The sequence below is a fragment of the Mesorhizobium sp. B2-4-17 genome (assembly GCF_006441275.1).
In the GTDB taxonomy this organism is placed as follows: domain Bacteria; phylum Pseudomonadota; class Alphaproteobacteria; order Rhizobiales; family Rhizobiaceae; genus Mesorhizobium.
This window is the reverse complement of record NZ_VFUX01000030.1, coordinates 1-86698: the sequence shown is the minus strand read 5'-3', so window position 1 is coordinate 86698 and position 86698 is coordinate 1. Positions and strand designations below refer to the sequence as shown.

The 86698-nt window shown below is 62.3% G+C and carries 87 protein-coding genes, 1 tRNA gene and 3 pseudogenes; 40 read left to right on the top strand and 51 right to left on the bottom strand.

Features of this window, described 5'->3' with window-relative positions; translation table 11 throughout:
* Nucleotides 1–247 precede the first annotated feature (247 nt).
* From FJ548_RS22895 to FJ548_RS22870, 7 genes are all read right to left on the bottom strand, one after another.
* Complete coding sequence (locus FJ548_RS22895; protein ID WP_140779027.1) at nt 248–733, bottom strand: hypothetical protein; 486 nt, start codon at nt 731–733, stop codon at nt 248–250.
* Between the two features lie 3 nt (nt 734–736).
* On the bottom strand, nt 737–883 hold the full coding sequence (locus FJ548_RS29980) for a hypothetical protein (protein ID WP_179298263.1): 147 nt from the start codon (nt 881–883) through the stop codon (nt 737–739).
* Between the two features lie 603 nt (nt 884–1486).
* Nucleotides 1487–2245, bottom strand: coding sequence for a metallophosphoesterase (locus FJ548_RS22890; protein ID WP_140779026.1), 759 nt, complete (start codon nt 2243–2245; stop codon nt 1487–1489).
* A 91-nt stretch (nt 2246–2336) separates the two neighbouring features.
* Nucleotides 2337–3092, bottom strand: coding sequence for a hypothetical protein (locus tag FJ548_RS22885; protein WP_140779025.1), 756 nt, complete (start codon nt 3090–3092; stop codon nt 2337–2339).
* Nucleotides 3093–3156: 64 nt separating this feature from the next.
* The gene (locus FJ548_RS22880) at nt 3157–3654 is read right to left on the bottom strand and encodes a hypothetical protein (RefSeq protein ID WP_140779024.1); all 498 of its coding nucleotides are present in this window, start codon (nt 3652–3654) and stop codon (nt 3157–3159) included.
* Nucleotides 3655–3709: 55 nt separating this feature from the next.
* Complete coding sequence (locus FJ548_RS22875) at nt 3710–5260, bottom strand: AAA family ATPase (RefSeq protein WP_140779023.1); 1551 nt, start codon at nt 5258–5260, stop codon at nt 3710–3712.
* Nucleotides 5261–5269: 9 nt separating this feature from the next.
* A complete protein-coding gene (locus FJ548_RS22870; protein WP_140779022.1) occupies nt 5270–5611 on the bottom strand; it encodes a DUF6634 family protein in 342 nt (113 codons plus the stop codon).
* A gap of 766 nt (nt 5612–6377) precedes the next feature.
* Here FJ548_RS22870 and FJ548_RS22865 point away from each other — a divergent pair.
* The 3 genes from FJ548_RS22865 (at nt 6378) to FJ548_RS22855 (ending at nt 7739) form a co-directional block, all read left to right on the top strand.
* Nucleotides 6378–6635 (top strand): helix-turn-helix transcriptional regulator, encoded by a 258-nt coding sequence (locus FJ548_RS22865; RefSeq protein ID WP_140779021.1) that lies wholly within the window; start codon nt 6378–6380, stop codon nt 6633–6635.
* Between the two features lie 474 nt (nt 6636–7109).
* Nucleotides 7110–7186: transfer RNA gene (locus FJ548_RS22860), tRNA-Pro, on the top strand.
* 112 nt (nt 7187–7298) lie between these two features.
* Nucleotides 7299–7739, top strand: coding sequence for a cupin domain-containing protein (locus tag FJ548_RS22855; RefSeq protein ID WP_246673410.1), 441 nt, complete (start codon nt 7299–7301; stop codon nt 7737–7739).
* Between the two features lie 300 nt (nt 7740–8039).
* Here FJ548_RS22855 and hdaA read toward each other — a convergent pair whose 3' ends face one another.
* The 3 genes from hdaA to FJ548_RS22840 are packed head-to-tail and all read right to left on the bottom strand — an operon-like array spanning nt 8040 to nt 10477.
* The gene (hdaA, locus tag FJ548_RS22850; protein ID WP_140611391.1) at nt 8040–8744 is read right to left on the bottom strand and encodes a DnaA regulatory inactivator HdaA; all 705 of its coding nucleotides are present in this window, start codon (nt 8742–8744) and stop codon (nt 8040–8042) included.
* A gap of 1 nt (nt 8745) precedes the next feature.
* Nucleotides 8746–9948 (bottom strand): AI-2E family transporter, encoded by a 1203-nt coding sequence (locus tag FJ548_RS22845; protein ID WP_140611367.1) that lies wholly within the window; start codon nt 9946–9948, stop codon nt 8746–8748.
* Entirely contained in the window at nt 9920–10477 is a 558-nt protein-coding gene (locus tag FJ548_RS22840; RefSeq protein WP_140611369.1) for a CDP-alcohol phosphatidyltransferase family protein, read from the bottom strand. Before FJ548_RS22840 ends, FJ548_RS22845 begins: the two co-directional genes overlap by 29 nt.
* A gap of 210 nt (nt 10478–10687) precedes the next feature.
* Here FJ548_RS22840 and purM point away from each other — a divergent pair, with 210 nt between their 5' ends.
* From purM to FJ548_RS22825, 3 genes are read left to right on the top strand one after another with little or no spacing between them, the layout of a single operon-like run.
* Nucleotides 10688–11782 carry a phosphoribosylformylglycinamidine cyclo-ligase gene (gene purM, locus FJ548_RS22835; protein ID WP_140696291.1) on the top strand — a complete coding sequence of 365 codons (1095 nt, stop codon included), beginning with the start codon at nt 10688–10690 and terminating at the stop codon, nt 11780–11782.
* Complete coding sequence (purN, locus tag FJ548_RS22830; protein WP_140696294.1) at nt 11779–12492, top strand: phosphoribosylglycinamide formyltransferase; 714 nt, start codon at nt 11779–11781, stop codon at nt 12490–12492. The genes purM and purN overlap by 4 nt, the downstream gene beginning before the upstream one ends.
* A gap of 15 nt (nt 12493–12507) precedes the next feature.
* On the top strand, nt 12508–13017 hold the full coding sequence (locus FJ548_RS22825; RefSeq protein WP_140696298.1) for a histidine phosphatase family protein: 510 nt from the start codon (nt 12508–12510) through the stop codon (nt 13015–13017).
* Nucleotides 13018–13052: 35 nt separating this feature from the next.
* On the opposite strand, the gene FJ548_RS22820 is transcribed toward FJ548_RS22825, so the two are convergent.
* Complete coding sequence (locus FJ548_RS22820) at nt 13053–13295, bottom strand: DUF680 domain-containing protein (RefSeq protein WP_140610793.1); 243 nt, start codon at nt 13293–13295, stop codon at nt 13053–13055.
* 337 nt (nt 13296–13632) lie between these two features.
* Here FJ548_RS22820 and FJ548_RS22815 point away from each other — a divergent pair, with 337 nt between their 5' ends.
* Together FJ548_RS22815 and FJ548_RS22810 are read left to right on the top strand one after the other, a co-directional pair.
* On the top strand, nt 13633–14301 hold the full coding sequence (locus FJ548_RS22815; protein ID WP_140610794.1) for a response regulator: 669 nt from the start codon (nt 13633–13635) through the stop codon (nt 14299–14301).
* 37 nt (nt 14302–14338) lie between these two features.
* Complete coding sequence (locus FJ548_RS22810; RefSeq protein ID WP_140696301.1) at nt 14339–15694, top strand: sensor histidine kinase; 1356 nt, start codon at nt 14339–14341, stop codon at nt 15692–15694.
* A gap of 32 nt (nt 15695–15726) precedes the next feature.
* Here the strand turns inward: FJ548_RS22810 and FJ548_RS22805 are convergent, their stop codons facing one another.
* From FJ548_RS22805 to FJ548_RS29975, 6 genes and pseudogenes are all read right to left on the bottom strand, one after another.
* Nucleotides 15727–16605 carry an ABC transporter permease gene (locus FJ548_RS22805; RefSeq protein WP_140696304.1) on the bottom strand — a complete coding sequence of 293 codons (879 nt, stop codon included), beginning with the start codon at nt 16603–16605 and terminating at the stop codon, nt 15727–15729.
* 11 nt (nt 16606–16616) lie between these two features.
* Entirely contained in the window at nt 16617–17441 is an 825-nt protein-coding gene (locus tag FJ548_RS22800; protein ID WP_140610796.1) for an ABC transporter ATP-binding protein, read from the bottom strand.
* Nucleotides 17442–17546: 105 nt separating this feature from the next.
* Nucleotides 17547–18563 carry an ABC transporter substrate-binding protein gene (locus tag FJ548_RS22795; RefSeq protein ID WP_140610797.1) on the bottom strand — a complete coding sequence of 339 codons (1017 nt, stop codon included), beginning with the start codon at nt 18561–18563 and terminating at the stop codon, nt 17547–17549.
* Nucleotides 18564–18720: 157 nt separating this feature from the next.
* Nucleotides 18721–18969: pseudogene (locus tag FJ548_RS22790) on the bottom strand (dihydrodipicolinate reductase C-terminal domain-containing protein); the annotation flags it as partial.
* A gap of 68 nt (nt 18970–19037) precedes the next feature.
* Entirely contained in the window at nt 19038–21131 is a 2094-nt protein-coding gene (locus FJ548_RS22785) for an ATP-dependent helicase (RefSeq protein WP_140696310.1), read from the bottom strand.
* A 58-nt stretch (nt 21132–21189) separates the two neighbouring features.
* Nucleotides 21190–21363 (bottom strand): hypothetical protein, encoded by a 174-nt coding sequence (locus tag FJ548_RS29975; protein WP_181165651.1) that lies wholly within the window; start codon nt 21361–21363, stop codon nt 21190–21192.
* Nucleotides 21364–21473: 110 nt separating this feature from the next.
* Here FJ548_RS29975 and FJ548_RS29970 point away from each other — a divergent pair, with 110 nt between their 5' ends.
* A complete protein-coding gene (locus FJ548_RS29970) occupies nt 21474–21635 on the top strand; it encodes a hypothetical protein (protein ID WP_181168876.1) in 162 nt (53 codons plus the stop codon).
* Between the two features lie 533 nt (nt 21636–22168).
* Here the strand turns inward: FJ548_RS29970 and FJ548_RS22770 are convergent.
* The 3 genes and pseudogenes from FJ548_RS22770 to FJ548_RS22760 form a co-directional block, all read right to left on the bottom strand.
* Nucleotides 22169–23364: pseudogene (locus FJ548_RS22770) on the bottom strand (M20 aminoacylase family protein).
* A complete protein-coding gene (locus FJ548_RS22765; RefSeq protein ID WP_140696316.1) occupies nt 23330–24562 on the bottom strand; it encodes a Zn-dependent hydrolase in 1233 nt (410 codons plus the stop codon). Before FJ548_RS22765 ends, FJ548_RS22770 begins: the two are co-directional and overlap by 35 nt.
* Nucleotides 24559–25767 (bottom strand): diaminopropionate ammonia-lyase, encoded by a 1209-nt coding sequence (locus FJ548_RS22760; protein ID WP_140779019.1) that lies wholly within the window; start codon nt 25765–25767, stop codon nt 24559–24561. Before FJ548_RS22760 ends, FJ548_RS22765 begins: the two co-directional genes overlap by 4 nt.
* A 94-nt stretch (nt 25768–25861) precedes the next feature.
* Here FJ548_RS22760 and FJ548_RS22755 point away from each other — a divergent pair, with 94 nt between their 5' ends.
* Together FJ548_RS22755 and FJ548_RS22750 are read left to right on the top strand one after the other, a co-directional pair.
* Entirely contained in the window at nt 25862–26350 is a 489-nt protein-coding gene (locus FJ548_RS22755) for an Lrp/AsnC family transcriptional regulator (protein ID WP_140610803.1), read from the top strand.
* Nucleotides 26351–26429: 79 nt separating this feature from the next.
* Complete coding sequence (locus FJ548_RS22750) at nt 26430–27572, top strand: NAD(P)/FAD-dependent oxidoreductase (protein ID WP_140779018.1); 1143 nt, start codon at nt 26430–26432, stop codon at nt 27570–27572.
* 99 nt (nt 27573–27671) lie between these two features.
* Here FJ548_RS22750 and FJ548_RS22745 read toward each other — a convergent pair whose 3' ends face one another.
* From FJ548_RS22745 to FJ548_RS29965, 6 genes are all read right to left on the bottom strand, one after another.
* Entirely contained in the window at nt 27672–29795 is a 2124-nt protein-coding gene (locus tag FJ548_RS22745; protein ID WP_140779017.1) for a molybdopterin oxidoreductase family protein, read from the bottom strand.
* A gap of 90 nt (nt 29796–29885) precedes the next feature.
* Complete coding sequence (locus FJ548_RS22740; RefSeq protein WP_140610806.1) at nt 29886–31763, bottom strand: ABC-F family ATP-binding cassette domain-containing protein; 1878 nt, start codon at nt 31761–31763, stop codon at nt 29886–29888.
* A gap of 137 nt (nt 31764–31900) precedes the next feature.
* Nucleotides 31901–32362, bottom strand: coding sequence for a MucR family transcriptional regulator (locus tag FJ548_RS22735; protein ID WP_181165652.1), 462 nt, complete (start codon nt 32360–32362; stop codon nt 31901–31903).
* 152 nt (nt 32363–32514) lie between these two features.
* Entirely contained in the window at nt 32515–32718 is a 204-nt protein-coding gene (locus FJ548_RS22730; protein ID WP_140610807.1) for a hypothetical protein, read from the bottom strand.
* Nucleotides 32711–33649 (bottom strand): EamA family transporter, encoded by a 939-nt coding sequence (locus FJ548_RS22725; RefSeq protein WP_246671539.1) that lies wholly within the window; start codon nt 33647–33649, stop codon nt 32711–32713. The genes FJ548_RS22730 and FJ548_RS22725 overlap by 8 nt, the downstream gene beginning before the upstream one ends.
* A 59-nt stretch (nt 33650–33708) precedes the next feature.
* The gene (locus FJ548_RS29965) at nt 33709–34542 is read right to left on the bottom strand and encodes a hypothetical protein (RefSeq protein ID WP_181165653.1); all 834 of its coding nucleotides are present in this window, start codon (nt 34540–34542) and stop codon (nt 33709–33711) included.
* A 112-nt stretch (nt 34543–34654) separates the two neighbouring features.
* Here FJ548_RS29965 and FJ548_RS22710 point away from each other — a divergent pair, with 112 nt between their 5' ends.
* A complete protein-coding gene (locus tag FJ548_RS22710; RefSeq protein ID WP_140610809.1) occupies nt 34655–35614 on the top strand; it encodes a LysR substrate-binding domain-containing protein in 960 nt (319 codons plus the stop codon).
* 55 nt (nt 35615–35669) lie between these two features.
* Here FJ548_RS22710 and FJ548_RS22705 read toward each other — a convergent pair whose 3' ends face one another.
* Nucleotides 35670–36182 (bottom strand): DinB family protein, encoded by a 513-nt coding sequence (locus FJ548_RS22705; protein ID WP_140610810.1) that lies wholly within the window; start codon nt 36180–36182, stop codon nt 35670–35672.
* Between the two features lie 57 nt (nt 36183–36239).
* Here FJ548_RS22705 and FJ548_RS22700 point away from each other — a divergent pair, with 57 nt between their 5' ends.
* On the top strand, nt 36240–36932 hold the full coding sequence (locus FJ548_RS22700) for a glutathione S-transferase family protein (RefSeq protein ID WP_140779016.1): 693 nt from the start codon (nt 36240–36242) through the stop codon (nt 36930–36932).
* Nucleotides 36933–37001: 69 nt separating this feature from the next.
* Here FJ548_RS22700 and FJ548_RS22695 read toward each other — a convergent pair whose 3' ends face one another.
* Nucleotides 37002–37262 (bottom strand): DUF2934 domain-containing protein, encoded by a 261-nt coding sequence (locus FJ548_RS22695; protein WP_140610812.1) that lies wholly within the window; start codon nt 37260–37262, stop codon nt 37002–37004.
* Between the two features lie 358 nt (nt 37263–37620).
* Here FJ548_RS22695 and ndk point away from each other — a divergent pair, with 358 nt between their 5' ends.
* Nucleotides 37621–38043 (top strand): nucleoside-diphosphate kinase, encoded by a 423-nt coding sequence (ndk, locus tag FJ548_RS22690; RefSeq protein WP_008875017.1) that lies wholly within the window; start codon nt 37621–37623, stop codon nt 38041–38043.
* A 124-nt stretch (nt 38044–38167) separates the two neighbouring features.
* Here the strand turns inward: ndk and FJ548_RS22685 are convergent, their stop codons facing one another.
* From FJ548_RS22685 to FJ548_RS22660, 6 genes are all read right to left on the bottom strand, one after another.
* Complete coding sequence (locus FJ548_RS22685; RefSeq protein ID WP_140610813.1) at nt 38168–38932, bottom strand: YbaY family lipoprotein; 765 nt, start codon at nt 38930–38932, stop codon at nt 38168–38170.
* Between the two features lie 113 nt (nt 38933–39045).
* Complete coding sequence (locus FJ548_RS22680) at nt 39046–39522, bottom strand: molybdenum cofactor biosynthesis protein MoaE (protein ID WP_140610814.1); 477 nt, start codon at nt 39520–39522, stop codon at nt 39046–39048.
* A gap of 3 nt (nt 39523–39525) precedes the next feature.
* Nucleotides 39526–39783: a molybdopterin converting factor subunit 1 gene (gene moaD, locus FJ548_RS22675; RefSeq protein ID WP_140610815.1), complete on the bottom strand. Its 258-nt coding sequence runs from the start codon at nt 39781–39783 to the stop codon at nt 39526–39528.
* A gap of 1 nt (nt 39784) precedes the next feature.
* Complete coding sequence (gene pgsA, locus FJ548_RS22670; protein WP_027026303.1) at nt 39785–40381, bottom strand: CDP-diacylglycerol--glycerol-3-phosphate 3-phosphatidyltransferase; 597 nt, start codon at nt 40379–40381, stop codon at nt 39785–39787.
* A 204-nt stretch (nt 40382–40585) separates the two neighbouring features.
* Nucleotides 40586–42652 (bottom strand): excinuclease ABC subunit UvrC, encoded by a 2067-nt coding sequence (gene uvrC, locus FJ548_RS22665; RefSeq protein ID WP_140610816.1) that lies wholly within the window; start codon nt 42650–42652, stop codon nt 40586–40588.
* On the bottom strand, nt 42649–43410 hold the full coding sequence (locus FJ548_RS22660; RefSeq protein WP_140610817.1) for an SDR family oxidoreductase: 762 nt from the start codon (nt 43408–43410) through the stop codon (nt 42649–42651). The genes uvrC and FJ548_RS22660 overlap by 4 nt, the downstream gene beginning before the upstream one ends.
* A gap of 413 nt (nt 43411–43823) precedes the next feature.
* Between FJ548_RS22660 and FJ548_RS22655 the strand changes: the two genes are divergently transcribed.
* Nucleotides 43824–44483: an outer membrane protein gene (locus FJ548_RS22655; protein WP_140610818.1), complete on the top strand. Its 660-nt coding sequence runs from the start codon at nt 43824–43826 to the stop codon at nt 44481–44483.
* Nucleotides 44484–44546: 63 nt separating this feature from the next.
* Here FJ548_RS22655 and FJ548_RS22650 read toward each other — a convergent pair whose 3' ends face one another.
* Nucleotides 44547–45143 (bottom strand): glutathione S-transferase family protein, encoded by a 597-nt coding sequence (locus FJ548_RS22650; RefSeq protein ID WP_140610819.1) that lies wholly within the window; start codon nt 45141–45143, stop codon nt 44547–44549.
* 424 nt (nt 45144–45567) lie between these two features.
* Nucleotides 45568–45933, bottom strand: coding sequence for a hypothetical protein (locus FJ548_RS22645; protein WP_181165654.1), 366 nt, complete (start codon nt 45931–45933; stop codon nt 45568–45570).
* A 635-nt stretch (nt 45934–46568) separates the two neighbouring features.
* On the opposite strand from FJ548_RS22645, the gene FJ548_RS22640 reads away from it, so the two are divergent.
* Nucleotides 46569–46880, top strand: a complete 312-nt coding sequence (locus tag FJ548_RS22640) for a transcriptional regulator (RefSeq protein ID WP_140610821.1) — start codon at nt 46569–46571, stop codon at nt 46878–46880.
* 179 nt (nt 46881–47059) lie between these two features.
* On the opposite strand, the gene FJ548_RS22635 is transcribed toward FJ548_RS22640, so the two are convergent.
* From FJ548_RS22635 to FJ548_RS22620, 4 genes and pseudogenes are all read right to left on the bottom strand, one after another.
* Nucleotides 47060–47515: a hypothetical protein gene (locus tag FJ548_RS22635; RefSeq protein ID WP_140610822.1), complete on the bottom strand. Its 456-nt coding sequence runs from the start codon at nt 47513–47515 to the stop codon at nt 47060–47062.
* A gap of 154 nt (nt 47516–47669) precedes the next feature.
* Nucleotides 47670–48524 (bottom strand): 23S rRNA (adenine(2030)-N(6))-methyltransferase RlmJ, encoded by an 855-nt coding sequence (locus FJ548_RS22630; protein ID WP_140610823.1) that lies wholly within the window; start codon nt 48522–48524, stop codon nt 47670–47672.
* Nucleotides 48521–48720 (bottom strand): annotated as a pseudogene (locus tag FJ548_RS30860) (hypothetical protein); the annotation flags it as partial. The pseudogene FJ548_RS30860 and the gene FJ548_RS22630, both read right to left, overlap by 4 nt.
* Before the next feature lie 20 nt (nt 48721–48740).
* Nucleotides 48741–49367 (bottom strand): TetR/AcrR family transcriptional regulator, encoded by a 627-nt coding sequence (locus FJ548_RS22620; RefSeq protein WP_246671540.1) that lies wholly within the window; start codon nt 49365–49367, stop codon nt 48741–48743.
* Between the two features lie 135 nt (nt 49368–49502).
* Between FJ548_RS22620 and FJ548_RS22615 the strand changes: the two genes are divergently transcribed.
* Nucleotides 49503–49973: a carboxymuconolactone decarboxylase family protein gene (locus FJ548_RS22615; protein WP_140610825.1), complete on the top strand. Its 471-nt coding sequence runs from the start codon at nt 49503–49505 to the stop codon at nt 49971–49973.
* A gap of 61 nt (nt 49974–50034) precedes the next feature.
* On the opposite strand, the gene FJ548_RS22610 is transcribed toward FJ548_RS22615, so the two are convergent.
* Nucleotides 50035–50484 carry a DNA polymerase III subunit chi gene (locus FJ548_RS22610; RefSeq protein ID WP_140610826.1) on the bottom strand — a complete coding sequence of 150 codons (450 nt, stop codon included), beginning with the start codon at nt 50482–50484 and terminating at the stop codon, nt 50035–50037.
* A 9-nt stretch (nt 50485–50493) separates the two neighbouring features.
* Nucleotides 50494–52005 carry a leucyl aminopeptidase gene (locus FJ548_RS22605; RefSeq protein ID WP_140779030.1) on the bottom strand — a complete coding sequence of 504 codons (1512 nt, stop codon included), beginning with the start codon at nt 52003–52005 and terminating at the stop codon, nt 50494–50496.
* Between the two features lie 364 nt (nt 52006–52369).
* Between FJ548_RS22605 and lptF the strand changes: the two genes are divergently transcribed.
* The 6 genes from lptF (at nt 52370) to rsmA (ending at nt 59990) form a co-directional block, all read left to right on the top strand.
* Nucleotides 52370–53572, top strand: coding sequence for an LPS export ABC transporter permease LptF (lptF, locus tag FJ548_RS22600; RefSeq protein ID WP_140610827.1), 1203 nt, complete (start codon nt 52370–52372; stop codon nt 53570–53572).
* Nucleotides 53569–54654, top strand: a complete 1086-nt coding sequence (gene lptG, locus FJ548_RS22595) for an LPS export ABC transporter permease LptG (RefSeq protein ID WP_181165658.1) — start codon at nt 53569–53571, stop codon at nt 54652–54654. Before lptF ends, lptG begins: the two co-directional genes overlap by 4 nt.
* On the top strand, nt 54654–57074 hold the full coding sequence (locus FJ548_RS22590; RefSeq protein WP_181168875.1) for an LPS-assembly protein LptD: 2421 nt from the start codon (nt 54654–54656) through the stop codon (nt 57072–57074). Before lptG ends, FJ548_RS22590 begins: the two co-directional genes overlap by 1 nt.
* A gap of 88 nt (nt 57075–57162) precedes the next feature.
* Entirely contained in the window at nt 57163–58095 is a 933-nt protein-coding gene (locus tag FJ548_RS22585) for a peptidylprolyl isomerase (RefSeq protein ID WP_181165656.1), read from the top strand.
* A gap of 13 nt (nt 58096–58108) precedes the next feature.
* Nucleotides 58109–59125, top strand: a complete 1017-nt coding sequence (gene pdxA / locus FJ548_RS22580; protein WP_181168877.1) for a 4-hydroxythreonine-4-phosphate dehydrogenase PdxA — start codon at nt 58109–58111, stop codon at nt 59123–59125.
* 25 nt (nt 59126–59150) lie between these two features.
* Complete coding sequence (rsmA, locus tag FJ548_RS22575) at nt 59151–59990, top strand: 16S rRNA (adenine(1518)-N(6)/adenine(1519)-N(6))-dimethyltransferase RsmA (protein WP_140779013.1); 840 nt, start codon at nt 59151–59153, stop codon at nt 59988–59990.
* A gap of 37 nt (nt 59991–60027) precedes the next feature.
* On the opposite strand, the gene gmk is transcribed toward rsmA, so the two are convergent.
* The 3 genes from gmk to mltG all read right to left on the bottom strand — a co-directional run bounded on the left by gmk (nt 60028) and on the right by mltG (nt 62860).
* Nucleotides 60028–60684: a guanylate kinase gene (gmk, locus tag FJ548_RS22570; RefSeq protein WP_140696411.1), complete on the bottom strand. Its 657-nt coding sequence runs from the start codon at nt 60682–60684 to the stop codon at nt 60028–60030.
* Nucleotides 60685–60705: 21 nt separating this feature from the next.
* The gene (locus tag FJ548_RS22565; RefSeq protein ID WP_140779012.1) at nt 60706–61596 is read right to left on the bottom strand and encodes a YicC/YloC family endoribonuclease; all 891 of its coding nucleotides are present in this window, start codon (nt 61594–61596) and stop codon (nt 60706–60708) included.
* A gap of 157 nt (nt 61597–61753) precedes the next feature.
* Nucleotides 61754–62860, bottom strand: coding sequence for an endolytic transglycosylase MltG (gene mltG / locus FJ548_RS22560; protein WP_246678742.1), 1107 nt, complete (start codon nt 62858–62860; stop codon nt 61754–61756).
* Between mltG and FJ548_RS30550 the strand changes: the two genes are divergently transcribed.
* A complete protein-coding gene (locus FJ548_RS30550; protein ID WP_226890587.1) occupies nt 62847–63131 on the top strand; it encodes a hypothetical protein in 285 nt (94 codons plus the stop codon). The genes mltG and FJ548_RS30550 overlap by 14 nt on opposite strands.
* Here the strand turns inward: FJ548_RS30550 and fabF are convergent.
* The 4 genes from fabF to fabD all read right to left on the bottom strand — a co-directional run bounded on the left by fabF (nt 63119) and on the right by fabD (nt 66637).
* Nucleotides 63119–64381 (bottom strand): beta-ketoacyl-ACP synthase II, encoded by a 1263-nt coding sequence (gene fabF / locus FJ548_RS22555; RefSeq protein ID WP_140610836.1) that lies wholly within the window; start codon nt 64379–64381, stop codon nt 63119–63121. The genes FJ548_RS30550 and fabF overlap by 13 nt on opposite strands.
* A gap of 34 nt (nt 64382–64415) precedes the next feature.
* The gene (locus tag FJ548_RS22550; protein WP_006203723.1) at nt 64416–64652 is read right to left on the bottom strand and encodes an acyl carrier protein; all 237 of its coding nucleotides are present in this window, start codon (nt 64650–64652) and stop codon (nt 64416–64418) included.
* A gap of 242 nt (nt 64653–64894) precedes the next feature.
* On the bottom strand, nt 64895–65632 hold the full coding sequence (gene fabG / locus FJ548_RS22545) for a 3-oxoacyl-[acyl-carrier-protein] reductase (RefSeq protein WP_140779010.1): 738 nt from the start codon (nt 65630–65632) through the stop codon (nt 64895–64897).
* A 57-nt stretch (nt 65633–65689) separates the two neighbouring features.
* Nucleotides 65690–66637 (bottom strand): ACP S-malonyltransferase, encoded by a 948-nt coding sequence (gene fabD / locus FJ548_RS22540; protein ID WP_140779009.1) that lies wholly within the window; start codon nt 66635–66637, stop codon nt 65690–65692.
* Between the two features lie 278 nt (nt 66638–66915).
* Between fabD and FJ548_RS22535 the strand changes: the two genes are divergently transcribed.
* Nucleotides 66916–68844, top strand: a complete 1929-nt coding sequence (locus FJ548_RS22535; protein ID WP_246678741.1) for an LTA synthase family protein — start codon at nt 66916–66918, stop codon at nt 68842–68844.
* A gap of 34 nt (nt 68845–68878) precedes the next feature.
* Here FJ548_RS22535 and FJ548_RS22530 read toward each other — a convergent pair whose 3' ends face one another.
* Complete coding sequence (locus FJ548_RS22530; protein WP_246678740.1) at nt 68879–70831, bottom strand: pilus assembly protein; 1953 nt, start codon at nt 70829–70831, stop codon at nt 68879–68881.
* Nucleotides 70832–71051: 220 nt separating this feature from the next.
* Here FJ548_RS22530 and rpsF point away from each other — a divergent pair, with 220 nt between their 5' ends.
* The 12 genes from rpsF (at nt 71052) to FJ548_RS22470 (ending at nt 82293) form a co-directional block, all read left to right on the top strand.
* Complete coding sequence (gene rpsF / locus FJ548_RS22525) at nt 71052–71552, top strand: 30S ribosomal protein S6 (RefSeq protein WP_140610839.1); 501 nt, start codon at nt 71052–71054, stop codon at nt 71550–71552.
* Nucleotides 71552–71800 (top strand): 30S ribosomal protein S18, encoded by a 249-nt coding sequence (gene rpsR, locus FJ548_RS22520; protein ID WP_006203718.1) that lies wholly within the window; start codon nt 71552–71554, stop codon nt 71798–71800. The genes rpsF and rpsR overlap by 1 nt, the downstream gene beginning before the upstream one ends.
* 226 nt (nt 71801–72026) lie before the next feature.
* On the top strand, nt 72027–72611 hold the full coding sequence (gene rplI, locus FJ548_RS22515; RefSeq protein ID WP_140779008.1) for a 50S ribosomal protein L9: 585 nt from the start codon (nt 72027–72029) through the stop codon (nt 72609–72611).
* Nucleotides 72612–72786: 175 nt separating this feature from the next.
* A complete protein-coding gene (locus FJ548_RS22510; protein WP_140779007.1) occupies nt 72787–74079 on the top strand; it encodes a cyclopropane-fatty-acyl-phospholipid synthase family protein in 1293 nt (430 codons plus the stop codon).
* 92 nt (nt 74080–74171) lie between these two features.
* The gene (locus FJ548_RS22505) at nt 74172–74495 is read left to right on the top strand and encodes a YnfA family protein (RefSeq protein WP_140779006.1); all 324 of its coding nucleotides are present in this window, start codon (nt 74172–74174) and stop codon (nt 74493–74495) included.
* Between the two features lies 1 nt (nt 74496).
* Nucleotides 74497–75474 (top strand): small ribosomal subunit Rsm22 family protein, encoded by a 978-nt coding sequence (locus FJ548_RS22500; protein ID WP_140779005.1) that lies wholly within the window; start codon nt 74497–74499, stop codon nt 75472–75474.
* A 220-nt stretch (nt 75475–75694) separates the two neighbouring features.
* Nucleotides 75695–77185 (top strand): replicative DNA helicase, encoded by a 1491-nt coding sequence (locus FJ548_RS22495; protein WP_140610843.1) that lies wholly within the window; start codon nt 75695–75697, stop codon nt 77183–77185.
* A 231-nt stretch (nt 77186–77416) separates the two neighbouring features.
* On the top strand, nt 77417–78820 hold the full coding sequence (gene radA / locus FJ548_RS22490; RefSeq protein ID WP_140696380.1) for a DNA repair protein RadA: 1404 nt from the start codon (nt 77417–77419) through the stop codon (nt 78818–78820).
* Between the two features lie 47 nt (nt 78821–78867).
* The gene (locus FJ548_RS22485) at nt 78868–79542 is read left to right on the top strand and encodes a CvpA family protein (RefSeq protein WP_140610845.1); all 675 of its coding nucleotides are present in this window, start codon (nt 78868–78870) and stop codon (nt 79540–79542) included.
* A 105-nt stretch (nt 79543–79647) separates the two neighbouring features.
* Nucleotides 79648–81117: an amidophosphoribosyltransferase gene (gene purF / locus FJ548_RS22480; RefSeq protein ID WP_140610846.1), complete on the top strand. Its 1470-nt coding sequence runs from the start codon at nt 79648–79650 to the stop codon at nt 81115–81117.
* Between the two features lie 47 nt (nt 81118–81164).
* Nucleotides 81165–81905, top strand: a complete 741-nt coding sequence (locus tag FJ548_RS22475; protein ID WP_140610847.1) for an SDR family NAD(P)-dependent oxidoreductase — start codon at nt 81165–81167, stop codon at nt 81903–81905.
* A 169-nt stretch (nt 81906–82074) separates the two neighbouring features.
* Nucleotides 82075–82293, top strand: coding sequence for a hypothetical protein (locus FJ548_RS22470; protein WP_140610848.1), 219 nt, complete (start codon nt 82075–82077; stop codon nt 82291–82293).
* A 153-nt stretch (nt 82294–82446) separates the two neighbouring features.
* Here FJ548_RS22470 and FJ548_RS22465 read toward each other — a convergent pair whose 3' ends face one another.
* Nucleotides 82447–82953 carry an OsmC family protein gene (locus FJ548_RS22465; RefSeq protein ID WP_140610849.1) on the bottom strand — a complete coding sequence of 169 codons (507 nt, stop codon included), beginning with the start codon at nt 82951–82953 and terminating at the stop codon, nt 82447–82449.
* Between the two features lie 376 nt (nt 82954–83329).
* On the opposite strand from FJ548_RS22465, the gene FJ548_RS22460 reads away from it, so the two are divergent.
* From FJ548_RS22460 to FJ548_RS22450, 3 genes are all read left to right on the top strand, one after another.
* Nucleotides 83330–84646: a peptidase S10 gene (locus tag FJ548_RS22460; protein ID WP_246678739.1), complete on the top strand. Its 1317-nt coding sequence runs from the start codon at nt 83330–83332 to the stop codon at nt 84644–84646.
* A gap of 127 nt (nt 84647–84773) precedes the next feature.
* On the top strand, nt 84774–85661 hold the full coding sequence (locus tag FJ548_RS22455) for a DMT family transporter (protein WP_140610851.1): 888 nt from the start codon (nt 84774–84776) through the stop codon (nt 85659–85661).
* 60 nt (nt 85662–85721) lie between these two features.
* Nucleotides 85722–86627, top strand: a complete 906-nt coding sequence (locus tag FJ548_RS22450; protein ID WP_140767496.1) for a DMT family transporter — start codon at nt 85722–85724, stop codon at nt 86625–86627.
* Nucleotides 86628–86698: the final 71 nt, after the last annotated feature.

Genomic DNA, 86698 nt, shown 5'->3' with positions numbered 1-86698 from the left:
ACGCTTCACCGCCGAGCAATGCACAAACTACTTCAGCGCCGCAGGTTACGAGCCAGAGTGATCAGATTCTGCTCTAGTACTTCGTCAAAGCCCTCTTCGCCGTGCCTTGCTCGCGATTCAGCCGTTTCCTCATAGTGTAGGGTCTCGCGTTTCAGGCGCATTTTTCCGTCGCGGCATGACGGGCAAGGCCATGCTGGCGCATAGTTCTTAGACAGCGGTCTCTTCCAAAGGGCGCGGTCTATTGGCATCAGGCATCCGACCGGGAGGGGACATCTTCGATCTCAGGCGCAGCGCTTTTGATCGCCAGTTGAGCATGGGAAATCGGCTTCCGATGCCGTCGCCTAAACGTGGCCAGGCTGTCGAAAGTTTGCGATGACGTAAGCAATCGTTCAAAGGAAGCGGCGTAGGTCGAATTTTCAATGATGGCGATTGAGTTCACCAAATTGTCGGTGACCATGGCCTTGGTAAGTTTGGGAAAAAGACTCTTGTTGTGAGCGTAGCAGCACACTTCAAGATAGTTGGCGAATTCGACAAAGGTACTCTGTCGTTCACTTTCGGTGGCGCTGGATAGAAGCTTACCTTCCATACCACGCATGTCCGCAAGATAACGGAACAGCCACTCCAGATCCTTGGATTTGGCTGACGCTCTGACATTGAGTGCGTTGAAAATCAACGCGCCAGCAGAAATCAATAAGGCTACCGTGGGAACAAACTCTGTCCACCAAGTAGGCACTAGCTACTTCTTCGGCTGTTGGCTTGTGGCGGTAGACGCCGGCTGTTGCTGCAAGGCTGTTTGCAGGTTCGCGCTGCTCAGGCCCTTTTCTTCGATATGGACCGGTTTCTGGCTGATTGGATGGACCGGCTGGGTTTTACCAGTTGACATGGAGTGCTCTCCGTCGCGACGATTCGCGAATGAGCAATGTACTTCCTACCTGACCGCTAGGCTACTGGTTGGGACCCTCCAAGCCGTCAGCGGCATACGACCCGTCAACTCGATACGTGCAGTTTCAGCCCGGCTTTCGAGCACGCAAACCGCGCTACCTGTGTCGCCGAAGAGCCATCCACAAGGTAACTCCATTTGTAATCAGCGCTGCGCGTTGACATGGCTTCCCAAGCCTCACCACCGGCAAGGGGTAAATAGCGTGCCCTTGTTGCAATCGTACTTGGCATTGGTGAACCACATGCCGCCGCGAGGCTTGGTCCTGGCGCGATCATTCCCGTCTCTGCGCATACCAGCCTCGCGGTAGATACGCTGTATCGCGGGCCGGCCCCGTTCTCGATCATCCCACGCACTCAGGTGCACGGCGCGAGATTCTACAACTAGGTACCTGGCTGCCGATGTAAACCCAGAATGCCCGATTGAGCTACGCGGGGATGATCCTGTGGGCGTTCGCTGCCGCCTATTCGGTGATATCGGCAACCACAATTTTGTTCAGATTGATCTGCCAAGCGGCACGACCTGCATTAGTCGATGGCGGCCTCGCTGCTACACTCCCACGACCAGCGCCGGATCAAATGCGATGTTCTCGTCATCGTAGCCGCGCGGATTGCAGACAATGCGCGTGCTTCCGACCCGATAATCGCAGGTGTCGTGAGTATGCCCGTGCACCCATAGAGCAGGACGTCCGTCTTCGATGACTCTGGACAGGTCGCTCGCATAGGCGGCATTCAGCAGGTCGCCCTTGAATCTCGAAGGAACCGATTTCGCGTGCGGCAAATGATGTGTCACGACGACCGTGGCGATCCGATCAGTCTTCAACGCGACATCGATGAACCGACGGGAGTCCTGATGCATCCGAAACGCCGTCTCGGGCACGAAACGCTGCCAAGGATTGCGCTGTTTTGCGATCAGCCTGTGGTCGTTCATGCGTTCGCGCGCGTAGACCATGGCGAGTTCCGGATGCCCCTCGATCCGATAGTCGGTCCAGAGCGTCGCGCCGATGAAACGGACGCCGTGGATCGTGACAAAATCGTTCTCCAAGAAGTGCACGTTCGGGAACTGCGCGGCTGCCGCGCGCCCGTCTTCCAGCCCCTCTTTGATCGAGCCTTTATAGAATTCGTGGTTGCCGGCGACATAGATGCACGGCATCGCATGAGCGACGTTTTTGCCCAACCAGTGAACACCGTTGGCGGGAGCGCGGCAAAGATCTCCCGCGACGACGCAGACGTCTGCATCCGGGATGGTCATCGGCTGCCGCAGATCGGCAAATTCAAGATGCACGTCAGAGAATAACCATAGCTTCATGGGATCGAAACCTTGATTTCATTCACGCGGGCGCGCCAAAACTCCACGAATCCTGCAAACGTGACCGCGGTGTCTTGCGACCGTTTTTCGATCACTCTGGCGTCGCAACGATCCGCTGCTTCACTTGCTGGAGCACGGTGTCGAGTTCATCTCCCTCCAGCGTCTTTCGTGCCAGCAAGATTTCGCCAAGGAAATCGATCGCGATCTCCTGGTTGACGACCATTTTCCGGGCGACGGCATAGGCGCTCTCTAGCCGGGCGTTCACTCGCGCCGCCAGTTCGTGGTCGGTCGCGAGCGTCGATGCCCGATCCTCGACTTTGCGGTGAAGCAGCGGCCATTTCTTCGAAAAACCCATCACAGTCTCCATGTCGAATGCCAATGCGGTTGCAGCCGCAAGATCACAGGACTCAGAGCCGGACCCTGCGGCGACCGACCCCACGATCTTTTCCTCCGCCGCGCGGCCCGCGAGTGCTGCGATGAGAACGCCCGTGAGCATCGCTTCGGTCTGCTCTCCCGACATGGTTCCAGCAACATAGCCGCCTTCCGGCGCCTCGATGGTGATCTTCACGATGCTTCCAAGATCTAAATGGAGGCGCGCCACGGCATGCGCAGCTTCATGTACCGACATCCGGAACTGCAGTTGAAGCGACCGTAGAAGCTGGGAGTCCTTGAGCATGCCATCCGCGCTGCCAAGAGCGTCAGTGGGTCCTTCAGCAGGAAGGCTGTTTTCATCCGCAGCCTCGATCGCTCTTGTCTTCCTCTTGGAACGAGCCTGTCGAGACAACGGCGGTACGCAACGTTGGTCCATTCCAGTCACATCTTCATCTGGTTCATCTGGCGCTGTCATTTCCAATCCTTTCGGTCATTGCTGTACCCCTTGGAACTCGCCGGCCGAGCGTCCCAGCCATGGCTCATGAACGGTCCGAACCCTCGCGGTCGTTCGCCTGCGGCGGGAGGTCGAGAAGACCAGTCGCCTCAAGCCATTCCGCCAACTCGGTACAGGCAGGGTTTGCGTCCATGACGTGGCAGGTCAGCAGGTCGAGGATCACCGTCGGGATCGGCCACCCGGTCGCGATGGCTATGCGGGCATAATGCCTCGTCACCTCGAGGGCGATCGCTGGATCCTCCATGTGCGCGGTTCCGCAGTCACAGGAAGCGATGGGGCCGGCCCTGATGAGGGCGAGGCAGCTTTCAGTATGGCCAAGAAGCCCGAGCAGCGCTTCGCTGGCCATGTACCTGCCGAACGCGAGTGGCCGCTGTGATGCAGGCGCCGAGGGATTCGCCATAGGAATCCCGCGCTCAATCAAGTGCTGCTTTGATCTGCCCTGGGGCGGATGATCGACGAGCGATGATCCTTCCACCTCATTGCGGGGTCGGTGCAGAAAGCCTCTTGCTTCGCGAGCATTCATTCAGTTGCCTCCTGTTCCAGCCCCTATCGCTGCCGATTGTTTTCCCGGCGCCAGCTCATTGCCGGCCCCAATGGCGTTCACGCGCCTCGACAAGCTTCTCGACGAGCCGCTCAAGTTTCCTGATCGACCCGCCTGGCCAGTTGTTGGCCAGCGCTGCGAGTTCGAATCCTTCGAGCGGCGTTACCCAACGCGGATCGTGCCCTGCCTCGAAGTAGAGGCGTTCCAGAATGCGGGATGCCAGCAACGGCAACTGGTCCGGGCCAGGTTCTGGAAACCGCAGGATCCGACATCTATCCCGCATCACCGCCGGGACACTTCCCACCTCATTCGCCGTCATCACCCAGGACACATGCGAGAGATCGCAGTTAGCCTCGACGTAGGGATCGAACCAGCGCCGCGATGTTTCCTTCTCGAGCAAACCGATCAGGACATCATGCACATTGCCGTTGTGGCGACTGGTGCCCACCTTCTCGATCTCGTCGAGGATGATCGCTGGCCCAGCGCATTCGTGGCGGCGCACCGCCATAATGGCCAGGCTCGGTTCACCCGACGACCATCGGCGCGCGGTACCGCCGACGGCGCTGTCGCTCAAGCCGCCGCAGGAAACCAGTTCATACGGGATCCCGAGTTCCTCGATCAGCCTTCTCGCGAAGCGGGTCTTGCCGGATCCAGGCGAGCCGACCAGGATTGTTGGTTGTACGTATACATGTCCCCTGCCGACGAGGCGGGTCAGGATGTCGTCGGCCACCGACCCGACCCAGGGGAATTCGGACACAAGCTGCATGCGAGCAATGGACAGGTCAGACGCAGCTGGAAGCGGCAGTCCGCGCTGCACGAATTTTTGGAACTCGACCGATACGCGCTTTCCTTCCGATGTGGTCGAGTTGCCGATGGAGCGAATGACAACCACCGAATTATTCGGCGCGGGTTCGGCTTCCGCATCGTCTACGGAGAGGTCCTCGATGTCGTCATCTCTCGACGCCTCCTTCGCCGACGCGTCCTTCTTCGTTGGTCCGTCCACCAGCCGTGCGCGTTGGATTGCCGACTTGAACTCGGCTTCATAATTCAGAAGCATCCGGAACAGCGAAGTCCGTGAGACATGGAAGCTGTCGACGTAGCGAGTAAAGATGAGAGTACGTGACAGAGCGCTCCACGCGAGCGCCCGCCAAAGCATTCGCGGGCCTTTGCCCTCATTGAAGTCGCGCATCGCCAGCGATGCCGCTTCGCCGGCTACCGCAGCTGCCGCCTGCGGATCGCCAAACGAGGCAAGGTAGAATTGACAGCGCAGGCGGCAGGCCTCGGCCGGGATTCCCTTTACGGCTTCGGCAACGACGAGCGCGGCCTCTACACTTTTGATGCCCTCCTCGGATTGCTCGACAGCAAGATCATCAAGACAACTGGCAAGGGGCAAAAGTTCGACGCGACCGCGTTTCCTCATTCGTCGTGACAGGCGACTTGAATATTCCCTGATATCGTGCTCGAGCCTATCGCCAAAGAACGCCATGCCGCGCAGCAATTCTTCCTCGCTCGGAAGATGCAACCCGGCTTTCGCTGCTTTCAGGCGGCGGTCGAAATGACGGTCGAAAGTCGAAGCCTTGGTTGTCATGGCCCGTCCTCAAGAATCGAGGCCAGACTGTTCGGCAGGACGTCCGAGTCTGTACCACCTGCTCAGCGTTCGCGCCCAAGTCCGATCTTCGGACAGCAGCCACAAATCCGACGTGCCGATCAGCCGGTTCGCGCCGCCGAGTTTGGGATGGCCGGTCGAGAGCCCGGCCAGGGAGGGAACAATCCTTTGGGCAAGGATCCACCGATCGAGGATGGGGGCTTCCTCATCGGCCATTGCCTCCGGAGGCGCGCCACGGCGGACGCGCTCCAAATCGGCGGCCAAGGCGACAAGGCGGTCGGCCTGAAAGGTCAACATCTCATCGGTTGGCGTTGCGCGGCCAAACAGCAACATCGGTGGTGCCTCCTTGCTCCGATCCAGGATCCGCTTGGGTTCGAATCCTTGATTCGGGGAATCAACGGCCCGATAGATACGGCGCCCGGGGTCAGGCGTCCATACGCCTTGATCGGCGTCGTGACGCCTATCAACAGGATACCTGGTCTTCCCGTTTCGCTACGGGTAAAACTTCTGACATGCAGGCATCATATGACTTCCTTCGCGCGGCCCGCGCGCTCCTGGACATCACCCCAAAAGAACTCGCCGACAAGGCGCGTGTGAGCACTCGCTCAATTGTCCGGATCGAGGCACGGGAGCCAGTAGGCCTGGAGATAAGTCTGCGCGTCCAGGCGGCATTGGAGGAGCTTGGCGTTGAGTTCCTTCCGGAGACGAAGTCAAATGGACCCGCGATGCGCATTCGAAAGGGTCTGGTTAGGAAGATTGGGTTTCAGTTCTCAGACAGGTAAGCCGATGAGCGGAGACTGGCTGGAGGGTCACCTACCGCCGACGGTGCCACGTTCGGACGATGAGGACGAAGAAGCGAACGGGAGCAACTCGTCCGTGACGAGCGCAGAGCGGTGCGGCGAATGCGGGATGGGGAAGTCAATCTACACACCCACCGTACACTCGGACTCCGGACAAAGTTCAAATCCGCTTTCATGACCAATTATCATGCCGCGCCCATGGCAAGAATCATTCTCACAGAGACTACTGAATTCTCACTGTGTGGGAAGCTTGCCGCATCTGTTGACAACCTAAACCATCGTCCCGCCCTCATGCCAATATGGAGTCCATTGATGACATCGCTCGGCAGTTTCGCGCCGCAAGAGCACTGCTAGATATCCGCCAAGACACGGTGGCGGAACTGGCCAAAGTGAGCCGTCAGATGGTCGCTCGAATTGAAAGCGCCGACAAGAGCGTCCCCCATGACGCAATCCAAAAAATCTGGAACGCATTTGAGCGGAAAGGCGTCATATTCTTAGAGGCGACCGCTGCTTACGGCCCTCCGGTCACGTTGAAAAAGACCAAGCCCAAGGCTTAGTTGCTAGCTATCTCTCATGGAGAGAGAGTACGCTTTGCTGCTGCCCACAGAGTGTTCCCTCCCTGGATGGCGCGGCAAGGTTGTATGGAAGAAGGCAAGGAAGTCCGGTTCCTGACACGCAGTCTAGGCCACGGGAACATGAATCTGTTGTCAACAAATCGCCCCGGATCTGGGAACCGGCCAAAAGGGTCCCCTCCCCGATTCACCTTCGCAACAACCAGCTTGCTTCGTGTTCTGTCTCGATTGCGACTGCCCGTCGATCGCCTGCGGGCTTAGCGACAGGATTCCTTTTTCAAGCGCTCCCCGCTCATAAATGACCGTTCCACGAAGAACGACGGTGGGACTGTTGTGGGAATTTCCGCCTTCCTCGCTGTCTTTCGGGTGCTTTCTGTTCTCTATTGGCGGCAGGCAGTGAATTTATCGCTTGCGTTGAGGAACCCGAAACACTAGGGACTCCAACGCAATGCATGGCCTCGGAGTGTAGCGCAGCCTGGTAGCGCATCTGGTTTGGGACCAGAGGGTCGGGAGTTCGAATCTCTCCACTCCGACCATCCTTCTCGAAACGCAGTACCGATAGCCTCGGCGTGACCGTCTGGCCACCTTGCGCCGCTTCCGGTCGTGGGCTTGCCGCGACAATTTTCTGGTGCAAGTCTGAAGACGGCAATGGGGGGCTTCGAAATGGCGGCAAACAACAGGCCGGTGATTACCCGGAAGGGCCAAGAGAGCAACAAGACCAGCCAGTCCGGGGGCATGGCGCTGGTGACCGGTGTCGGGCCGCAACACACCTCGGCGACAAGACTGTGGTTCGGCAAGGCAAGCAACGCGCCCGGCTTTCGTTCGCTGCCACACCACCATGGCGAAGCTGAAACCGGCGCATACCTGCTGTCGGGCAATGCCCGTATCTATTTCGGCGAGAACTATCAGGAGTTCGTCGAGTTATCGGCGGGCGATTTCATGTTCGTGCCGCCGTTCCTGCCACATCTCGAGGCCAATATGAGCACGACGGAGGAACTGTGGTGGCTGGCCTGCCGAACCCCCGAGAACATCGTGATCAATTTGCCTGACGTCGATGATGCCCAACTCGCCGGCTACCGCCGCGGTTGAGCACGTTCCGCAGTCTGAGCATCGGCAATCGCCCAATGCATTTGAAAGCGAGCTCGCCAGGCGAGAACCCCAACCGCCTCGTGCCCGGCGAGCCCGCACCTGATTTGGAGCGCAATCAGGACCGGGATCAGCCGGCAAGCTTGCGTTGCAAGATGGATGCCAGTTGCTGTTTCCCGAAATGGGACGGCAGTTGGGGACAACGAACCGCCATTTGCAGGCCGGATGAATATCGAGGCCGGCCTAACTCTTGTTTTGACGCAATTCCGGACAGAACCGTTTCACACCTTTCCTGGAACTGCTCTAGATCTCGAACTCGCCCTGCCCCTCATCCATGGCGCTGACCGTTTCGGCCGCCAACGCTCTGGTGATCGGCATCTTGCGCTCGAGCGCGGTGCGGTCGAGCCGCTCCACCACGCGCATTGCTGTCGCCAGCGAGCGTTCGATGCGCCGCACCAGATACTGCACCACATGCGGTTCGACCTCGACCTGGCGGTCGGCGAACAGCTTGGTGATGACGCCGGCGAGCAGGAGATCATCAGGCTCATGGATCTCGACCGTCGCCGCCGCCTTCAGCCGTGACGCAAGGTCCGGCAGCGAAACACCCCAGGCCAGAGGAAAGCGGCGCGCCGTCAACAACAGCGTCGAGCCGGCGCCACGCACCGCATTGATAAGATGGAACAGGCCTTGTTCGTCAATCGCCCCTGCATCGACATCGTCGATCAGCGCAGGGCGAGCGCCGAGATTGGCGATGCTGTCACCAATGCGCCTGGCATCCACAGCCAGCGCGTTGGCACGCGCACGCCAGATTGAGGCGAGATGCGTCTTGCCGGAACCGGCGGGACCGGCCAGCACCACCACCGGCGACGGCCAGTCCGGCCAACGGTCGACCAGCGCCGCCGCCTGGTGGTTGGTGCCGGAGACAACGAGTTCGTCCCGCGAATAGCCAGTGCCATGGCCGAGATCGAGCGGCAGTTGGCGCGGCGGATCGGTTCGCTGGGCGGTCACTTCAGCCACGCGACTGCGTGCGGTGGCCCCCGCCGCGATCGGCTGGCAGCGGCGGCAAAGGCTGTGTCGAATGGCCCTTGTAGAGCGGCGATTCGAGATAGCGGGCTATGGCAAAGCGCACCAGCACGGCGACGGCGGCGGATGCCGGCACCGCAATCAGCAAGCCGACAAAGCCGAACAGCGCACCGAAGGCAAACAGCGCGAACATCAGCCACACCGGGTGCAGGCCGACACTTTTGCCGACCAGCCTGGGCTGCAGGATGTTGCCTTCGATGAACTGGCCGATGAAGAAGACCACCGCCACCGCGACGATCATGGTCCAATCCGGCCAGAACTGCACGAAAGCGACGCCAACGGCCAGCACCAGTCCGGTTAGAGAGCCGACATAAGGGATGAAAGAGATCAGTCCGGCGAACAAACCGATGAGAATGCCGAAATTCAGGCCGGTCAGCGTCAGGCCGGTGGCATACATGGCGCCCAGGACAAGGCAGAGCGTACCCTGGCCGCGGACGAAGCCGGCGGTCGCGGTGTTGACGTCGCGCGCGATGGCGCGCACGGTCGCGACATTGTCGCGCGGCACCCAGCTGTCGATGACCGCCACCATGCGATCCCAGTCGAGCAGCATGTAGAAGGCGACGACCGGCGTCACCACGAACAGGCTGACCACCGAAACCAGCGCCACGCCGGAACTCCAGATCGAAGTGAAGACCGTGGTGAGCAGGCCGAAGCCCGAGGTCAGCAAGGAGTTCAGCCCGTCGCGCAAGCCATTGGCGTTGACGCCGAATTTCTGTTCCAGCCACTTCGGATCAAAGGATGTGATCAGGCTCTGCAGCCGGGTCAGATACTCCGGCAGCTTGCCGGCGAAATCGGCCATCTGGGTGGCCAGAACCGGAATGAGGATGACGAAAGCCAGCACCAGTACGATGAGGAAGGTGATGAGGATGACCACCGTCGCCATGAAGCGCGACAGGCCGAGCCGCTGCAGCCGGTCGGCGACGGGATCGAGGAAATAGGCGAGCACCATGCCGGCGACGAAAGGCAGCAGGATGGCGCTGAAAACATAGAGGAAAAGCGCCAGGATCGCCGCGCCGGCGAGCCAGAAGAAGATCTGCCGGCGGAACGCGGAAGACGCGGCAAGATCGGCAGCCGCAGCTTCGATCACTGCCGCTTCTTTCTCAGATGTCCGGAGTGGAGCTTTCGCCATAGCCGCTCATATGCCTCAGCCAAGTCACGAGATAGGCCGTGGCCGAAGCCACGGTCAAGACCCCGGACAGCAATATGAGGGCAGGCCGCAGAGGGTCGAGGTGCGTGGCAAAGGCGAGCTCTCCCAGCACAGTCGCCGCCAGCACGATCTGGATGGCGGTATTGGCCTTCGACACCAGAAGCGGCTTCATCTCGACCGGATGGGCCATGACGGTAGACAGCAATACGGCGCAAACGATCAGCGCGTCGCGCGACACCATGGTGATGACAAGCCACAGCGGCAGTTCGCCTGCGAGGCCCATGACGACGAACGCCGACACCAGCAGCAGCTTGTCGGCCATCGGATCGAGATAGGCGCCGAGCCTGGACTGCTGGTTGAAACGGCGGGCGATGAAGCCGTCGACGCCGTCCGAGACGCCGGCGATGACGAACCCGGCAAAGGCCCAGTCCCAGCGCGCCTGCAGCATCGCCAGCACCACCGCGGGCACCAGGACAAGGCGCAGGATGGTGATCATGTTGGGGATGGTCAACGCATTGTCCCGCCGTATTTTTGCCTTGAGATAGATGAGGCAGATGGAGAGCCGAGGCAAGGAAGAAGCAGGTTGGCTAGCCGCAAACGCCGCGTGCGATGCCCCGGCTATCCACGCTTTTGTCGGGCCAAATGGCGCCCGCTTCCGCCCTTATCCTTGCGGACAGAAACCGTTCATGCGAAGAGCCCGCAAACGAGCAGGAAAATTGCGATGAGCAAGCGCGAAACTGGCCAGCAAAAAACGGGCAAGCGCAGGAACGGGCTCACCTACGCCGAGGCCGGCGTCGACATCGATGCCGGCAATCTGATGGTCGAGAAGATCAAGCCGCTGGTGCGCGCCACGCGCCGGCCGGGCGCGGACGGCGAGATCGGCGGTTTCGGCGGCCTGTTCGACCTCAAGGCTGCAGGTTTCACCGATCCGGTTCTGGTGGCCGCCAATGACGGCGTAGGCACCAAGCTCAAGATCGCCATCGATGCCGGCAAGCACGACACGATCGGCATCGATCTCGTCGCCATGTGCGTCAACGACATCGTCGTGCAGGGCGCGGAGCCGCTGTTCTTCCTCGACTATCTCGCCACCGGCAAGCTCGATCCCGACCAGGGTGCAGCGATCGTCGGCGGCATCGCCCAAGGATGCCGGCAGGCCGGCTGCGCGCTGATCGGCGGCGAGACCGCGGAAATGCCCGGCATGTATCAAGGCAAGGATTATGACCTTGCCGGCTTTGCCGTGGGTGCGGCTGAACGCGGCCAGCTTTTGCCGACCGACGATATTGTCGAAGGCGACGTGCTTTTGGGCCTCGCCTCCTCCGGCGTCCACTCCAACGGCTTTTCCCTGGTTCGCCGCATCGTTGCCGCCAGCGGCCTTGCCTGGGGCGATCCGGCGCCGTTCAACGACGAGGCCACACTGGCCGAGGCGCTGCTCGAACCGACGCGTATCTACGTCAAGTCAATCCTGAAGGCGATCCGCAACACGCATGGCATAAAGGCGCTGGCGCACATTACCGGCGGCGGCTTCCCGGAAAACATTCCACGCGTGCTGCCCAGGGATTTCTCGGCCGAACTCGATCTCGAGGCGATCGACGTGCCTCCGGTCTTCTCCTGGCTGGCCAAGACCGGCGGCGTGGCGCCGGAGGAGATGATGCGTACCTTCAATTGCGGCATCGGCATGATCCTGGCGGTGGCGTCCGGCCAGGCGGCGCAGGTCGCCGCGGTGCTGCAGGAAGCCGGCGAAACGGTGACGCCGATCGGCCGCATCGTGCCGCGCCGCGACGCCGGAGTGATCTATCGGGGCTCGATCGGCCTATGAGCACGCGGAGGAAACGCACCGTCGTTCTGATATCGGGACGTGGCTCCAACATGACGGCGCTGATCGCGGCGGCGAGCGACCCGGCCTTCCCGGCCGAGATCGTCGGCGTCATTTCCGACAAGGCGGATGCCGCTGGGCTCGCCATCGCCAAGGCCCGCGGCATCGCCACGCAGGTCATTTCCCGTGCCGACCATGGCAGCAAGCAGGCGCATGATGCCGCGATCGACGCGGCACTCAAGGCATTCAATGCCGAGATCGTGGCGCTGGCCGGCTATATGCGTATGCTCACCACCGGCTTTGTCGAGAAATGGCAGGGCCGCATGATCAACATCCACCCCGCCTTGCTGCCCGCGTTCAAGGGCCTCGACACCCATGCAAGAGCGCTCGCAGCCGGCCTTCGCATCCACGGCTGCACCGTCCATTTCGTCACAGCCGAAATGGACGACGGCCCGATCATCGCCCAGGCGGCCGTGCCGGTGATGGTCGGCGACAATGCGGATATGCTGGCCGCCCGGGTGCTGAAGGCCGAGCACAGGCTCTATCCTCTGGCCCTAGGACTGGTCGCCGAGGGAAAGGCGTGCATGGAGGCCGGCCGAACCGTGCTTGCCCACTTTGCCGACGACGCCGACAACGGCACTTCGGTGGTGATGGCACCCGACCCGTTGCGCGAGGAAGCCGACCTTGAGCATCTGGCGCGGATTACGCCCTGAGCCGAGAACGCGGCCATGAAACAACTCCTCTTGCTTCGCCATGCCAAATCGAGCTGGGACGACCCTGATCTCGATGATTTCGACCGGCCCGTGGCGGATCGCGGGTTGAAGGCCGCCCGATTGATGGGCCGCGAGCTTGCGGCGCGCGACTGGCTGCCGGAATTGGCGCTGGTATCGCCGGCGCTGCGCACCCGCGACACCTGGCGGCTGGTGGCGGCAGAGTTGCCCGTGCACCCGCGGGTGGCGTTCGCCGAAGCGCTCTACGAAGCTTCAGCAGCCGATATTCTGGGCCAGATTCGTCAAGCCGACCCGTCGAGCGGTTGTCTGGTGGTGGTTGGCCATAATCCAGGCCTGGAGAACCTGGCGAAACAGCTTGCCGCGCCAACGTCGGAGATCAAGGCGCGCAAGAGGCTGGAGGAAAAGTTCCCGACAGCGGCCCTTGGGCGCTTCGTCTTCGAAGGCGACTGGTCTGGCCTGTCGTCGGCGCGGTTGACACATTGCCTGCGCCCGAAGGATCTGAGCTAGACTCCGTCAAGCCTGCTGCACACCGTCTCAAGACGTCAGTTCCCCCAGATGCCCTGGCCCGGTTCCGGCCAGTCGGTGGTGGTCTTCATCTTGGTATCGGCTGCTGCCTTGTGCCCGGCCATATCCGCAGTCTTGACCGCGCCGGTGACGGCATGATCGACGCCAGCCACCGCAGCAAGCGGCTGGTTGGCAGTGTCCGAACCATAATGGTCACTGCCGGCAAAGGCGGCGCCGGCAGCAACGAGGATGGCGGCGATAGCCAGAGCGATCTTGTTCATTTCAATCTCCTGTTTCATTCGTTAGGCGGCGTCTTGGGAGGACGGTTCCGCTGAGGACAAGACCCGAGGCCGTCCGGTTTTATTCCTCAAAATGGAAGCTTTTTGGTGCCGAGCGCGAAGACTGGCGCTCAAGACGATACCGGCTGGGCCTCCCTCTTGCGCACAAGAGCGGCGGGCCAAGCCCACCAGACGGTCCTTCAATCTCCCGCATTTGCCTTGCGACGGGATCGATATTATCGCTTGCAGACGCCCGTCAATGGAACGCGATCCGGCTGTGCCGGTCAAAGAGGCGGACGGAATTTCAGCATGAAGTGCTGCCCGGGACAGAGTTAGAGAAATGCGGCTGCTGCTTGTCGAGGACAATCGCGAACTGGCTGATTGGCTGGGCAAGACCTTGCGTCAGGCAAACTATGTGGTCGACATCGTCCATGACGGCGAGGATGTCGAGCATGCGCTGGCGGCCGGCGACCATGCGCTGGTCATCCTCGACCTTGCGCTGCCGCGCATGAGCGGGCTGGAGGTGCTGCGCATGCTGCGGGCGCGCGGCAACCGGGTGCCGGTGATCGTGCTGACCGCCAACGCCAGCCTCGACGGACGGGTCAAGGGTCTCAACGAAGGCGCCGACGACTATCTGGCCAAACCCTTCCAGATCGAGGAACTCGAAGCGCGCATCCGCGTGCAGTTGCGGCGCGCCAACGACCGGACCGCGCCTGTCGTTGCCTGCGGCGATCTCGTCTTCGACACCAACACGAGGCTGTTTTCACTCGCTGGCGAGACACTGTCACTGACGCCGCGCGAACACGCGGTGCTTGAACAATTGATGGTCAAGGCCGGACGAACCGTGAGCAAGGCCGCCCTGTCGGCGGCGATCTACGATTTCGAGACCGACGCCGACCCCAGCGCCATCGAGATCTATGTGCACCGTGTGCGCAAGAAGCTCGAAGGGTCGCGGGTCCAGATCGCCACCTTGCGCGGCCTCGGCTATCTCTTGCGCCATGAGGATTAAGCGCAATGAAGATTGGGCGTCATGACAATTGGGTGCCATGAGGATTAACAGTCTACGGCTGCAGCTTCTGGCCTGGGTGGTGCTGCCGCTCGCCGGGCTTGCCACCGTCAATCTGTGGACCAGTCACCGCAGCGCCCAGGCGACCGCCGATCTGATCACGGATCGGATGTTGGTCGGGTCGGCACGGATGATCGCCGAGCAGGTGGCCATGACCGACGGGGTACTCAACGCCACGGTGCCGCCGGCAGCGCTTGAAATGTTCGACACTGGCGACCGCGACAGGGTCTACTACCGTGTCGAGACCGCGGGCGGACGGCTGCTGACAGGCTATCCCGGGCTGCCCCAGGCGCCGGGACACCCCAGCATGGAAGCTACCTACCGCGGCCAGGCGCTGCGGCTGCTTACATTCACGCATGCGGTGGTCGGCGCCGGTGCCGATTCGCCGATAACGGTCTCCGTCGGCGTCACGCTTGCCGGCCATGACGCGATGGTGCGGCATCTCTGGTTCAGTGCCTTCGCCCAGCAACTGGCGCTGGTGGCGATTGCCGGCGTCTTCGTGCTGCTCGGCCTGCGGCGTGGACTGGCGCCGCTGATCAGGCTGCGCGACGCCGTGCGTTCGTCGAAACGCAGCGAGCTCGACCCGATCGAAGTCGCCGGCGCGCAGAACGAGATCCGGCCGCTGGTCGAAGCTCTCAACGCTTATATGGAGCGGGTGCGGGCACAGATGGCGGCGCAACGCCGCTTCATCGCCAATGCCGCGCACCAGTTGCGCACGCCGCTGGCGCTGTTGTCGACGCAGGCGAGCTACGCGCTGCGCGAAAACGCCGTCGATGCGCGCCGGGAAGCGCTTGTCGCCCTGCAGGCAAGTGCCGGACGGCTGGCACGGCTGGCCGAACAGCTCTTGACCCTGTCGCGCGCAGAGCCGGGCAGCCGGCGGCCACGCGCCGACCGCATCGACCTGACCGAAGCCGCGCGCCAGGTGCTGGAAACGCACGCGCCAAGGGCCATCGATCGCAACATCGATCTTGGTCTCGATGAAACCGGCGCCGTGCCGGTCATCGGCGACGGCACCATGCTGCGCGAGATGATCGTCAACCTCGTCGACAATGCGCTGCGCTACACACCGGCGGGCGGCACCGTCACCGTCAAGCTCCTCGCCGATGGCGAGGCCGTGCTGACGGTCAGCGACGACGGGCCAGGCATACCCGCCGACGAACGCGACCATGTGTTCGAGCGCTTCTACCGCATCGCTGGGTCAACCGAGGAAGGCAGTGGGCTGGGCCTCGCCATCGTGCGCGAGGTGGTCGAGAATGCCGGCGGCCGCGTCACTCTTGCGGATGGCGCGGCCGGCGGCCTGATGGTCGAGGTGCGGCTGCCGCTGGCAGGCGGCTAGCTAAAAGCAAACCCTGCCCAGTTTGGATCCGCTTACTGCGTTTCGTGCAACGGCTGCGGACGCCATTTCGCCAGCCGGTTCTCAACCATCGTCATCAGGTATTCCGCGCCCAGCGCCACCACCATGATGATGACGATCGCGGCGTACATGCCGGCGGCATCGAACGAACCCTTGGCGATGTTGATCAAGAGCCCGATGCCATAGCGCGACCCGACAAATTCGCCGACGATGGCGCCGATGATGGCGAAGCCGAAGCTGACATGCAGGCTGGCGAAGATCCAGCTCATCGCCGACGGCACGATCACCGAGCGGGTCAGTTGCCAGTCGGAGGCGCCGAGGATGCGGGCATTGGCGATCATCGCGCGATCGGCCTCGCGCACGCCCTGGAAGGCGTTGTGGAAGACGACGAAGAACACCATTACGAAGGCCAGCGCCACCTTCGAGGCAAGGCCGAGACCGAGGATCATGATGAAGATCGGTGCCAGCACGACGCGGGGGATGGAGTTGATCACCTTGATGTAGATGGAAAAGATGTCGGCGGCCATGCGGTTGCGGCCGAGGGCGACGCCGATCAGGATGCCAGCGACCGAGCCGGTCACGAAGCCGAGTACGGACTCTTCCATGGTAACATAGAGATGGTACCAGAGCGGCCCTTCGGACGTGCCTTCCGTCGTCCACGCATAGAGCCTCTGTGCGATCGCGCTCGGCGTGGCATAGAAGAACGGGTCGATCCAGGCCTTGCGCCCGGCGATTTCCCAGGCGGCGAGGAAGGCGATGAGGATGGCAAGGCGCCAGAAGATCACCGTGCGGCGGCGATGCTGCGCCGCCCTGGCGGCGGCGGCTTCGATTTCGGCGTCGGAAGTTCCCGGCCGGAAGCTTCCTGCCCTGATGTCGATGGCGGCATCGGTCATAGTGTCCTCCTTCACGCGGCGGCGCGGGCATAGCTGGTCTCGACCTCTTCCTTGAGATCGGCCCAGATGGTGCGCGAATAGTCGATGAAGCTTTGCTGGTAGCGGATGTCGGCGACAATGCGGGGACGCGGCAGGTCGATCGTGTAGACCGACTTCACCGTCGCCGGCCCGGCGGTCAGCACATAGACCTTGTCGGCCAGTGCGATCGCTTCCTCAAGATCGTGGGTGACGAAGACCACCGATGCCTTGGCGTCGGACCACAGACGCAACAGTTCCTCGTGCATGAGGACACGCGTCTGCACGTCGAGCGCGGAAAAAGGTTCGTCCATCAGCAAGATCTCGGGGCCGTTGATGAAGGTCTGCGCCAGCGCCACGCGCTTGCGCATGCCACCGGAAAGCTGGTGCGGATAGTGGTGCTCGAAGCGCGCCAGACCGACACGTGCCAGCCAGTCGCGCGCGGCCGCCTGGGCCTGCGGTCTCGGCTTGCCGCGAAACAGCGGTCCGGCCATGACATTGTCGATCACCGTGCGCCAGGGAAACAGCGCGTCGGTCTGGAACACGAAGCCGATGCGCGGGTCTATGCCCTTGACGGGCGCGCCCATGACGCGGACCTCGCCGGCGCTTGGAGTCGCCAATCCGGTGATCAGGTTGAGCGTGGTGGATTTTCCGCAACCGGTCGGACCAACGACGGCGACGAACTCGCCGCGCCGGACGCTCATGGTGAAATCCCGCAGCGCCGTGAGCGACTTGCCCGTGGGCGAAAGGAAGCGGCGGCTGACATTGATCAGTTCAATCGCCGGGGTGGTCTGGTCTTGTTCGTTTTCTTGAGGGGCCATCGTGGAGCTCCTGGTTCGAGCAAACGCCACCGCCGGCCATTGCCGCCGGACGCGAAAATTGACCCCACCCGCCGCGAGGCCCGGCCATCGCGCCGGCACGGTCCATTACTTGGCGTTTTTGACGAATTCCGTCGTGTAGGTCTTGGACAGGTCGATCTGCTTGCCTTGCAGTTCCTTCTTGAACGCCGAAAGAACGGTCAGCACCGTCTCCGGGCCGCCTTCGGGCATGATCCCGTCGGGGGTGAACATCCCCTTGCCGGCATCAAGGGCCTTCACGTAGGCTTCCTTGTCGCCGACGTAGTAGTCCTTCGGCATCTTGTCGGCGATTTCAGCGCCGCTATGGCTGTTGATGAACTTCTGCGTCTTGACGAAGGCATTCGCCAGCTTCTGCACAACATCCTTGTGGGCATCGACCCACTCGGTTTGCATGTAGAGAGATGCGGCCGGGTATGTGCCGCCGAGCGCGACTTTGGTGCCTTCCATCGTACGCATATCGATAAGGACGCGGGCTTCGCCCGTCTTGAGGAGCCGGGTGATGGTGGGTTCGGTCGTCATGCCGGCTTGGATCTTGTCCTGTTGCATGGCAGCGATGAATGTGTCGCCGGCGCCGACGGGGATCGAGGTGAACTCACCAAGCTTCAAGCCGTTCTTTACCGCCAGATACTCGGTCAGGAAGTTCGTCGACGAGCCGAGGCCGGTGACACCGAGGTTCATGCCCTTGAAATCGGCGGGAGACTTGATTTCGGGATGCTTCGCCGAAACGAGTTCGACCTCGCCCGGAGCCTGGCTGAACTGGACAACGGATTCGACGAACTTTCCCTTTGCCTGCAGGTCGATGCAATGATCGTAGAAACCGACAACCCCTTGCACGGCGCCGGCCAGCATTTCGTTTTCGGCATCGACACCAGCCGGTTCATTCAGCAGTTCGACGTCGAGACCCTCGTCCTTGAAGTAGCCGAGAGCTTCAGTGAGCTTGGCGGGCAGATAAATCTGCTTTTCGTAGCCACCCACCATGATGGAGATCTTTTCGTCAGCCGCCGATGCCACTGTGGCGCCCGTGGCGGTGATGGCAAGCGTCAAGGCGGCTGTGCGCAAGGCGCACTTCGAGATGAAACCGGTCACAAAACTTCCTCCATTTGGGCGACGCGCTGTGAAGCCGCGCCGCATTCCTCCCTCGCCGACCGTCGTGGGCCGGACATGCGGTGACACCGCAAAAACTGTCATGACATGCCCAAGCTTTCAGCTGGCTTTCAGCCACGAGGCAAAAATATTCGCAATTTCATGTCCGGGCGCTCAGCCCCAGCACATCGCGCATGTCGTACTCGCCAGGTGAACGTCCCGCCACCCAGAGTGCAGCGGCAATGGCGCCACGGGCGAACATGACGTGGTCGCCGGCCGCATGCGACAGGGTAACAAGCTCGCCTTCGGCACAGAAACCGACGCTGTGTTCGCCGACAATGCTGCCGCCACGCGTCACCGCAAAACCGATCTCGCCGGCGGGACGCGGGCCGGTGACGCTTCCGCCATCCGGTGGCCCATGCGAGCCAGCGCGCCGGCGATGGCAATCCTGACCGGCGATTGCGCCATGGCCTTCGCCTATTTCCACATGCCGCGCATGCGCGCGCCGATGTCGACGCGCACCTCCGGCCGGGGTGCCCTGCCCTGCGCCGCTTGCACGCCTGGCCACGACATTTGCTGGAACGCACCCAGGATCGAAGCCGGGATGAAGCGGGTGCGCGAGGCGTAGAGATGGCGGTCTCCCCGCGCCGCCTGGCCGTGCGGAAAGAAGCGCTGCGGCATGACCAGGCTGAGATTGTCCTTGGCCCGCGTCATCGCCACGTAGAGCAACCGGCGCTCTTCCTCGATGTCCTCCTTGGTGCCGACACCGAGATCGGCCGGGATACAGCCGTCGACCGTGTTGAGCACAAAGACGTTCTTCCACTCCTGGCCCTTGGCCGAATGGATGGTCGACAGGATCAGATAGTCCTCGTCGCGATGCGGCGGTCCGGCCTGGTCGCTGGTCGCGTCGGGCGGATCGAGTGTCAGCTCGGTCAGGAAACGCTCGCGCGAGGCATAGCCCGACCCGATCTGCTCGAGCTGCAACAGGTCGGCCCGCCGCGTGATCGCATCCTCGTGGATACGCTCCAGATGCGGCTCGTACCAGAGCCTGACCTGTTCGAGATCAGCCGGCCATTTGGCGCCGGCCCGCAGCGCGGAATAAAGCTCAACGAAGCCCGGCCAGTCGTCCGCCGCGCGTTGCGGAGGACGCCATCCCGCCAGGCCCATCGCCTCGTCCAGTGCCGTTGTCATGGTCTCGACGATTTGCCCGGCGGCCGAAGGGCCAATGCCAGGCATGAGCTGCAGCACCCGAAAGCCGGCGACGCGGTCGCGCGGATTTTCGGCGAAGCGCAGCACCGCCAGCACATCCTTGACGTGCGCGGCATCGAGGAACTTCAGGCCCCCGAACTTCACGAAAGGGATGTTGCGCCGCGTCAACTCGATTTCGAGCGGCCCACTGTGGTGCGAGGCGCGAAACAGCACCGCCTGCGATTTCAGCGCCGTGCCGGCCTCGCGCTCTGCCAGGATTGTGTCACAGACGAAATTGGCCTGCTCGACCTCGTCACGCACGCTCACCAGTCTCGGCTTGTCGGCGGATTTACGCTCCGACCACAGGTTCTTGGTGAAGCGTTCCGGAGCCTCGCCAATCACCGCATTGGCGGCTGCGAGAATCGTCTCCGTCGAGCGGTAATTGCGCTCCAGCATGACCACATCGGCGGCCTGCGCGAACTGGCGGGGGAAATCGAGAATATTGCGCACCTCGGCGGCACGGAACGAATAGATCGACTGCGCGTCGTCGCCGACCACTGTCAGCCCGGCGCCGTCGGGCTTCAGCGCCATAAGAATCGAAGCCTGCAGCCGGTTGGTGTCCTGGTATTCATCGACAAGCACATGATCGAAGCGTGCGCCCAGATGCGCCGCGATTTCCGGCTCTGCCGTCATCTGCGCCCAGTAGAGCAGCAGGTCGTCGTAGTCGAGCACGTTTTGCGCCTGTTTGGCCTCGACATAGCCGGCGAACAATTGCTTCAGCTGCTCCGCCCAACCGGCGCACCAGGGAAAGGCGGACCCCAGCACCTCGCCGAGCGGCGTCTGCGCGTTGACGGCGCGCGAGTAGATGGCAAGGCAGGTGCCCTTGGTCGGGAAACGCGCTTCGGTCTTCGAGAAGCCGAGTTCATGGCGCACGAGATTCATCAGATCGGCAGAATCCTCGCGATCATGGATGGTGAAGGCCGGATCAAGCCCGATCTCCAGCGCATAGTCGCGCAACAGCCTTGCACCGATGCCGTGAAAGGTGCCGGCCCAGGTCAGCGCATCGGTGATCACCGCGGCGTCGCGGCCAAGCACCTCGCCGGCGATGCGCTCGACGCGCCTGGCCATTTCCGATGCGGCGCGCCGCGAAAAAGTCATCAGCAGGATGCGGCGCGGGTCGGCGCCCTTGACGATCAGATGAGCGACACGATGCGCCAGGGTGTTGGTCTTGCCGGAGCCGGCGCCGGCAATGACCAAAAGCGGCCCGGCGATCTTGCCGTCACCGTGCTCGACGGCCTGGCGCTGGGCATCGTTCAGCCGGGCGAGATAGGCGGGCTGGGCGGTCGATTCCAGGAAGGGCGAATCACGGGCGGCGAGGTTCATCGCCCATCAAGCATCGTTTCCGCTTTGTTCGCAACATAGAAGCGGGCGTGACGACGGGCTACCGTCTCGGATCGACACCCATCGCCGCCGATTGGCGGCGCAGTGCCTCGCGATCACTTTTTGGCGCCGGCAGCAGCAGCGGATCGACGTTATCGGGCACCTCATCGATTATCTTGCGAGCGAGGCGATAGGCGAGAAAGGCAAAGGTGCCTGCCAGAAGCAAACGAAACATGCAGCGGTTCTCCTTTGATGGAGATCAACCGCAGATATGACGTTTTGTTCCCGACGCGAAATTCGCAACCAAACCGGCACCGCATCGTTGTGAGGCTGGAGGCGATAGCGATGAAAAAGCCAAGATTGGGCCTCGTTCTGGTGGCTTTGATCGGTTTGGCGACTGTCTCGGCCTGCGACAACAAACTGCCGCCGACGAAGGCCCCGGATGCCAGACAAAGCCTTTATGTCCCCGGCAATTCTGTTACCAAAGCAGGCAGTGTCGGCAATTGAGATGATGTTCCGTACAACAAGATTTGGGCCGGAGCATCAAGGCATCGCCGCGATGCACTCCTCGAGGCGTTCAAGGCGGAACTTCGCATTGCGCAATTCATGCCCCGCTTCATGCCGTTGCTGACGGCCTTGGGCTGGGGACGCTGCCGTCAGGTCCCTTTCGAGCTCGGCGATGCGCGCACGAACCTGGAGGGCCTCCTCCTGACGCAACGCCTTTATCCAGCTCCGCCCGCGCATCTGTGTCCTGCAAGCATCCCCGAAAGTCCGTCGCTTCCATGCCAGCAAAACCCTAACTTCCTGCAATGGCGAACATTCTAAATTTAAGGATTGCTAATTTAGCAAGACAAGAGACGCCAGGAAGAAGGCCGGCGCCGCTTGGGAGGTAATCTGATAGCGCCGGCCAGGCGGATATCAGGTCCGCCGCGACACAGAGGCTAGCTGAGTCTTGCCCCTGCGTCATGCGACATCGCGGATTTCCGGCTTTCCCGGGCGTTTTTCCCCGGCAAAAGCGCGCCGAATGTATCCATCACCGTTCAAATCCCAAGCCGTTGCCTGGCGATGGCGACATGGAAATTGGCGCCGAACAACAGCCCCTCATCGTTGAAGTCATAGGTCGGATTGTGCAAAGGCGCCGAGGCCTCGCCATTGCCGAGGAAGACGAAGCAGCCGGGCACGTGATCGAGGAAGCGGGCGAAATCCTCCGACGCCGTCATTGGCTCGCGGGCGACCGCGATACTGCCCGGCTTGAAGACGTTCTTGGCGGCGGCGAAGGCCGCGTCGACCAGTTCGGCATCGTTGCGCAGCGCAACGAACTCTCTGGTATAGTTGACCACGGCGGTGACATTGTAGGCGGCAGCGGTGCCTTCGGCGATGACGCGCATCTGGCGTTCGATCTCGGCACTGACCTCGGGGCGGAAACTGCGCGCGTCGCCGAGGATGCGGGCAAGACCGGGCAGTGCATTGCGAGTGCCGTCGGTAACCAGTTCGGTCACCGAAACGACGGATATGTCGGCAGGGCTCAGGCGACGCGCGACGATGGTCTGCAGATTGACGACCAGTGCACAGGCGGCGACCAGCGTTTCCTGACCCGAATGCGGCCGCGCGGCGTGGCCGCCCACCCCCCTGAGCACGATCTCGAAATTGTCTTCGGCCGACATGACCGGGCCGGCACGGGTCTCGAAATGCCCGACGGGCAGGCCGGGCATATTGTGCAAGCCGAAGATCTCGTCGAAGGGAAACCGCTCCATCAGGCCATCAGCATGGCCAGCGCTCCCCTGCCCCACTCCTCGGCTGGCTGGAAGATGAAGCGTACGGTGCCGTCGAAACCACCCGCCTCGGCCAGCAGTTTTGCCGCGCCAAGAAGCATCGTTGTGTGGCCATCATGGCCGCAGGCGTGCATGGTTCCGGGGTTGCCGGAGCGATATGGCGCGGTGGATTGCTCGGCGATGCGCAGCGCGTCCATGTCGGCCCTCAGCGCGATGGCGCGGTTGCCGCTGCCGCGTTTCAACGTGCCGACGACACCGGTGCCGCCGATCCCCTCGACGACATCGTCCAGGCCGAATTTGCGCAGCTTGGCCGCGACGAAGGCAGCCGTGCGTTTCTCCTCGAAACCGAATTCGGGATGCGCGTGCAGGTCACGCCGCCATCCCGTCATCTCGCGCTTCAGTGTTTCGGGATTAAGTCCAGCCATTTCCTCACCCCTCGAACTCGGCAAGTTCGGTGACCACATCAAGCAGGATATTGGCGCCGGCAACAAGCTCGGCATCGTCGGTGTGCTCGCGCGGATTGTGGCTGATGCCTCCGGCGCTCGGCACGAAGATCATCGCCGCCGGCGCGATGCGCGCGATCATCTGGGCGTCATGGCCCGCGCCCGAGATCATGCGCCTCGAGACAAGCCCGCGCTTCCTTGCGGAGACCTCGATCAGTTCGACGACTTGCCTGTCGAAGACAACGGGCTCGAAGCGCGCCAGCTTTTCGACCGTCACGGTGATGCCGTCGGCGGCGAGTTGTTCCAGAAAGGCCGCCAGCGCCGCCTCCTCCGCCTGCAGGCGCTGCTCGTCGGGATCGCGCAGATCGACGGTGAAGGCAGCGCGTGATGGAATGACATTGATGGCGTTCGGCTCGAAGTGCATCGTGCCGACTGTGGCAACCGTTGCCGAGTTGGAGGCCGCGGCCCGGTCATGCAGGAAGGTGACCACGCGTGCTGCGGCGTATCCGGCGTCGCAGCGCATCGACATCGGCGTGGTGCCGGCATGGTTGGCGACACCATCAATGGTGATGCGCTGCCAGGAGATTCCCTGCAGGCTTTCCACCGCGCCGATCGGAATGCCTTCGCGCTCCAGGACTGGCCCCTGTTCGATATGCAGTTCGACATAGATATGCGGCTTGAGAAAGCCCGGTTCGCGATCGCCGGCATAGCCGATGCGGGCCAGTTCCTGCCCCAGCCTGCTGCCATCGGTGCCGACAGCGGCGAGTGCCGCTTCGACATCGATGCCGCCGGCATAGACCAGCGACCCCATCATATCGGGAGAGAAGCGCACGCCCTCCTCATTGGTGAAGGCGGCGACGGCGAGCGGGCGCGACGGCGAAAGACCCGATGCCTTCAGCGTCTCGATCACCTCCAGCCCGGCAAGCACGCCATAGCAACCGTCATAAATGCCGGCATCGATGACGGTGTCGATATGCGAGCCGATGAGCAGTGGTGCCTTGCCTGCATTGTCGGCACTTTGCCAGATGCCGAAGATGTTGCCGATGCGGTCGATGGCGACATCAAGCCCGGCCTGGCGCAGCCAGCCGACGAAGAGGTCACGGCCCAGCCTGTCCGTGTCGGAGGCGGCCAACCGGATCAGCCTGCCCTCGCCGTCGCGACCAACAGCGCCCAATTCACGGATGCGACCAAGCAGGCGCGGTGCATCGATCGCGATCATGGCGTTGCCTCGGCAGCCAGCTTGCCGGCCAGCACGTTGGCCGGGCTCGTGCCGACCAGTTCGGCATAACGTTGCGGGTCGGTGGCGCCCTCGGTGTTGATCACCAGGACGCGGGAGTTGCCGTCGAGCCCGAGAACCATCTTGTTTTCGGCCACCGCCCGCATCACTCCGGCGAGGCCGACGCCACCGCTTTCACCGGCGACGATCGACGGATCGCTGCCGGCCGGCCGTGCCAGCCGGCGCATCACCGCGATGGCGTCATCCTCATCCACGGTCATGAAGGCGTCGGCGGTGCGTGCCAGCACGCGCCAGGCGACTTGCGAGGCTTCATAGCATTCAAGCATGGCCATCACCGTCGGCCGGTCGTGCGCCACCTTGACCACGCGCCCTGCCTGGGCAGCCGCGACAACGCAAGCGGCGCACGCCGGCTCGACCACGGTGAAAATCGGCCTGGCGCCGCCGAGCACGATGGCCAGATGGCCGGCCACCGCGGCGGCAATGCCGCCGACACCCGCCTGGACGAAAACGTGGGTTGGCGGTTCCCGGAGCTGGCGCAGCGCTTCGCGCACGATCGCGGTATAGCCTTGCATCACCAGGCCAGGGATGCGCTCATAGCCCGGCCACGATGTGTCCGACACTACGGTCCAGCCTCTGTCGGCCGCGACCTTCGCGGCCTGCCTGACCGAATCGTCATAATTTCCATCGACACGGACCATCTCCGCACCGTAGCGGGCTATTGCCGAAATCCGCTCCTGGCTGACACCGGAATGGACAAAAATCACGGCCTTGGCACCGGCAAGCTCAGCACCTTGCGCGACGGAGCGGCCGTGATTGCCGTCTGTGGCACAGGCAACCGTCATCGTCGCGGCGACAGCGCGAACATCGGGTCGATCGAGATCACCGACATCGACAGGGCGGCCAAGCCGCTTCTCCGCCTCCTCCAGCACAAGGCGGAAGACGGCATAGGCGCCACCCAGCGCCTTGAAGCTGCCAAGGCCGAGACGAAAGCCCTCGTCCTTGACATGCAAGGCACCGAGGCCGAGTTCGGCAGCCAACGCCGGCAGCCCGTGCAGCGGGGTTATCAGGTGATTGTCGCGATGAGCAAGAAAATGCTCGACGATGTCCGCCCCGGCGACCCCAAGCGTTTCGGCATCGGCGGCGGTGAGTGGCTGGCGGTGCAAGGCATTGCGGTTGAGCAGGAACACTGGCGCTCTCCTTTGGGTCGCTGAGAATATATTGCAGGATCGGCGCAAAAAGCGCTGTAATTGACCCTCCGGAATGCAAGTTTGTTTCGCCAGGATGTCTCCATTGTCTCCATCGCTCCTCTCACTCGACAGCTTCGATCTCGCCATCCTTGCCATCCTGCAGCGGGACAACACCACGCCGCAGCGGCTGATCGGCGAAGCGGTCAACCTGTCGGCACCGGCGGTGCAGCGCCGCATCAAGCGCATGGAGCAGACCGGGGTCATTGCAAGCAATGTCGCGGTGGTCGATCCGGCGGCCGTCGGCCAGCCGATCACCATCTTCGTCGAAGTGGAGCTCGAGAGCGAACGCACCGAGCTGATCGACGCGGCCAAGCGGCAGTTCTCGGCGGCGGCCGAAGTGCAGCAATGCTACTATGTGACGGGTGAGGCCGATTTCATCCTCGTCATCACCGTGGCAGACATGGGCGCCTATGAGGCGCTGACGCGAAAGCTGTTCTTCGGCAGCAACAATGTCCGCAAGTTCCGCACCTTCGTGGCCATGGATCGCGTCAAGGTGGGGCTGACGGTGCCGTTGCCGGATTGAACCTTGCCTGACGCAGCTGAAGCCAGCTCTGCCATGCTTTTGACATGCTCCGGACGCGAATTGAGCAGTGGAGGCGCGATTGGACGATACCACCCCAGTTGCCATCATCGGTGCGGGCCCGGCGGGCCTTGCCGTTGCCGCATGCCTGCGGCAGGCTGGGGTTGACTTCATCCTTCTCGAAAAAGAGCAGCAGGCCGCGCCCGCCTGGCGGTGCCATTACGAGCGCGTCCATCTGCATACGACCAAGCGCTATTCGTCGCTGCCCTTCGTGCCCTTTCCCAAGCACTATCCACGTTACGTGCCGTGCGATCTCTTCGTCGAGTATCTCGATGCCTGTGCGAAGCGGTTCGACGTCAAGCCCCGCTTTGGAGAAACGGTGAAGGCGATCACCCGAGAGGGTCGCGGCTGGCGCGTGGACACGATATCCGGCTCGCTGCGCGCCAGACATGTGGTGATCGCCTCGGGCTACAATGCCGAGCCGTTGCGGCCCGGATTTGCTGGCATCGACACATTCAAGGGCCTGACGCTGCACAGCGCCGAGTACCGCAATGCCAAGCCTTTCGCCGGCCAGTCGGTGCTGGTCATCGGCATGGGCAACACCGGCGCGGAGATCGCGCTCGATCTGGCGGAAGGCGGCGCAAGACCGACGATTTCCGTACGCGGCGGCGTTCATATCGTGCCGCGCGAACTGTTCGGCGTGCCTATCCAAATGGTCGGCATGGCGGCGCGCCTGGGGCCGCAACGCCTCAATGATGTTCTTTTGCCCATCATCCTCGACCTGGTGATGGGCAGGCTAGAGAAATATGGGCTCAAACGGCCGAGACGGGGACTGCTGGAACAGATTGCGATTGAATCGCGCATACCGGTGATCGATGTCGGCACCATCGGCAAGATCCGGGAAGGCGCGATCAAGGTTGCGCCCGGTATCGGCGAGATCTCGCAACGCGGCGCCCGTTTTGCCGATGGCAAGCACAGCGAATTCGACACGATCATCTTCGCCACCGGTTTCCGGCCTGGCTATGCCAAATTCCTGGAGCCCAGTGTCCAGCCAGACCGCAGTGGCGTTACCGCGCAAGCTTCGGATCTCGGCCTCTACCTTGTTGGTTTCCACAATGCCGTCACCGGATTGCTGCGCGAAATCGCGATCGAAGCGCAGGCGATCGCCGACGACATCCGGCTCCGGCTGAACAGGAAAAAGACCGCCGAAACCCTGCCGGTGTGATTTGGCGCAGTGCGGCCGCACTTTGCCTTCTCAATCCGCGAAGCGCCCTGTCTTCAGCTTCATGCCGACGATCTTCGACAGCAAAAGCATTTGACGGTTTCAGCCGGCGCCGAGTTCTTGCGCCTTGCGCAGCCAGACCTTGTTGTCGTGGAAGGCGGCACCACCATAGGGCGCCGGCGCGTCGGCGCCGGTCAGCACGTTGATGCCCTCGCCGCGCTCATGCGCGCTGTTTGGCCAGATGCCTTCGGCGATCACGACACCGCGCTTGATGCCGTCGAACAATCTGGCGTGCAGCACCACCTCACCACGCTGGTTGCCGATCTCGACACGGTCGCCCACCGTCAGCCCGTGCGCGGCGGCATCGTCGGGGTGGAGGAGCAGTTCCGGACGGCCTTCCTTGGCTTTCGATACCGGCGTCTCCGAGAATGTCGAGTTGAGGAAATTGCGCGCCGGTGAGGTCGTCAGCCGGAACGGATGCGCCTCGTCCGCCACCTCGATCAGGTCGACATGGTCGGGAAATTCAGGCAGGCGTTCCACGGGGCCAAACAGTCCCATGCTCCTCGGAGGCCGGTTGGGTGCCGGCTGGCCGGTCCAATCGGCGCGGAAGCGGAATTTTCCGTCGGGATGGCCAAAGCCCCTGATGTAGTGGGCGGTCTCGAAGTCCGGCTGCAGATCGACCCATTTCCGTTCCTTCAAGCTGTCGAAGCTGCCCAGCCCGCGCTTGCCGAGAATGAGGTCTATATGCTGCTGCTCGGTAAGACCAAAGCCCGGGCGGTCGGCGACGCCCAGGCGCTCGGCCAGCTGTTCGATGACGAAATGATTGGTTCGCGGTCCTTCCGGCGGCTCGATCAGTTTGGGGCCGAGCGTGATGTGCTGGTTGCCGCCACCCTTGTAGAGATCGTCGTGCTCGAGGAACATCGTCGCCGGTAGCACGACATCGGCGAGCCTGGCCGTATCGGTCATGAATTGCTCATGCACGCAAGAGAACAGGTCCTCGCGCAGGAAGCCCTGTTTCACCAGCCGCTGCTCGGGCGCGACATTCGCCGGATTCGTGTTCTGGATCAGCATCGCCGTTACCGGCGGGCCGCCATAAAGCGCATCGCTGGCGCCGGTCAGCACCGGGCCTATGCGCGAATGGTCGAGATAGCGGATCGAGGGATCGCGCATGCGCGTGCCCTCCAGCACATCCTGGTTGAGCTTGAAGATGCCGGAGTTGGAATGGAAGGCGCCGCCGCCCTCATATTGCCAGCTGCCGGTGACAGCGGCGATGCAAGACGCGGCATGCATGTTGACGGCGCCATTACGCTGGCGGGCAAAGCCGTAGCCAAGGCGGAAATAGGTCCTTTTCGTCCTGCCAACGAGACAGGCGAAGGCCTCGATCTCGGCCACCGAAAGCCCGGTGATCTCAGCCGCCCACTCCGGTGTCCTGCGTTTGAGATGTGCTTCCAGCCCGGCAGGGTCATCGGTGTATTTTTCGAGATAGGCGCGGTCTGCCAGGCCGTCCCTGAACAGCACGTGCATGACCGCGCAAGCCAGCGCGCCGTCGGTGCCGGGCTTCAGGACCAGGCCCATATCGGCCTGCTTCATGGTCGCGTTTTCATAGACATCGATGACGATGATTTTGGCGCCGCGTTCCTTGCGGGCCTTGATGACGTGGGTCATCACGTTGACCTGCGTGACCACCGCATTGGTGCCCCAGATCACCACGCAGTCGGATTTCGCCATCTCGCGTGGGTCCGGGCCACGCAAAGCGCCTGCCCCCATCATCCAGCCAGTCCAGGCGAGATTGGTGCAGATCGACGCGAAGAAGCCTGAATATTTCTTGGCGTGGCGCAGCCGCTCGATGCCGTCCCGTTGAACCAGCCCCATCGTGCCGGCGTAGAAATAGGGCCAGACCGTCTCCGAGCCGTATTTCTCCTCGGCCGCAACGAACTTTTCGGCGACCAGATCGAGGGCGGCCTCCCAACTTGCTTCCTTCCAGACCCCGTCGCCCTTGGCCCCGGCCCGCACCAGAGGCTTCAGCAGGCGGTCGGGGTGATGGACGCGGTCGGCATAGCGCGCGACCTTGGCGCAGACGACGCCGGATGTATAAGTGTTGGCCTTCGCGCCATGGACACGGCCGATACGGTTACCATCGAGCAGTTCGACCTCGAGCGCGCAGGTCGACGGGCAATCATGCGGGCAGGCCGAATGGCCGATCCTGAGCTTGGCGTGCTGGTTCATGGCGTTTGTCTAGCGGGTTTCGGGCTCGGCGTGTAGAGCCAGATGGCGCGTTCCCTTCTCCCCTTGTTTGTGGAGAAGGAAGAGGCTCCCCTACTCCGCCGTGCCTTCCTCGTACTCGGCCGACATGGTGAGCCACTTCTCCTCATGACCGGTCAAGGTCTGGGCAAGCTGCGAGCGCTCCTTGGCCAATCGCGTCGCGGTCGACGGATCCTTTTCGTAGATCGCCGGGTTGGCCAATTCGTCCTCGATGCCGTCGATGCGTTTGCGGATGCGATCCATCAACGCTTCGGTGGCGCGGATTTCCTTGGCCAGTGGCTCGAAGGCGGCGCGGCGCTGGGCCGCCTCGCGGCGGCGGTCGGCCTTTGACGCCTTGTCGGCCTCGCGCCGCTCGCGGCGATCGCCAGACACGCCGGTGACCAACGTCTTGTAATCTTCCAGGTCGCCATCATACGGGTTGACCGCGCCGTCCTTGACCAGCCAGAGCCGGTCGGCGGTCGCCTCGAGCAGATGGCGATCGTGCGAGATCAGGATCACGGCGCCGGGAAATTCGTTGAGCGCATGGATCAGCGATTCGCGGCTGTCGATGTCGAGATGGTTGGTCGGCTCGTCGAGGATGAACAGGTTCGGGCCCTCGAAGGCCGACAGCCCCATCAGGAGCCGCGCCTTCTCGCCGCCCGAGAGATCCTTGGCGGGTGTGTTCATCTTCTCGGTCGACAGACCGAACTGGGCGACACGGCCGCGCACCTTCGATTCCGGCGCCTCCGGCATCAGCCGTCGGACATGGTCATAGGCATTTTCCTCCGGACGAAGGTCATCGAGTTGATGCTGGGCAAAGATCGCCACTTTCAGCCCGGGCGCCACTGTCATGGTGCCGGTCTCCTGCTTGAGCCGGCCGGACAGCAGCTTGGCGAAGGTCGACTTGCCGTTGCCGTTGGCGCCAAGCAGCGCGATGCGGTCGTCGGCATCGATGCGCAGCGTCATCTTCTTTAGGATCGGCTGGCCCTCCGTATAGCCGACATTGACATTGTTCAGCGCAATGATCGGCGAGGCCACCGTCTTGACCGGCTCGGGGAAAGAGAACGGCCGCACCGAATCGTTCACGATGGCCGCGATCGGCTTCATCTTCTCCAGCGCCTTGATGCGCGACTGCGCCTGCCTCGCCTTGGAAGCCTTGGCGCGGAATCGTTCGACGAAAGACTCCATATGCTTGCGGGCGGCTTCCTGTTTGACGCGGCCCTTCTCCTGCAGTTCCTTCTGCTCGGTATACTGGCGCTCGAACTGGTCGTAGCCACCGCGCCAGAAAGTCAGCTTCTTCTGGTCGAGATGAACGATGGAGTTGACGGCACGATTGAGCAGGTCACGGTCGTGCGAAATCAGCAGCACGGTGTGCGGATACTTCGACACATAGTTTTCCAGCCACAACGTGCCTTCGAGGTCGAGATAGTTGGTTGGCTCGTCGAGCAGCAGAAGATCGGGCTCGGAAAACAGCACGGCGGCCAGCGCCACGCGCATGCGCCAGCCGCCGGAGAAGGACGAAGCCGGGCGGCGCTGTGCCGCATCATCGAAGCCGAGGCCGGCCAGGATGGTGGCCGCGCGAGACTCGGCCGAATGCGCATCGATGTCGGCCAGCCGCATATGGATATCGGCAATCCGGTGCGGATCGGTCGCCGTCTTTTCCTCTTCGAGCAGCGCCGTGCGCTCGACATCGGCCTTGAGCACGATTTCGATCAGCGGCTCCTCGGTGCCGGGTGCCTCCTGCGCCACCTGACCGATGCGCGTGTTCTTCGGCAGGCTGATCGAGCCGGTCTCGGAGGGAAAATCGCCGGTGATCGCCTTGAACAGCGTCGTCTTGCCGGTGCCGTTGCGGCCGACAAGGCCGGCTTTGGTGCCGGCCGGCAACGTCAGCGAGGCGTGGTCGAGAAGCAGGCGCCCCGCCATGCGGAGTGAAAGGTCGTTGATGATCAGCATGGCGGCGCTTTTGCACCGGACATCAACGCTTCGCAAGACCCAGCGGGCCAGTTGAACGCACAAGGCCCGAAAACGGCGCGCGCAATTGCGCCGTCAGGGCAGCTGCTCAGTGGCCTGCCATACCGGCCAGCAGAACCTCAGGCGGTCGCCTTGCCACGCTTCGTCGCCTTGGCCACGTTGGCCGGCGCCGCGGCCGGCTTGCGGCCAAGTCCCGTCGACTTCGCGAGCGCGGACCTGGTGGCCGAATAGTTCGGCGCGACCATTGGATAGTCCGGCGGCAGACCCCATTTGGCCCGATAGTCATCCGGGCTCAGGCCATAGTCTGTCCTGAGGTGTCGCTTGAGCGACTTGAACTTCTTGCCGTCCTCCAGGCAGACAATGTAGTCGGGAAACACCGACTTTTTAGGGTTTACAGCCGGAACCAGGCTTGGGCTTTCCGCGACAGCCGCGCCAGCCAGTTTTCGAACCGAGGCGCTGACACTGGCGATCAGGTCAGGCAGGCCGGAGACCGGAAGCGGATTGTTGCCGACATAGGCCGAGACAATATCGGCCGTAAGCTCGATAACGGTCTTATCCTCGATATTTGACAATTCTTTCATCCCATTTGCGACAAAGTCATCCACCCCACAGAAGACTTTTGTCGATGTATCGCCCGAACCGCGTCCCCCAACGGACCGCCTAGCCCCAAAACGAATCAAGACTTGACGTCAACTATTTCTATGGGAAATCGACATTGGGCAAATTAGAAAATCTAATACTTCAAGGCAGCAGACTTGGTTGTCCGGCCGTCAGCCAATATCTCAAGAATACGCCTCCAACGGGCACAACGCCCGAAATCCTTCTGCTCAATCGCCTTTTCAGCCTTCATCGCCGCGTAAAGTGGCGCCTCGGCGCCAAATTCCTTGATCAGCCAGTGCGCTTCCCTGCGGGCCAGACGTTCGTTGTCGTCAAACATGATTTTCGGCCTCCGAACGCTCCACACCGACGGCAATACAACTGCCAATGACGAGGACGGCGCCGGCGACGGCTGTCATCGTCAGCCGTTCGCCGGAGAAGATCAGAAGCAGTGTCGAAGCGATCGGGGTGAGATAGGCGACAACCGCGACCTTGCCGTGGCCTTCAAGCTTCAAGGCCCGCGACCAGAAATAATAGCCCAAGCCCATCGGGCCAGCACCAAGATAGAGCCCAAGCGCAAGGTCGGCAGCAGCGGGCAAGGTTGCGCCGTCATGGACGCACCACAGCAATGTCACGGCCACGCCGATCAATGAGGATGGCAGCAAAAGACGGTCCGCTGACATGGCGAGCCGCCCCACCAGGATCGAATAGAAGGCCATGCACAGCGCCGATCCGAAGGCGGCGAGATAGCCGACAAGGTTGCCCTGAAACCAGGAATGGTCGCGCCCGCCCGAGATGACAAGCACGACGCCGGCAAATCCAAGGGCCGCGGCAAGGCCCAGCACCGTGGGTCGTTGCGGGCTCTCGAACGCGATCACCGCCGCCGCGACCATCAGAGGCCAGGTGTAGGCGACGAGGTTCGCCTCGATCACCGACATCGAGGCGAAGGCCACATATTGCAGGATCATGGTGCCGACGAGACCGACGAAGCCGACCACGAATGGCGCCAGTACCGCGACGAGACCCGCATGGCGCGGCATGGCGGGTTGCCGCGCGGCGCCGATCAGGCGGATCAAGGCGAAGACCATGGTCGCGCCGCAGAACTGCAGGCATTGCACCAGCGACACCGGATGACTTGCCAACAGCGCCTTGCCGACCAATGCGTTGGTCGCCCAAAGTGCGACCGCGCCAGCGGCAAAGGCCAGCGCCAGCCTGGAGCCAGGCTGGTTCTGCGCAGCCCGAGACAGGCTCCCTTCCTGTCTTTCAACCACGACTGACCCCCGGCTCATCGAGGCAAAGGGCGGCTGCGGCCGGACGGAGCCATGGCTGGTCACCACGATTCCCTTGCACCGCCGGGGACCGGCGCCTCGGGCGGCACCGGCACGGGGCGCTCTGCCTCGAAGCGGCGGTAGGCGGGCAACTGGTTGGTCCAGACGTCTTCGGCCAGCTCGTTGACCCACTCGCGGTCGTGATCGTTGTCCGCGGCAAGATAGAACATTCTGTTGTCGTCGACATAGGGCTTGGCGACCGAGCGTTGATTGAGCACTAGGGTGACACGCTCGCCGAACTGGATCGGCGCCGTGCGGTGCAGGACGCCAAGGAACTGCCCGAGTGTCGCGAAGTGCATCTTGTGGTCGATGCGCATGATGCGGTTGCGCGGGATCTCGCGGCCGGATTCAAGGATGGCGCGACCGGTTTCGGAGTCGTCGCAATAAATTTCGAGATGCCCGCCGACCAGCGGATCGCTGATCGACAGCGGAATGAGTTCGGTGACCGGAACGCCGTCGCAATGCCATTCGACGGCGCCGTCCCTGGGATTCATGAAGGTGACGGTCGAGCCGACGATCGACAGCGGATAGGGCTCCAGCTTCGTGCCCATCATGTCGGACAGGCGTTCCAGGCGTAGCTTGTCGTGCAGCAACTCCCTGATTTCGGGGATGAAACGGTCGGCGCCGGTGATGAAAGTCAGATCGAGGTGCTTGTGCACGGCATGGCTGGCCTTGAGCTTCAGCGCAGCCTCCTCGATTGCCGCAAGCAGCGCCGGGTCATAGCCATGCCGATACTGCGCGACGCCGAAACTCGACACTTTCCAGGCGGTTTCGTGGCCGATGATGGCCTCGCGGCTCATCGCATAACGCAGCTCGGGGATGGTATGTGCGTTCATTGTACTTCTCCAATAAGGGGGCAAACACTTGGTAAACAGTCGATTAAATTAGCCCCCCCTGTAAAATTAGGAATGCTAGTGCTAGTGTAAGCCCAGCTTAAGGTCGAAAACCGTGCGTCTGCTCAGTCAGGTCAACCTCAATTCGCTGAAAATCGTGGAAAGTGCTGCACGGCACGGGAATTTCACGCGTGCTGGCGAGGAGCAGTTCATCACCGCTTCGGCGGTCAGCCAGCGCGTCAAGAGCCTGGAGGACCAGCTGCGCTTCAAGATATTCCAACGCGGTGGCAATGCCGTGTCGTTGACGCCGGAGGGCGAAACCTATGTCTCGCGCGTTCGCGAGGCTCTGGAGCGGATCGTCGCTGCCAGCATGGAAGCAACCGGGCAATCGCAGGAACATGTGCTGAAGATATCCGTGCTACCGACCTTTGCCGCGCGCTGGCTGTTTCCGCGCCTGCCGCTTTTCCAGCGGCAACATCCCGATATCGTGATGCGGGTCTCGACCTCCTACGCGACGCATGAGTTCACGACCTCGGATTTCGATCTCGAAATCCGCTATGGCGACGGCCATTTCAACGGGCTGCCGTCTGATCTGCTGTTTCGGGAAGACCTGACACCGGTGTGCAGTCGCAAGCTGTTCCTTGAGGTTCTCGGCGACAGGCCGCTGTCAAAGGTGACACCGGACGACCTCAAGCACTTCACGCTGCTGCACTCCGACACCTGCACCCAGAACTGGCAATCCTGGCTTGGTTTCGCCGGCGCCAGCTTCGTGCTCAGCGAGACCAAAAGCATCTATTTCGACTCGTGCATGATGTCCTACGAGGCGGCCAACGCCGGAATGGGTTTTGCCGTCGCCAACCGCGCCTACATGGCCAGCGACATCCGTGCCGCGAGGTTGGTGGCTCCCTTCGCCGTCCATCATCCGAACACGGCCGGTTGGTATTTTGTTTCCCCCCACAAGAGCCTTGCCGCACGCAAGGTGCTGCTCTTCAAACAATGGGTCATGGCGGAGGCGGCTCTGACGCAATCCCAATTAGACAGCGAAATCAGCGATTTGGCTTTGGAGATTGCCTGAAAGTCAAATTGCGCTGCAAGACTTTACAAATCCGCGAAGGATTCACTGACCGAAATCAGGCAAAGGCCCTTCCCTCTTCAGTGCGCTGGAAATGCGCCAGATCGAGCGGGACGGAAGGGCGGCCGAGAGCCGTCAGGATCATATGCGCCTGGCCGCGATGATGGGTCTGGTGGTTGAAGACATGAGCCAGCGCTGGCGCCAGGCGTTGCGAGACGGTGCGCATGTCCGATACGGTCATATAGGTGAAGCGGCCCGAGAGCGCCTTGTCGCCCAAGCCGCCGAGCCAGTCGATGATCCGCCGGTCCTCTGCCTCGCGCGCCAACCGCAGCTTCGGCAAGGCGCGATGCAGTATCGCGTCCAGCGCGGTCGGCGCATCGCCTTCGCCGGTGAAGCGCTTCATCCATATGCGATCGGCGACGAGCAGATGGTTGAGCGTGCCCATCAGCGAGCCGAAGAAAGCGCCAACATGGCGATTGAATTCTTCTTCATCGAGATCGGCGGCGGCATCATAGATGCGGCCATTGGCCCATTGATTGTACGCCGCAAACATCATGAAGTGCTGTTTCATCTCTTCTCCCGCCGCCGCGTTTCGGGCGATACCTAGACCGCAAAGGGGCCGACGCCAATGACCATTCTGCTTTATGATCTCGTCGGGCGCGACGAGAACCGTCCGTTCAGTCCGCATTGCTGGAAGGCTACGATGGCTCTGGCCCATAAGGGGCTCGATATCGCGACCGCGCCGACGCGTTTTCTTGAGGTGCCCACCATCGAAGGCGGCGTTTCGAAAACCCTTCCGGTGATCCGCGACGGCGACAAGGTCGTCATCGATTCCTTCGCTATCGCGCTCTATCTCGAGGAGGCCTATCCGGATCGTCCCACGCTTTTTGGCGGCGATGGCGGCAAGGCGATGGCGCGGTTCATCGAACGCTGGTCGCAATCGACCATCCACCCCTATGTGACCACCGCAGCGATCGTGGATCTGCATGCCATGCAGGACGAGACGAATGGCGCGTATTTCCGGCAAAGCCGGGAACAGCGCCTGGGCAAGAAACTGGAAGAGGCGAAGGCTGCGCGAGAAGCCGGGCTCGGCACTTTCAGGGCTTCGCTGGAGCCGTTGCGCTCGATACTGAGCTACCAGCCATTCATCGGCGGTGCCTCGCCGCTGTTTGCCGACTATATCGTCTTCGGCGCGCTGCAATGGGCGCGCATCGCGACGTCCTATCAGCTGCTCGACGACGGCGACGTGGTGGCACAATGGTTCGACCGCTGCCTCGACCTGCATGGCGGGCTCGGGCGAAAGGTCGCCGCAGCGGCCTGACGCCCGACCTGCCGCAAGGCAAGCGCGGTCACTCTGCCGTCAAAGAGCCGGCAGCGGAGACGGCCAGGCCTACTTGGCTGCCTTTTTTGGCTTGCTGGTCTTCTTGGCGGCCTTCGCCTCCTTGGGCGCGGCTTTTGCCTTGACAGCGCCCGTTGCCTTTTTGGCGGGCTTTTTGGCTGCCGACGACGTTCCCGTAGCATCTTCCCGGTCGATGTCGGCTGTCGCCTGATGCCAGTGGCGTTCGTGCTGGCCGGCCGGTTGCCCCTCTTCCTGCCAGATCTTATGGGCTCGGTTGCGAATGCGCTCCTGACGATCGTCTGCCATAGTCATACTGTCTCCATTCGGGCCGACTTCAGCGCGGCGCCGAGACGCGACTATAGCAAGCAAAGCCTGATATTGCAGCCATTTGGTCTCAACTTGCCTTGCAGCTCGTCGGCATCGATCTGAACTTCAACCCGCCGCACGGCGTGCCCTGCGCTGTCGCTCCCTGCCCCTCGGGCGTTCAAAGTCCTTTGAAAGGTCCACCGGACCTTTCAATCACCATTCGTCATTCGGAAAGCCAGGCAATCGCCTTCCCGTCCGTTTCGTAGACCATTCCTCATCCTTTGGCCTCACCCCTTGGCAATGGGCCGGGCGGCTTGTATAGAGCCCGCCACTCTCCATTCCATTCTCCAGACAAGGACGACCCATGGCGCTCGAACGCACCTTCTCGATGATCAAGCCGGACGCAACGCGGCGCAACCTCACCGGCGCCATCACCAAGATGCTCGAGGACGCCGGCCTGCGCGTCATCGCTTCGCGCCGGGTGTGGATGAGCCGCCGTGAGGCTGAGGGTTTTTATGCCGTCCACAAGGACCGCCCGTTCTTCGGCGAACTGGTCGAGTTCATGTCGTCGGCACCGACGATCGTCCAGGTGCTGGAAGGCGAGAATGCCATTGCCAAGAATCGTGAAGTGATGGGCGCCACCAACCCGGCCAACGCTGCCGAAGGCACCATCCGCAAGGTGCATGCGCTGTCGATCGGCGAGAATTCGGTGCACGGCTCCGACGCGCCGGAAACCGCCGCGCAGGAGATCAAGTACTGGTTCTCGGACACCGAAATCGTCGGCTGAGCCGATAGCCCATATCGCAAATCATGCTGAAAGGCCGGCGAAATGCTGGCCTTTTTTCGTATAGGGATATCGTCTGAAGCTCCCCGGCGCATCTTTCATGAGTTCGTACCGGCAAAGTGAGAACTCAGCTTGCAGCGCTGAAGCGCAGGATTTCGCGTCCGTCCTTGTCGGCGATGGCGAGCTTTCCGGCATCGACCTTGTATGACGCCGCCTTGGCCAACGCATCGAACAACGCCTTTTCCTCGGCCATCACCTCGGGCGCGCAGGCCTTGTAGGTCGACCCGATGCCGCTGATCGCGATTGCCTGGCCATCGACCTTCGCTGTGGCGAAATAGCTGTTGCATGGGCCGCTGCCGCCGGCCTTGCCGGCCTCGCTGACCTTGAACGTCACCTGCGGCGCGGTGATGGCGCCGACGCCGTCGACATAGTCGACCACCCAAAGCTGATCAAAGACGGAAGCCGCCGGCTCGCCACTCGGCGCGACCGTCTTGAGCACGATGGTCTGGGGCACGTCGGTCAGCGGATCGAGCTGGTGGCGCAGATCGGAAATGAACATCAGCCTGCCGTCGACGGTGATGCGGGCCCGCAGGGCGTAGGTCATCTGTGGCCGGATGGTAGAAGGGTCGAATTTGATCTCGAAGCTGATCGGCACCTGACCGGCAGGTTTGATCTTCTGTTCGCCGATGATCCTAGCCGGCGCGTCGGCCAGCGAGACATCGGCAAGCTGGACGGAGAGCACGGCACTGGGCGGCAAGGCGATGCGCTCGCGATAGATCACCTCGCCCCGCACCGCCTTTTCGGCGACCAAGGAGAGTTCAGGCACCGCCAGGATGCCGACGACCAGCGGCACAAAGCCGAAGACGAAGAACTCCGCGAGCCTGTCCAGCATGACCATCTCCCTTGCCACGGGCTGCCAATGCTCCGGGCTGCCGATGCCCGGGCCGACCAACGGTCGTTGAATTGGCCAAAGGATTGCGGTCAATGCATGGCTGCGGCGGGATTTTATTCTGGTGATTTCCAGCGCTGCGCGGCCTTGACGTCGGTTTGCTTGGCCTCGACCCAGCCACCCTCCGAACCGTCAACACGATGCTCCTTCTTCCAGAAGGGAGCACGCGATTTCAGATAGTCCATCAGGAAGTTCGCCGCTTCGAATGCGGCCTGGCGGTGCGCCGAGGCGGCAACCACCAGCACGATATTCTCACCCGGCGCGATCTTGCCATGGCGGTGGATGACCGTGAGGCCCTGCAGCGGCCAGCGCTGAACCGCCTCGGTGGCGATGCGGCCGATCTCGGCCTCCGCCATGCCGGGATAGTGCTCCAGTTCAAGCGCCGCTAGCGCGCCCTGCTCGTCCCGGCAGAGGCCGGAAAAGGTGACCACGGCACCAATGTCGGCGCGGCCTTGCGTGAGCCCGGCGATCTCGGCGGCGACGTCGAAATCCTGGCGCTGGATGCGCACGGTCGGCGCCAGAACGGCCGACATGAGTCATCCTCCCGTCATTGGCGGAAACAGGGCGATCTCGCGCGCGCCGGATATCTTCTCGTGGTGGTCGACATGTTCCTGGTTGATAGCAACACGGATCACGTCGGGATATTGCAGCGCATGCTCATAGCCCTCGCCGCGCGATTGCAGCCAGCGCAGGAGGTCGGCGACCGTCTCAATGCCGACGGGCAATTCGACATCTTCCTCCGATGTGCCGATCCGCTCGCGAACCCAGGCGAAATAGATGAGGCGGGTCGTCATCTCACTCGTCCATGATGTGCTTGAGGCCGGCGCGGAAATAGTCGTAGCCGGTGTAGAGCGTAACCAGTGCCGCGATCCACAGCAGCACAAGGCCGGTCTGCGTGGTCAGCGGGAAGATCTTGTCGCCGGCCGGGCCGGCCAGCAGGAAGGCGATCGCGACCATCTGGATGGTGGTCTTCCATTTGGCAAGCTGCGTCACCGGCACCGAGACCTTGAGCGCCGCCAGATATTCACGCAGACCGGAAACCAGGATCTCGCGGCACAGGATGATGATTGCCGCCCACAACGACCAGCCGGCGATGCCGGCATGACGATCGGTATCCGCCGCCAGCAGCAAAAGGCACGTGGCGACCAGCAGCTTGTCGGCGATCGGATCGAGCATCTTGCCGATGTTGGAGGTCTGCTGCCAGGCGCGCGCAAAATAGCCGTCGAAATAATCGGTGACTGATGCCAGCAGGAAAATGATCAGTGCCGACCAGCGGGCGAAGTCGCTGGATTTCAGATGACCTTCGAGGAAAAAACACAGCACGACCAACGGCACCGCGATGATGCGGGCGTAGGTGAGTATGTTAGGCAGGTTGAATGCGCGCTGGGCCATGTCTTCAAGGACTCTTTCTGCCTGCGTACTCAAATCAGATGCGAATGTGGGGGGTCAACAGGCCAAAATCGATTGGCCAGCCGAAAATAACGGGAAACCTCACACGCTGTCCTAAAACCGCACTCCATTTCGGAAAGACGTGCGTTCTTCCCCTTCATACATGTCGCTGTGCCAAAACAACCATGCACATTCGGGTGACATGCATCAGCTCTCATGGAAGTGATTATAGACCAGCCTCGCCACCTGCTCGGAAATGCCGTCGACCTTCCTCAGATCCTCGATCGCGGCGCGGCTGACCGCCTTTGCGGTGCCGAAATGCAGCAGGAGGGCGCGCTTGCGGCCGGGGCCGATACCGGAGATCTCGTCGAGCGGACTCTTGACCATTTCCTTTTTGCGGCGGGCCCGGTGCGAGCCGATGGCGAAACGGTGAACCTCGTCGCGCAGCCGCTGGACGAAATAGAGCACGGGGTCGCGAACCGGCAGCGAGAACGAATCCCTGCCCTTGACGAAGAAGCGCTCGCGGCCGGCGTCGCGGTCCTGCCCCTTGGCGATGCCGATGGCCATGACGCGGTCTTCTATGCCGAGATCCGAGAGGATCTTGCGCACCGCCGTCATCTGGCCCTGACCGCCGTCGATCAGGATGACGTCGGGCCAGGCCGGGAAGCTGCCGGAGATATCCTCCTCAATGTCGTCGCCCGCTTCGTCGGCAGCAGCGTTGTCGGCCACGGCATCACCATGTTCCTTGAGCAGCCGCGAAAAGCGCCGCTCCATCACCTCGCGCATCATGCCGAAATCGTCGCCGGGCGTGATCTCGGTCGAGCGGATGTTGAATTTCCGGTACTGGTTTTTCACAAAACCTTCCGGCCCGGCGACGACCATAGCGCCAACGGCGTTGGTGCCCATGATGTGCGAATTGTCATAGACTTCGATGCGCACGGGCGGCTTGGCCAGGCCGAACGTCTCGGCGAAACCGGCAAGCAGCCGGCCTTGCGTCGAGGTTTCGGCCAGCCGCCTGCCAAGCGCCTCACGCGCATTCTGCAAGGCATTGTCGGTCAGGTCCTTTTTCTCGCCGCGCTGCGGCACCGAGATGGCCACCTTGCGGCCGGCGCGGGTGGAAAGCGCCTCGGCCAGCAATTCCTGGTCCTCGACCCCGTGCGACAGCAGAATGGCGCGTGGCGTCGGCTTGTCGTCGTAAAACTGCGCCAGGAACGAGCCCAACACTTCTGATCCCTCCAGCGCGGGATCGGCCTTGGGGAAATAGGCGCGGTTGCCCCAGTTCTGTCCGGTGCGGAAGAAGAACACCTGGATACAGGTCTGCCCCCCTTCCTGATGGATGGCGAAGACATCGGCCTCATCGACGGTCGCCGGGTTGATGCCCTGATGGCTCTGCACATGCGACAGTGCGGCCAGCCGGTCGCGATAGATTGCGGCGCGCTCGAAATCGAGGTCTTGCGACGCCTGCTGCATGGCGGCCGAAATCTCGGTCTTCACCTTCTGGCTGCGGCCCGAGAGAAAGTCCTTCGCTTCGGCGACGAGCTCAGCATAGCCCTCATGCGAGATTTCGCCCGTGCAGGGGCCGGCGCAACGCTTGATCTGGTAGAGCAGGCAAGGTCGCGTGCGGTTTTCGTAGAACGAGTTGGTGCAGCTGCGCAGCAGGAAGGCGCGCTGCAGCGAATTGATGGTGCGGCCGACGGCACCGGCCGAAGCAAACGGACCGAAATAGTCGCCTTTTCGCGATCGCGCCCCGCGATGTTTGTAGATTCCGGGCGACACATGATCACCGGTCAGAAGAATATAGGGGAACGACTTGTCGTCCCGCATCAGCACATTGAATCGCGGCCGCAATCGCTTGATAAGATTGGCTTCAAGCAGCAGCGCTTCGATCTCGGTGCGGGTGACGACGAACTCCATCGTCGCGGTCTCGCGCACCATGCGGCCGATCCGGGCGGTGTGGAAGCGTCCTTGCGCGTAGTTGGTGACGCGTTTCTTCAGGCTGCGCGCCTTGCCGACATAGAGAACGTCGCCGGTGGCATTCATCATGCGATAGACACCGGGCGCATTTGGCAGCCGCTTGACCAGGGTCTGGATGACCTCGGCGCCGACCTGGCCCTCGGTGTCGCCGGCATGCGGTGTCCAGTCGATGGCGGTGAAGGCAATATCGGGGCCCGCCGGTTCGACGATCTCCTCGAGTGCCTCATCCTCGATGTCGATTTCGGGAGGAAGGTCATCGGCGCCAGCGCGCGCCTTGTTCTTGGTATCCAAGGGATTCATTCCGTCATGCCTGTCACATCGGGCGTCTGCCATGCAAGATGCTGGCCGCCATCGAGCGCGATCATCTGGCCGGTAACTGAGCGCGCCTCCCAGAGATAGCGAATGGTGGCGCCGAATTCCGGCAATTCCGGGCCGCGCTTCAGAATCAGACCAGCGACCTGTGCGTCAAAATCAGAATCATTCTGACGCTGATTCTTAAGCGTCGGGCCTGGACCGATCGCATTAACACGGATTCGCGGACCGAGCGCCTGGGCCAACATCTCTGTCTGCGTCCACAGCGCCGATTTCGAAAGCGCATAAGAGAAATAGCGCGGTGTCGGCCGCCAGACGCGCTGGTCGATGATGTTGACGATCAGCCCTTCCTGTCCATCCGGCAAGGACCGGACGAAGCTCTGCGCCAACAGCGCCGGCGCTTTGACATGGATGGCGAAATGGCGGTCCCAGGACTGCCAGTCAAAATCCTCGACCGAATCATCGACGAAGAGGGAAGCATTGTTGACCAGAAGCGAGATCGGCCCGAGCGCTGCCTGAGCCTGGCCGATCAGGCCGGCCACATCGGCCATGTCGGTTAGATCGGCGCCGACCGCCGCGGCCCTGCCGCCTGCCTTGTTGATCCGCGCCGCCAATGCATCCGCCTCATCATGCGAGCGATTGGAATGGATGGCGACCGCAAAGCCATGGCCAGCGAGATCTTCAACGATCGCCTTGCCGATCCGTTTCGCCCCGCCGGTCACCAGTGCCGCGGTGGCATTGCTCATCGTGTGTCAATCCTCGGTTTCGGCACGAAAAGACGGTGCCGGCAAAATATGGCCTGTCATCTGTTAAACGGCGTTCGCACCTGGGGCAGCATTGTGGCGAAACGGCTGGACGGGCTCTCGACTCGCTTCTCGACGAAAGCCAGCCATCGCCCAATATAGGACGCCGGACTCCTTGTACCAAGCCGTGTGCAGCGTAACGCCCTCCGATTGCTGACATTTCGCTGTTGCGAAGATGCAACGTCAAGTTTCTGCCTCATTCGTGCCGGGTAATGACCCAAGTTCAGGTTCGGTTCAGCCGCATTTTGACACGACATTTGGAACCGACGAACGCCAGATCCGTTTCACCCCCCGGGCGGGTCGATGGCGATCGTGAGAAACAAGCCTGTGTCCTGTGGCTTAAGGAGTAAAGAAGAATGCAAGCCAATCTTAAATTCGCACGGCCGCTGGCTGTTGCGCTCGGGCTCTTTGCCCTCGGTGGTACCGCCTATGCCGCGGACGTCGTCCGGGAAGAGCCGCCGGCACCCGCTCCGGTTGCCGAACTTCCTGTCGCTTCGTGGGCCGGCCCCTATGCCGGTATCAATGTTGGCTATGGCTTCAGCGGCCGTACCAAGGAGAAGGACTTCGGCGTTTCGACCGATACCAAGGGTTTCATCGGCAGCGTCTTCGGCGGCTATCAGTGGCAGCAGGAGAACTTCGTCTACGGCGGTGAAGCCGAGCTCGGCTACGACGGCGTCAAGGGCGACGACAACGGCATCCACTCGAAGGGCGGCTTCGAAGGCTCGCTGCGTGCCCGTCTCGGCTACGCGGTGACCCCGGAAATCCTGCTCTACGGCACCGGCGGTCTCGCCGGCAGAAGCCTGAAGGTAGAGGACTCCGTCATTCCCGCCAGCGACACCGCCACCATGATCGGCTGGACCGCGGGTCTCGGCACCGATATCAAGCTGACCGACAATGTGTTCGGCCGCGTCGAGTATCGCTACACCGATTTCGGCAGCAAGGACTTCGGTGGTGGTATCGGCAAGGTCAAGGCGACCGACAACCGCGTCACCTTTGGCGTCGGTATGAAGTTCTAAGTCGTCCAAGCCACGACACGAAAAAGCCGGGCCTCGCGCCCGGCTTTTTTTATGGCGGCAGCCTCACGCCGGAATGAGGGGCTTCAGTTCCGGAAATTTCTCGTCGAAACGCGCCGCCCAACGCGTCAGCCGGCCACGGCCCTTTTCCCATTTGCCGGCAAAGCGCAGCGCGAGGTAGCCAAGGCAGGCGCGCAACGCGATCTGGCCGGCGGTGATCTTCTTCGGCAGTTTAGGCGGATTGGCGTTGAGCAGGTCGAGTGCGGTGCTGATCTTCGCCCATTGGCGGTCGAGCCAGGGCTGATAGACCATTTCTTCAGGCCGGGTGCGGCGCTCATAGACCATCGACAGCGCGCAATCGCAGATGCCGTCGGCCAGCGCCTCCAGCACTTCCGCTTCCAGCCGCTTGTCGGGATTGCGCGGAAACAGCGCGTTCTTCGAAATCCGGTTGAGGTGCTGGGTGATGGCACGACTGTCATGAACCGAACGGCCGTCGTCGAGCACCAGCACCGGGATCTTGCCGAGTGGATTGGCACCGATTAATTCGGCTGGCCTGTCCTCGGTCTTGACCGGCACGTGCTCGATGGCGATTCCGGCATAGGCCGCGGCCATCCTTACCTTGGAGCTGTAGGGAGAGGAGGAGGCGTAGAGCAGCTTCGGCATGATCGGTTTCCTGTTTGCAGGCGTCCAGTGTTGACTGGACGGGCACTCGTGATCAACCGGCAGAGCGCAAAAAACAGCTACCAGAAACCGATTGCGGCTTCCGACCAGACATCACGACAAGCTTACAGACCGGTACGCTGGAGACGCGAGCAAGTGACGACGAACAGGCTGACAGGATTTTGAACCTGCATTTCACGCTTCACGGATCCAGGCATTGCCCCCCGGGGGGAACCTCCGGCGACCGCTGCAACCACACAATTGGATCGGGCGAGCGGGGCAGCCAAACGGCGCCTCGCTTTGCTTGCCCTCGGTCCCTTCCGACGTTCAGCCCAAGGGCTGAACCAACTGCCGAATATACTTCGATCCAGAGCGTCAGAGCGTCCTTGCCGTGTCCGAAGGACACGCGACGCCCCAACGGCTCGGTCTACTTCCTGGCCGGAGCTTTCGCCTTCGCAGGCGCTGCCTTGGCCTTCGGCGCGGCCGCTTTCTTCACCGCTGGCTTGGTCGCGGCGGCGGCGGCTTTCGCAGCCGGCTTTGCCGCGGCCTTCGCGACCGGCTTTGCCGCTGCCTTGGCGGGTGCCGCCTTCTTGGCTGCGGGCTTTGCCGCCGCCTTCGCCGCTGCCGGTTTCTTCGCTGGGGCTGCTTTTGCCGCCGGCTTTACCGCTGCCTTCGCAGGCGCTGCTTTCTTCGCCGCCGGCTTCACAGCAGCCTTCGCCGCGGCTGCGGGTTTCTTCGCCGGAGCCTTGGCCGCGGCTGCCTTCGGCTTGGCGGCGGGCGCTGCTTTCTTCACTGCCGTTGCGGCCTTCGCCGCGACTGCTTTTGCGGGTGCTTTCTTTGCCGGTGTCTTGGATGCCGGCGCTTTAGATGACTGCTTAGCCATGTCATGCCCCTTCACGTTATGCCGATGGCCGTGAATGACCCCGGCGCGCAATGCATATCTGACTCGCGGCTCGCTAGCCAGCGAAGCAATGATATGATTCTCTCAGCTTAAATTTTGGTTGCGATCGGCACACGATCGCACTCATCATCGCAAAAACGCGGCGTCATCTTTGGATATCGCCCGCGATTTGACACCGGCATTCTCGATGCGCTGCGGGACCAAGCCCGCCGTGAACCTTCGAAGATAGCGAATAGTTTCGCGCATTGATCTTCGATCACGAACATCATGAGCTGCAGCCTTATCGAGGCGATCTTCTTTTACAGCTGGACGATCGATGCAGCTCACGAACGCAATGCGACGACCGATCTGGAGATCACCTTGTCAAGCGCCGTTTCATTGCCGGTTGGAAAATTGACAGATAACTCTGTACAATGGAGTATTCTGTCGAAAACTAAGAGCTTCGATGTCGGTCCCACAACCGCTGCTGCCCGAGATCGCCGAGCCACGTGGGAAAGCTCAAAGCCTTGCTGTATTGGAGCCCATAGATGAGCGCCGACGACATCATCCACCAGAGTACACGGCTCAGGATCATGACTGTTCTGAATAGGCTCGAAAGGCGCGAGGCGCTGGAATTCACGCGGCTGAAGGCGATGATCGAAACCACCGACGGGAATCTCGGCGCGCACCTCGATACGCTGGCGAGGGCAGGCTATGTCGAGATTGAAAAGCTCTTCGTCGGGCGGCGGCCGCAGACCCGAGTCAAGGCAACGACGATTGGGCGGCGGGCCTTTCGCGGTCACATGGCCTTTCTTCGCAAGATCATCGACCAGGCCCAGGCGACGCAACGCAGGAAATAGCTCTACGGCCGAGCGGACGCTCCCATCGTGCAACGACCACGGCAACGCCGGCGCCGATCATGACCTGCCGAGCGATTGACCCGGCGCGTGCGATCGCACCTTCGGTCAACGCAGGACGCAAAAACGCCTGCGACCCCTTCAGGTCGCAGGCGCGAAAATCATCCGAGGAAGAGACGCGTTCAGCGCAGAACGCGGCAGCGGCCGTTGTAGACCATCCAGCGGTCAAAGCCCGAGACGCAGAATTCGACGTTGTCGCCGATCGAGGCAAAGCCCTGGCCTTCCTCGATCAGATAGAAGATCGACCGGTCACGGCCGTCCGACAGACTGACGGTTGCCCGGCAATAGTGACGGCCGATCGGCCATTGCTCGCTCGCCAGCTGATATCGGTGCTGGTGAATGTTGTGAAAATCGGTGATCGCGACGTCGGGCAGATGCGGCACGTGATGCACCTGGTAGGCGAAGCGATGGGTGATCTTGTTCAGCACCCATGACTCACCACAGATGCTGCCGTCGTCCTCGGAATAGATGCCTATGACATCGGCGGCGTGAACGGCCTGCGTTACGCCGAGAGGCGCGGTAAAGGGGGTGCAGAGCGAAATCAGGGCAGCAAGTGCGGATTTGGCGAAGCGAGTCATGGCAGCCTCTCAAGGTCGATTGCGCGCACTGTGCGGATTCGCTTGGCGGCGGTCAAGCGGTTGCCGAAACAATGGTTTCCAGAAATCGGCGCTTGCAATTGCCAACAATAGCGAAGTTCACCAGGACAACGCACCGCAAAACGGCCGTTCCAAATCAAGCCTGCTCGCCGACCAGCCATTCCAGCGACCAGTGCGCCGGCTTTTCCACGGCGAGCAATCTGTGCAATGCCGGCAGCACGGTTCGCAATTCGCCTTCCAGCGTGAAGGGCGGATTGACCACTACCATGCCGCTGCCGTCGAGGCTGGGTTCCGACGAAGCCGGCCTGATCTCGAATTCTATGTCGAGGATTTTCGGGATGCCGGATTGCTTCAGCGCTTTCCTGAAGGCGATGATCGCCTTGCGGTCCTTGATCGGATACCACAGCGCATAGATGCCGCCAGGCCAGCGCCTGTGCGCCTTGACCAGCCCGTCGACGAGGCGGCCGAACTCGCCCTCTTCTTCGAAGGGCGGATCGACGAGCACCAGCCCGCGTTTCTCCTTTGGCGGCAGATGCGCGCCCAGCGTCAGCCAGCCATCGAGTTCCATCACCCGGGTCTGGAAATCGTCGGCGAATTCCGCCTTCAGCTTCACCGCGTCTTTCGGGTGCAGCTCGATCGCCGACAATCGATCCTGCTTGCGCAGGAGATTGCGTGCGAGCAGCGGCGAACCCGGATACTTCTTCACACCGCCCTCGGGATTGAGCGACCGCACCGTGCCGAGATAAGGCGCCAACAGCGCCGCCACCTTGGCATCGAACGAGGCGTCGATCAGCCGGCCGATGCCGCCCTGCCACTCGCCTGTCTTTTGCGCTTCGGGTGATGACAGGTCGTAGCGGCCGATGCCGGCATGGGTGTCGATGACGCGAAACGCCTTGTCCTTCTGCTTCAGATATTCGAGCAGACGCGTCAGCACGACATGCTTGACGACGTCAGCGAAATTGCCGGCGTGATAGGCGTGGCGGTAGTTCATGAAGCTCCCCTGCCCCAGCGCGGCGGCGGTTGCGAGTTTGGACTTTTCGGCCGGCCGCCACCGAAATGCAAGGACAGGAAACCGATCAAGCCAACCGCCATCAGGGATAAGCCGATCGGCCGCGCGCGGCTTCGGCTTCGCCCGCCCCGGAGCGCAAGACAAGATCGACCGCCCGCATCGGTATATCGTCGGCATCGCATTCAGACAGTCACTTGGTCAGATCTCGCCGGACAACCGGCTTGCCTTGGCGCCGTCGCGCAAGCGTTCCATTTCATCCAGCAGCATATCGAGCCCAAGCTCGAACGTCTTGTCGAACTCCGCCTTGCCAAAGTAACGGCCGGCAGCGGCGACATTGGGAAAATTACGCCCAAGCTCCTCGTTGCTGACGGGGGTGGCGGCCGATGGGCCCTTGGCGTACCCGGCTGTTTCGTCGAGCACCGCGCCGGTCAGATAATAGCCAACCGCGCGGAACAGCCTCGCAGTCGCCTCCTGGTCGAAGCCGCCGTCCTTGAACAGCCCGATGATGCCGTCCAGATAGGCAAGGCAAATGGGCGAATTCATGCGGTAGGTCAGGAAATACGTCGCGAAGGCCGGATGCTCGCGACCGATCCGGCGATAATCCAATATGGCCATGCGCATCCGTTGACGCCATGGCAAGCCGGGATCCGGCATCTCCAGCGGGCCGACCAGCCTGTCGACCATCGCCTCGAACAGATGCGTCATGGACGGAAAGTGGTGGTAGATGCTCATCGCCTCGCAGCCGAGCACCGCCGCCAGTTTGCGCGTCGAAAAGCCGGCGAAACCCTCCCGCTCGATCACCTCGAAGGCGGCGTCCTCGATCATCTCGCGGGACAGCCGACCGCGGGTTCGCTTTTTTTTGATCTCTGAGTCCATGGCGTCGCTTGACAGCTTACACTGTAAGGTTCATCTTCCGCGCACCTTACATCGTAAGGCTAGAAAAGACCAGAGGAGAAAACCATGTCGAACCGTCGCATCGCCGAATCCGTGCAATCTTCCATCCGCCGTGCGTTCCTTTTCACCACCGCAGCCTGCGTCCTGTCGCTCGGAGCAGCGCCGGCCCATGCCGATGAATATGATGCAACCATCAAGGACATCCAGTCGACCATGGGCGGTGTGCCAAGCTTTGTGAAACAGTTTCCCAAAGCCGGTCTGCCCGGTGCCTGGGCCGAGGTCAAGGCCATCGAACTTAGCGACAAGACGGCACTGCCGCCAAAGGTCAAGTCGCTGATTTCGCTGGCGGTGGCGGCGCAAATTCCGTGTAACTATTGCATCTGGTCGGACACGCAGGATGCCAAGCGCGCCGGCGCCACCGATGAGGAAATCCAGGAAGCCGTGGCGATGGCGGCGCTGACCCGCCACTGGAGCACCATCTTCAATGGCATGCAGATCGATTTCGACACATTCAAGAAGGAAATGGCTGGGCAGTAAGTCCACCGGCGACATGCAGAGGCCGGCCATCGGCGGGCCTCTGCATCATCACGTGACCTGCCTAGGCCTTGCGCTCCCAGCGGCGATCGGGCGTCTGCTGCCAGTAGGTCACGGCATGGCCGGCGTCCTTCATCGCCTTCCAGTGCCCCCGGGCCGCCTCGACCTGGGCGGCATCATGGCCGTCGAACAGGAACACGGCGCGCTCGTAGCCGCCGAGATCCGGCGGCGTGGCCCCGTCGACCAAGAAACGTATCTGCGCCGCGTTCGGGTTGGCTTCGCCGGTGGTCAACAGGATCGGCTGCTCAGCGGGATAGACTTCGCGGTCGCTGGCATGGGCGAGGAAGGAATCATCGCGAAATGTCCACAGATGCTGGTCTAGCGCGTCGCGCCGTTCCTCGGTGCCGGTCTGCACCACGGCGCGCCAGCCACGATCGATGCTGCGCTCCAGCAGACCAGGCAGCGCATCCTCCAGTGTCGATTCGGTCAGATGATAGAACAGCACCTCGGCCATGGATCGAGGTCAGCTCTCGTAATGGTCACGCACCAGCCGATCGAGCAGCCGCACGCCGAAGCCTGACCCCCAGGACTGGTTGATCTCGTTTGATGGCGAGCCCATCGCCGTGCCGGCGATGTCGAGATGCGCCCAGGCCGTGTCCTTGACGAAGCGCTGCAGGAACTGCGCGGCGATGATGGCACCGCCGTAGCGGCCGCCGATATTCTTCATGTCGGCGTTCTTGGAATCGATCAGCTTGTCGTATTCGGCGCCGAGCGGCATGCGCCACAGGCGCTCCTGCGTCGACTGTCCCGCTGCCACCAGCCTCTCCGACAGTTCGTCATTGTTGGAGAACAGGCCGGCATAATTCTGACCGAGCGCGACCATGATGGCACCGGTCAGCGTCGCCAGATTGACCATGAACTTCGGCTGGAAGCGGTCGTTGCAGTACCAGAGCGCATCGGCCAGCACGAGGCGCCCTTCGGCGTCGGTGTTGAGCACCTCGATGGTCTGTCCCGACATCGAGGTGACGATGTCGCCAGGACGCTGCGCGTGGCCGTCGACGGCATTTTCCACCAGCCCGATAATGCCGACGACATTGGCCTTTGCCTTGCGCGCGGCCAAGGCATGCATCAGCCCTGTTACGGCCGCGGCACCACCCATGTCGCCCTTCATGTCCTCCATGCCCGACGCCGGTTTCATCGAATTGCCGCCGGTGTCGAAGGTGACGCCCTTGCCGACGAAGGCGACGGGGTTGTCCTTGGGTTTGCCGCCGTTCCACTGCATGACGGCCATTCGGGCGCCGCGGGGGGAGCCCTGCGCGACACCGAGCAGCGAGCCCATGCCGAGCTTCTTCATCTCCTTCTCGGTCAGGATCTCGACCTTGACGCCGATCGCCTCGAGTTCCTTGGCGCGGGCGGCGAACTCGACGGGCCCCAGCACGTTGGCCGGTTCGTTGACAAGGTCGCGCGCCAGAAGCACGCCATCCATCACGGCCTCGGCATCCGTGAATGCCTTCCTGGCGCCCGCCGGGTCGGCGGTGTGGATTGTGACCTTGATCGGCTTCTTCGGATCGGACTTTGCGTCGTCCTTGTCCTTTCTGGTCTTGTACTTGTCGAAGGAATAGCTGCGCAGGAGAATACCCGCCCCGAGGGCGGCGGCGTCCTTGCCATTGGGCGAGGCCCCGACGAGGTCCAGCACCACCGCCACATCGGTTGCCTTGCGCAGCGACGCCGCAATGGTGCCGCCGAGCTTCAACCATGCATATTCGTCGAGCCCCGACGTCTTGCCGGCGCCGATCGCGACTAGCCTGTCGAGCGATGTTCCTTCCGGCGCCAGCATTTCGACGACGCCGGCGAACTTCCCGTTAAACTCGGCGACCGGGAAAGCGCGTTCCAGCGTCTTGCCGGGATCGTAAGCCTTGGCCGCATCACTCAGGCCACCGTCATCCGCCGACAGCACGAAGACCGTGCCCTTCCTGTTCGCCGACGCCTGAGGCGCGGCGAATTTTGCAAAGGCGATCGACGGTCTCTGGTTCATCATGTCCTGCTTTCGGGGATTGCGTGAAATTGCGCGAAGCGGTTTGAAGCGATCCGCGACATTTGGTCGTTTTCCGGCATTTGGCAAGACTTTGCCAAAATGGCTACCCATATGACACACGGAATCGATGGCGATTCGTCGCGGCACGGCGCCGCTTTTAGCCGCAACTTGTTGTTAACCATCGATGTTCGCCCTTTCTTATCCATTGCCGCCGACACTCCGGTCCACTGCGGCCCGCGACGTGGGTCGGGAACCGGATCGCCTGCCTGATGTGGCCCAATGGAGCCAGTTGTGCGGGCGTCGCCGGACAGCTACCCTTAGCGTGGTGGCATGATGCCGTTCGAGAAAATCGAGTAAAGCCTTCATGAAGGTCATTGAACGCTACATCATGCGCCGCGCTTTCGTGGTCTTCCTGGCGGCGCTGGTCTGGACGCTGGCCATCGTGTGGACGACGCAGGTGCTGGCCAAAATCGATCTGGTCACCGACAGCGGCCAGTCGTCACTGACCTTCTTCGAGGTCGCGGCCCTCATCCTTCCCTCGATCATCCCGATCGTCGTGCCTTTCGCGCTGGTGGTGGCGGTCGCCCAGACACTCAGCGTCATGAATTCGGATTCCGAGCTCGCCGTCGTCAACGCCGCGGGCGCCTCACGCTGGACGATCGTGCGGCCAATCATGCTTCTCGCCCTTGCGGCCAGCGTTTTTTCCTTTGCGGTCGACAATGGCATAGACCCCTATGCGCGGCAGAAAAATCGCGCCCTGGTGGCGGAGTCGCGCGCGGACCTGTTGTCGCTGATCATACAGGAAGGCACATTCCGAAAGATCGAGGACGGGCTGTTCCTGCAGATCGGCGAGCGGCTTCCCAACAATCGCCTGGGCGGAATCTTCGTCGCCGATTCGCGTGAGGAAGGTGTCAATCTCGTCTATTACGCCAAGACCGGCAGCATCGTCGAACGCGGCGGCGAAAAGGTGCTGATGATGAATGACGGCGTCATCCACCGCAAAACGCTAACCGGCGACCTGTCGGTTATCCGATTCACCTCCTATGCCTTCGACATGTCGGCCTTCATGTCGGCGGCCGGCCAGGTGACGCTCCTGCCGAAGGACCAGACCACCCAGTACCTGCTCAATCCAAGCCCAAACGACAAGAATTTTCAACAAATCCCCAACGAATACCGTGCCGAAATCAACCAGCGGTTTTCGGAATGGACCTATTCGATGGTCTTTGCCCTGATCGCGCTCGCGGTCGCGGGGGACGCGCGCTCGCATCGCGAGGCGCGCGTCAATCCGTTGATCACGGCCATCGCGATATCCCTGTTCGTACGCTGGCTTGGCTTCTTTGCCGCCAGCAAGGCCGACGAGATTCCGCAATATGCCTATATGGTCTATGGCGTGCCCATCGTGGCTTCCGCCGTGGCGATCTGGTTCATCGTGTCCAACCGGACCATGGAACTGCCGGTGGCCTGGGCCGATTGGATGACGAACCTGGCCAGCCGTCTCGGTGATGGCTGGAACGCCCTCAAATTGCGTTGGTCCAGGCGCGACACTTCAGGTCAAGGGGTCGGCTGATGGGCTGGACGCTTGGCCGTTATTTCTTCTTCCGCTACGTGGCGATCACGATCTGGTTCTTCATCGGCCTGCTGGCGCTGGTGTTCCTGATTGACTTCACCGAGCTGTCCGGTCGCACCACCGGTCTGCCCGGCTTCACCTATGGGACGGCGATGGCCATTTCGGGCCTTCGGATGCCGATGATCATGCTGCAGACGGTACCGTTTGTCGGCCTGTTCTCGGCCATGGCGACGCTGGTTTCGCTCAACCGGCGCTACGAGCTGGTCATCGCGCGGTCCGCCGGCGTTTCCGCCTGGCAGTTTCTTTTGCCATGCTGCATCGGGGCTTTACTGTTCGGCTTCGTGTCGGTGGGGCTCATCAACCCGCTGGCCGCGCATGCCTTCTCCTGGTCCGAGCAGATCGAGACCCAGCTGCGCTCCGGCAAATCAAATACGGTTTCGGCCGATGCCGCCCCCTGGATCCGCCAGAAAACCAGTTCCGGTGACACCATCATCGGCGCGCGGGCCATCCTCAACCAAGGCCTGGAGATGGCCGACGCCGTCTTTTTCATCCTCGACCCGCAAGGCAATATCGTCGAGCGCAAGGACGCCGCGCGTGCTTACCTGCGCGACGGCTATTGGGATTTGCAGGATGTGAAGACCTTCAGGAACGGCACCATCCAGCCCACGGCGAGCGATCGTGTGCCGACCAATCTGAAACCAGAATTCGTACAGGAACGGCTGGCGCGCCCGGAAACCATTCCCTTCTACGACCTACCCGGAAAAATCGAGGTTGCCCGTTCCTTCGGCCTCAAGGCAAATGCCTTTGCCATGCAGTTTGATTCGCTGGTGGCGTTGCCGTTCCTCCTCGTCGCCATGACGCTGATTGCGGCAACAGTTTCAATGAGATTTGCGAGGATGGGGCAATCGGCGACGATGATTCTGGGTGGCGTCGTTGCCGGGTTTCTGCTTTATGTCGTTTCGGTGCTGGTGAAGGCATTCGGCGTGGCGGGGTTCGTGCCGACTGCGATAGCCGCCTGGGTGCCGGTTGTAGTAGCTATGTTCTTCGGGGTGACTTTCCTGCTATACAAGGAAGACGGCTAGTGAGGGAGGCGTTTTTGCCCAGCAACAGGCAGGCCAATTTGGCGCGCCTCTATGCGGCGAGCGCCTTGGCGTGCCTGCTTGCCTGCGGCGTGCCGTTGCCTTCGTTCGCGCAAGATGTCGGTAACATGGCGACCAAGGTTCCGTCCGGCTCGCAGATGCTGCTGGCGGCCGACACGCTGGAGTACAACAACGACAACCAGACCGTGACCGCTATCGGCGGCGTGCAGATCGACTATGGCGGCAACCGCCTCGTCGCCCAGAAGGTGGTCTACAACCGCAACACCAAGCGGATGGTTGCCAGCGGTAATGTTGAAATCGTCAACAGCGACGGCACCAAGATCAATTCACAGCATATCGACATTACTGACGATTTCGCCGACGGTTTCGTCAACGCGCTTCGCGTTGAAACCGTCGACAAGGCCTATTTCGCCGCCGAGAGCGCCGAGCGCATGGGTGGCGTGCTGACCACCTTCCACAATGGCGTCTACACCGCCTGCGAACCGTGCGAGGACAAGCCCGACAAGGCGCCGACCTGGCGCGTGAAGGCCAGGAAGATCATCTGGAACGGCGAGAAGAAGACGGTTCGCTTCGAGAACGCGAATTTCGAATTCTTCGGCTTTCCGCTCGCCTACCTGCCGGCGTTCGAGATCGCCGACCCGACGGTGAAGCGCAAGAGCGGCTTCCTGATCCCGAGCGTCAACTACAACAGCCACCTGGGGTATAGCGTCAAGATCCCCTATTATTTCGCCCTTTCGCCGACTTATGACCTGACGGTGACGGGAAGCGGCTACACCAAGCAGGGCTTCCTTGGAGAGGCCGAGTGGCGGCAGCGCTTCAACAATGGCGAATACAGTTTGAAGATCGCCGGCATTCAGCAGCGGAATCCCGACGCCTTCATCGACAGCGCCGGCCGCAATGTCAGTTCGGGTGCAGCTGGCGATCCGAACAAGTTTCGCGGCATGATGGGCACGCAGGGGCAATTCGCGATCAACGAGCGCTGGGATTTCGGCTGGGATGTGCTGCTGCAGACCGACAAGAACTTCGCCAGCACCTACAATATCGGCAAATACAACGCCGCCGTTCACCAGTCGTCGGTTTACCTGACGGGCCTCAATGGCCGCAACTATTTCGACGTGCGCGCCATGCATTTCGACGTCCAGGAAAATACTCTAAACAGCAATCCCGCTGCGCGCAGCGGCCAGCAGCCTTGGGTGCTGCCGTCGCTCGACTATGCCTACATTCCCGATGTTTCGGTCGCGGGTGGCCAGCTGTCGCTCAATGTCAATACGCGGATTATCCGTCGCGACGATCTCGATGAGGCATTCAATGTACCATACAACTCCGCTACGCCTGTACAGCGTGTGCGCGGCATCGAAGGCGAATCCGGCCGTCTGACCGCCGAGACCGAGTGGAAGCGGTCATTCGTCACTGACGGGGGACTGGTGCTGACGCCGTTGCTGGCGCTGCAGGGCGACGTCGATTATCTCAACGCCTCATCGGGTTCGCTCGACGCGATCAATCACATGGCGACGAATTTGGGCGAGCAGGACGATATGCGCTCGTCCTTTGCCCGCTTTATGGCAACCGCCGGCCTCGAAATGCGCTGGCCGGTGCTGTTTTCCATGGCCGGCGGATCCAGCCATGTCTTCGAGCCGATGGCGCAGGTCTTCATGCGGCCGAACGAACAATATGTCGGCGGCCTCTCCGTCCCGAACGAAGACGCCCAGAGCATGGTGTTCGACGCGACCACCCTGTTCGAACGCGACAAGTTCTCTGGTTACGACCGTGTGGAAGGCGGTTCGCGCGCCAATGTCGGCCTGCGCTATTCCGGCTCCTATATCAATGGCTGGGGCACCAACGCGATTTTCGGCCAATCCTATCAGCTTGGCGGCGAGAATTCCTTCGCAGCGCCTGATCTGGTCAATGTCGGCGCCTATTCAGGCCTTCAGAACACCACGTCCGACTATGTCGGCCTCTTTGGCATCAACAGCCCGAACGGCTTCGCGGCCTCGGTCAGCGGCCGCTTCGACGAACAGTCCTTCGAGATTCGCCGCGCCGAGTTCAAGGCTGCCTATTCGGGCCTGCCGGTGTCATTGAGCGCCAAATATGCCTTCATCCAGGCCCAGCCGCTCTATGGCTTCACCACCGACCGTCACGAGGTCACACTCGGAGCGTCGACACATCTCGCCCAGAACTGGCGTGTGTTCGGCACGGGAACCTACGACCTGCAGGAAGGCCTGCTGGTCAAGGACGGGGTCGGTTTCGCCTACAACGATTCCTGCTTCACCTACCTGATGACGTACTCGCAGTCGCGCGACCTCAACACCAGGGAGGTGACGCAGAGCATCGGCTTCAATCTGTCGTTCCGCACCCTCGGCGATTTCGGCTCGTCGACCAACGCAGTCAACACCATCCAGTAGTCGGCGACATCGTTTTGCCGCATAGGGCTGGCACGGATTCGCGCACCCGGAAGAGGACGAAATTGGGCGGGACCGGGATAGAATTGGGATGCTAACGATGAGGAAATACCTCTTTTCAGCAGGGTTCGCGCTGCTTGTGGCGGCGACATCCGTGTCAATGACCGTCATGACGCCGCCGGCTTTCGCCAGCGAGATCAAATACGTCGTCAACGACATACCAGTCACTAGCGGCGATATCGCGCATCGTGCCGCGTTCCTGAAGCTGCAGCACAAGAAGGGCGACGCCGCCCAGGAAATGATCGACCAGACGCTGCGCTTGGCCGAGGCCAGGCGGCTTGGTATCCGCATCAGCGATGCCCAGGTGCAGGCTGCCTATCAGCGCTTCGCCACCAACAACAAGATGCAGATCAGCCAGCTTGACGGTGTCATGGAAAAGTCCGGTGTCGGCAAGGACCATTTCAAGGAATTCATCCGCGCCCAGATGGCTTGGAGCCAGGCCTTGAGCGCGCGTTACCGTTCCGGCGAAGGCGGCAGCGTGACCGAGCAAGATGCGGTCAGGCGCATGCTCGACAAGGGCGGAGCCAAACCAAGCGCCACCGAGTACATGCTGCAGCAGGTCATCTTCGTCGTGCCGCCCGCCGAACGCAGCGCAACGCTGGCCAAGCGCAAGCGCGAGGCCGACGCCATGCGTGCCCGCTTCAATGGCTGCAACACGACGCGCGAGTTTGCCAAGGGCCTGATCGACGTCACCGTTCGCGACCTGGGCCGGGTGCTGGCACCGCAGCTGCCGGCCGACTGGGCCGAGCAGATCAAGGCGACGAAGGTCGGCGGCGCCACCACCACGCGAGAGACCGAACGCGGCGTCGAGTTCATTGGCATTTGCTCCTCGCGCGAAGTGTCCGACGACAAGGCTGCCCAGATGGTGTTCCAGAGCGAAGGCTCCAACGACAAGGCCGCCGAGGATCTCAGCAAGAAGTATGTCGACGAGCTGAAGGCGAAAGCCCGCATCGTCAAGCGCTGACGTGAGCAGCGCGATGACCGCGCTGGCGTTGAGCGTCGGCGATCCATCCGGCATCGGCCCTGAAATCGCCGTCGCGGCCTTCCTGGCGCGCGAGGCTGTTGCCTTGCCGGCCTTTTATCTGCTGGCCGATCCGGCGCTGATCGCCTCGCGGGCAAGTCACCTCGGCGTGTCGGTGCCGATCGTCGAGACAACTCCCGCGCAAGCGGCGCAGATCTTCGCCCATGCCTTGCCGATCGTTCCACTGACGGCCCACTTTATCGACAGCCCCGGCCTGCCGGATCCCGCCAACGCAGCCGGCACCATCGAGGCTATCGACCGCGCTGTCGCTGCCTGCCTTGCCGGCGAGGCCGCGGCTGTGGTCACCTGCCCTATCGCCAAGAAGCCGCTCTACGATGCCGGGTTCCGCTTCCCCGGCCACACCGAATATCTGGCCTATCTGGCGGTCGGGCACAGCGGCGTCGAGGTGATGCCGGTGATGATGCTGGCTGGCCCCGACCTGCGCACGGTTCCTGTCACCATACACATCGCTCTGGCCGAGGTGCCGAAGGTTTTGACCAGCGAGTTGATCGTCGCGACCGCGCGCATCACCGCCGCTGACCTCGCCAGCCGCTTCGGCATCGCCAAGCCGAGGCTCGCCATTGCCGGCCTCAACCCGCATGCGGGTGAAGGCGGCTCCATGGGGTTGGAGGATGAGCGTATCGTGCGCCCGGCGGTCGATATCCTGCGCGCCGAAGGCATCGATGCTTTCGGCCCCCTGCCGGCGGACACGCTGTTCCATATCCGGGCGCGAGCAGGTTACGACGCGGCGCTGTGCATGTATCACGATCAGGCATTGATCCCCGCCAAGGCGCTGGCCTTCGACGAGGCGGTCAACGTGACGCTCGGCCTGCCTTTCATCCGCACATCGCCCGACCACGGCACCGCCTTCGACATCGCCGGCAAGGGCATTGCACGGCCCTACAGCCTGATTGCGGCGCTGAAGCTTGCCAGAAGACTCGCCGACACCGACAAAGAGGCTGCGGCCGTATGAGCGCTCCAGCTTCGGATCTTCGGGCATGAGCATCGACGGGCTGCCGCCCCTGCGCGACGTTATCGAGCGCCACGGGCTGCAGGCAAAAAAGGCGTTCGGCCAGAACTTCCTGCTCGACCTCAACTTGACCGGCAAGATCGCGCGCAGCGCCGGCGATCTGACAAATGCCACGGTGATCGAAGTTGGGCCGGGACCTGGAGGACTGACAAGAGCGCTGCTTTCCAACGGCGCCCGCAGGGTCGTCGCCATCGAGCGCGACGAACGCTGCCTGGCCGCCCTTGCGGAAGTCTCCGCCCATTATCCCGGCCGGCTGGAGGTGATCTCCGGCGACGCGTTGAAGACTGACTTCGCCGCGCTTGCTTCCGCGACCGACGGACATGGCGGCCCGGTGCGGATCGTGGCAAACCTGCCCTACAATATCGGCACGGAACTGCTGATCCGATGGTTGACGGTCCCGGACTGGCCGCCCTTCTACGCCTCGATGACGCTGATGTTCCAGCGCGAGGTGGCCCAGCGCATCGTCGCCGCGCCTGGCAGCGATGCCTATGGCAGGCTTGGCGTGCTGGCCGGCTGGCGCACGCAGGCCAGGATCGCTTTCGACGTGCCGCCCCAGGCATTCACGCCGCCACCCAAGGTCACCTCTTCGGTGGTGCATCTGGGGCCACGCGCGACACCCCTGCCCGCCGATGTGAAAAAACTTGGCCGCGTCACCGAAGCCGCCTTCGGCCAACGCCGCAAGATGCTGCGGCAGAGCGTGAAAAGCCTCGGCGGCGAGGCCCTGCTGAAACGCGCCGGCATCGATCCGACCCGACGCGCCGAAACACTCAGCGTGGAGGAATTCGTGCGGCTGACCAATGCTGCGTAGCTTCCCTCTGCCCGTTACGGGGAGAAGGAGGAGGCGTTCACGCCGTCTTCTCGTCCAGCAGGCCGGAGACGAAATCGAACAGACCGGGCCGGCGGTCCCGCCGCAGCCGCTCGGCGACAACGATGCCGCGCACTTCGGCGAAGGCACGGTCGAGATCGTCATTGACGATGACGAAATCATATTCCTTCCAGTGCTCGATCTCCGTACGGGCGTTCTTCAGCCGTGTCTCGATCACCGCTTCCTGGTCCTCGGCGCGGCGTTTCAGCCGCGACTTCAACTCCTTCATCGATGGCGGCAGGATGAAGATCGAGACGATATCGGCGCGCATCTTTTCCTTGAGTTGCTGGGCGCCTTGCCAGTCGATGTCGAACAGCATGTCGCGTCCCTGCGCCAGCGCCAGTTCGGCCGGCTCACGCGGCGTCGCATAGCAATTGCCGTGCACTTCGGCCCATTCGAGCAGCGCGTCGGAATCGCGCAGCCGCTCGAACTCGCGCATCGTCCGGAAATGGTAATGAACGCCCTCGATCTCGCTGCCGCGGCGCGGCCTTGTGGTGACCGAGACCGACAGTTCGAGGCTGGAATCGCTTTCCAGAAGATTGCGCGCGATTGTCGACTTGCCGGCACCTGACGGCGACGACAGGACGAGCATCAGCCCCCGGCGGCGAATGCGGGACCCCAAATCCCTGGGAACCATCGGTTCCTTGGCAACCATCGGCTACTCCAGATTCTGGACCTGTTCACGAAACTGGTCGACCACGGCCTTCAGTTCCAGCCCGATCGCGGTGACGGCGGCGGCGTTCGACTTCGAGCACAGCGTATTCGATTCACGGTTAAATTCCTGTGCCAGAAAATCGAGCTTGCGACCGACCGCGCCGCCTCCCGTGAGCAGCGCTCGGCCAGACGCGACATGCGTTTTCAACCGGTCGATCTCTTCGCGAATATCGGCCTTGGTGGCGAGGAATGCCGCCTCCATGTGCAGCCGGCTGGCGTCCAGATTGGCGGACGCGTCCATCAACAGCCTGACCTGTTCGCCGATGCGTTCGCGGATCGCCGCCGGATCGCGCGACGGGTCCGCTTCCGCGCGCAGCGTCAATATCTCGATGACGTCGATATGGCCGGACAGTAGCAGAGCCAGTGCAGCGCCCTCACCGTGCCGTGCCTGTTCCAGGCCCTTCAGCGCCACGTCGAGCGCAGCCATGATGGCGGTGTCAAGCGCGGTGCGCGCCTCTTCAGTCTCGACGGTTTCAGGAATGTCGAGCACGCCACGGAGCGACAGCAACCCGTCGGCGGTCGCGGGGGCAACGCCGAACTGCTCCTGCAATCGCTTGGCAAGACCCGCAAGGTCTTTCAGAAACGCTTCGTTGACGACGGGTTGTGCCTGCGCGCCGGCAGCGCGGCCGATGGTCAGCGTCGCCTGGAAATTGCCGCGGGCGAAACGCTTCTGCAGTGTTTGCCTGACCGCCGGCTCCAGCCGTTCGAAACCTTGCGGCAGCCGCAGCCGCACCTCGACGCTCTTGCCGTTGACGGACTTGACCTCCCAAGCGATGGAGGTGCCGTCATGCTCGGCGACGGCGCGGGCAAATCCGGTCATGCTCTGCAAATTCATGTCGCCTGCATATCCTTGGCGCATCACCCCGAAACCGGTTTTCCGGACAAGGGCAAGTGCTGCGTAAAAACGATCACGCCCGCGTGCATCGAAATCCGACGCTTGGCGTTCCTTCAAATGTCAGGCCGTCGCCTTGCGGGCAACGCCTTTCTTCCTCTTACTGGGCAGCGCCCGCATCGCCGCCGGCGTCGCCATTGTCGCCACCGCTGGTGTCGCTTCCGCTGCCGTCGGCAGGCTTGTCCGCATTGTTGCCGCTGGTACCAGCGGCCGAGGCGGCCTTGGCCGCCTCATCGGCCTGCTTCTTCTGCAACGCGCGATAGCGGGCAACGTTCTCATTGTGCTCATCAAGCGTCGCGGCAAAAACGTGACCGCCTGTGCCGTCGGCGACGAAATAGAGATCGTCGGTCTTGGATGGATTGGCAACGGCCTCAAGTGCCGCACGGCCCGGATTGGCGATCGGTGTCGGCGGCAGGCCGCTGATCGCATAAGTATTGTAGGGCGTCAGCTTCTGGATGTCGGACTGGTAGATCGGGCGGTCGGCGGGCTTTCCCTTGCCGCCAAACAGACCATAGATGATGGTCGGATCGGATTGCAGGCGCATCCCCTTGGCCAGCCGGTTCAGGAAGACGGCAGCAACGCGCGAACGCTCGTCACCCCTGCCGGTTTCCTTCTCGACGATCGAGGCCAGGGTGACGAATTCCTGGACATTGGCCAGCGGCAGGTCCGGCGCACGCCGCTGCCATACCTCATCGACCAGTTTCTTCTGATCGGCCAGCAGCTTGTCGATCATCTGCTGGCGCGTCGCGCCACGCGTGAAGCGCAGCGTGTCGGTGGCAAGGCTGCCCTCCGGCGGCATGGCCGCGGGCATGACGCCGCTCAAGGCGGGTTCGTCGGCGATGCGCTCCAGTGCCTGCTCGACGGTCAGCCCCTCCGGAATGGTCAGCGAATACATCACCGACTTGCCGCTCTTCAGCAACTCCATGATGTCGCGCATGGATGCCCGGGGCTTGATCGCATATTCGCCGGCCTTGAGTGCGGAATCATTGCCAAAGGCGCGCACACCAAGACGGAATACGCGGGCGTCAGTGATCAGGCCGCGGCGCTCAAGCTGGTCGGCGATGTCCTGGACGCCCGTGTTCGGCTTGACGAGGAAGGTGTCGCCATTGGCCGAGGGGCCGGGCTCGGTGAATTCCTGTTTGCCGAAATAGAGCGCCGCGCCTGCCGCCAGAACCGTCAGGATCACCAAAGAGATGACGAAGTTCATGAACACGACGACCTGGCTGCGCGAAGCACGCGAGCGCTTCGGCGGCGGCGTTCCAGCTTCCGGTCGCAAGGCCTCGCTGGCCGTCTTCGGTACGATCGGCCCGGTGTTAGCGGGCCGCTGCCCCGATTCTCCGTTGCCCGCCGGATTTGTGTTCATTTCGCCCTACCGTTTGATCTCTCAACGAATCCCCTGCGGCAGAGTAGAGGCGAATATGGCAAAATTGACGGCACGCCAAAGCGGCGTCCGGCAGCCGGACGATCAGCCATTGTAGCGCTGGAACACGAGCGAAGCGTTTGTGCCGCCGAAGCCGAAGGAGTTGGACAATGCTACGTCGATCTGGCGGGAGCGAGGCTTGTTGGGCACCAGGTCGATCGCCGTTTCGCGCTCAGGGTTGTCGAGATTGATGGTCGCCGGCGCGATATTGTCCCTGATAGCGAGGATCGAAAATATCGCCTCAGCGGCACCCGCCGCCCCTAGGAGATGGCCGATCGACGACTTGGTCGACGACATCGAAATCTTTGAGGCGGCATTACCGGCCAGCCGCTCGACAGCGCCGAGTTCGATCGTGTCGGCCATGGTCGAAGTGCCATGCGCGTTGATGTAGTCGACATCGGCGGGCGTAAGCTTGGCCCTGTTCAACGCCGCGGCCATGCACCGGAAAGCGCCGTCGCCGTCCTCGGCCGGTGCGGTGATATGATAGGCATCGCCAGTGAGACCGTAGCCGGTCACCTCAGCGTAAATCTTGGCGCCGCGGGCCTTGGCGTGCTCGAGATCTTCCAGCACGACAACACCGGCACCCTCGCCCATGACGAAGCCGTCGCGGTCACGATCGTACGGGCGCGACGCCGTCTGCGGGGCATCATTGCGCTCGGTCGACAGTGCCCGGCATGCGGCGAAGCCGGCGATCGACAGCCGCGTCACCGGCGCTTCGGCGCCGCCCGCGACCATGATGTCGGCATCGCCCCACATGATCAGCCGGGCCGCATCGCCAATGGCGTGCGCGCCGGTCGAACAGGCCGTGACGACGGAATGGTTCGGGCCCTTCAGCCCGTGCCGGATCGAAACCTGGCCGGAGACGAGATTGATGATCTGACCCGGGATGAAGAACGGGCTGATGCGGCGCGGACCGCGCTCCTTCAGGATTATCGCATTCTCGGCGATACCCTCGATGCCGCCGATGCCCGAGCCGATCAGGACGCCGGTGGCGCACTGTTCGGCATGGGTTTTCGGTTGCCAGCCGGAATCCTTCAGCGCCTCGTCGGCGGCGGCAATCCCGTACAGGATGAAGTCGCCGATCTTGCGCAGTTCCTTCGGCTCGAGCACGGCCTCGGGATTGAAGGTGGCATTGCTGCCGTCACCACGCGGAATGACGTGAGCGATCTTGCAGGCAAGATCTTCCACCTCGAACTCGGTGATGCGCCTGGCGGCGCTGCGGCCGGTCAGAAGTTCCTTCCAGCTGTGCTCGAAGCCCATGCCAAAAGGCGACAACAATCCAAGGCCCGTGACGACGACACGCCTCATCGCAGGTCCTCCCCGGTGATGACTGCAGAATGCGTCAGGCCGAAGCCTTGTCGATATACTTGACAGCGTCGCCAACGGTCAGAATGGTCTCGGCTGCGTCGTCGGGAATCTCGACGCCGAATTCTTCTTCGAACGCCATGACGAGTTCAACCGTGTCGAGGCTGTCAGCGCCCAGATCATCGATGAAGCTCGCCTGCTCCGTCACTTTGTCGGCATCGACGCCAAGGTGCTCGATGACGATCTTCTTGACGCGCTCTGCGGTGTCACTCATTTGGGCATCCTCGTCTTTTGTTTGTCTGTCTTCGTTAGCGGGCAGAATGCCGCTAATCAAGTTGAAAGATGGTCCTGCCGGAAACGCAACGGCTACGGACCGGTTTTTGCCCGAACCGCCGGGTTGCGGGCCGCATTACACGAAAAATGGCCAAGGTCCAAGCCGAAATGGTCTGTTTTCACAGCGTGCTGGCCTTGCCTGTCATTGCCCCAAAACCGCTGCGCGCTTCTGGATGGCATTCGTCAGATCATCGCCATGCCGCCATTCACGTGAATGGTCTGGCCGGTGACGTAAGCGGCTTCATTGGAAGCGAGATAGGCGACAGCGGAGGCCACTTCGGCGCTGGTGCCCATACGGCGCGTCGGGATCGCCGCCATGATCGCTTCCTTCTGCTTGTCGTTGAGCTTGTCGGTCATCGCCGATTCGATGAAGCCCGGAGCGACGCAGTTGACGGTGATGTTGCGGGTGGCGATCTCCTGCGCCAGTGATTTGGAGAAGCCGATCATGCCGGCCTTGGAGGCACAGTAATTGGTCTGGCCGGGATTGCCGGTGACGCCGACGACAGAAGTGATGTTGATGATGCGGCCGTGGCGGCGGCGCATCATCGGGTGGGTGAGTTCGCGGGTAAGCCTGAACACGGCCGTCAGGTTGACTTCGAGCACCGTGTCCCAGTCGGCGTCCGACATGCGCACGAACAGCCCATCCTTGGTGATACCGGCATTGTTGACCAGGATATCGACGCCTTCGAGGTCGGCTTCCGCTTTCTGGCCAAGCGCCTTGACCTCGTCACGGTTGGACAGGTTGGCCGGAAACAGCTTGACCCGGTCACCCAGTTCGGCGGCCAGCGCCTCCAGCCTCTCGACGCGCGTGCCGTGCAGGCCGACGATGGCGCCTTGTGTATGAAGCACCCTGGCGATCGCCTCGCCGATCCCCCCCGAAGCACCGGTGACGAGCGCCTTGCGGCCGGTCAATTCGAACATTTTTGTCTCCAGGTTGAGAAGAGCACAACCCCTATAGGGATGGGATCAAATGGCGCTTTATGCAAGCGCGGCCAATGCCGCCTCGACTTCAGCCGCCGAACCGACCGATGCGGTGGCGATGTCGCGGTTGATACGCCGCGCCAGGCCCGAAAGCACCTTGCCTGCACCAATCTCGTAGAGCGTGGCGACGCCGTTGGCGCCAAGCCAATCCACCGTCTCGCGCCAGCGAACGCGGCCGGTCACCTGCTCGACGAGGCGCCGCGCGATCTCGTCCGGATCGCTCGACGGTGTCACCGACACATTGGAGACGACAGGAACCAAAGGTGCATTCTTCGTCACGCCGGCCAGCGCGTCTCGCATGATCTCTGCCGCCGGCGCCATCAGCGCCGAATGGAAGGGAGCCGAGACCTGCAGCATCAGCGCCCGCTTGGCGCCCTTTTCGGTGCACAGTTTCGCCGCCAGTTCGACCGCCGCCTTGGCACCGGAAATCACCAACTGGCCGCCGCCATTGTCATTGGCGATCTGGCAGACCTTGCCGGCCCCTTGCACGGCCTCGGTGCAGGCGGCTTCGACATCGGCCTGCTCCAGCCCAATGATCGCCGCCATGGCGCCCTCACCGGCTGGCACTGACGCCTGCATGGCATTGCCGCGGATGCGCAGCAGCCGGGCGGCATCGGCGACGGAAACGAAGCCGGCGGCGGCAAGCGCCGAATATTCGCCCAGCGAATGGCCGGCGACATAGGCGACCTTGTCTTTCAACGAGAAACCGCGCGATTCCAGTGCCCTGATCGCAGCCAGCGATACCGCCATCAAAGCCGGCTGCGCGTTGGCCGTCAGCGTCAAGGTCTCTTCCGGACCTTCCCAGATCAGCTTCGACAGGTTTTCGCCAAGCGCGTCATCGACCTCCTGGAAGATCCTGCGCGCCTCGGGAAAGGCATCAGCGATATCCTTGCCCATGCCGACAGCCTGGCTGCCTTGTCCCGGAAAGGTGAATGCAACGGCCATGCGAGGGCTCCCGAAGACTTGTTCTGCTTGCCTGATAACACGAATTTTCCTTGCCTGTGACGCAAGGCAGCCGGTCAAGTCAAGCCCGCTTCGAACAAGCCTCAGGTCGGAACCTTCTGCCGAGTGCCTGTTCCAAAAGGACTTTTGGCGATCACTCCTGATGAAAACTGCTCACGATTCGTTTGCTGGCTCTTCTTATTTCCGATACAGGCGCTAGCTTGGCGTGACAGTTTCATGACAATCGAGTGACGCGTTTGTCGCTGGGTGGGGAAGTTAAGGTGGCCAAGAATTCGAAACGCGCCGGCGAGGCCGCGCCGCAGTTCCTGGAAGACGATCCGTCCACCGGTTATTTGCCGGGTCGGAGATGGCCGGTCGTCCGTTACGGATTGGTCAGCCTGCTGATCTCCGCCGTCCTGGTGTTCGCCATCGAACTGATCGTGCGTGGCGATGTTGCCGGCACTGTTTCCTTCTTTCTTCAACCGCTCAAGCCGGGTTGGACGACCATCGTCGTGTTCGCCCTGATCCTGATCGGCCTCGACGCCTTGCTCGGCCGCAGTCACCAGAGCCTGATGATTGTCGCGCCGTTGACCCTGGGGCTGGCCTTTGTCGGCCATCAGAAATCGCACTATCTTGGCGATCCGCTCTATCCGACGGATTTCCTCTACGCTCGCCAGATTTTCGCCCTGCTGCCGCTGCTGGTGCGCGAACGGCCGATGACCGCGCTGGCCATGGTCGTGGGCATCGTCGTCGGACTGTCGCTGCTCGTCCACGGCTGGCGGCTGTGGCACCGCAAGGTTCCGGTCCTCAGCCGCAAAGGCCGCCTTGCACGGCTGACGCTGGCAGTGCCTCTGCTCGCCTTCTTCGTCTCGATCATGGACTACGCCACCTTCTCGTGGACCCGGGACCGGCTGCAGATCATCCCGATCATGTGGGACCAGAAGGAAAACTATGCCTCCAACGGCTTTGCGCTCGCCTTCGCGCTCAACGTGCCGATGGCCCATGTCTCGGCACCCTCAGGCTATTCCGACAAGGCAATCGCGGCGATCGACCGGCCGCGGACAACAGCATCGGTGCCCGATGACAAGCCCGACATCATCGTCGTCATGAGCGAATCCTTCTGGGATCCAACCAAGCTGCCTGGCGTCGCCATCACGCCGGATCCCATTCCCACAGTGCGGCGACTGCGTTCGGGTTCGATGTTCTCGCCTGAATTCGGCGGCATGACCGCCAACATCGAATTCGAGGCGCTGACCGGCTTTTCCAATGCTTTCCTGCCGGCCGGCAGCATCCCCTACCAGCAATATGTGCGCACGCCGACGCCTTCGATGGCGACCTTCCTGAAGAGTGAAGGTTACAGGGCGCGTGCCATCCATCCAGGCACCAACTGGTTCTGGAACCGTGGCGCGGTGTATGCCGATTTCGGTTTCAACGATTTCAAGTCGGAAGAGACATTGCCGCCCATGGAAAAGCGCGGACCGCTGGCATCGGATGCGGCAATGACGGATGAGATCATTCGCGAAGCCGACGCCAGCGACGATCCGGTGTTCTTCTTCGCCGTCAGCCTGCAGAACCACGGCCCCTATGAGCCGAACCGCTATAACAACCCGACCCACTCGGTACAGGCGCCGATCAGCCAGTGGGCGCGCGATTCGCTGCTGAGCTATGCGGAGGGTTCGGCCGATGCGGACCGCGGCCTTGACCGACTGATCGAATGGGCCAAGAAGCGCGAGCGGCCAACGATCATCGCCTTTTTCGGCGACCATCTGCCGCCGTTGGGGCCGGTCTATGTCGAGACCGGGTTCCTCAAGGACAACGTCGCGCCACGCAAGGAGCCGACGCCGGAAGCGGCCCTTGAACATCACGAGACACCGCTGGTCGTCTGGTCGAACCGCTCCGGTCCAATCAAGGACCTCGGCACGGTGAGCCCGGCATTCCTGCCCTATCATATCCTGACGGCCGCGGGCATCACCCATCCCTACTACACCGGTTTCCTGGGCGAGATGCGGGAGCGCTACCGCGTGGTCGACCGCAACCTGCTGCTGACACCGACTGGCCAAGCCACGCCCGATTGGTCGCGTCAGAAGGAGATCGACCCGGCGATCCGCGATTTCCAGTTGATCCAGTACGATATGATGTTCGGCAAGCGCCACGCAGCGCCGGACTTCTTCCCCGAGACGGTCAACAAGGTCGTCGCCCATACGAGCTGAGCCGGCGCCATCGTTCAGCAGCGAGATCGAGCGTTCAATTGGTCAGTTGCAGCTTCGAGAACTTGCTGGCGATCTGCTCGAATACGTTTGGCAGTTTGTTCGGATCATTGACTGCGTAGTAGTCGCTAGGATCCGAGGCACAGGCACTGTAAAGCGTGCGGTTGGCCGCGGTGTCGGACTGCAGCACCATGGTGTAGATCTCTGCGCCCTGATTTTTCAACTGCGTGCAGACGCTCTTGGTCCATCCGTCCACATTGCGCGCGGCGGTCGTCTGATTGTCCGATCCAAGCCGACCGGCAGCGCCATAGCCTGAACCCGCGAGATAACCATAGGAGGTATAGTCCGACTTGGTCGTCTCTTTGCTGGCGCCATAGACCACGTTCTCACCGTCAGTGAGCAGCATGACGATTTTGCTTACCCCAGGCGTCTTCCACGGCGTTCCCTCAGTGTATGGCGCCGACGGCGACAACACCCGCTGGCCCCAAGCGAGGCCCTCGGCAACATTGGTGCCCGACCCGGCCCAGGCAAGCATCTTGGCGGCCTCCTTGCGGAGCTTCGTAAAATCTTCCGTCAACGGAACGACCGGCGAGGGACAGGACCGGTTTGGCCCCACCGTCAATTGCAAGGCATTCGGATCGGTGGTGGCAGCGGTGGCGATGGCGGTGTTCTGCGGTGCGACATACTTGGCGATTGTTTCGAGATCCTTCTTCGACGCGCTGGCGTCGCTTCCAAGCAAGCCGCTCAGATCTATTCCAAGAATGTTCAATCCCCCATTCTGAGCAAGCTTGGTCTGGTCGGGGACGTCGTCGACAAAAGAGTTGTTGTAGTAATTGGCGTCGTTTGAATAGCTGCCGGAAGGCTTCGTGCCGTTCCCTGGACTGTCCGGCGCGAAGTACGGCACGAACAGAGTGTCGGGGTAAGACGGGTCAGGCGACGTATCGGAAATGTTAAAGGAGCCGGGCCGCGCCTCGACGCAGCCTTTCCAACCCGTGTCGATCCCTTTGTCATCCTTCCATCCGGTCAACCTGGCGGCCGAGGCCGGGTCTTTCATCAATTGTCTGAACAGCGCCATATGATTGGGACGCTTGCCATTGATGACGGGAAAATTGATCCCATTGGTGGATGATTTGCCGTCCATGTCGATCCAGGATGGGTCGAAGCCGTCGCCATTGACATTGACGGCCGTGACGAACGGAACCAGTGCCGCGCGGACCTTGCGTGTTGGTGATTGTGCCGTTTCCAGATATCTGAGCAGATTGTCCGTCGCTGTCTTCAGGGCAGCAATTTTGGCGCCGGCCATCGAGCCGGTATTGTCCAGCACCAGCACAACCTCGAGCTGGTTGTTCGATTCGACGGCCGAGGCATCGACCACGATGTGCTTGTTCCGGCCAAACAGGAAAGCGAAGTTCAGATTGACGTCCGCCGAGGCGACAGCCTTTGTCTTGATGAAATTGACGCCTCTGTCGACGGTCAGCGTCGCCTGTGCGTTGGTGAGTTCGCCATGTCCGGCAATATTGGCCTGGAAGTAACGGTCGAAGGCGTCGGTCCGGGTAATGTCCAGATCGCCCAGATGCGAGGACGCAAGATTTGCCGCGTCGAGCGCATTCTGCAGGTTGCTTTTGGCCCGCATGATGGTGGACACGTCGACCGCGAAGGCCACGGCTGACAAGATGGCCGGCAGGCCCAGGGCGAGCAATAGCGTGAAATTGCCGCTCGTGGAGCGCCAGAACCTGTTGAGAAGCATTCTTACCCCCGGAAATGCTTGCCGCTTGTTATGCGGGTTGTCCGAGTTTTTGCCCCTTCCATGATGAACCGACCGTTGACGGCGAGGCTCAACCCTGCACAACCTGACATTGTGGTTAAGGGCTGGTTGCCGTAAAACCGCCGGGCCGTACCGGCGCCGCGGCTTGATTTTCCAGCGCCCTGCGACATTGGGGACGCCGCTTGCCCTTGCTTTGTCAGTGGATTGCTGTATAGACGCCGCCAATCTGCCGGTCCCAGCTGGGGGCTGAACGGAGGGCCGGAGGTTTTATCAAAAGCCTTCGTGTGAAGCCAGAAGCGCTTCCGCCTCCCGTGTCTCCGCTCTCGACCGTCTCGTCATGCTCCTTTCTTCCCCGCGCCTTGTTGGGCTCCACGGGTCAGAGAAGTTGCAGAGGCTTTTGCCGCCGGGAACCGGGAGAGAAACGAAGAAAGGCACGAAAGACATAATGGCTCTTTACGAACATGTGTTTCTTGCCCGGCAAGACCTCTCGCAGCAGCAGGTCGATGCGCTTGTCGAACAGTACAAGGGCGTCATCGCAGCGAATGGCGGGTCTGTCGGCCGGGTCGAGAACTGGGGACTGAAGTCCCTCACCTACCGGGTCAACAAGAACCGGAAGGCCTACTACACACTCATGGATTTGAACTGCCCGCCAGCCGCGCTCAACGAGATGGAGCGCCAGATGGGTCTGTCCGAGGACGTCTTGCGTTTCCTGACCATCAAGGTCGAGGCGCATGAGGAAGGTCCCTCGGCCATGATGCAGAAGCGCGAAGAGCGCTCCGAGCGCGGCAGCTTCGGCGACCGCGACCGTGGCGATCGTGGCCCACGTTCGTTCGGCGACCGCGATCGCGGCGACCGTGGCGATCGTCCGCCGCGCAGCTTCGGTGATGCCGGTGGCGAGCGTGGTCCGCGCCGTCCGCGCGAAGGCTTTGAAGGGGGTGCAGAATAATGGTCGACATCAATCAGATCCCGACCCGGCGCCCGTTCCATCGTCGCCGCAAGACCTGCCCGTTCTCCGGTGCCAACGCGCCCAAGATCGACTACAAGGACGTGCGTCTCCTGCAGCGCTACATCTCCGAGCGCGGCAAGATCGTGCCGTCGCGCATCACCGCCGTCAGCCAGAAGAAGCAGCGCGAGCTCGCCAAGGCGATCAAGCGCGCCCGTTTCCTTGGCCTGCTGCCCTACGTGGTCCGTTAAATACGATCCAAGCGGGCGGTTTTACCGCCCGCTTTTCCTGCCGATCGCGACGGGCGCGACCGGTTCCGAACCAAAAATCCCGAGTTGGATTTCGAAAGATATCCTAACTGCCTGAACAGGCAGGACAGCGACACCGGCGCCACGTCGTGCCCAGAGCTTCCTGACCTGTTCCACAGACATTCGGCGTCGATCCCGGGGATTGGCGTCCAACCAAAGGAACAAAACCATGGAAGTCATTCTTCTCGAACGCGTTTCCCGCCTCGGCCAGATGGGCGATACCGTCAAGGTCAAGGACGGCTTTGCCCGTAATTTCCTGTTGTCGCAGGGCAAGGCGCTGCGCGCCAACGAAGCCAACAAGAAGAAGTTCGAAGGCCAGCGCGCCCAGCTCGAAGCCCGCAATCTCGAGCGCAAGTCGGAAGCCAGCCAGATTGCTGAAAAGCTCGACGGCAAGAGCTTCATCGCGGTCCGTTCGGCCGGCGAGACCGGTCAGCTCTACGGTTCGGTGTCGACGCGCGACATCGCCGATCTGCTGACGGCGGAAGGCTTCACGGTCAACCGCAACCAGATCCAACTCAACCAGCCGATCAAGACAATCGGTCTCACCAATGTGGCGATCGCGCTGCATCCGGAAGTCGAAGTCACGATCACGCTCAACATCGCCCGCACGGCCGACGAGGCCGAGCGCCAGGCCAAGGGCGAGACGCTGACCACCGCCGAAGCCATCTATGGCGACGACATCAACGACAATGCGCGACCGGAAAACTTCTTCGATCCGAACGCCGAGTTCGAAGGCGGCGAAGACAACGCCTGACGGGACAGTCTGGGCGCCGGACCGGCACTCAGACCACCCTGCCGCTTTCCAGTCAATTCTGGACTAATGCCCGGGCCTCTCGCCCGGGCATTTTTGTGCCAAAAGGAACTTTTCGAAACCCTACATATTGATGCAGAATAGGACAGCCTGTCTGACCGTGAGGGGACATCTGAGCATGAATATTCTGTTGAAGCGCATTCTCGACCGCCTGGTGCGCTCGGGCAATCTCAAGGTAACCGGGCCCAAAGGCGCGACGTTCACCTTCGGCGACGGCAGCGGCGAGCCGGTGCACATGCACATCAAGACCAGGCATGCCGAACGCGCCATCACTTTCGATCCGATGCTGGCGGTGCCTGAATCCTACATGGACGGCGAGCTCGACATTCTCGAGGGCGGTGTACTTGGATTGATGCGCATTGCCTTCCAGAACATGGGCAGCGGCGGCATCGACGCGACCTGGTCGAAAGCCATCGAGGGCCTGCGCCACGCCTTCCGCCGGCTGCAGCAGATCAACACCACCTCGCGCTCGCGCCGCAACGTGCAGCGCCACTACGATCTTTCGGGCGAGCTCTATCGGCTTTTCCTCGACGAGGACATGCAGTATTCCTGCGCCTATTTCGAGCAGCCGGACATGACGCTGGACGAGGCCCAGGCGGCCAAGAAACGGCATATCGCCGCCAAGCTCAGACTGAAGGCCGGCCAGACCGTGCTCGACATCGGCTCCGGCTGGGGCGGGCTCGGCCTCTATCTCGCCAAGGCGTTCGACGTCGACGTGCAGGGCGTGACGCTGTCGACGGAACAGCATGGCGTCGCCACCGACCGTGCGCACGCGCAAGGCCTGGAAAACCACGTCCATTTCGAGCTGAAGGATTATCGCGAGCTCAACGAACGCTTCGACCGCATCGTCTCGGTCGGCATGTTCGAGCATGTCGGCGTCAACCACTTCCGGACCTTCTTCGACAAGGCGGCAACGTTGCTGAAGCCCGATGGCGTGATGCTTCTGCACACGATCGGCCGCTCCGGCGTGCCGTGGGCGACCAGCGCCTTCATCCGGAAGTATATTTTCCCGGGCGGCTACATACCGGCAATGTCGGAAGTGCTGCCGGCAATCGAGAAGTCCGGCCTCGTGGTCACGGACATCGAGATCCTGCGGCTCCACTATGCCGATACGCTGAAGCATTGGGGCGAGCGCTTCGCCGCCAACCGCGACAAGGCCAGGGCGATCTATGACGAACGCTTCTGCCGCATGTGGGAATTTTATCTCGCCGCTTCGGAAGCCGCGTTCCGCTGGCAGGACCTGGTCATTTTCCAGTTCCAGATCGCCAAGAAGAACGACACGCTGCCGATGACCCGTGACTACATGGCCAAATGTGAAAAGGCGCTGGAAATGCGCGACATGGGCCACCGCGAAGCGGCTCCCGTCGAGAAACCCGCCAAGCCCGCCCGCCGCCGCAAGGTGGCGGAGTAGGCACACCATCGGCACGCCGTTCGCCATTGGCGCTTGCCATTCCCGGCCCCTGCCCTGAGAAAGGCCTCGTGAATCGTCGCGAGGCCTTTTTCATGACCTACATCCTCTATGCCGTCGCAGCACTGGCCGAGATCGCCGGCTGTTTTTCGGTGTGGGCCTGGTGGCGGCTGGAACGGTCGCCGCTGTGGCTGGCGCCAGGCTTCGTGTCGCTGCTTCTGTTCGCCTGGCTTCTGGCGCTGGTCGACAGCAATGCCGCGGGCCGCGCCTATGCCGCTTATGGCGGGATCTACATCGTTGCCTCGTTGGCCTGGCTGTGGCTGGTGGAAGACGTACGGCCCGACCGCTGGGATTTTGCCGGTGCCGCGCTTTGCATCGTCGGAGCTTCGGTTATCCTGCTCGCACCGCGAGGGGCATAGCGTGGAATTGCCAGCATCTCTTCGACAAGCTGTCGATCGTATCCTGGAAAGGGTTCCGCTGCCGGAGCTGAAGCAGGCGGCGAAAACCCTGTCAGACCGCTACCGGGCCGAACTTCGCGACGGCCGTCTGCACATGGCTCAGGACATGGCGGTCAAGGCTTATCTGGCGGCGCGGCTGCCGGCGACTTATGCCGCGGTCCGCGCCAGCCTTGGCGCTTTGAATGAGGCCCGGCCGGATTTCATGCCGAAAACCTTGATCGATGTTGGCGCTGGCCCTGGTACGGTGCTTTGGGCCACCAGCGATCTCTGGCCTGATCTCGAACAGGCCGTGCTGCTGGAAGCAAGTGCCGCGGTGCGCAAGGTCGGCGAGATGCTCGCCGCCGATGCGATTGCCGCCCGAACCATCTGGCAGGCCGGTGACGTCACGATCGACCTTGGTGACGTTGAGTCGGCAGACCTCGTTACATGCGCCTATGTGCTGGACGAGATCGTGCCGGCATCCCTGCCCAAAATGGTCGACCGGCTATGGCAGCTCACGAAAGACACATTGCTGATCGTCGAACCGGGCACGCCGGCGGGCTGGCAGCGAATTCTGACAGTGCGCACGCAATTGATCGCGGACGGCGCGCATCTGCTGGCGCCTTGTCCGCACCAGGCACCCTGCCCGCTCAGCCCGCCCGACTGGTGCCACTTTTCCCGCCGCGTCGCCCGCTCGCGCCTGCACCGGCTGGCCAAGGACGCCGAGGTGCCGTGGGAAGACGAGAAATTCATTTTTGTCGCCGCGTCGCGTCAGCCGGCCGCCTATCGAGCGGCGCGTGTGATTGCGCCGCCGAAATCCGGCTCCGGCAAGGTGTCGCTGAAACTTTGCGAGCCGGACGGAGGCGCGGGCGAAAAGCTGTTTACGAAGCGGGATGGGGACGTGTTCAGGCTGGCCAGGCGCCTGGACTGGGGCGATGCCATGGAACCCGGCACCACTTAAGTGGCCGATTGTTCTTGCTTCGTTCCATGGCCTCGCATAAGAATCGAAGCCCGCCGAGTCAACCGGAATCGGGGCACAGGAACACTGTCCTGTGGACGGTTTGCCGTCCCTGTGAACAAACGGGGCATCGGGGCCGTTTGGTCGTACGGTGATGCAGAAAGGTCAGCATGGTTTCGCCTCGTTCTGATATCGAAAGGCCGGGATCGAAATCGGGGGTATCATGGCAGAGGCAGCGCGAAAATTCGGCGTGGCGGAGCAACCGCTTTATCGCGAGGCGCCGAACAACATTGAGGCGGAGCAGGCGCTGCTCGGCGCGATTCTCGTCAATAACGATGCCTTCTACCGTGTCTCCGACTTCCTGAAACCGAGCCATTTCTACGAGCCCCTGCACCGCAGGATCTTTGAAGTCGCGGCTGAGCTCATCCGCATGGGCAAGGTGGCGACGCCGATTACCTTGAAGACCTTTCTGCCGGCCGACGAGAAGGTCGGCGACATGACGGTGGCGCAATATGTCGTGCGGCTGGCGGTGGAAGCCGTCACCGTCGTCAACGCCACCGACTATGGCCGCGCCATCTATGATCTGGCGACGCGCCGCGCGCTGATCACCGTCGGCGAGGATATGGTCAACATCGCTTATGACGCGCCGGTCGACATGTCGCCTTCCGAGCAGATCGAGGACGCCGAACGCCGCCTGTTCGAACTGGCCGAAACCGGACGCTATGATGGCGGCTTCGAGAGCTTCACCGACGCGGTCAAGACCGCCGTCGACATGGCGAACGCAGCCTATATGCGCGACGGCGGTCTGTCGGGCCTGGCCACCGGCATGCGCGACCTCGACCGCCGCATGGGCGGCCTGCAACCCTCCGACCTGATCGTCCTTGCCGGCCGTCCGGGCATGGGTAAGACGTCGCTCGCCACCAACATCGCCTTCAATGTCGCCGAGGCCTATGTGCCGGCACAACAGGCCGACGGCTCGTTCAAGGCGGCCAATGGCGGCGTCGTCGGGTTCTTCTCGCTCGAAATGTCGTCCGAACAGCTCGCAACACGTATCATTTCCGAACAGACGGAAATCTCTTCGTCGAAGATCCGCCGCGGCGAAATCAGTGAAATGGACTTCGAAAAGCTGGTCGCCTGTTCGCAGACCATGCAGAAGATTCCCCTTTTCATCGACCAGACCGGCGGCATCTCGATCGCGCAATTGTCTGCCCGCGCGCGCCGCCTGAAGCGCCAGCGCGGCCTCGACCTCATCGTCATCGACTATATCCAGCTGATGCAAGGGTCCAGCGCCAAGGCATCGCAGAACCGCGTCCAGGAAATCACCGAGATCACCACGGGCCTGAAGGCCTTGGCAAAAGAGCTGACCGTGCCGATCATCGCGCTCTCACAGCTGTCGCGTCAGGTCGAAAGCCGCGACGACAAGCGCCCGCAGCTCTCGGACTTGCGCGAATCCGGTTCGATCGAGCAGGACGCCGACGTCGTGATCTTCGTGTACCGCGAAGAATACTATCTCAAGAACCGCGAGCCGAAGCTTGGCACCGAGGAATACGTCAAGTGGGAAAACGAGATGAACGAGATGCGCGGCAAGGCCGAGGTCATCGTCGCCAAGCAGCGCCACGGGCCGACGGGCACGGTCACGCTGGCCTTCCACGGTGAATTCACACGCTTCTCCGACCTCGCCGAGGAGCATCATATTGCGGAGAGGTTCGAGTAGCTTCTTGAGAAAGGTCTCATTCCTTCGCGCCCCCCTCTGTCCTGCCGGACATCTCCCCCTCAAGGGGGGAGATCGGCAATTTCGATTCTGTCGCTCACCTTGCAACGATGACGATAGGCGAAAGCCGTCGCGACATCCGATCTCCCCCCTTGAGGGGAAGATTGCCGGCTGGCCAGAGGAGAGCGCTGTCCCGCCAAGCTATCCAGCGATGTTCGAATCGGACCGCGCCTGATGGCCAAATCCCGCGTTCAATTCATCTGCCAGAATTGCGGATCGGTGCATCAGCGCTGGGCCGGCAAATGCGATGCCTGCGGCGAGTGGAACACGCTGGTCGAGGAGGGCACGTCCGGCGGTATCGGCTCGGGGCCAGCCAACACCCGCAACGCCCGCAAGGGCCGTGCGGTGGTGTTGACCACGCTTTCCGGCGATATCGAGGATGCGCCGCGCATCGTCTCGGGCATTGGCGAACTCGACCGCGCCACCGGCGGCGGTTTCGTGCGCGGTTCGGCGCTGCTGGTCGGCGGTGATCCCGGCATCGGCAAGTCGACGCTGCTCACCCAGGCCGCCGCCGCTCTTGCCTCGAGAGGCCACCGCATCGTCTATGTCTCAGGCGAAGAAGCCGTCGCGCAGATCAGGCTTCGCGCGCAGCGCCTCGGCGTCGCGTCCACCCCGGTCGAGTTGGCGGCGGAAACCAATGTCGAGGACATCCTCGCCACCATCGCGGACGGCAAGCGCCCGGACCTCGTCATTCTCGATTCGATCCAGACGCTTTGGACCGATCTTGCCGATTCGGCGCCAGGCACCGTTACCCAGGTGCGTGCCGCCGCCCAGGCGATGATCCGTTACGCCAAATCCACAGGTGCGGCGATCGTTCTCGTCGGCCATGTCACCAAGGAAGGCCAGATCGCGGGCCCGCGCGTGGTCGAGCACATGGTTGACGGCGTGCTCTATTTCGAGGGCGAAGGCGGCCACCACTACCGCATCCTGCGCACGGTGAAGAACCGCTTCGGACCGACCGACGAGATCGGCGTCTTCGAAATGTCGGACAAGGGCTTGCGCGAAGTCTCCAACCCATCGGAGCTGTTCCTTGGCGAGCGGCATGCGAAATCGCCCGGTGCGGCCGTTTTCGCCGGCATGGAGGGCACAAGGCCCGTTCTGGTCGAGATCCAGGCGCTGGTCGCGCCGTCCTCGCTCGGCACGCCGCGCCGGGCGGTGGTCGGCTGGGACGGGGCGCGGCTGTCGATGGTGCTGGCGGTGCTGGAGGCGCATTGCGGCGTTCGCTTCGGCCAGCACGACGTCTATCTCAACGTCGCCGGCGGCTATCGCATCAGCGAGCCGGCGGCCGATCTCGCGGTCGCCGCAGCACTGGTTTCCTCGCTCACCGGTCTTGCCCTTCCCGCCGATTGCGTCTATTTCGGCGAAATCAGCCTATCGGGCGCGGTGAGGCCGGTTGCGCATGCGCAACAGCGCCTCAAGGAAGCCGAAAAGCTGGGTTTTGGTAGCGCGGTTCTGCCCTTGGGCAGCGAGGAACTTGCTGGAGGGATCGGGGCCGGCGCTTTCCAGCCCACCGAGCTTACCGACCTCGTGGCGCGCATAGCCGGCTCGCGGCGCAGCCGCGCCGACGATGAAGAGTGACGCGGCTCGTCGAGCCGTGAAAAAGAGATCGGAGTGGGGCGAAAGACATGCCGATTACGCTGCTTGACGGAATTCTCGTCGGCTTCACCCTGGTCTCGGCGATGCTCGCCATGGTTCGCGGCTTCTCGCGCGAGGTCCTGTCGGTCGTCTCGTGGGCGGCGGCAGCAGCGGCGGCTTTCTTCTTCTACAAACCGGTCCTGCCCTATCTGAAGCCTTACATCGAAAATGAGAAGATCGCGATGGCGGCCTCCGCCGGCGTCGTCTTCATCATCGCGCTGATCGTCGTCTCGGTCATCACCATGAAGCTCGCCGACTGGATCATCGATTCCCGCATCGGCGCGCTCGACCGGACACTTGGCTTCCTCTATGGCGCCGCGCGCGGCATCCTGGTGGTGGCGGTGGCACTTTTGTTCTTCAACTGGCTGGCCGGCGCCAAGGCTCCGGCCTGGGTCACGGATGCCAAATCGCGGCCGTTGCTGGAATCGATAGGCGCCAAGATCGAGAACCTGCTGCCAGCCGACACCGAAAACGCAATTCTCAAGAAGTTCAGCCCGAAAACAGGCGCCGAGACCCCGGCTGCGCCCGATGCACCGGCGGCGGATGCGCCAGCGGCGGATGCGCCGACAACAGGTGACGACGCCAATGCGCCGGCTCCTGACGATAATGACGCCGGCCCGGCGGACAACACGGCCAAGCCGGCGCCGGCAGCACCTGCTAACTGACGCCCCAAACGGGGCGCCAGAACGTGCGACCATGTGAAGGACTGCAGGCAGTGCGTTGCTTTCGACGCGCGAGCGCCTTATATGGCGATTTTAGCGGAGCTTAAGATGGCAGACGCAGACGACGTGCTTTCCGCCGAGGCCGACGACCATTTCCATGACGAATGCGGCGTGTTCGGCATTTTCGGCCGGCAAGACGCGGCAGCCATCGTCACGCTAGGCCTGCACGCGCTGCAGCATCGCGGCCAGGAGGCGGCCGGTATCGTTTCCTATGACGGCACGCAGTTCCATGTCGAACGCCATGTTGGCCTGATCGGCGACACATTCACCAAACAACGGGTCATCGACAGCCTGCAGGGCAACCGGGCCATTGGTCACACACGCTACGCCACGACCGGCGGCGCCGGCATGCGCAACATTCAGCCCTTCTTCGCCGAACTCGCCGATGGCGGCTTTGCCGTCGCCCATAACGGCAATTTGACCAATGCCATGACAGTGCAGCGTGCATTGCAGAAGCAAGGCGCGATCTTCTCTTCCACTTCCGACACCGAGACGCTCCTGCATCTGGTGGCGACCAGCAAGGAACGGGATCTCAACTCGCGCTTCATTGATGCGGTACGGCAGGTCGAGGGCGCTTTTTCGCTGGTGGCGATGACAGCCAAGAAGATGATCGGCTGCCGCGATCCACTCGGTATCCGCCCGCTGGTGCTGGGCGATCTCGACGGCGCATGGATCCTTGCCTCCGAAACCTGCGCTCTCGACATTATCGGCGCGCGCTTCGTGCGCGACCTGAAACCCGGCGAGATGGTCGTCATCACCTCCAAGGGCATTGAAAGCCTGTTTCCGTTCGAGCCGCAGAAGACCCGCTTCTGCATCTTCGAATATGTCTATTTCGCCCGGCCGGACTCTTCGGTCGAAGGCCGCAACGTTTACGAGGTGCGCAAGCGCATCGGCGCCGAACTGGCGCAGGAAAACCCTGTCGAGGCCGACATTGTCGTGCCGGTGCCGGATTCCGGCACACCGGCGGCAATCGGCTTCAGCCAGGCGGCGGGCATACCCTTCGAACTCGGCATCATCCGCAACCATTATGTCGGCCGCACCTTCATCCAGCCCGGCGATTCGATCCGCCACATGGGCGTCAAGCTGAAGCATAATGCCAACCGCCGCATGATCGAGGGCAAGCGCGTGGTTCTGGTCGACGATTCGATCGTGCGCGGCACCACCAGCCAGAAGATCGTGCAGATGGTTCGTGACGCCGGCGCCAAGGAGGTGCATATGCGCATCGCCTCGCCGCCGACCAGCGCCTCCTGCTTCTACGGCGTCGACACGCCGGAGAAGTCGAAGCTTCTGGCTTCGCGCATGTCCGTGCAGGAAATGGCTGAATTCATCCGCGTCGATTCACTCGGCTTCCTGTCGATCGACGGCCTCTACCGCGCCGTCGGCGAGGCCGGCCGCGACAGTGAGCAGCCGCAATTCTGCGATGCCTGCTTCACCGGCCAGTATCCGACCCGCCTGCTCGACTTCGAAGGCCACGACAATGTGCGCACCCTGTCACTGCTGGCGACGAGCGGGTCGTAGGATTGCCGGACCATCATCAGCCCAGGCAGACTTCCGGAATCCATCGCATGACCCTCGACCTTACCGGCCGCGTCGCGGTCGTCACCGGCGCCTCGCGCGGCATAGGCTATTTCATCGCCAGGGAACTGGCGGCCGCCGGTGCCCATGTGATTGCGGTTGCGCGCACTGTTGGCGGACTGGAAGAGCTCGACGATCAGATCAAGGCAGGCGGCGGCCAGGCAACGCTGGTGCCGCTCGACCTCGCCGACATGGCCGGCATCGACCGGCTGGGCGGCGCCATCCACGAGCGCTGGGGCAAGCTCGACATCCTCGTCGCCAATGCCGGCGTGCTCGGCGTCATCTCGCCGATCGGCCATGTCGAGGCCAAGACCTTCGAAAAGGTGATAACCATCAACGTGACCTCGACCTGGCGGCTGATCCGCTCGGTCGACCCTCTGCTGCGGCTCTCGGATGCCGGCAGGGCCATCATTCTTTCTTCCAATACCGCGCATTCGGCGCGCGCCTTCTGGGCGCCTTACGCAGCGTCGAAGGCGGCGGTCGAAACCATGATGCGCTCCTGGGCGCATGAGACGCAAAGCCTGCCGTTGCGAGTCAACGCCGCCGATCCAGGCGCCACCCGCACCGCGATGCGAGCCCAGGCCGTCCCCGGTGAGGATCCGGAGACGCTGCCGCATCCTTCAGAGATCGCCAAGCGCATCGTGCCGCTGGCCAGCCCCGAGTTGAAGGAAACCGGGCTGATCTTCCAAGCCAAGCACAACCGCTTCGTCGCTTATAAGCAGCCGGAATAACCAAGGGCTGCAAGACGCTGGTTTCAGAAATCCGCCGGATCATCACGCGGCTGTGGTTTAAGGTGGAAAGGCCGCGCCGCGGTCATGCTTTCGTCATTTCCGCGGAGTTGGTAGAATCGTAGCGACTCCCACAACAAGCGCCCGAGCTGGGCAGAACAAGGAAATTCCCATGGCTTCGACCGCAGCGTTGGTCTGGTATCTGGTAATCGCCGGCCCGCAGGGTGGCATGGTGGTGCTGCCCAGCACCTTCGACAAGCGTGAACAATGCACCGCCGCCATCACCGAATATCAGAAGCAGCCGACACCGACCGGCTGGTCTATCCAATGCGTGCCGAGTGCCTCGCCCTTCACCGACGAGGGCGATGCCGAACAGCCGTCAGCCCAGTAAAGCTTAATCTCCCCCTTAAGGTGGAGACGGCCGGCAGCCAGAGGAGGTCGCCGCGCATGAAGCGCCGGCCTCCTTTATTCATCAGGAAGTCGCGTCAGGACGTACCGGCCCCTCTATCGCCCTTGGCGACATCTCCCCCTCGATGGGGGTTCATCAGCGCTGGGCCGTCACCATCAGTTCCGGCTTCTGATTGATGGTTTGGAACACCACGCAATAGCGCTCGGTCAGTTTCAGCAGTGAGTCGATACGCTCCTGCGTTTCATTCGTGTCGAGATTGAAATTGAGCCGGATGGCACGAAAACCGACCGGTGCGTCCTTGGCGACACCGAGCGTGCCGCGAAAATCAAGATCCCCTTCGGCTTCCACCGTGGCGGTGCCGAGCTTGAACTCGAGCGCCGTCGCCACCGCCTTCAGCGTTACCCCGGCGCAGGCCACCAGGGCTTCGAGCAGCATGTCGCCGGAGCAGAGCTCAAGCCCTGAGCCTCCCGTTGCCGGATGCAGGCCGGCGATTGCCAGCGCCCTGCCCGTCTCCACCTTGCAGGCGATCGACTGGTCGTCGAGGCTGCCCCGGGCCTTCAGCGTGATCAACGCACGCGAAGCATCGTCGCGGTAGACCTCCTTGAGCGGTGCCTGCATGGCTTTGAGTGCGGTGGCGTCCATTTTCCATTCCTTTCGGGGTCTTTTCGCGTTGATAGCATTGTCTTGCGAGGCATGTGCAAATCCTGGGACATGCTGGCGAAGGAACGCGGCGGTAATTGTGCCGAACCACTGACTCGACGTTTCCTTTGACTTCGACCGCCCCAGCCATACCTATGCGGCAGTCGTTCTCGCGGAGGCACCATGCCGCTCAAACTGAAACCGGTCCCTCTCATCGTTTTGATGCTTGCCGCCATTGCGCAGCCCGTGCTTGCCGAGACCACCGAGCGGCCGGTACCCACAGGCGGGGTGCTGTCGCTGCTGCCGCAGCCGCAGACTACCAATCATTCGATCACGCTAGCCGGACGCAAGCTCGACTATCAGGCAAAGGCCGGCACGCTTGTCGCTGCGTTCCGGCAAGGGCGACGTCACGGCGGAGATGTTCTATGTCGCCTATGTGTTGCAGCCGCCGGCGACCCCGGTAAAGGAGCCAAGACGCCCCATCACTTTCGTGTTCAATGGCGGCCCGGGAGCAGCTTCCGCTTATCTGCATATCGGCGCGCTCGGCCCGCGCATAATCGCAACCGGCGCCGGTGGCGAATTCCTGCCCCCGCCGCAAAAGCTGATCGACAATCCGGACAGTTGGCTCGACATGACCGACCTCGTCTTCGTCGATCCGGTCGGAACCGGCTACAGCCGTGAAGCACCGGGCCAGGACACGCATGATTTCTGGGGTGTCAATCAGGATGCCAGTTCGATGGGCGCTTTCATCCGGCTGTATCTCGCGCAGAACGGCCGCACGGGATCGCCGCTGTTCCTCGCCGGGGAAAGTTATGGCGGGTTCCGGGCGGCACTGCTGGCACGGACCCTGCAGGAAGACATCGGTGTCGGCCCGAGCGGCATCGTGCTGATCTCGCCGGCGCTGGAATTCATGCTGGTGCTGCCCGACCAGTTCGAGCCGCTGCATTGGGCGCTCGAACTGCCTTCGCTGGCGGCGGCACGGCTGAGTGCCGACGGCGTTGCCGGCGAGGCGCTGCGGGCCAAGCTCGCCGAGATCGAGCGATATGCATTGGGCGACTATCTCACCGCGATTGCGAGCGGACTGGAGGAAGGCGGGCGAGTTGCGAGCAAGCGTGTGGCGGAAATCACCGGGCTGCCGCTCGATGTCGTGCAGCGGAATTTTGCGCGCATCCCGACCGACCTGTTCGCAAGGGAGTTTGCCCGCGCCAGAGGTAAAGTGCTCAGTCCCTATGACGCCATGATCGGCACGGCCGACATCGCGCCCGAGAATGCTCGCATTGCTGGCCCCGATCCGGTGCTCGACCGCAGCGTGCCGGCGCTGACTTCGGCTTTCGTCGGCTATGTCCGCGACGAGCTGAATTTCCGCACCGACGTCAGCTATCGGCTGCTCAACGGGGAGATCACCCGCAGTTGGGATTACGGCACCTCGCGGCAGGGGTATGCCGGTGTGATGACCGATCTGCAGCGAGCGCGGGCGCTCAACCCATCGCTGGGCATCGTGATCGTCAACGGCTATACCGACCTGGTCACACCCTATCTGGCCTCACGCTATCTGGTAAGCCAGCTGCCCTCACTTGCCGATACCAAGCCCATTCGCCTCGATGTTGTCGAAGGTGGGCACATGATGTACTTGCGCCCGGACGGCCGGCGGGCGCTGAAGGATGCGGCCTCGGAACTCTATCAAGCCACGCAGTGAGCGCGTTGGCGCTGCCCCAACGCATGCCTGGCGCTGGAATAGCGCCGCGCAGGCTTTCCCCCGTATAGCTGATGGCAGCGGAGCCGACGGGGCAGGAACCGCCATCACGCAAGCAGTCCGACGCCGCATGGCCGATATCGCTATTCTCGAAACACGCGAAAGGGTTCTCGGCGGAATCCTTTTGACCGGCGCCGCCTACTTGCTGTTTTCGACGCAGGACGCCTCGATCAAGCTGCTGGTCACCGGCCTGACGGTCTGGCAGATCATGTTCTTCCGCAGCATCACCGTTCTCGGCGCTTGCGCGGTGATCGGCGGGCGGGCGCTGTTTGCCGACACGGTGCGCTCGCCGATCGTACGGCCAATGCTGGTGCGCAGTGCCTTCACGCTCGCCGCCTGGCTTTGTTATTATAATGCCGCCCGCAGCCTGCAGCTCGCCGAACTGACCACTGTCTACTACACGGCCCCGATCATCGTCACCGTGCTTTCGGTGTTCTTGCTCGGCGAAATGGTGCCGTTGCTGCGCTGGCTGGCGGTATTGATCGGCTTTGCCGGCGTCTTCGTCGCTTGCGACCCCACCCATCTCGGTCTGTCCGTTCCGGTGCTGCTGGTACTGGCGGCGGCTCTCCTATGGGCCATCGCCATCGTACTCCTGCGCAAGACGGCGCTTGCCGAACGCTCGATGGTCCAGCTCCTTCTCAACAATTTCTATTTCCTGGTGTTTTCGGCGGCGCCGGCTCTGTTGTGGTGGCATGCGCCGGACCTGCCTCAGTTGCTGCTTCTTGCCAGCGTCGGCGCGCTCGGCGGCCTGGCGCAATATCTTCTCTTCGAAGGCATGAAACGCACGCCGGCATCGATCCTCGCCCCACTCGAATATAGTTCGCTGTTGTGGGCGTTCGCGCTCGGCTTCGCGATCTGGGGCGACGTGCCGCGCCGCGAGGTTTTCCTGGGCGCCGCCCTTATCGTCGCCGCCGGCCTGCTGATCGTGGGCGGCGAGCATTTCCGCAAGCGGTTGTGATGTGGATGGCCTTCACTGCTGACATGACGATGGCAGGACATGGCGAGATAGGCTGGCGGCATGACTGACATGGCGGCTACGACCGAGACCACCGAACGCACGCTTGGCATCATATTGGTGTCGTCATCGGCTGCCGTGTTCGGTCTGACCGGTGTGCTGACCAAGTCGATCCATGCCGATCCGCTGACGATCACCTGCTGGCGCGGCTTTGTCGGCTCGATCCTGATCAGCCTCTATGTGCTGTGGCGCCGCAACCGCTCGGGCAGCCGTGAAACACTGCGGCTTGGCTGGCGCGGCTGGCTGCTGGCGGTGGAAGGCGCGCTCGCCAGCATCGCCTTCATTTCCGCCTTCAAGTTCACTTTCGTCGCCAATGTCGCGGTCATCTATGCGACGTCGCCCTTCATTGCCGCCCTGCTGGCCTGGGTGCTGGTACGCGAACCTTTCCGCCTGCAGACGATGGTCGCGGCCGCCGTCTCGCTATGCGGCGTGGCTATCATGGTCTGGTCGGGATTCGGCACCGGGAAGCTGTTCGGCGACGGGCTGGCGCTGCTGATGACGATCGGCAGCGCGCTCTACATGATCATGGTGCGCGCCTTCCGCGACACGCCCGTGGTGTGGGCCGGCGCGGTTTCGGCCTTCCTGTTGTTCATGCTCGGCTGGTTTGTCACTGATCCCCTGGCCGTCTCTGCAAGGGACGCCGTTCTGCTTGTAACGTTCGGCGCTTCCTTCGCATTGGCTTCCATCCTGTGGACGGAGGGCGCACGGCTTATCCCGGCGCCTGAATCCGGCCTGCTCGGCTCGGCGGAAGTGCCGTTCGCGATCCTGTTTGCCTTCCTGTTCCTGGCCGAGATCCCACCGATGGCCAGCATGATCGGCGGTGCCATCGTGCTCTGCGCGGTGTTCGCCCATGCTGGCCGCGACTGGCTGGCGGCCCGCTCCCAACAGGTCGCGTCAAATATTTCTTAAAAAAGTGACACGGGCACGGAACCATTACCGGACTCGGACATTATTGGTGCGACGGGCCACCCCCCCAAGTC

Excerpts from the sequence above, each read along its gene's own strand:
- rpsF (WP_140610839.1), top strand. The coding sequence starts at position 71,052 with ATGGCTCTTTACGAACATGTGTTTCTTGCCCGGCAAGACCTCTCGCAG.
- FJ548_RS22565 (WP_140779012.1), bottom strand. The coding sequence starts at position 61,596 with ATGAATTTGCAGAGCATGACCGGATTTGCCCGCGCCGTCGCCGAGCAT.
- fabG (WP_140779010.1), bottom strand. The coding sequence starts at position 65,632 with ATGTTCGAATTGACCGGCCGCAAGGCGCTCGTCACCGGTGCTTCGGGG.
- FJ548_RS22610 (WP_140610826.1), bottom strand. The coding sequence starts at position 50,484 with ATGGCCGAGGTGCTGTTCTATCATCTGACCGAATCGACACTGGAGGAT.
- FJ548_RS22455 (WP_140610851.1), top strand. The coding sequence starts at position 84,774 with ATGGCCGATATCGCTATTCTCGAAACACGCGAAAGGGTTCTCGGCGGA.
- FJ548_RS22685 (WP_140610813.1), bottom strand. The coding sequence starts at position 38,932 with ATGCTGGACAGGCTCGCGGAGTTCTTCGTCTTCGGCTTTGTGCCGCTG.
- FJ548_RS22470 (WP_140610848.1), top strand. The coding sequence starts at position 82,075 with ATGGCTTCGACCGCAGCGTTGGTCTGGTATCTGGTAATCGCCGGCCCG.
- FJ548_RS22705 (WP_140610810.1), bottom strand. The coding sequence starts at position 36,182 with ATGAAACAGCACTTCATGATGTTTGCGGCGTACAATCAATGGGCCAAT.
- radA (WP_140696380.1), top strand. The coding sequence starts at position 77,417 with ATGGCCAAATCCCGCGTTCAATTCATCTGCCAGAATTGCGGATCGGTG.
- fabD (WP_140779009.1), bottom strand. The coding sequence starts at position 66,637 with ATGGCCGTTGCATTCACCTTTCCGGGACAAGGCAGCCAGGCTGTCGGC.
- FJ548_RS22585 (WP_181165656.1), top strand. The coding sequence starts at position 57,163 with ATGCTAACGATGAGGAAATACCTCTTTTCAGCAGGGTTCGCGCTGCTT.
- gmk (WP_140696411.1), bottom strand. The coding sequence starts at position 60,684 with ATGGTTCCCAGGGATTTGGGGTCCCGCATTCGCCGCCGGGGGCTGATG.
- FJ548_RS22495 (WP_140610843.1), top strand. The coding sequence starts at position 75,695 with ATGGCAGAGGCAGCGCGAAAATTCGGCGTGGCGGAGCAACCGCTTTAT.
- lptF (WP_140610827.1), top strand. The coding sequence starts at position 52,370 with ATGAAGGTCATTGAACGCTACATCATGCGCCGCGCTTTCGTGGTCTTC.
- FJ548_RS29965 (WP_181165653.1), bottom strand. The coding sequence starts at position 34,542 with ATGAACGCACATACCATCCCCGAGCTGCGTTATGCGATGAGCCGCGAG.
- mltG (WP_246678742.1), bottom strand. The coding sequence starts at position 62,860 with ATGAACTTCGTCATCTCTTTGGTGATCCTGACGGTTCTGGCGGCAGGC.
- FJ548_RS22655 (WP_140610818.1), top strand. The coding sequence starts at position 43,824 with ATGCAAGCCAATCTTAAATTCGCACGGCCGCTGGCTGTTGCGCTCGGG.
- FJ548_RS22630 (WP_140610823.1), bottom strand. The coding sequence starts at position 48,524 with ATGAACTACCGCCACGCCTATCACGCCGGCAATTTCGCTGACGTCGTC.
- FJ548_RS22875 (WP_140779023.1), bottom strand. The coding sequence starts at position 5,260 with ATGACAACCAAGGCTTCGACTTTCGACCGTCATTTCGACCGCCGCCTG.
- pgsA (WP_027026303.1), bottom strand. The coding sequence starts at position 40,381 with ATGGCCCAGCGCGCATTCAACCTGCCTAACATACTCACCTACGCCCGC.
- FJ548_RS22740 (WP_140610806.1), bottom strand. The coding sequence starts at position 31,763 with ATGCTGATCATCAACGACCTTTCACTCCGCATGGCGGGGCGCCTGCTT.
- uvrC (WP_140610816.1), bottom strand. The coding sequence starts at position 42,652 with ATGAATCCCTTGGATACCAAGAACAAGGCGCGCGCTGGCGCCGATGAC.
- FJ548_RS22805 (WP_140696304.1), bottom strand. The coding sequence starts at position 16,605 with ATGACCGATGCCGCCATCGACATCAGGGCAGGAAGCTTCCGGCCGGGA.
- FJ548_RS29980 (WP_179298263.1), bottom strand. The coding sequence starts at position 883 with ATGTCAACTGGTAAAACCCAGCCGGTCCATCCAATCAGCCAGAAACCG.
- FJ548_RS22880 (WP_140779024.1), bottom strand. The coding sequence starts at position 3,654 with ATGAATGCTCGCGAAGCAAGAGGCTTTCTGCACCGACCCCGCAATGAG.
- purN (WP_140696294.1), top strand. The coding sequence starts at position 11,779 with ATGAGCACGCGGAGGAAACGCACCGTCGTTCTGATATCGGGACGTGGC.
- FJ548_RS22615 (WP_140610825.1), top strand. The coding sequence starts at position 49,503 with ATGTCGAACCGTCGCATCGCCGAATCCGTGCAATCTTCCATCCGCCGT.
- FJ548_RS22450 (WP_140767496.1), top strand. The coding sequence starts at position 85,722 with ATGACTGACATGGCGGCTACGACCGAGACCACCGAACGCACGCTTGGC.
- FJ548_RS22700 (WP_140779016.1), top strand. The coding sequence starts at position 36,240 with ATGACCATTCTGCTTTATGATCTCGTCGGGCGCGACGAGAACCGTCCG.
- FJ548_RS22735 (WP_181165652.1), bottom strand. The coding sequence starts at position 32,362 with ATGAAAGAATTGTCAAATATCGAGGATAAGACCGTTATCGAGCTTACG.
- FJ548_RS22695 (WP_140610812.1), bottom strand. The coding sequence starts at position 37,262 with ATGACTATGGCAGACGATCGTCAGGAGCGCATTCGCAACCGAGCCCAT.
- FJ548_RS22865 (WP_140779021.1), top strand. The coding sequence starts at position 6,378 with ATGGAGTCCATTGATGACATCGCTCGGCAGTTTCGCGCCGCAAGAGCA.
- FJ548_RS30550 (WP_226890587.1), top strand. The coding sequence starts at position 62,847 with ATGACGAAGTTCATGAACACGACGACCTGGCTGCGCGAAGCACGCGAG.
- FJ548_RS22765 (WP_140696316.1), bottom strand. The coding sequence starts at position 24,562 with ATGATCGCGATCGATGCACCGCGCCTGCTTGGTCGCATCCGTGAATTG.
- moaD (WP_140610815.1), bottom strand. The coding sequence starts at position 39,783 with ATGACGACCCGCCTCATCTATTTCGCCTGGGTTCGCGAGCGGATCGGC.
- FJ548_RS22800 (WP_140610796.1), bottom strand. The coding sequence starts at position 17,441 with ATGGCCCCTCAAGAAAACGAACAAGACCAGACCACCCCGGCGATTGAA.
- FJ548_RS22755 (WP_140610803.1), top strand. The coding sequence starts at position 25,862 with ATGTCTCCATTGTCTCCATCGCTCCTCTCACTCGACAGCTTCGATCTC.
- FJ548_RS22855 (WP_246673410.1), top strand. The coding sequence starts at position 7,299 with ATGGGGGGCTTCGAAATGGCGGCAAACAACAGGCCGGTGATTACCCGG.
- purF (WP_140610846.1), top strand. The coding sequence starts at position 79,648 with ATGGCAGACGCAGACGACGTGCTTTCCGCCGAGGCCGACGACCATTTC.
- FJ548_RS29975 (WP_181165651.1), bottom strand. The coding sequence starts at position 21,363 with ATGTTTCGTTTGCTTCTGGCAGGCACCTTTGCCTTTCTCGCCTATCGC.
- ndk (WP_008875017.1), top strand. The coding sequence starts at position 37,621 with ATGGCGCTCGAACGCACCTTCTCGATGATCAAGCCGGACGCAACGCGG.
- pdxA (WP_181168877.1), top strand. The coding sequence starts at position 58,109 with ATGACCGCGCTGGCGTTGAGCGTCGGCGATCCATCCGGCATCGGCCCT.
- FJ548_RS29970 (WP_181168876.1), top strand. The coding sequence starts at position 21,474 with ATGAAAAAGCCAAGATTGGGCCTCGTTCTGGTGGCTTTGATCGGTTTG.
- FJ548_RS22635 (WP_140610822.1), bottom strand. The coding sequence starts at position 47,515 with ATGACTCGCTTCGCCAAATCCGCACTTGCTGCCCTGATTTCGCTCTGC.
- rpsR (WP_006203718.1), top strand. The coding sequence starts at position 71,552 with ATGGTCGACATCAATCAGATCCCGACCCGGCGCCCGTTCCATCGTCGC.
- FJ548_RS22485 (WP_140610845.1), top strand. The coding sequence starts at position 78,868 with ATGCCGATTACGCTGCTTGACGGAATTCTCGTCGGCTTCACCCTGGTC.
- FJ548_RS22820 (WP_140610793.1), bottom strand. The coding sequence starts at position 13,295 with ATGAACAAGATCGCTCTGGCTATCGCCGCCATCCTCGTTGCTGCCGGC.
- purM (WP_140696291.1), top strand. The coding sequence starts at position 10,688 with ATGAGCAAGCGCGAAACTGGCCAGCAAAAAACGGGCAAGCGCAGGAAC.
- FJ548_RS22815 (WP_140610794.1), top strand. The coding sequence starts at position 13,633 with ATGCGGCTGCTGCTTGTCGAGGACAATCGCGAACTGGCTGATTGGCTG.
- FJ548_RS22465 (WP_140610849.1), bottom strand. The coding sequence starts at position 82,953 with ATGGACGCCACCGCACTCAAAGCCATGCAGGCACCGCTCAAGGAGGTC.
- FJ548_RS22650 (WP_140610819.1), bottom strand. The coding sequence starts at position 45,143 with ATGCCGAAGCTGCTCTACGCCTCCTCCTCTCCCTACAGCTCCAAGGTA.
- FJ548_RS22660 (WP_140610817.1), bottom strand. The coding sequence starts at position 43,410 with ATGAGCAATGCCACCGCGGCACTGGTGACCGGCGGGGCGAAACGGATC.
- FJ548_RS22550 (WP_006203723.1), bottom strand. The coding sequence starts at position 64,652 with ATGAGTGACACCGCAGAGCGCGTCAAGAAGATCGTCATCGAGCACCTT.
- FJ548_RS22605 (WP_140779030.1), bottom strand. The coding sequence starts at position 52,005 with ATGAACCAGAGACCGTCGATCGCCTTTGCAAAATTCGCCGCGCCTCAG.
- FJ548_RS22680 (WP_140610814.1), bottom strand. The coding sequence starts at position 39,522 with ATGTCGGCCGTTCTGGCGCCGACCGTGCGCATCCAGCGCCAGGATTTC.
- FJ548_RS22825 (WP_140696298.1), top strand. The coding sequence starts at position 12,508 with ATGAAACAACTCCTCTTGCTTCGCCATGCCAAATCGAGCTGGGACGAC.
- rsmA (WP_140779013.1), top strand. The coding sequence starts at position 59,151 with ATGAGCATCGACGGGCTGCCGCCCCTGCGCGACGTTATCGAGCGCCAC.
- FJ548_RS22810 (WP_140696301.1), top strand. The coding sequence starts at position 14,339 with ATGAGGATTAACAGTCTACGGCTGCAGCTTCTGGCCTGGGTGGTGCTG.
- FJ548_RS22505 (WP_140779006.1), top strand. The coding sequence starts at position 74,172 with ATGACCTACATCCTCTATGCCGTCGCAGCACTGGCCGAGATCGCCGGC.
- FJ548_RS22510 (WP_140779007.1), top strand. The coding sequence starts at position 72,787 with ATGAATATTCTGTTGAAGCGCATTCTCGACCGCCTGGTGCGCTCGGGC.
- FJ548_RS22885 (WP_140779025.1), bottom strand. The coding sequence starts at position 3,092 with ATGACAGCGCCAGATGAACCAGATGAAGATGTGACTGGAATGGACCAA.
- FJ548_RS22475 (WP_140610847.1), top strand. The coding sequence starts at position 81,165 with ATGACCCTCGACCTTACCGGCCGCGTCGCGGTCGTCACCGGCGCCTCG.
- FJ548_RS22730 (WP_140610807.1), bottom strand. The coding sequence starts at position 32,718 with ATGTTTGACGACAACGAACGTCTGGCCCGCAGGGAAGCGCACTGGCTG.
- fabF (WP_140610836.1), bottom strand. The coding sequence starts at position 64,381 with ATGAGGCGTGTCGTCGTCACGGGCCTTGGATTGTTGTCGCCTTTTGGC.
- rplI (WP_140779008.1), top strand. The coding sequence starts at position 72,027 with ATGGAAGTCATTCTTCTCGAACGCGTTTCCCGCCTCGGCCAGATGGGC.
- FJ548_RS22890 (WP_140779026.1), bottom strand. The coding sequence starts at position 2,245 with ATGAAGCTATGGTTATTCTCTGACGTGCATCTTGAATTTGCCGATCTG.
- FJ548_RS22785 (WP_140696310.1), bottom strand. The coding sequence starts at position 21,131 with ATGAACCTCGCCGCCCGTGATTCGCCCTTCCTGGAATCGACCGCCCAG.
- FJ548_RS22845 (WP_140611367.1), bottom strand. The coding sequence starts at position 9,948 with ATGGCGAAAGCTCCACTCCGGACATCTGAGAAAGAAGCGGCAGTGATC.
- FJ548_RS22620 (WP_246671540.1), bottom strand. The coding sequence starts at position 49,367 with ATGATCGAGGACGCCGCCTTCGAGGTGATCGAGCGGGAGGGTTTCGCC.
- FJ548_RS22870 (WP_140779022.1), bottom strand. The coding sequence starts at position 5,611 with ATGTTGCTGTTTGGCCGCGCAACGCCAACCGATGAGATGTTGACCTTT.
- FJ548_RS22640 (WP_140610821.1), top strand. The coding sequence starts at position 46,569 with ATGAGCGCCGACGACATCATCCACCAGAGTACACGGCTCAGGATCATG.
- FJ548_RS22745 (WP_140779017.1), bottom strand. The coding sequence starts at position 29,795 with ATGAACCAGCACGCCAAGCTCAGGATCGGCCATTCGGCCTGCCCGCAT.